Origin of the sequence: Leisingera methylohalidivorans DSM 14336 (assembly GCF_000511355.1) — a bacterium.
Taxonomy (GTDB): Bacteria; Pseudomonadota; Alphaproteobacteria; order Rhodobacterales; family Rhodobacteraceae; genus Leisingera; species Leisingera methylohalidivorans.
The window spans coordinates 336,559-447,909 of sequence record NC_023135.1 but is presented as its reverse complement, the minus strand read 5'-3'; the positions used below and the strand labels follow the sequence as shown (position 1 = coordinate 447,909).

The 111,351-nt window shown below is 62.8% G+C and carries 111 protein-coding genes, 1 tRNA gene and 1 pseudogene (2 of these 113 cut by a window edge); 70 read left to right on the top strand and 43 right to left on the bottom strand.

Annotated elements, in window-relative coordinates:
* Together dgcN and METH_RS02285 are read right to left on the bottom strand one after the other, a co-directional pair.
* Positions 1–827, bottom strand: partial view of an N-acetyltransferase DgcN gene (gene dgcN, locus METH_RS02290; RefSeq protein ID WP_024088785.1) — the 5' portion only. It extends 175 nt beyond the left edge of the window; 827 of the gene's 1,002 nt are visible here — the first part of the coding sequence; its start codon is at positions 825–827; the stop codon falls past the left edge of the window.
* A 114-nt stretch (positions 828–941) separates the two neighbouring features.
* Positions 942–2,210 (bottom strand): MFS transporter, encoded by a 1,269-nt coding sequence (locus tag METH_RS02285; RefSeq protein WP_024088784.1) that lies wholly within the window; start codon positions 2,208–2,210, stop codon positions 942–944.
* A 220-nt stretch (positions 2,211–2,430) separates the two neighbouring features.
* Here METH_RS02285 and METH_RS02280 point away from each other — a divergent pair, with 220 nt between their 5' ends.
* A complete protein-coding gene (locus METH_RS02280; protein ID WP_024088783.1) occupies positions 2,431–3,390 on the top strand; it encodes an L-malyl-CoA/beta-methylmalyl-CoA lyase in 960 nt (319 codons plus the stop codon).
* A gap of 66 nt (positions 3,391–3,456) precedes the next feature.
* A complete protein-coding gene (locus METH_RS02275) occupies positions 3,457–4,059 on the top strand; it encodes a hypothetical protein (RefSeq protein WP_024088782.1) in 603 nt (200 codons plus the stop codon).
* 463 nt (positions 4,060–4,522) lie between these two features.
* Here METH_RS02275 and METH_RS02270 read toward each other — a convergent pair whose 3' ends face one another.
* Entirely contained in the window at positions 4,523–4,975 is a 453-nt protein-coding gene (locus METH_RS02270) for an Lrp/AsnC family transcriptional regulator (RefSeq protein ID WP_024088781.1), read from the bottom strand.
* A 73-nt stretch (positions 4,976–5,048) separates the two neighbouring features.
* Here METH_RS02270 and METH_RS02265 point away from each other — a divergent pair, with 73 nt between their 5' ends.
* Together METH_RS02265 and METH_RS02260 are read left to right on the top strand one after the other, a co-directional pair.
* The gene (locus tag METH_RS02265; RefSeq protein ID WP_024088780.1) at positions 5,049–5,645 is read left to right on the top strand and encodes a LysE family translocator; all 597 of its coding nucleotides are present in this window, start codon (positions 5,049–5,051) and stop codon (positions 5,643–5,645) included.
* 289 nt (positions 5,646–5,934) lie between these two features.
* A complete protein-coding gene (locus tag METH_RS02260) occupies positions 5,935–6,897 on the top strand; it encodes an acetyl-CoA carboxylase carboxyltransferase subunit alpha (RefSeq protein ID WP_024088778.1) in 963 nt (320 codons plus the stop codon).
* 10 nt (positions 6,898–6,907) lie between these two features.
* On the opposite strand, the gene METH_RS02255 is transcribed toward METH_RS02260, so the two are convergent.
* Complete coding sequence (locus METH_RS02255; RefSeq protein ID WP_024088777.1) at positions 6,908–7,321, bottom strand: winged helix-turn-helix transcriptional regulator; 414 nt, start codon at positions 7,319–7,321, stop codon at positions 6,908–6,910.
* Positions 7,322–7,536: 215 nt separating this feature from the next.
* Here METH_RS02255 and METH_RS02245 point away from each other — a divergent pair, with 215 nt between their 5' ends.
* On the top strand, positions 7,537–8,178 hold the full coding sequence (locus METH_RS02245) for a YdhR family protein (protein ID WP_044008305.1): 642 nt from the start codon (positions 7,537–7,539) through the stop codon (positions 8,176–8,178).
* A gap of 210 nt (positions 8,179–8,388) precedes the next feature.
* Here METH_RS02245 and METH_RS02240 read toward each other — a convergent pair whose 3' ends face one another.
* The 3 genes from METH_RS02240 to METH_RS02230 all read right to left on the bottom strand — a co-directional run bounded on the left by METH_RS02240 (position 8,389) and on the right by METH_RS02230 (position 11,786).
* Positions 8,389–9,042 carry a GntR family transcriptional regulator gene (locus METH_RS02240; protein WP_024088776.1) on the bottom strand — a complete coding sequence of 218 codons (654 nt, stop codon included), beginning with the start codon at positions 9,040–9,042 and terminating at the stop codon, positions 8,389–8,391.
* A 139-nt stretch (positions 9,043–9,181) separates the two neighbouring features.
* A complete protein-coding gene (locus METH_RS02235; protein WP_024088775.1) occupies positions 9,182–11,014 on the bottom strand; it encodes an adenylate/guanylate cyclase domain-containing protein in 1,833 nt (610 codons plus the stop codon).
* Between the two features lie 85 nt (positions 11,015–11,099).
* Positions 11,100–11,786 (bottom strand): M48 family metallopeptidase, encoded by a 687-nt coding sequence (locus METH_RS02230; protein ID WP_024088774.1) that lies wholly within the window; start codon positions 11,784–11,786, stop codon positions 11,100–11,102.
* Between the two features lie 100 nt (positions 11,787–11,886).
* Here METH_RS02230 and METH_RS02225 point away from each other — a divergent pair, with 100 nt between their 5' ends.
* Positions 11,887–12,213, top strand: a complete 327-nt coding sequence (locus tag METH_RS02225; protein ID WP_024088773.1) for a TIGR02300 family protein — start codon at positions 11,887–11,889, stop codon at positions 12,211–12,213.
* A gap of 186 nt (positions 12,214–12,399) precedes the next feature.
* Positions 12,400–12,475, top strand: a tRNA-Ala gene (locus tag METH_RS02220).
* A 205-nt stretch (positions 12,476–12,680) separates the two neighbouring features.
* On the opposite strand, the gene METH_RS02215 is transcribed toward METH_RS02220, so the two are convergent.
* The 6 genes from METH_RS02215 to METH_RS02190 all read right to left on the bottom strand — a co-directional run bounded on the left by METH_RS02215 (position 12,681) and on the right by METH_RS02190 (position 18,703).
* The gene (locus METH_RS02215; protein WP_024088772.1) at positions 12,681–13,472 is read right to left on the bottom strand and encodes a phosphodiesterase; all 792 of its coding nucleotides are present in this window, start codon (positions 13,470–13,472) and stop codon (positions 12,681–12,683) included.
* A 21-nt stretch (positions 13,473–13,493) separates the two neighbouring features.
* On the bottom strand, positions 13,494–14,348 hold the full coding sequence (locus METH_RS02210) for a DMT family transporter (RefSeq protein WP_024088771.1): 855 nt from the start codon (positions 14,346–14,348) through the stop codon (positions 13,494–13,496).
* 293 nt (positions 14,349–14,641) lie between these two features.
* Positions 14,642–15,271 (bottom strand): hypothetical protein, encoded by a 630-nt coding sequence (locus tag METH_RS02205; RefSeq protein WP_024088770.1) that lies wholly within the window; start codon positions 15,269–15,271, stop codon positions 14,642–14,644.
* Between the two features lie 308 nt (positions 15,272–15,579).
* Positions 15,580–17,097, bottom strand: coding sequence for a tripartite tricarboxylate transporter permease (locus METH_RS02200; RefSeq protein WP_024088769.1), 1,518 nt, complete (start codon positions 17,095–17,097; stop codon positions 15,580–15,582).
* 1 nt (position 17,098) lies between these two features.
* A complete protein-coding gene (locus tag METH_RS02195; RefSeq protein WP_024088768.1) occupies positions 17,099–17,593 on the bottom strand; it encodes a tripartite tricarboxylate transporter TctB family protein in 495 nt (164 codons plus the stop codon).
* Positions 17,594–17,719: 126 nt separating this feature from the next.
* Positions 17,720–18,703, bottom strand: coding sequence for a tripartite tricarboxylate transporter substrate binding protein (locus METH_RS02190; protein ID WP_024088767.1), 984 nt, complete (start codon positions 18,701–18,703; stop codon positions 17,720–17,722).
* Between the two features lie 117 nt (positions 18,704–18,820).
* Here METH_RS02190 and METH_RS02185 point away from each other — a divergent pair, with 117 nt between their 5' ends.
* From METH_RS02185 to METH_RS02145, 8 genes are all read left to right on the top strand, one after another.
* Positions 18,821–19,486, top strand: a complete 666-nt coding sequence (locus METH_RS02185) for a response regulator transcription factor (RefSeq protein ID WP_024088766.1) — start codon at positions 18,821–18,823, stop codon at positions 19,484–19,486.
* A complete protein-coding gene (locus METH_RS02180) occupies positions 19,483–20,868 on the top strand; it encodes a sensor histidine kinase (RefSeq protein ID WP_024088765.1) in 1,386 nt (461 codons plus the stop codon). The genes METH_RS02185 and METH_RS02180 overlap by 4 nt, the downstream gene beginning before the upstream one ends.
* Before the next feature lie 5 nt (positions 20,869–20,873).
* The gene (locus METH_RS02175; RefSeq protein WP_245602947.1) at positions 20,874–21,872 is read left to right on the top strand and encodes an ABC transporter substrate-binding protein; all 999 of its coding nucleotides are present in this window, start codon (positions 20,874–20,876) and stop codon (positions 21,870–21,872) included.
* Between the two features lie 879 nt (positions 21,873–22,751).
* The gene (locus METH_RS02165) at positions 22,752–23,657 is read left to right on the top strand and encodes a MotA/TolQ/ExbB proton channel family protein (RefSeq protein ID WP_024088762.1); all 906 of its coding nucleotides are present in this window, start codon (positions 22,752–22,754) and stop codon (positions 23,655–23,657) included.
* A 4-nt stretch (positions 23,658–23,661) separates the two neighbouring features.
* The gene (locus tag METH_RS02160) at positions 23,662–24,039 is read left to right on the top strand and encodes an ExbD/TolR family protein (protein ID WP_024088761.1); all 378 of its coding nucleotides are present in this window, start codon (positions 23,662–23,664) and stop codon (positions 24,037–24,039) included.
* Between the two features lie 10 nt (positions 24,040–24,049).
* The gene (locus METH_RS02155) at positions 24,050–24,433 is read left to right on the top strand and encodes an ExbD/TolR family protein (RefSeq protein WP_024088760.1); all 384 of its coding nucleotides are present in this window, start codon (positions 24,050–24,052) and stop codon (positions 24,431–24,433) included.
* Positions 24,430–25,254, top strand: coding sequence for an energy transducer TonB (locus METH_RS02150; RefSeq protein WP_024088759.1), 825 nt, complete (start codon positions 24,430–24,432; stop codon positions 25,252–25,254). The genes METH_RS02155 and METH_RS02150 overlap by 4 nt, the downstream gene beginning before the upstream one ends.
* 526 nt (positions 25,255–25,780) lie before the next feature.
* Positions 25,781–26,821, top strand: a complete 1,041-nt coding sequence (locus METH_RS02145) for a radical SAM/SPASM domain-containing protein (protein WP_024088758.1) — start codon at positions 25,781–25,783, stop codon at positions 26,819–26,821.
* A gap of 83 nt (positions 26,822–26,904) precedes the next feature.
* On the opposite strand, the gene METH_RS02140 is transcribed toward METH_RS02145, so the two are convergent.
* On the bottom strand, positions 26,905–27,705 hold the full coding sequence (locus METH_RS02140; protein ID WP_024088757.1) for a phytanoyl-CoA dioxygenase family protein: 801 nt from the start codon (positions 27,703–27,705) through the stop codon (positions 26,905–26,907).
* 99 nt (positions 27,706–27,804) lie between these two features.
* On the opposite strand from METH_RS02140, the gene METH_RS02135 reads away from it, so the two are divergent.
* Positions 27,805–28,737, top strand: a complete 933-nt coding sequence (locus METH_RS02135) for a LysR family transcriptional regulator (RefSeq protein WP_024088756.1) — start codon at positions 27,805–27,807, stop codon at positions 28,735–28,737.
* Here METH_RS02135 and irrA read toward each other — a convergent pair.
* On the bottom strand, positions 28,702–29,118 hold the full coding sequence (gene irrA, locus METH_RS02130; protein ID WP_024088755.1) for an iron response transcriptional regulator IrrA: 417 nt from the start codon (positions 29,116–29,118) through the stop codon (positions 28,702–28,704). The genes METH_RS02135 and irrA overlap by 36 nt on opposite strands.
* Before the next feature lie 217 nt (positions 29,119–29,335).
* Here irrA and fabA point away from each other — a divergent pair, with 217 nt between their 5' ends.
* The 3 genes from fabA to METH_RS02115 are packed head-to-tail and all read left to right on the top strand — an operon-like array spanning position 29,336 to position 31,918.
* Positions 29,336–29,845, top strand: a complete 510-nt coding sequence (gene fabA / locus METH_RS02125) for a bifunctional 3-hydroxydecanoyl-ACP dehydratase/trans-2-decenoyl-ACP isomerase (RefSeq protein WP_024088754.1) — start codon at positions 29,336–29,338, stop codon at positions 29,843–29,845.
* Between the two features lie 45 nt (positions 29,846–29,890).
* Entirely contained in the window at positions 29,891–31,120 is a 1,230-nt protein-coding gene (fabB, locus tag METH_RS02120; protein ID WP_024088753.1) for a beta-ketoacyl-ACP synthase I, read from the top strand.
* A 6-nt stretch (positions 31,121–31,126) separates the two neighbouring features.
* A complete protein-coding gene (locus METH_RS02115) occupies positions 31,127–31,918 on the top strand; it encodes an enoyl-ACP reductase FabI (protein WP_024088752.1) in 792 nt (263 codons plus the stop codon).
* A gap of 269 nt (positions 31,919–32,187) precedes the next feature.
* On the opposite strand, the gene METH_RS02110 is transcribed toward METH_RS02115, so the two are convergent.
* Positions 32,188–32,616, bottom strand: coding sequence for an FKBP-type peptidyl-prolyl cis-trans isomerase (locus METH_RS02110; protein ID WP_024088751.1), 429 nt, complete (start codon positions 32,614–32,616; stop codon positions 32,188–32,190).
* A 136-nt stretch (positions 32,617–32,752) separates the two neighbouring features.
* Here METH_RS02110 and METH_RS02105 point away from each other — a divergent pair, with 136 nt between their 5' ends.
* The 12 genes from METH_RS02105 to METH_RS02050 all read left to right on the top strand — a co-directional run bounded on the left by METH_RS02105 (position 32,753) and on the right by METH_RS02050 (position 43,851).
* Positions 32,753–33,439: a haloacid dehalogenase type II gene (locus METH_RS02105; RefSeq protein WP_024088750.1), complete on the top strand. Its 687-nt coding sequence runs from the start codon at positions 32,753–32,755 to the stop codon at positions 33,437–33,439.
* A gap of 10 nt (positions 33,440–33,449) precedes the next feature.
* Positions 33,450–34,280 carry an alpha/beta fold hydrolase gene (locus METH_RS02100; protein ID WP_024088749.1) on the top strand — a complete coding sequence of 277 codons (831 nt, stop codon included), beginning with the start codon at positions 33,450–33,452 and terminating at the stop codon, positions 34,278–34,280.
* Entirely contained in the window at positions 34,277–35,254 is a 978-nt protein-coding gene (locus tag METH_RS02095; protein WP_024088748.1) for a threonine ammonia-lyase, read from the top strand. Before METH_RS02100 ends, METH_RS02095 begins: the two co-directional genes overlap by 4 nt.
* A gap of 45 nt (positions 35,255–35,299) precedes the next feature.
* A complete protein-coding gene (locus METH_RS02090) occupies positions 35,300–36,496 on the top strand; it encodes an endonuclease/exonuclease/phosphatase family protein (RefSeq protein ID WP_024088747.1) in 1,197 nt (398 codons plus the stop codon).
* Between the two features lie 132 nt (positions 36,497–36,628).
* Positions 36,629–37,420, top strand: coding sequence for a 3-oxoadipate enol-lactonase (pcaD, locus tag METH_RS02085; RefSeq protein WP_024088746.1), 792 nt, complete (start codon positions 36,629–36,631; stop codon positions 37,418–37,420).
* Positions 37,413–38,123 carry an alpha/beta fold hydrolase gene (locus tag METH_RS02080; RefSeq protein WP_024088745.1) on the top strand — a complete coding sequence of 237 codons (711 nt, stop codon included), beginning with the start codon at positions 37,413–37,415 and terminating at the stop codon, positions 38,121–38,123. Before pcaD ends, METH_RS02080 begins: the two co-directional genes overlap by 8 nt.
* Complete coding sequence (locus METH_RS02075; protein ID WP_024088744.1) at positions 38,123–39,460, top strand: lyase family protein; 1,338 nt, start codon at positions 38,123–38,125, stop codon at positions 39,458–39,460. Before METH_RS02080 ends, METH_RS02075 begins: the two co-directional genes overlap by 1 nt.
* Before the next feature lie 108 nt (positions 39,461–39,568).
* Entirely contained in the window at positions 39,569–40,732 is a 1,164-nt protein-coding gene (locus tag METH_RS02070) for a TCR/Tet family MFS transporter (protein WP_052348652.1), read from the top strand.
* A gap of 80 nt (positions 40,733–40,812) precedes the next feature.
* Positions 40,813–41,901, top strand: coding sequence for a Zn-dependent alcohol dehydrogenase (locus tag METH_RS02065; RefSeq protein WP_024088742.1), 1,089 nt, complete (start codon positions 40,813–40,815; stop codon positions 41,899–41,901).
* A 24-nt stretch (positions 41,902–41,925) separates the two neighbouring features.
* Positions 41,926–42,294, top strand: a complete 369-nt coding sequence (locus tag METH_RS02060) for a hypothetical protein (protein ID WP_024088741.1) — start codon at positions 41,926–41,928, stop codon at positions 42,292–42,294.
* 3 nt (positions 42,295–42,297) lie between these two features.
* The gene (locus METH_RS02055; protein ID WP_024088740.1) at positions 42,298–43,530 is read left to right on the top strand and encodes a mandelate racemase/muconate lactonizing enzyme family protein; all 1,233 of its coding nucleotides are present in this window, start codon (positions 42,298–42,300) and stop codon (positions 43,528–43,530) included.
* A gap of 72 nt (positions 43,531–43,602) precedes the next feature.
* Positions 43,603–43,851, top strand: a complete 249-nt coding sequence (locus METH_RS02050) for an ArsR/SmtB family transcription factor (protein ID WP_052348651.1) — start codon at positions 43,603–43,605, stop codon at positions 43,849–43,851.
* 163 nt (positions 43,852–44,014) lie between these two features.
* On the opposite strand, the gene METH_RS02045 is transcribed toward METH_RS02050, so the two are convergent.
* Together METH_RS02045 and METH_RS02040 are read right to left on the bottom strand one after the other, a co-directional pair.
* The gene (locus METH_RS02045; RefSeq protein ID WP_024088738.1) at positions 44,015–44,863 is read right to left on the bottom strand and encodes a fumarylacetoacetate hydrolase family protein; all 849 of its coding nucleotides are present in this window, start codon (positions 44,861–44,863) and stop codon (positions 44,015–44,017) included.
* Positions 44,864–44,891: 28 nt separating this feature from the next.
* Complete coding sequence (locus METH_RS02040; protein WP_024088737.1) at positions 44,892–47,888, bottom strand: cyclic nucleotide-binding domain-containing protein; 2,997 nt, start codon at positions 47,886–47,888, stop codon at positions 44,892–44,894.
* A 197-nt stretch (positions 47,889–48,085) separates the two neighbouring features.
* Between METH_RS02040 and METH_RS02035 the strand changes: the two genes are divergently transcribed.
* Positions 48,086–48,478: a DUF3307 domain-containing protein gene (locus METH_RS02035; RefSeq protein WP_024088736.1), complete on the top strand. Its 393-nt coding sequence runs from the start codon at positions 48,086–48,088 to the stop codon at positions 48,476–48,478.
* A 114-nt stretch (positions 48,479–48,592) separates the two neighbouring features.
* On the opposite strand, the gene METH_RS02030 is transcribed toward METH_RS02035, so the two are convergent.
* Entirely contained in the window at positions 48,593–49,051 is a 459-nt protein-coding gene (locus METH_RS02030) for an Lrp/AsnC family transcriptional regulator (RefSeq protein ID WP_024088735.1), read from the bottom strand.
* 145 nt (positions 49,052–49,196) lie between these two features.
* Here METH_RS02030 and METH_RS02025 point away from each other — a divergent pair, with 145 nt between their 5' ends.
* Entirely contained in the window at positions 49,197–52,619 is a 3,423-nt protein-coding gene (locus METH_RS02025) for an indolepyruvate ferredoxin oxidoreductase family protein (protein WP_024088734.1), read from the top strand.
* A gap of 30 nt (positions 52,620–52,649) precedes the next feature.
* On the opposite strand, the gene METH_RS02020 is transcribed toward METH_RS02025, so the two are convergent.
* The gene (locus tag METH_RS02020) at positions 52,650–53,315 is read right to left on the bottom strand and encodes a TetR/AcrR family transcriptional regulator (protein ID WP_024088733.1); all 666 of its coding nucleotides are present in this window, start codon (positions 53,313–53,315) and stop codon (positions 52,650–52,652) included.
* Between the two features lie 434 nt (positions 53,316–53,749).
* Here METH_RS02020 and METH_RS02015 point away from each other — a divergent pair, with 434 nt between their 5' ends.
* The 5 genes from METH_RS02015 to METH_RS01995 are packed head-to-tail and all read left to right on the top strand — an operon-like array spanning position 53,750 to position 60,959.
* The gene (locus METH_RS02015) at positions 53,750–55,531 is read left to right on the top strand and encodes an ABC transporter ATP-binding protein (protein ID WP_024088731.1); all 1,782 of its coding nucleotides are present in this window, start codon (positions 53,750–53,752) and stop codon (positions 55,529–55,531) included.
* On the top strand, positions 55,524–57,437 hold the full coding sequence (locus tag METH_RS02010) for an ABC transporter substrate-binding protein (protein WP_024088730.1): 1,914 nt from the start codon (positions 55,524–55,526) through the stop codon (positions 57,435–57,437). The genes METH_RS02015 and METH_RS02010 overlap by 8 nt, the downstream gene beginning before the upstream one ends.
* Positions 57,437–58,465: an ABC transporter permease gene (locus tag METH_RS02005; protein WP_024088729.1), complete on the top strand. Its 1,029-nt coding sequence runs from the start codon at positions 57,437–57,439 to the stop codon at positions 58,463–58,465. Before METH_RS02010 ends, METH_RS02005 begins: the two co-directional genes overlap by 1 nt.
* The gene (locus METH_RS02000; protein ID WP_024088728.1) at positions 58,462–59,616 is read left to right on the top strand and encodes an ABC transporter permease; all 1,155 of its coding nucleotides are present in this window, start codon (positions 58,462–58,464) and stop codon (positions 59,614–59,616) included. Before METH_RS02005 ends, METH_RS02000 begins: the two co-directional genes overlap by 4 nt.
* Positions 59,613–60,959, top strand: coding sequence for a CoA transferase (locus tag METH_RS01995; RefSeq protein ID WP_024088727.1), 1,347 nt, complete (start codon positions 59,613–59,615; stop codon positions 60,957–60,959). The genes METH_RS02000 and METH_RS01995 overlap by 4 nt, the downstream gene beginning before the upstream one ends.
* Positions 60,960–61,136: 177 nt before the next feature.
* On the opposite strand, the gene METH_RS01990 is transcribed toward METH_RS01995, so the two are convergent.
* On the bottom strand, positions 61,137–63,524 hold the full coding sequence (locus METH_RS01990; protein WP_024088726.1) for a mechanosensitive ion channel family protein: 2,388 nt from the start codon (positions 63,522–63,524) through the stop codon (positions 61,137–61,139).
* A gap of 396 nt (positions 63,525–63,920) precedes the next feature.
* Here METH_RS01990 and METH_RS01985 point away from each other — a divergent pair, with 396 nt between their 5' ends.
* The 8 genes from METH_RS01985 to METH_RS01950 all read left to right on the top strand — a co-directional run bounded on the left by METH_RS01985 (position 63,921) and on the right by METH_RS01950 (position 71,233).
* The gene (locus METH_RS01985; RefSeq protein WP_245602946.1) at positions 63,921–65,147 is read left to right on the top strand and encodes a glycosyltransferase family protein; all 1,227 of its coding nucleotides are present in this window, start codon (positions 63,921–63,923) and stop codon (positions 65,145–65,147) included.
* Positions 65,144–66,388 (top strand): glycosyltransferase, encoded by a 1,245-nt coding sequence (locus METH_RS01980; RefSeq protein WP_024088723.1) that lies wholly within the window; start codon positions 65,144–65,146, stop codon positions 66,386–66,388. The genes METH_RS01985 and METH_RS01980 overlap by 4 nt, the downstream gene beginning before the upstream one ends.
* Positions 66,389–66,394: 6 nt before the next feature.
* A complete protein-coding gene (locus METH_RS01975; RefSeq protein WP_024088722.1) occupies positions 66,395–67,483 on the top strand; it encodes a glycosyltransferase family 4 protein in 1,089 nt (362 codons plus the stop codon).
* Positions 67,480–68,067, top strand: coding sequence for a histidine phosphatase family protein (locus tag METH_RS01970; protein WP_024088721.1), 588 nt, complete (start codon positions 67,480–67,482; stop codon positions 68,065–68,067). Before METH_RS01975 ends, METH_RS01970 begins: the two co-directional genes overlap by 4 nt.
* Positions 68,064–69,200 carry a glycosyltransferase family protein gene (locus tag METH_RS01965; protein WP_024088720.1) on the top strand — a complete coding sequence of 379 codons (1,137 nt, stop codon included), beginning with the start codon at positions 68,064–68,066 and terminating at the stop codon, positions 69,198–69,200. Before METH_RS01970 ends, METH_RS01965 begins: the two co-directional genes overlap by 4 nt.
* A complete protein-coding gene (locus tag METH_RS01960; protein WP_024088719.1) occupies positions 69,197–69,955 on the top strand; it encodes a polysaccharide deacetylase family protein in 759 nt (252 codons plus the stop codon). Before METH_RS01965 ends, METH_RS01960 begins: the two co-directional genes overlap by 4 nt.
* On the top strand, positions 69,956–70,435 hold the full coding sequence (locus METH_RS01955; protein WP_024088718.1) for a class I SAM-dependent methyltransferase: 480 nt from the start codon (positions 69,956–69,958) through the stop codon (positions 70,433–70,435).
* Between the two features lie 114 nt (positions 70,436–70,549).
* On the top strand, positions 70,550–71,233 hold the full coding sequence (locus METH_RS01950; RefSeq protein ID WP_024088717.1) for a DUF1045 domain-containing protein: 684 nt from the start codon (positions 70,550–70,552) through the stop codon (positions 71,231–71,233).
* 236 nt (positions 71,234–71,469) lie between these two features.
* Here the strand turns inward: METH_RS01950 and METH_RS25335 are convergent, their stop codons facing one another.
* The 7 genes from METH_RS25335 to METH_RS01920 all read right to left on the bottom strand — a co-directional run bounded on the left by METH_RS25335 (position 71,470) and on the right by METH_RS01920 (position 75,255).
* On the bottom strand, positions 71,470–71,736 hold the full coding sequence (locus METH_RS25335) for a hypothetical protein (protein ID WP_024088716.1): 267 nt from the start codon (positions 71,734–71,736) through the stop codon (positions 71,470–71,472).
* A 21-nt stretch (positions 71,737–71,757) separates the two neighbouring features.
* Positions 71,758–72,294 (bottom strand): carbon-phosphorus lyase complex subunit PhnI, encoded by a 537-nt coding sequence (locus tag METH_RS01940; RefSeq protein ID WP_024088715.1) that lies wholly within the window; start codon positions 72,292–72,294, stop codon positions 71,758–71,760.
* 106 nt (positions 72,295–72,400) lie between these two features.
* Positions 72,401–72,559: a phosphonate C-P lyase system protein PhnH gene (locus METH_RS24600; protein ID WP_024088714.1), complete on the bottom strand. Its 159-nt coding sequence runs from the start codon at positions 72,557–72,559 to the stop codon at positions 72,401–72,403.
* Between the two features lie 192 nt (positions 72,560–72,751).
* Positions 72,752–72,940, bottom strand: coding sequence for a phosphonate C-P lyase system protein PhnG (locus METH_RS25225; RefSeq protein ID WP_342667095.1), 189 nt, complete (start codon positions 72,938–72,940; stop codon positions 72,752–72,754).
* Positions 72,941–73,040: 100 nt separating this feature from the next.
* Positions 73,041–73,844, bottom strand: coding sequence for an ABC transporter substrate-binding protein (locus METH_RS01930; RefSeq protein ID WP_024088713.1), 804 nt, complete (start codon positions 73,842–73,844; stop codon positions 73,041–73,043).
* The gene (locus METH_RS01925) at positions 73,841–74,551 is read right to left on the bottom strand and encodes an ATP-binding cassette domain-containing protein (RefSeq protein WP_044008304.1); all 711 of its coding nucleotides are present in this window, start codon (positions 74,549–74,551) and stop codon (positions 73,841–73,843) included. Before METH_RS01925 ends, METH_RS01930 begins: the two co-directional genes overlap by 4 nt.
* A complete protein-coding gene (locus METH_RS01920) occupies positions 74,551–75,255 on the bottom strand; it encodes an ABC transporter permease (RefSeq protein WP_024088711.1) in 705 nt (234 codons plus the stop codon). The genes METH_RS01925 and METH_RS01920 overlap by 1 nt, the downstream gene beginning before the upstream one ends.
* A gap of 289 nt (positions 75,256–75,544) precedes the next feature.
* Here METH_RS01920 and nadA point away from each other — a divergent pair, with 289 nt between their 5' ends.
* The 3 genes from nadA to nadC are packed head-to-tail and all read left to right on the top strand — an operon-like array spanning position 75,545 to position 79,008.
* On the top strand, positions 75,545–76,597 hold the full coding sequence (gene nadA, locus METH_RS01915) for a quinolinate synthase NadA (protein ID WP_024088710.1): 1,053 nt from the start codon (positions 75,545–75,547) through the stop codon (positions 76,595–76,597).
* A 3-nt stretch (positions 76,598–76,600) separates the two neighbouring features.
* A complete protein-coding gene (locus METH_RS01910; protein ID WP_024088709.1) occupies positions 76,601–78,157 on the top strand; it encodes an L-aspartate oxidase in 1,557 nt (518 codons plus the stop codon).
* The gene (gene nadC / locus METH_RS01905) at positions 78,154–79,008 is read left to right on the top strand and encodes a carboxylating nicotinate-nucleotide diphosphorylase (RefSeq protein WP_024088708.1); all 855 of its coding nucleotides are present in this window, start codon (positions 78,154–78,156) and stop codon (positions 79,006–79,008) included. Before METH_RS01910 ends, nadC begins: the two co-directional genes overlap by 4 nt.
* Positions 79,009–79,054: 46 nt before the next feature.
* Here nadC and METH_RS01900 read toward each other — a convergent pair whose 3' ends face one another.
* The 5 genes from METH_RS01900 to METH_RS01880 all read right to left on the bottom strand — a co-directional run bounded on the left by METH_RS01900 (position 79,055) and on the right by METH_RS01880 (position 84,866).
* Positions 79,055–80,527: a hypothetical protein gene (locus METH_RS01900; protein WP_024088707.1), complete on the bottom strand. Its 1,473-nt coding sequence runs from the start codon at positions 80,525–80,527 to the stop codon at positions 79,055–79,057.
* Complete coding sequence (locus tag METH_RS01895) at positions 80,524–81,288, bottom strand: methyltransferase domain-containing protein (protein ID WP_024088706.1); 765 nt, start codon at positions 81,286–81,288, stop codon at positions 80,524–80,526. The genes METH_RS01900 and METH_RS01895 overlap by 4 nt, the downstream gene beginning before the upstream one ends.
* A gap of 18 nt (positions 81,289–81,306) precedes the next feature.
* Positions 81,307–81,699 (bottom strand): GtrA family protein, encoded by a 393-nt coding sequence (locus METH_RS01890; RefSeq protein ID WP_024088705.1) that lies wholly within the window; start codon positions 81,697–81,699, stop codon positions 81,307–81,309.
* A gap of 1 nt (position 81,700) precedes the next feature.
* Positions 81,701–82,678 carry a glycosyltransferase family 2 protein gene (locus METH_RS01885; protein ID WP_024088704.1) on the bottom strand — a complete coding sequence of 326 codons (978 nt, stop codon included), beginning with the start codon at positions 82,676–82,678 and terminating at the stop codon, positions 81,701–81,703.
* Positions 82,679–82,880: 202 nt separating this feature from the next.
* Complete coding sequence (locus METH_RS01880) at positions 82,881–84,866, bottom strand: CocE/NonD family hydrolase (RefSeq protein WP_024088703.1); 1,986 nt, start codon at positions 84,864–84,866, stop codon at positions 82,881–82,883.
* A 142-nt stretch (positions 84,867–85,008) separates the two neighbouring features.
* On the opposite strand from METH_RS01880, the gene METH_RS01875 reads away from it, so the two are divergent.
* Positions 85,009–85,797, top strand: a complete 789-nt coding sequence (locus METH_RS01875) for a helix-turn-helix transcriptional regulator (protein WP_024088702.1) — start codon at positions 85,009–85,011, stop codon at positions 85,795–85,797.
* A gap of 33 nt (positions 85,798–85,830) precedes the next feature.
* On the opposite strand, the gene METH_RS01870 is transcribed toward METH_RS01875, so the two are convergent.
* Positions 85,831–86,934: a CaiB/BaiF CoA transferase family protein gene (locus METH_RS01870; RefSeq protein ID WP_024088701.1), complete on the bottom strand. Its 1,104-nt coding sequence runs from the start codon at positions 86,932–86,934 to the stop codon at positions 85,831–85,833.
* Between the two features lie 127 nt (positions 86,935–87,061).
* Between METH_RS01870 and METH_RS22915 the strand changes: the two are divergent.
* A pseudogene (locus METH_RS22915) lies at positions 87,062–87,286 on the top strand (transposase); the annotation flags it as partial.
* Between the two features lie 72 nt (positions 87,287–87,358).
* Complete coding sequence (locus METH_RS01865) at positions 87,359–87,991, top strand: nicotinate-nucleotide adenylyltransferase (protein WP_084013749.1); 633 nt, start codon at positions 87,359–87,361, stop codon at positions 87,989–87,991.
* Here METH_RS01865 and METH_RS01860 read toward each other — a convergent pair.
* The gene (locus METH_RS01860; RefSeq protein ID WP_024088699.1) at positions 87,971–88,798 is read right to left on the bottom strand and encodes a DMT family transporter; all 828 of its coding nucleotides are present in this window, start codon (positions 88,796–88,798) and stop codon (positions 87,971–87,973) included. The two genes, METH_RS01865 and METH_RS01860, sit on opposite strands and share 21 nt — an antisense overlap.
* Before the next feature lie 111 nt (positions 88,799–88,909).
* On the opposite strand from METH_RS01860, the gene dacB reads away from it, so the two are divergent.
* Complete coding sequence (gene dacB / locus METH_RS01855) at positions 88,910–90,397, top strand: D-alanyl-D-alanine carboxypeptidase/D-alanyl-D-alanine endopeptidase (RefSeq protein ID WP_024088698.1); 1,488 nt, start codon at positions 88,910–88,912, stop codon at positions 90,395–90,397.
* A gap of 131 nt (positions 90,398–90,528) precedes the next feature.
* On the top strand, positions 90,529–91,248 hold the full coding sequence (locus METH_RS01850; RefSeq protein ID WP_024088697.1) for a GNAT family N-acetyltransferase: 720 nt from the start codon (positions 90,529–90,531) through the stop codon (positions 91,246–91,248).
* Positions 91,249–91,368: 120 nt separating this feature from the next.
* On the opposite strand, the gene METH_RS01845 is transcribed toward METH_RS01850, so the two are convergent.
* Positions 91,369–91,791 carry a tellurite resistance TerB family protein gene (locus METH_RS01845; protein ID WP_024088696.1) on the bottom strand — a complete coding sequence of 141 codons (423 nt, stop codon included), beginning with the start codon at positions 91,789–91,791 and terminating at the stop codon, positions 91,369–91,371.
* Positions 91,792–92,041: 250 nt separating this feature from the next.
* Here METH_RS01845 and METH_RS01840 point away from each other — a divergent pair, with 250 nt between their 5' ends.
* The 3 genes from METH_RS01840 (at position 92,042) to METH_RS01830 (ending at position 96,667) form a co-directional block, all read left to right on the top strand.
* Positions 92,042–93,685, top strand: coding sequence for a lysine--tRNA ligase (locus METH_RS01840; protein WP_024088695.1), 1,644 nt, complete (start codon positions 92,042–92,044; stop codon positions 93,683–93,685).
* A gap of 197 nt (positions 93,686–93,882) precedes the next feature.
* Positions 93,883–94,284: a DUF4864 domain-containing protein gene (locus METH_RS01835; RefSeq protein ID WP_024088694.1), complete on the top strand. Its 402-nt coding sequence runs from the start codon at positions 93,883–93,885 to the stop codon at positions 94,282–94,284.
* Between the two features lie 97 nt (positions 94,285–94,381).
* On the top strand, positions 94,382–96,667 hold the full coding sequence (locus tag METH_RS01830) for a glycosyl hydrolase family 28-related protein (protein ID WP_024088693.1): 2,286 nt from the start codon (positions 94,382–94,384) through the stop codon (positions 96,665–96,667).
* On the opposite strand, the gene METH_RS01825 is transcribed toward METH_RS01830, so the two are convergent.
* Entirely contained in the window at positions 96,664–97,158 is a 495-nt protein-coding gene (locus tag METH_RS01825; RefSeq protein WP_024088692.1) for a HugZ family pyridoxamine 5'-phosphate oxidase, read from the bottom strand. The two genes, METH_RS01830 and METH_RS01825, sit on opposite strands and share 4 nt — an antisense overlap.
* A 27-nt stretch (positions 97,159–97,185) precedes the next feature.
* Positions 97,186–97,845, bottom strand: a complete 660-nt coding sequence (locus METH_RS01820) for a hypothetical protein (protein WP_052348650.1) — start codon at positions 97,843–97,845, stop codon at positions 97,186–97,188.
* A 153-nt stretch (positions 97,846–97,998) separates the two neighbouring features.
* On the opposite strand from METH_RS01820, the gene METH_RS01815 reads away from it, so the two are divergent.
* Both METH_RS01815 and METH_RS01810 read left to right on the top strand, forming a co-directional pair.
* Positions 97,999–98,322, top strand: a complete 324-nt coding sequence (locus METH_RS01815) for an antibiotic biosynthesis monooxygenase family protein (protein ID WP_024088690.1) — start codon at positions 97,999–98,001, stop codon at positions 98,320–98,322.
* 106 nt (positions 98,323–98,428) lie between these two features.
* The gene (locus tag METH_RS01810; protein WP_024088689.1) at positions 98,429–98,836 is read left to right on the top strand and encodes a universal stress protein; all 408 of its coding nucleotides are present in this window, start codon (positions 98,429–98,431) and stop codon (positions 98,834–98,836) included.
* Positions 98,837–98,847: 11 nt separating this feature from the next.
* Here METH_RS01810 and METH_RS01805 read toward each other — a convergent pair whose 3' ends face one another.
* Positions 98,848–99,462 carry a hypothetical protein gene (locus METH_RS01805; protein WP_044008522.1) on the bottom strand — a complete coding sequence of 205 codons (615 nt, stop codon included), beginning with the start codon at positions 99,460–99,462 and terminating at the stop codon, positions 98,848–98,850.
* Between the two features lie 153 nt (positions 99,463–99,615).
* Here METH_RS01805 and METH_RS01800 point away from each other — a divergent pair, with 153 nt between their 5' ends.
* The gene (locus METH_RS01800; RefSeq protein ID WP_024088687.1) at positions 99,616–99,879 is read left to right on the top strand and encodes a TFIIB-type zinc ribbon-containing protein; all 264 of its coding nucleotides are present in this window, start codon (positions 99,616–99,618) and stop codon (positions 99,877–99,879) included.
* 57 nt (positions 99,880–99,936) lie between these two features.
* Here the strand turns inward: METH_RS01800 and METH_RS01795 are convergent, their stop codons facing one another.
* On the bottom strand, positions 99,937–100,404 hold the full coding sequence (locus tag METH_RS01795) for an aminoacyl-tRNA deacylase (RefSeq protein ID WP_044008302.1): 468 nt from the start codon (positions 100,402–100,404) through the stop codon (positions 99,937–99,939).
* A 306-nt stretch (positions 100,405–100,710) separates the two neighbouring features.
* Here METH_RS01795 and ettA point away from each other — a divergent pair, with 306 nt between their 5' ends.
* The 4 genes from ettA (at position 100,711) to METH_RS01775 (ending at position 103,977) form a co-directional block, all read left to right on the top strand.
* A complete protein-coding gene (ettA, locus tag METH_RS01790) occupies positions 100,711–102,366 on the top strand; it encodes an energy-dependent translational throttle protein EttA (protein WP_024088685.1) in 1,656 nt (551 codons plus the stop codon).
* A gap of 215 nt (positions 102,367–102,581) precedes the next feature.
* Complete coding sequence (locus METH_RS01785) at positions 102,582–102,893, top strand: hypothetical protein (RefSeq protein ID WP_156927429.1); 312 nt, start codon at positions 102,582–102,584, stop codon at positions 102,891–102,893.
* Positions 102,894–103,255: 362 nt separating this feature from the next.
* Positions 103,256–103,627: an eCIS core domain-containing protein gene (locus METH_RS01780; protein WP_024088683.1), complete on the top strand. Its 372-nt coding sequence runs from the start codon at positions 103,256–103,258 to the stop codon at positions 103,625–103,627.
* Positions 103,628–103,764: 137 nt separating this feature from the next.
* Complete coding sequence (locus tag METH_RS01775; protein ID WP_024088682.1) at positions 103,765–103,977, top strand: hypothetical protein; 213 nt, start codon at positions 103,765–103,767, stop codon at positions 103,975–103,977.
* On the opposite strand, the gene trxC is transcribed toward METH_RS01775, so the two are convergent.
* Positions 103,974–104,399 (bottom strand): thioredoxin TrxC, encoded by a 426-nt coding sequence (gene trxC / locus METH_RS01770; RefSeq protein ID WP_024088681.1) that lies wholly within the window; start codon positions 104,397–104,399, stop codon positions 103,974–103,976. The genes METH_RS01775 and trxC overlap by 4 nt on opposite strands.
* A gap of 324 nt (positions 104,400–104,723) precedes the next feature.
* Between trxC and METH_RS01765 the strand changes: the two genes are divergently transcribed.
* Together METH_RS01765 and METH_RS01760 are read left to right on the top strand one after the other, a co-directional pair.
* Complete coding sequence (locus METH_RS01765) at positions 104,724–105,296, top strand: L,D-transpeptidase (protein ID WP_024088680.1); 573 nt, start codon at positions 104,724–104,726, stop codon at positions 105,294–105,296.
* A 209-nt stretch (positions 105,297–105,505) separates the two neighbouring features.
* Positions 105,506–105,715: a cold-shock protein gene (locus METH_RS01760; RefSeq protein ID WP_024088679.1), complete on the top strand. Its 210-nt coding sequence runs from the start codon at positions 105,506–105,508 to the stop codon at positions 105,713–105,715.
* A 58-nt stretch (positions 105,716–105,773) separates the two neighbouring features.
* Here the strand turns inward: METH_RS01760 and METH_RS01755 are convergent, their stop codons facing one another.
* Entirely contained in the window at positions 105,774–106,415 is a 642-nt protein-coding gene (locus METH_RS01755; RefSeq protein WP_024088678.1) for an arylesterase, read from the bottom strand.
* Positions 106,416–106,463: 48 nt separating this feature from the next.
* Here METH_RS01755 and METH_RS01750 point away from each other — a divergent pair, with 48 nt between their 5' ends.
* Together METH_RS01750 and METH_RS01745 are read left to right on the top strand one after the other, a co-directional pair.
* Entirely contained in the window at positions 106,464–107,168 is a 705-nt protein-coding gene (locus METH_RS01750) for an ABC transporter ATP-binding protein (protein WP_024088677.1), read from the top strand.
* The gene (locus METH_RS01745; protein ID WP_024088676.1) at positions 107,165–109,690 is read left to right on the top strand and encodes an ABC transporter permease; all 2,526 of its coding nucleotides are present in this window, start codon (positions 107,165–107,167) and stop codon (positions 109,688–109,690) included. The genes METH_RS01750 and METH_RS01745 overlap by 4 nt, the downstream gene beginning before the upstream one ends.
* Positions 109,691–109,710: 20 nt before the next feature.
* Here the strand turns inward: METH_RS01745 and METH_RS01740 are convergent, their stop codons facing one another.
* A complete protein-coding gene (locus METH_RS01740; protein ID WP_024088675.1) occupies positions 109,711–110,160 on the bottom strand; it encodes an Rrf2 family transcriptional regulator in 450 nt (149 codons plus the stop codon).
* A 101-nt stretch (positions 110,161–110,261) separates the two neighbouring features.
* On the opposite strand from METH_RS01740, the gene METH_RS01735 reads away from it, so the two are divergent.
* Together METH_RS01735 and METH_RS01730 are read left to right on the top strand one after the other, a co-directional pair.
* On the top strand, positions 110,262–110,837 hold the full coding sequence (locus tag METH_RS01735) for a gamma-glutamylcyclotransferase family protein (RefSeq protein ID WP_024088674.1): 576 nt from the start codon (positions 110,262–110,264) through the stop codon (positions 110,835–110,837).
* Positions 110,831–111,351 carry the 5' portion of a DUF2254 domain-containing protein gene (locus tag METH_RS01730; RefSeq protein WP_024088673.1) on the top strand. It continues 673 nt past the right edge of the window, so 521 of the gene's 1,194 nt are visible here — the first part of the coding sequence; its start codon is at positions 110,831–110,833; its stop codon lies beyond the right edge, outside the window. Before METH_RS01735 ends, METH_RS01730 begins: the two co-directional genes overlap by 7 nt.

Here is a 111,351-nt window from a genome sequence, read left to right as displayed (position 1 = left end):
GCCAGCGGCAGGGCCACGGCTTTCAGCTCTTCCAGGCTTGGCACGTCATACTCCGGCAGGCCGCGCATATGGGTGCGGGTCGGCTCGTGGCACAGGATCAGCGCATCCGGCTGGCCGCCGTGCACCAGCGCCATGGTGACGCCCGAATAGGAGACGTGGAACAGCGAGCCCTGGCCCTCGATCAGGTCCCAGTGGTCTTCATCATTGTCCGGGGTCAGATACTCGATGGAGCCCGCCATGAAGTCGGCAATGACCGCGTCCAGCGGCACGCCGTGGCCGGTGATCAGAATGCCGGTCTGGCCGGTGGCGCGGAAGGTCGACTTCATGCCGCGCTCTTGCATTACGGCATCCATCGCCAGGGCGGTGTACATCTTGCCGACCGAGCAATCGGTGCCAACGGCCAGGCAGCGCTTGCCCTTGCGCTTGACGCCATTGGCGATCGGGTAGCCGACAGTGGGGACGCGCACATCGTGCAGGGTACCGCCATAGGTCTGTGCTGCCGCCACCAGGTCGCCTTCGTCGCGCAGCAGGTTATGCAGGCCCGAAGCGATGTCATAGCCCATTTCCAGAGCCGCGATCAGCACCTCTTTCCACGCCGGAGAAATCACCCCGCCGCGGTTGGCGACGCCGATCACCAGCGTCTTGGCGCCGGCGTCCCTGGCCTCGGCCAGGGTCATCTCGGTCAGGCCCAGGTCGGCACCGCAGCCCGGCAGGCTGATCTGGCCGACGGCGTGGTCCGGGCGCCAGTCGCGGATGCCGATGGCAACTTTGGCGGCCAGCATGTCAGGCGCGTCGCCCAGAAACAGCAGATAAGGGGTCTCGATCATCGCGCTCATCCTTCGAGTTAAATCGTTCACGCTAAAATCGGGCTAATTTCGCGCAAAGTCCTCTCGAAATCGCGCAGGAAACCCGCTTTAGGTCGGCTTTCTTCGAATAAATCACTAAACACTCGAATATTCTTCTCTTCCACCGCGGCTAACAGACGTTTCCTCCTCCGCCCATGATTCCGCCTGCAGCACGCCCGGCTGCGCCACACCGATCACACCCATGGCCTGGAATTCGCCAGTGTCCTCCGGCGCCCCGGAGGTCGCGCGCCGCGCAATGGCGATCAGCGCAACGGTCACCCCGACCCCGATCAGCAGATATTGCAGCCCCCGCCCGTCCGCCAGGCTGATCATGTTCGGCCCGATCAGAATGCCGAAAAACTGCCCCAGCTGCAGCAGGAACGCCATGGTGCCGCTGGCCGGAACCACCTGGCCCGGCTGCAGCTGGTCGTTGGCGTGCGCCGCCAGGATCGAATAGATCGGCAGCGTGGTTGCCGCGATGACGGAAAACCCGACCACAATGCGCGAGGGCGCCGTGTCCACCGCCATCCACAGCGCCACCAGCGCCGAAATGCCGGACAGCGCAATCACCACATAACGCCGGTCGGTGCGGTCCGACAGCCAGCCCACCGGGTATTGCATCAGTGCTGCGGCGATCAGCGCAATCACCAGCGCGCCCGAGGCCTGCGCCTCGCTGAAGCCGTTCTGCAGCGCATAAAGCGGCAGGCTGATGTACCAGGCCACCACGCCCGCCCCCATGATGACGATGCCCAGAACCGTCATCGGCGAGACTATGTACAGCCGCGTCACCGGCATCCGGTCCGGCGCCGAGTAATCCGGCGCCCTGATATTCGACAGCAACAGCGGCACAATGGCCACCGACAGCAGGATCGAGGTGACCCCGAACAGCAGGTTGCCGCTGGGATCCGGCAGGCCGACCATTGCAGTGCCCAGCGCCGGCCCCGCCGTCTGGATGATGAAATAGACCGACAGCACCTGCGCCCGGATCCGGTTCTCCGACTTGGCGTTGAGCCAGCTTTCGGTGATCACATAAAGGCCCGGAAAACAGAAGCCCGCCAGCAGCCGCATCGCTGCCCAGCTGACCGGATCCGAGGTCAGCAGATGGGCAATCGCCGCAACCGAGACCATCGACGCCAGCGCCGAAAACACCCGGATATGGCCGACCTTCTCGATCAGCAGCGGGGTCAGCATTGTTCCTGCCAGCGCCCCCAGCGGGTAGCAGGACTGCATGACGGAAATCTCAAGGTCCGTGAACCCCAGCGTCGAGCCGCGGATCGTCAGCAGCGTGACCAGCAGCCCGTTGCCGACCATCAGCAGCAGCATGCCCAGGAACAGGGCCCAGTTGTCGATCAATGCGCGTTTCATGTCACTCCTTTTCCGCACGGATCGGCGCCCGTGTCTTTTCCTGCGCAGTGCAGCATGGCGGCGGCAGCTTCGCGCAGGTTTGCGACGGAAAAGGCGCAAACGGGATTGCCGCAACGCGGCGTTTCTTGCCGCAAGTGCAAAATCCACTTGCAAGACAGCGCGCAATTTAATAACCCGATGGGCGAAAATTCTGCAATTTCCTTACCCAGGGGGTTTCCGCATGTCCTTCCGCATCCAGCCCGCCGCACCGGCGCGCCCCAATCGCTGCCAGCTGTTCGGCCCCGGCTCCAAGGTGAAACTGTTTGAGAAGATGGCGGCTTCGGCGGCTGATGTGATCAATCTTGATCTTGAGGATTCAGTGGCCCCCTCCGACAAGGATCAGGCCCGCGCCAATGTGATCGAGGCGATCAACAGCGTCGACTGGGGCAGCAAGTATCTGTCGGTGCGGATCAACGGGCTCGACACCCCCTATTGGTACCGCGATGTGGTGGACATTCTGGAGCAGGCCGGCGACCGCCTGGATCAGATCATGATCCCCAAGGTCGGCTGCGCCGAGGACGTGTACGCGGTGGATGCGCTGGTCACCGCGATCGAGCGCGCCAAGGGCCGGACCAAGCCGGTGTCCTTTGAAGTGATCATAGAGTCGGCGGCAGGCATTGCCCATGCCGAGGAGATCGCCAAATCCTCGCCCCGGCTGCAGGCGATGAGCCTGGGGGCAGCGGATTTCGCCGCTTCGATGGGGATGCAGACCACCGGCATCGGCGGGACGCAGGAAAACTACTATATGATCCGCGACGGCGAAAAGCACTGGTCCGACCCCTGGCACTGGGCCCAGGCTGCAATTGTCGCCGCCTGCCGCACCCATGGCATCCTGCCGGTTGACGGGCCGTTCGGCGATTTCTCGGACGAGGACGGCTATATCGCCCAGGCGAAACGGTCTGCGACCTTGGGCATGGTCGGCAAATGGGCGATCCATCCCAGCCAGATCGCGCTGGCCAATCAGGTCTTCACCCCTTCGGAGGAGGCTGTGGCGGAAGCCCGCGAGATCCTGGCCGCGATGGCAGAGGCCAAGGCCTCGGGCGCCGGCGCGACCGTCTACAAGGGCCGTCTTGTCGATATCGCCTCGATCAAGCAGGCTGAGGTGATTGTCGCCCAGGCCGAACTGATTGCGAACAGCTGACGCCGGTTCGCATAGACAGAGTGCAAGGGCGTCCCGATGGGGCGCCTTTTCCGTATGGAGGGTTTGATGGCAGATTTGACCTTGCTGCATACCGCAGACGCGCTTGCGAGGACGTTCCGGGCGCTGGCCCCCGAAGCGGATCTGAATCAGCAAGTGCGCAGCGATTGGCTGGCCCGGGCCCGGGACGGCATTGGCGCCGACCTGAGGGCGGAGATAGCGGCGGCCATCAGCGCGGCTGACGGCCCGGTGCTGTGCACCTGCACCACCCTGGGCCCGGTTGCAGAGGAGGCAGGCGCCATCCGCATCGACTGGCCGATGATGCAGGAAGCGGCGCGGATTGGCGGGCCGGTGCTGATGGCCTATTGCCTGGACAGCACGGCGGCCCCTTCAGAGGCGCTGCTGCGGCGCGCCTTTGGCGGGCGTGATCCGCACCTGACCCCGTTATCTCTGGCGCAGCACTGGCCGCTGTTTGAAACCGGCGCCGGCACGGCGTTTTCTGCGGCTATAGCCGAAAGCATCGAAGGGGCGCTGAAGGATGGCGCGTTTGGCTGCGCTGTGCTGGCGCAGGCCTCGATGGCCGGGGCGGCAGCGGTGCTGCGGGCGCAGACGCAGGTGCCGGTGCTGGCCTCGCCGGAGATCGCCATGCGGGTTTTGCTGCCCCCCCGGTAGAACGGCTGCCCCGGCCCATGGGGTCTGCCCGGCCAGGGCCCCTGCCCTGCCGGTTGCTCATCTGTTCCAGATCATGTTCCCAGTGCCGTTTTGCAGTGCCATTTCCCAGTGCCATTTCCCAGTGCCGTCTCAACTGGCAGTTAAGGATTGGCGGCGCCGCCAATAAGGCGGAGGCGGACGGGCGTATCCGCCCGCATGCTAAACGTTGTCTCTGCATGACCCCGCTGCCAGGCGGGAGCCCTGTTCCATATCTGCCGGAGAGCCAAGCCCCGGCGGGTGATCGCGACCGGGTGCAAGATTGCCTCGGGCGGTTTAAGATCAGGTGAGGGCAGCGTACGCCGGATGCGCAACACCCGCCGCCGCGCGCCTGCGGCCTCCGAAGTGAGGTGAGTATTTGAGGAAAGATGAAAGTCTGCCTCGCTTCATCTTCCTCCAAATGCTCAAAAGTCCAGCCGCGCCGCCGTCACGCCCGCAGATCCTTGGGCGAGCCCATCACCACATAGGTGGTGATCCCGGTCACATAGGGCGAGGTGCCCAGAATGTCGGTGTGGAACCGTTTGTAGCTGGGCAGATCGGCGCATTCGACGCGCAGCAGGTATTCGATGGTGCCGGTGATATTGTGGCATTCGACCACCTCGGGCGCGGATTGCATGGCGCGTTCAAAAGCTTCCTGCGCGTCCTTGGTGTGTTCGCCCAGGCCGACGCCGATATAGGTGGCAAATCCCACCCCCAGCTTCTGCCGGTCCAGCACCGCGCGGTAGCCGGTGATGACGCCCGAGCGTTCCAGCTCCTGCACCCGGCGCAGACAGGCAGAGGGCGACAGGCCGACCCGCTCGGCCAGTTCCAGATTGCTGATCCGGCCGTCGCGGGTGAGTTCCTGCAATATACGCTGGTTTATCTGATCATTCTTCGCCATTGGTTGCGAAAATACACATCAGGCGCTGCAAAACGCAATTTCATTTGGCGAAAACTGCGCAAGTTTCCTGCCCATGACATATGAACTCCTCTTTGCACTGGCCGCCTTTGCCTTCGGCACCGTCTTCACCCCCGGCCCCAACAATCTGATGCTGATGGCGTCGGGCGCGAACTATGGCTTTCAGCGCACGGTCCCGCATCTCCTGGGCGTGGCGATCGGCTTTCCGCTGATGATCCTGCTGGTCGGTGTGGGCGTGATGCAGCTGTTCGAGGCTTTTCCGCCGCTCACCACGGTCATGAGGGCGCTATCGGTTGTCTACATGCTGTGGCTGGCCTGGAAGGTCGCAAATGCCGCCCCGCCCGTGGACAGCGCGGCAGAGGGGCGGCCGCTGACCTTTGTTCAGGCCTGCGCCTTTCAGTGGGTGAACCCCAAGGCCTGGGCGATGGCGCTGGGGGCGATCACGCTCTATGCAGCCAGCCGCGACCTGAGCGCGATCCTGTGGGTGTCGGGCACCTATCTGCTGATCGGGTGCTTCTCGGCCTCGACCTGGACCATGCTCGGCCAGCAGCTGCGGCGGCTGCTGACGCGGCCTGCGCAGCTGCGGGCGTTCAACTGGACCATGGCGGCGGTGCTGGTGGCGTCCTTGGCGGCGATTCTGCTGCAGGCGTAGGGCGACCTTAACGGCAGGCGGATTCTGCTCAGCGAATTCTCGGGCGCAATTTGCCGCGGATTGTTGCGGCCGGCCTCCTCCGTCCCTTCGGGCAGCGTGCCGCCGGTGCGGCCGTGTTTACAGGCCGGAACCCGCGGTCTCCGGTCTTTGCAACCGGCGGCCATCGGCGGTGCTTCCGTTGCTTTCGCGGCCGGTCCCTGATGCCATGGCAGCAGATCGCAAATCTTGCTGAGTTGCATCTTGCGGCGCAGAAGGCCATATAGCTGCAAACCCGCTGAGCAGAGGCGATATGACCCAGTATCTGGAATTCGAAAAACCGCTGGCCGAAATCGAAGGCAAGGCGGAGGAGCTGCGGGCGCTGGCGCGCGCGAATGAGGAAATGAACGTGGCGGATGAGGCCGCGGCGCTGGACGCCAAGGCGGCGCAGCTGCTGAAGGACCTCTATAAGGAGCTGACGCCCTGGCGCAAATGCCAGGTGGCACGGCACCCCGAACGCCCCCATTGCCAGGATTACATCAAGGCGCTGTTCACCGAGTACACGCCGCTGGCAGGCGACCGCAACTTTGCCGACGATCTGGCAGTGATGGGCGGGCTTGCCCGGTTCAACGACCAGCCGGTGGTGGTGATCGGCCATGAGAAGGGCAGCGACACCAAATCGCGGATTGAGCGCAATTTCGGCATGGCCCGGCCCGAAGGCTACCGCAAGGCAATCCGCCTGATGGAGATGGCCAGCCGGTTCAAACTGCCGGTGATCACCCTGGTGGACACCGCCGGCGCCTATCCCGGCAAAGGCGCCGAGGAGCGCGGCCAGTCTGAAGCCATCGCGCGTTCGACCGAGATGTGCCTGAAAATCGGCGTGCCGCTGATTTCAGTCATCATCGGCGAGGGCGGCTCCGGCGGCGCGGTGGCCTTTGCCAGTGCCAACCGGGTGGCGATGCTGGAGCATTCGGTCTATTCGGTGATCAGCCCCGAAGGCTGCGCCTCGATCCTGTGGAAAGATGCCGAAAAGATGCGCGAAGCAGCGGAAGCGCTGCGCCTGACCGCGCAGGACCTGCACAAGCTGGGCGTCAATGACCGGATCATCCCGGAACCGCTGGGCGGCGCGCATCGCGATGCCAAGGCAGCGATGGCCTCGGTCAGCGGCGCAATCCAGGAGATGCTGGACGAACTGTCCGGCAAGGATGCCGCTGAGCTGATCAACGACCGGCGCCAGAAATTCCTGGACATCGGCTCCAAGGGGCTGGCAGCGTAACGCCAGGCGCTTAAGGCAGCTCGCCTGCGCGGATCCGGGCAACAACGCCGTCCCGGTCCGCCTGCACTTTGTCACTGAAGCCGGTCATTGCATGGCCGGCTTTGTTGTATCTTGCGCTCCACAGGGCGATATCTGCCAGTACCGGGGCCAGATCCCGGCCCTTTTGCGTGAGTGCGTAGATGTAGCTGCGGCCGTTTTCCGGGTCCTTGCTTTTGCTCAGAATCCCGGCCTCCTCCAGTTGCTTGAGGCGCTGCGCCAGGATGTTGGTCGAGATCCCCTCCCAGCCGTTTTGAAGCTCGCCGTAGGTGCGCGCGCCTTTGACGGCCATGTCGCGGATCACCAGAAGGCTCCAGCGGTCGCCGAAGATATCAAGGGCATAGGCCACCGGGCAACCGGACTCATATTTGCTGTGCTTTTCAGTCATGCACTCTTGATAATTTTTTCACTTGCAAAATGCAAGCTTACATGGAAACTTCAAAACACTTGCAAAATGCAAGCTATTAAACCGGAGCCAACATGACACTGAACCGACCCCGCGCGGGTTCCCGCGCACCTTCCCGGATGTCCCGCCGCCAACTGCTGGCGGCCTCTGCCGGGGCGCTGCTGCTGCCTTCCCTTGCCAAAACACAGGAAACTGCCATGACCCCGAAAGCCTTTGTCTATACCGAAGTTGCCATCTCTGTGCCGTTCGACCAGGTGCCGCTGCAGGAGATCAACGCCGCGATCCGGAAGCAGCCGGGCTTTTTGAACAAGACCTGGCTGTCCGGCCACGGCAACAACTCAATCGGCGGCTTTTATGCCTTTGACAGTATTGAGAATGCCCGCAAATTTGTGACCGGCTATTTCCCGGGCGAGCCGCGCAGCTTTGGCGTGGCGCACAACACGCGGGTATTTGACGCCGAAGCTACCGCCGCGGCCAGCCGCGATATGGGTGCGGTGTATTACAACAGCGGGGCTGCGGCGCCGGGTGCGTTTGTGTACACCGAACTGCAACTGGCGGTGCCGTTTGAAGAGGCCCCCTGGAAAGCGCGCAACGCGGCGCTGAAAACGCTGCCGGGGCTGCAGAACAAGGTTTGGCTAAGCGGACTGCAGACCCAGACTCTGGGCGGGTTCGACGCCTTTGACAGCCTGGACAATGCACTGGATTTTGCGCTGAACCTGTTCCCGGAAACTGCGGCAGAACTGGGCTGCGCCTTTTACACAAGGGTCTTTGATGCCTCGGCCACCGAGGCGGCCAGCAAGGCAATGAATTCGCCCTATTACACCGGCAGCGAAGCCTGACCAGGCGCGCTGAACCTTAAGAGCGCAGGCAGCGGACCCCTCCCGCGCCCGCCCATCGCCGGCTGGCGCCACCGGCGCTGGCGGCCTTGGGCGTGGCCCGGCGCCAAGGCGCCGGGCCACGCCCAACTGTGAGGGCAATTCTGAAAATTGACCGGAACAGGCGGGAGCCTCGCCGCTGCCGCTTATGGCGGCCGGGTCCGCTGTGCGGGTTTACCCGGCCAGAAGCCGCAGGCCTTGGGTCACATCCGAGCGCACCGCCAGACGCAAGCCCGGTTCGTCCCCAGCCTTCAGCGCCGCGATGATCAGGCGGTGGTTCTGCGGCGGATCGGTGCGGCGCAGCCGGCCGTAAAGCGCCCGCATGGTGGGGCCCAGCTGCAGCCAGACGGTCTCGGCCATCGCCAGCATGGCCGGCGCCTGGGCGCGCAGATACAGGGTGCGGTGGAATTCCAGATTGGTGCGGATATAGCCGACCGCGTCGCGTTTGGTGACCATCTCGGCCACCGTCCCGTTGATCATCTGCAGCCGGTCGATCAGGGCCATATGCGCGCGCGGCAAGGCGCGGCTGGACAGTTCCACCTCCAGGAGTGCGCGCAGGGCGGCCAGCTCTTCGATCCGCTCGTTGGTAAGCTCCGTCGTCGACACCCGCCCCGAAGAGGACAGAAACAGCGCGCCCTCGGCGGCCAGCCGCCGGACAGCCTCGCGCGCGGGGGTCATCGAGACGCCGAATTCGCGGCCGATGCCGCGCAGCGTCAGCGCTGCGCCGGGGGTGATTTCACCATGCATGATACGGGTCCGCAAAGCGCGGTAAACGCGGTCGTGGGCCGGGGCGGCAGCGTCCTGGGGAGAGCGGGCAGTCAGGTTCATCCCCTCAAGTGATCACAAATTGCGCCGCGGTCAAGCGGATAGATCCGCGCGTGTGATCACGGCCAGCGGAAACGGGCCGCAGATCACGGGCCGCAGGTCCGGGGCAGCAGGTCACGGGCCGCAGGTCCGGGGCAGCAGGTCACGGGCGGCCAGGCAGCCCTGCCAGGCTGAACCCGGTGCGCAGGCGCTGCCGGGCGCTGCCGGGTCCGGCGCCGGCACCGTAGGGAAAGGCGCCCGCGGCCTGATCCAGGGTCAGCCCTGCGGCCAGCAGCTGCGCGCAGGCGCTGCCGGCTTCGTCAAACCGGCCCAGCGTGGCCAGCCCCGCGCAAAGCACCGCCTGGGCCAGCTGCGCCCGGGGTTCCAGCGCCAGCGCCGCACCGGCAGTGTCAACGGCTGCCCCCACTTGCCCGGCATCAAACAGCATCGACGCGCGCAGGCTGTGGTACAGCGCAGGCGGCACCGGATTGAGCCGCAAAGCAGTGGCATAGGCGTCCTCGGCGGCGGCGCCCTGCCCCTCCGCCTGCAAGAGCCAGGCCCGCAGCAGATGGCCATCTGCATCGTTCGGGAAAGAGCGCTTCAACGCCTGCGCATGGGTCAAGGCGGTGTCCGGTGCGCCGCCGAACTGCGCCGCAAGGGCGCGGATGCGCAAGGTTCCGGGTGTTTCTGGCAGCCCTTCGAGCAACTGTGCCGCCTTGGCCGCGCGCTGCGGCAGGCGGGCCAGCGGGCCGGTCAGAAAATCCAGGTCAAGCTCAGCCTGCAGCACCCTTGCCTCTGCCAGTCCGGGGACCAGCTGCAAAGCCTGTTCCACGGCCAGCCTGGCCTCGTGCTGCCGGCCGGCCGCCAGTTCACTGCGGGCTGCCAGCAGCTGCATCAGCGCCTGATCCGGTACTGCCGCCGCCGCGGCCTCAGGCACCGGCTGGCTGAAGGAGCTGAGAATATCTGCCGCCACGGCAGATGCCAGCCCGGACAGGCTGGATTGCGGGCGGGGCGGCAGGGCTGCCTGCCCGGACGGGCTGCGGATGTCCAGCCGGATCCCCTGCAACGGAGCGGCAGGCAGGTGGCCGCTGACCAGGAACTCTGTTCCCAGCAGTTTCGCCGCCTGGTCCGGCGGCAGACCAGCCGCGGCGCCGCTGCTGGCCGGCGCCACCACTGCCAGGCCCGGCACCGCGGCAAGCGCGCGGATCACCTCGCCGGTGACCGCCTGAGCCAGTTCGGGAGATGCCGAGGCCGCCGTGAAAGGCAGCACGGCAACCAGCGGCCGCGCCTGCTCAGCCCCGCTGGACGTCTGCCACGCCCCTTGCAGACCCGGCATGCCCGCGGCCCACCAGCCGCCGCCCGCCGCAGCCAGGACCGTTAACGCAGCCAGCGCCAGCCACACAGGCCGCCCTGCCCGCCGGCGCGGTGACGAAACTGCCCCGACCGCTTTTTCTGGTGCGGCGGCCGGGTGCAGACTGGGCAGCGAGGTCAGCTCGTCGCCGAGCACATAGACCTGCACAGGCGCGGGAATGTTCTTGACCTCATGCAGGCCCAGGTCCTCGAACGCATAAGGAATGCGGCCCCGCACCTGGCCGTATGCTTCTGCCGACAGGGCCACCCCGCCAACCGGTGCCAAAGCCTCCAGCCGGGCCGCGATATTGACGTCATCGCCATAAATATCGCCCTGGGCAATCAGCACCTCGCCCAGGGTGATGCCGATCCGAAGCTGGAGATGGCGGTTGCGGGCGGCGGCGGCCTGGATCCCGGCTGCCGCCTCCACCGCCGAGATCACGCTGGGGAAGATCGCCAGCACCCCGTCGCCCATCAGCTTGATGATCCGGCCCTCATGGCTGCGGATCACCGGGGCAATCAGGCTTTGCTGCTGCGCCAGAACCTGGTTCAGCGTGCCGGTCTCATCTTCGGCCATCAGCCGGCTGAAGCCAGAGACATCCAGCACAAAAATGGCGGCAAGGCGTCGTTGCGGTTTGTCTGACACGGGCTAGCCTCAAGAACCGGGAAAACTGGAAACAGGTACCTGCCAACAGCTTAGCCCGCTCATCCGCGGGGTCAAAGCCTTGCCGCTATTCGCCGAACCGGTAACGGTGCAGGCCGGCGCCGTTTTCGCGCAGCCAGGCCCGCGGCGCCTCGTATTGGCCATAAAGGCGTTCAACCACCGCCCAGAATGCTGCCGAATGGTTCATCTCCTGCAGATGCGCCACCTCATGGGCGGCGACATAGCGCAGCACTGCGGGCGGCGCCAGGATCAGCCGCCAGGAATACATCAGCCCGCCGTCGGCGGTGCAGGACCCCCAGCGCGACCGGGTATCGCGCAAGGTCAGACGGCTGTAGCTCTTGCCCAGCCGGGCGGCATAGAAATCCGACGCCTCGGCCAGCCGGTTGCGCGCCAGCTCCTTCAGATAGCGCTGCAAGACCCGTCCCGGATTGTCCCCCGGCACCGCAATGCGGCCCGCATCCAGCTGGATGCGCCGCCCCGGCGCGCGTTCAACCACCCGGTTCTGGCCATCGACCGGCAGCACTGTGCCGAACCCCGCCTCCACCGTTTCGGGATGCTTTTCCAGATGCGACCGGATCCAGTCCGCCTTCTCCTCGGCAAAGGCGAGTGCGGCCCGTTCCGGCAGGCTTTTGGGCAGTGTCAGCGTCACCCGCCCGTCCAGCGAAGAGATCCGCAGGCTGATCCGCCGCGCCCGCGCCGACCGCCGCAAAATCAGCGGCACCGGCGGGTCTCCGGGCAGGTGATGTGTGGCCATGCGCGCGCCCCTTTCCGGCAAAGGCTTTGACAGTCCCCCCCTCATATGGCAAGGCACCGGAATCGTCGATACGACTCACCAGTAAATCAAGGGGATCCACATGCCCAAGGAAGAATGGGGTGTAAAGCGCGTCTGCCCCACCACTGGCAAGCGCTTTTATGACCTGAACAAGAACCCGGTTGTCAGCCCCTACACGGGCGAGGCCGTCGAGCTGGACACCGGCAAGACCCGGATGATCGAAGCCGATTCCGAAGATGCGGCCACCCTGAAGGCCAAAGAGAACCTCGAAGGGGATGACGCGGTTCTGGAAGATGACGACGACGTCGATGTCGATCTGGGCGATGATGTCCTGGACGATGACGATGACGAGGACAACGTCCCGCTGGAAGAGATTGCCGACATGTCGACCCCAGAGGACGATTCCTAAGGTATTTCCAGCCGCCCGGGGACGCGCTTCGCCTTCCCCGGGCAGCCCTCCGGCAGTGCCGGGAAAAAAGTTTGGAACCCGGCGCATTTTCCGCTTGCAGCCTGCGCCGCCGTCCCTTAAACGACGCTCACACCGCAAGACGGACCGCACCGGAAACGGAACGGACACTGGAAAGCGGACAGGTTTGGGGCCTTAGCTCAGCTGGGAGAGCGCCTGCATGGCATGCAGGAGGTCAGGAGTTCGATCCTCCTAGGCTCCACCAAATCTTCATTGAAAATCACCAAATAGTTCTGCCTTTCTCGTCAGAGAAATTGCCTCTGACCGAGCGTACAGCGCAGAAAGCGGCCTTCCTTGCACTACGCCCGAGGGTTCACAGTGCGGACGAAGTTATCTTTCGCTGCGACTGCCTCAAAAGCCGCATTAGGCGAATTTGGCGCTACCAGCCGAAGCCGCGATCTATGGATTTCTCAATCTGGTGTCACGCCAAGTTGGTATTCGCAAAACTGATCAAACTGTATCCTCACCGCAGAATCTTCTAGCTGAATTATCCCTATATTTGGTGCCTCGTTGCTTGGCTTGAATGTCTCCCAAGTCCATTCAGGGCGCGGCGGTGGCGCTTGGTATAGAACGGAGCGCATGGTCGAAAACGGAATACCCCGGACAGTTCCTGATATTGGTCGATGGACATGTCCAATGCACAGATATTTGACGCAGGCAAAGTCTGAAATGAGATCGAGGAAGCCGTCTCCGTCCTCTAGATTCTCGGTGTCCTGCATGGGCAAGCCAAGGGCCATTGGAGGATGGTGCATGAAAAGAAATATTGGCGTATTTCCTGCGTTCATAAGTGTTTCACGCAACCATTCAGCGCGTGCCGGACAAAACTCTCCAGCATCTGATCCCGCTTTATGCGTGTCCAGACAGAGCAAAATGCCATCGGGCGTTGCCACCTGATATTGAATGAAATCCGCCATACAGGTGTCAGGCAGTGGTAAAATCTCTCGGAACAGGTCCCGGCTGTCATGGTTGCCGATCATAGGGAGGTACGTAATATCCAGATCACTGAGTTTGCCCTTCACCCCCTTGTAGCCTGCCCGCGTCCCACGATTTACGATATCGCCTGAAATAATGCACATTGCGGCGTCAGCGTGATTGCGGTTGATATGGGCAATCGCCGCATCCAGTCTCACACGGGGATCATGCCCCAGAACATCGCCTTCTTCCGCAAAATGAGGGTCCGACATCCATATCAATTTCGTCATTATCGTTTCCATTTTGTTTTCTTAAGACTTTGATGCGCGTAGCAGAATTGCGCCTGCAATTGTGATCATCGTTGAAACAACTTTGGCAAGGTCCACACGCTCCTTAAGGATGCCGACACCGATCAGCATTGCAAAAACTATTGAGGTTTCACGCAGCGCGGTGACAAGCGCAATTGGCGCTTGCGTAAACGCCCAGATGACCAGCCCGTATGCGATGAATGACGCAGTGCCCCCAATGAGCCCCGACGCGATGACCTTGCGGTCTGACCTCAGGCGGGTGAGGGAACGAGGCCGCATCAGCGCCGTCCACACAGTCAAAGCGATGGCGTTGCCGATGGCTGCCCAGCTCCAGAACCCGAGCGCAGTAGTGGCGACCCGTGCCCCAATTCCATCTAGCAATGAATACGCGGCGATAAACAGGCCAGTGCAAAGCGCCATCACGACGGCTCGTGGGTTACGCGCTCCGGCAGCACCACGAACAATTGCCAACGCTGCAAGGCCAAGCGCAATGAGAGCGACGCCCGTGAGTTCTAATCGCGTGAACGACACCCCCAAGAAACCGATTGAAACGGCTGTTACGATCAAGGGAGCCGACCCGCGCGCAATTGGATAGACAAGTGTGAGATCACCTGCCCGATACCCTGCAATCAGGAACAGTTGGTAGCCGAAGTGTAATGCGACCCCGCCCAATATCCATGGCAAAGCAACCAATTCGACACTGGGTGCGAAAGGTAGAATCAACATTGCAACAGGCACATGACCGAGCACCACAGCCAACATGGTCGTATGCTTGTCCGCACTCCCTTTGATCATGGAATTCCAAATTGCATGAAGACCAGCGGCCAGCAGAACAGCGATGAAAACGGACGTGGTCAATGAAACCCTCATTCTTACGACTTACCAACGAATAAGTCTAATTCTAGAGTGACGGCAATCTCTGAGGCTATTCTCTAGCGATAAAAAAAGCCGACGTTCGTAGGCATCGCAGCATCGGTTAGTCTGGGCTCATGCCACAAGTTCGCCGCGCCTGGCGTGAATGGCTGATCTCCGAGACAGGGGCCGTTCACCTGGTCGGGCTTGGACTGGCAGTGAGTGTGAACCGGCATGCATGTTTGGATGCCGGTTCATATAGCAGGGACACGGTCAGCTGATGCCCTGCGCCCGCCAGTTCAGGCTGAGGCAGAACCTGGAACGAGTTCTGCGGCAAGCTCAAGTACAAGGCCGCTGACCGCCTCCCCGGCCTGCTCCAGTGATTTCTTCCCGCGCAGCTTGCGCGCAAGCGCGGATCCGCGGGTGGAGGCTTCCTGCGCCAGCAGCAAAAGAGCGATTTCCCGCAACTGGTGCATGGCCAGATCAGCTTCGTCCTGCCCCAGCAGCCCTTCGAGCTTTGCCGGCGCCGGGCAATCGGCCAGCAGGCGCTTCAGGGCCGGTCCATTCTTTGACGCCTCGGCCCGGGTGATGCAGATGTCGGTCATGCCCGCCATTTCGGAGTGAAACTCCGCAACCGGCAAACAGGCGGTCTGCCTGGAGTAGCCGGCCTGCCGCTCGACATGGAGATCCCGTTGCGCCGGGTCATAGGATATCACCAGCCCATCAAGTAACACATCCGACGCAACAGGGTGCCCGATGCGTCTGCGCAGGCTGAGCGCTTCCGCGAAGAGCACCAGCTGTAAAAGGCCGGCCTGCGGCAGGTCGCAGGAAATACGCTGGATGCCGCTGCGGCCGGCGTGCTTGTACTTGAGCGCGAGCCGGGCACCGCCGTCCTCCCGCGCTTCCATCGAAAATATCTTTGCAGGCATGGCGCGCGTTATATGGAAGGCTGCCGGACCTTCAAGCTGCGGCCGGCAGGTCCGGCCACGCTAGGCGGCCATGCGCCTAGAGCAAGGCCCCGTGGAAGGATGCACCTGCAAAGGAAGCGCCTTTAGCCGTTGCGGTGTTCAGCAGGGGGAATCGCCTGGTCCCTCACTGATTGAAAGGATGGTCTGTCGCAGGCCTGCCAGCAAAATTTCAGCGGACCAGCGGGCAGTTTCAGCCCTGAACGGATAGATCTCCTGAGCTTTGCCGCCGGGCTGAAAATTTGGAAGGCCGAAGCCTTCCAAATACTTTGTCAGTCTGCATCGGCAGTTCCTTCGGCCCGCAGCCGGGCCCGCCTTGCGCGGTAACCGGGCAGCAGCACCAGTATGACAGCCATACCCAGCAAGCCAAGCGTCATCGGCCGTTCCAGGATGAACCCGAGCCCGTCATAAAGCTGCATGGAGCGGGCAAAGTTGTCCTCCAGCATGGAGCCCAGAATGAAGCCGATCAGCAAGGGCGCCAGCGGGTAGTCCGCAAACCGAAGCACCGTTGCGCAGATGCCCAGCCCCACCAGGATCAGCAGTTCGGTTGCGTTGTTCTGCCCGATATAGGCCCCCATCAAGGTGAAGAAGAGAATGAAGGGGATCAGGTAAGTGCGCGGCACCGCCAGCACCTTGGCGATATAGGGGATCAGCGGCAGGTTCAGAATCAGCAGGATCAGGTTGCCCAGATACATTGAGATAATCACTGCCCAGAAAATCTGCGGCTCATCTATCATCAGACGGGGGCCAGGCGAGACATTCAATGCTATCAGTGCTCCCAGCAGGATGGCAGTTGTGCCCGATCCCGGAATACCCAGCGTCAAAAGCGGCACAAAAGAACCGGTGCAAGCGGCATTGTTGGCGCTCTCCGGCGCGGCGAGGCCTTTTATAGATCCCTTGCCGAATTGCTCCTGCTCTTCTTTCGGGGCGAGATTACGCTCCACCGCATAGCCAAGGAACGAGGCAATCGTGGCGCCGGCCCCGGGCAGGACACCGATCAGAAATCCTTGGATCGACTGCCGTCCGATCACCGGGGCGATGGCTTTGGCTTCCGCCCGGGTGATCCGCAGGTCCTTGATCTCGCTGCTGCCTCCACCGGTATTGGACCGGGACGGGTCGAGCACCAGGTACATCGCTTCGGGCAGTGCAAACATCGCCATCGCGAGGGTGATGAACCCGAAACCTGATTGCAGGTCCATGATGCCCATGGTGAAGCGCGGCATGTTGAACAGCGCGCCCTCGCCCACCGTGGCCATGATCAGCCCCATGAGGGTCATCAGCACCGCCTTGCCCGCCTGACCGGATCCGGCAAAGGCGGCAATGGCCGAAAGCCCCACCACCATCAGGGCGAAATATTCGGCCGAATGAAACAACAGCGCAACTGTCGCCAAAGCCGGGGCAAAGACCATCAACAGGATCGCGCCAATGGTGCCGCCGGAGAAAGACGCGATGGCAGCGACTGTCAGCGCCTTGCCGGCCTTGCCCTGGCGCGCCAGCGGATATCCGTCAAACGATGTGGCCACGGTGGAGGCAACCCCGGGTGCGTTGATCAGGATCGACGAGGTGGAACCGCCAAAGATCGCCCCGTAGTAGACACCGGCCAGCAGGATCAGTGCGGCGGAGGGATCACCGATGGAGATCGCCACCGGGATCATAATGGCGATAATCGACATCGGCCCCAGCCCCGGCAGCATGCCGATGAATGTGCCGATCAGGCAGCCGCCGATGACCATCAGCAGGTTGGTAAGGGAAAAGGCCGTTTCAAGACCGGCCAGAATGCCTTCAAGCATATCAGCCTCCGTTTGTCAGAATTGCAGGCCAGGGGCTGAGAAAGATCCCCAGCACTTCCTGCACCAAATACCAGACCACACCTGCAGCCGCGGCCGCGATGGGAAGCAGAATGTGCAGCTTGCGCTCTCCCAGGACAAAAGCTCCGGCTGCCAGAAAAGCGACGGTTGCGGGCAGAAATCCCGCGGGGCGCAGCAGCAGTGCATAGGCGGCCATCATCCCCAGCAGCATAAGCGCCTGGCCAAGCTTGTAGTCCGTCAGCCGCCGGTAGTTGATATCCATCGGCTTTGGCTCCTCCGCCCCCTTTTCCAGCCCCAGCAGCACATAAAGCGCTGTGAAAATGGCCATCACCGACAGGAGCTTGGGAAAGGTGCTGGGCCAGATCGGGTTGCGTTTCATAAACGGCGGCAGCGCGCCATCCATGGTGAAGAACGCCGTATAGCCATAGGCGAGGCAGATCATCAGAATGATCAGGGCAATCCATCTGTCGAGGGCCATTTTCTACTCCGGCTGTCGTGTTTTATTTTGCGGGACCGGGGGCGCTGCCCCGCCGCGCGTTGCGCGGCGCCCCCGGAAGCGCGCGGGTGGACCCCTAGCACAGCCCGGGGGCGCCAGGCCGCCCGGTCAGAGGAACCCGAGCTGTTTCATCAGATCGCCGATAACCTGTTCCTGAGCTTCCAGGAAGCTGCGGAAGTCCTCACCCGAATTGTGAATGTTGACCCAGCCGTTGCGGGCCCGGACCTCTTCCCATTCGGGTGTGGCGTACATCTTGGCCAGCGCGGCCTGATAGGCCGTCAGACGGTCTTCCGGCAGCCCCGGCGCCGCGAAGAAACCGCGCCAGTTTACAAACGCGGTGTCGAGCCCCTGCTCCTTCATCGTCGGGGCATCCGGGTAGCTGTCCACCCGCTCCTCGGATGTTACACCGATGATCTTCACCTCACCCGCATTGGCCAGATCGATGGCCTCGGAAAACCCGGTGCTGAGCGCCGATATTTCGCCGGAAAGCAGCGCCGCCATGGCTTTGCCGCCGGCATCATAGGGGATGTATTTCACCGCGGTCGGGTCTTCGCCTGCGGCCTGCATCACCATGGCTGCAACCAGATGGTCCATGCCGCCCGGAACCGAACCGCCGCCAACGGCGGTGCCGCGCGGGTCCGCCTTATAGGCGGCCAGAAGGTCCGCCATCGAATTGATCGGGCTGTCCTTGCCAACCACAAAGGCCGCGTAATCGCCAATGGTGCCCGCCACCAGGGTCAGGTCGCGGAAGTTCTGCGGAAACACACCGGTCAGCGAGCGGATCACGATAGGGGTGGAGTTCACCATCAGCGTGCCGTGCTGGCTGGCGGCGTTCTCGATCAAATAGCCGATAGCCTTGCCGCCGCCGCCGCCGGACATGTTTTCGTAGGAGGCCTTGCCGACCAGGCCGGCAGCTGTCAGCGCTTCGCCGGTGCCGCGTGCGGTTCCGTCCCAGCCGCCGCCCGCCCCGCCGGGTATCAGAAAGTGGATGCTGTCCAGCACCTTCTCTTCGGCATTGGCCGGTGCGCCAAAGGCCATGGCTGCTGCCGCTGCCGCGATCACAGTCCGGCGCATCAGGGTCCAATTGCTCATTTTGTCCTCCCATTTGACAAATCGCGGTCTCGCCGCTCATGACTGAAGGGGAGCACAGCAAGCTGACATGGACCTGTCACAGCTCTGTCATAAGGCGCTCGGAAAGGACGGACCGCTATGCGCTTCCTGCTGGTTGAGGATAATGAAAGCCTGGCAAATGCTATTCAGGCCCGGCTGCGGCTGGACGGGCATGCGGTGGACCATGCTCCCGATGCAGGCACGGCAAATGCATTTTCCGACACCACCGATTATGATCTGATTTTATTGGATATTATGCTCCCGGACGGTGATGGCCGCAGCTTTCTGAAGAACCACCGCGACAACCGGAAAGAAACACCTGTCATTGTACTGACTGCCCGTTCAGAAGTCTCGGACCGGGTTGGCATGCTGGATCTTGGCGCCGATGATTATCTGACCAAGCCGTTCGATTTTTCCGAGCTGGAGGCCCGCTGCCGGGCAGTGCTGCGCCGCCGCGGAGGCGGCAGTTCCAACATGCGGCGATTCGCAAATCTGCTGTTCGATCCGATGGCAGGCACCCTTACGTCCGGCGGCAAGATCATCAGTTTGCGGAACCGGGAGTTACGGCTTCTGGAGGTGTTTCTGAATGCGCCGGACCGGATATTCTCCAAGTCCAAGCTGGTGGACAGGCTGTTTTCCTATGACGAAGAGGTTTCGGAGAACGCGATTGAGGTCTATGTCGCCAGGCTGCGCAAGCATCTGGCCGGTTCCGGGGCAGAGATCACCACTGTGCGCGGACTGGGTTACCGGTTGTCGCTGGAATGAGCGCAACGGTCAATGTCAGCGGATCGATCCGCCGCCGGCTGCTGCTGCAGCTTATGGGCAGCGCCGCACTTCTGGCAGCTCTTCTGTTTTTGGCAGTGCTGGGATTTGTCCGCAATGTTGCGGAAGAAAGCCATGACAGGATCCTGCTGGCCTCAGCAACCTCTATCCTGGACTCGGTTTCGGTCCAGTCCGGTGAAATTACTGCAGACATCCCCTATGCCGCCCTGTCCATGCTGGGCAATGTGAGCGATGACCGGGTGTTTTACCAGATCGCAACGCCGGCAGGTGTGCTGACCGGATATGCGGACCTGCCGGTGGCCGGGCCGCCCGTCCAGCCGGGCCAGCCTGTATTTCAAACCGCGCGCTACAAGGCGGAAAGCATCCGGGCAGTGACCCTTTTCCGGCGGCTGTCCGTTGAGGGCGCGCCGGTTGCTGTTCAGGTTTCAGTTGCCCAGACCCGGTCGGGCCAGGCGGCCTTGCTGGCGCAGCTTTCGTGGTCGGCGCTGTACCTCGGCGTGGGTTTCTTCGTGCTGGCATCCGGCCTCGCATTCTGGTCCGCCCAGTCCAGCATCACCCCGCTCAGATCCCTGACCGAGGCAATTTCGCGCCGCGGCCCTAAAGACCTGCGCCCGGTGTCCCGGCCGGTACCCTCCGAGATGTCGCCGCTGGTATCGTCGCTCAACAGTTTTATCAGCCGTCTGCAGACATCGCTGGCCCGGTCCGAGGATTTCATTGCCGAGGCCGCGCACCGGGTGCGCACGCCGCTGGCAACGGTGCGCGCGCAGGCCGAGGTCACCCTGATGCGGATAGAAAAAGAAAACAACCGGAACAGCCTGCGCGAAATGATCCGTGCCATCGATGAAAGCTCCCGCGCGGCGGGGCAGCTGCTGGACCACGCCATGGTTTCGTTCCGGACGGACAGTCTGGAACTTGAGGACGTCAACCTGACGGAACTTGCCCGGGACCTGGCTGAGCGGCTGCAGCCGGTGGCCGAACTGAAGGATATGTCCCTGCATTTCGAAGGCCAGGAAACCATCAGTATTCCGGGCGATGGCATTCTGCTGCAAAATGCAGTCCGCAATATTCTGGACAACGCCATCAAATATTCCGGCCGGGACAGCGAAGTCTGGATTCGCGCGGTCTGCCGCGGCGGCAGCGCGTGCATAGAAATAGAAGATCAGGCGGGCGGGTTTAAGTGCGAAGACACCGAAGCGCTGACCCGCCGCTTTGTCCGCGGCGCCAACGCCAGGAATACAATTGGTTCGGGGCTTGGGCTGACGATTGCCCGCGAGGTGGCCGAGGCCCATGGCGGACAGCTGATCATTGAAAACAGCCAGACAGGAGCAGGCGCGTGCGTAACGCTTTGTTTTCCCTTGCACTGACCTTCTTGACCCTTGCAACGCTGCCGGCCGCTGGCTTCGAGGTGGAAGAAAAGCACTGGATCGGTCCGGAAGACGGCACGCCGCTGCGGATCATTTCGACCACTGACACAGCTATTCTGGCTCCTCTCATTGAAAGCTTCCTGCAAAAGCACCCCGGGACAGCGGTGGACTATACCGTCGCCAACAGCAGCGAAGTGATGAAAGCGGTGCTCAAAGGAGAAGAGCAGTTTGACGTGGCGCTGTCCTCGGCAATGGATCTGCAGACCAAACTGGCAAACGACGGGTTCACCCGGTCCCATCAATCCGCATTTACTGCGCTGATTCCGGACTGGGGGAATTGGCGGAATCATGTGTTTGCGTTTTCGCTTGAGCCTGCGTCTGTTGTGCTATCCGCGGCCGGTTTCCGAGGCCGGGATATTCCACGCACACGCCAGGACCTGATTGCGCTGATGCGGGCAGAACCGGAGAGGTTCCTGGGCAAAGTGGGCACGTATGATGTGGCGCTCAGCGGGCTGGGGTATCTGTTTGCGACCCAGGATGCTCGGACGTCCGAAACTTACTGGCGGCTGATGGAGGTCACCGGCAGCCTTGAACCGGCCCTGTTTTGCTGCTCTGCCAGTATGATTGAAAGCGTTGCCGCCGGAGAGATCCTGATTGCTTACAATGTTTTAGGAAGTTACGCGCGGGCACGGCAGGACCTGGAAGACGAGATCATTGTCATCGACCCGGAAGACTACACCCATCTGATGATGCGGTCTGCGGTGCTGTTGAGCGGCGGCGGGCAGCCTGATCTGGCGCAGCGGTTTGTTGACCATCTGGCATATGCAGCCTGGTCGCAGCCGCCGGGCGCTGAATACCCGTTCCGCCCCCCGTCCGCGGAGGTCATCGGCGCGGCGAGTTCAAAACGGCCGATCCAGCTGGGGCCTGGCCTGCTGGTGTATCAGGACGCCGAAAAGCGCAGGCGCTTCATGGCGGAATGGTTCAACGCGATCAGGAAGCAGTAAGCCGGTTCCGCGGCCGAGTTTACCGGTGCCCCCTGGGGCCGCCCCTGCGGGCCGGCATCAGCTCCCGGATCCGGAACCCTCCGGCCCGGGGGCCGCTTCGCGGGAACGGCAGCCGGCTGGACCTGTCTGCTGGCGTACCAAATATTCTTGACAAAACAACTAAGACTTCTTACGGCTTCCCGCGCGCCATGCAGGCGCGTTTTCAGCAAGACATTGGCGGATCATCTTATTCCGCTGCCGGTCCAGCCACTCCCTAAGAACATGGCCTGCAGGAGATCCTGGGGCAGTAGGCTGGAGAGGTTTTGTGATGCTGTGGCTAAGGCTGAAACCGCCGCGTGCCAAACCCGCGCAGCCGGCCTGCCGCGGTGAGTTATGCCGGGCCTTCCGGGTGGGACGCGGCATCCATGCCCGCCCAATGCAGCGCGCACCGCATGTCATTCCTTTGCGAAAGACGGCCCTGATGTTGATCGATCCGGCATTCTCACTGGAATCCCGCGCTGCGCTGGATAACGGCCCTGAGCGAGACACCTTTGATGTGCCCGGATGTGGCCATCACCCTATTGCGGCATACGCAGGCAGGGCTGGGATTGCCGTGTCTGCTAGCCATGCCAGACCGTCTGTTCATGCTGCAAGAAGGCTCCGCCGAACAGCTGAACCTGCGGCAGCCGGGGGCCGCGCGGACAGCTTATGCCGGAACAGGCCCGGCAGCAGTGACAGCGGAAAATTTGCAGAGCGCACGCTGGCGGAGGAAGGGCGATACCCTTGGTATGTCCTTTGGTTCACCGGTGTAAGGGCAGAGGCCCAGCACCTCCGCGCGGCGTTCAATGCAGCGCGGGAATATCCCAAAACCAGTTATATCGCAGCTTATTGGAGCCAGTCATGATCAATCGTTTCTCTGCAGCGCTGGCGGCGTTTTTGATGCTTGCCGCGGCCTGGGCGGCCGCCCAGGACACCCCAGCCGCGCCAGTGCCGGAAATTGCGTTTGACGCCCCCGGGGGTGCTGTGCCTCAGCTGCCGCCCTCCGCGACGGTGCTTGAAGTTCCAGAGGCTGGCGGGGATGCCTTTGCCGTAACTGAGGCAGGCACTGCCCCCCTTTCAGGCCCTCCCCCCAGTCAGGATGAGCTGGCCCGGACAGCAATTGACGCATCGTCCAAGGCACTGAAATTACTGCGCGATGGCGGCCCTTCCATCTGGGCGATCGCCGTCTTGTCGGTGATCACATTGGCGCTGATCCTGTGGAAGATCTGGCGTCTGGCGCTGCTCGGCGCCTGGTCGCGCGGCAAGGCAGGCCAGGCCGTGGATGCCTTTGAACGCGGGGACCGCGCCGCGGCCCAATCCATCGTCAAAAACCGGATCGGCGTGCGTTCCCAAGTCGTCGGCGCAGCACTGTCCGCCGCCGCGACCCTGCCCGAGGACCGCGCCCGCGAAGAAACCGCCCGGGTGGCCAAACTGCATCTCGCCAGCGCTGCCGCCGGTCTTGGCGCGCTGGAGCTGATTGCAACCATCGCCCCGCTTCTGGGTCTGCTGGGCACCGTTCTGGGCATGATTGCCGCCTTTCAGGCATTGCAGGCGGCCGGTTCCAAGGCCGACCCCGCCCTGCTGGCGGGCGGCATCTGGGAGGCGTTGCTGACCACTGCGGCAGGCATGGCAGTGGCGATCCCCGCCTCGGCCGCGCTGACCTGGTTTGAAGCGGTGATCACCCGCATCCGCCGCGATCTTGAGGACAGCGCCACCCGTATTTTTATCGCCCATGATCCGCAGCCGCTGAAGCTGGCGGCCGAGTAGCCCCATGGAGTTCACCCGCCCCCTGAAGCCGCGGCGCAAGCCAAGCCTGACGCCCATGATCGACGTGGTGTTTCTGCTGCTGGTTTTCTTCATGCTGGCGTCGCGCTTTGGCGCCGATGCGGTGCTGCAGCTGCCGCTGGCTGCGCAGGGCGGCAATTACACTGGACCGCCGCGGCTGATCGGTATCGGTGCGGGCAATCTGGATGTGAATGGCGTGCCGGTCGCAGACAGCAACCTGACCCAGGCACTGGCACCGCTGATGGAGAAACCCTCCGATATGCTGATCTTGCGCGGCCGCGACGGTGCCGACCTGCAGCGCATCACCGATGTGACAGGGCTGCTGCGGCAGGCGGGTTACAGCAATTTTGTTTTGGTGGAATAAGGAGACGCGCATGGACCTGACAGAGGCGCCCCGCCGTCCGCGGACTGAATCCATCGTGCCGATGATCAATGTGGTGTTCCTGCTGCTGATCTTTTTTCTGATGACCTCGCATCTGGCGCAGCCGGATCCGTTTGAGGTGATCCCGCCTGACGCCGCAATAGAGGCGGACCCCGGAGCCGGCCCTGTGCTGCACATCAATGCCGAAGGCCGGATCTATTTCGATGGGATCGAAGGCGACGGAGCCCTCGCACGGCTGGCCGCGGTCAGTGCCGGCAACCAGATACCGCAATTGCGCGCCGATGCCCGGCTGGAGGCAAAAGCCCTTGCCCGAATTCTGCGCCGGCTGACAGCAGCAGGCCTCAGCCAGGCTGAACTGGTGGTCCGCCAGCCATGAAACGTGCTGCCGAACTTACCGTCTTTGCCGGGCTTGCCGTGCTGATCCATGTGGCGCTGTTTGCCCGCATGCCCGGTTCCGGCACACAGTCCAGCGGTGCGGGCGGCACTGCGATGGTGTCGATACAGGCGGCGCCTGAAGCTGTGGCAGAAATGGTTGAGGCTTGGGACCGCCCGCCACAAACCACGCCGCAGATCAAGACCCGAACTGTTGAACCGCTGCCGCCGGCTAACGCCCCCGCCCTGCCGCTGCCGGCTCTTGCCCAGGCACCGCGGGCCGCGGCACAGACCGCAATGCCCAAGCCAGCAAGGGCGGATATCCTGCAGATAGTCACCGCACCGCCGCCATCGCCGAGGCAACCAGAACAGAAACTGGAGCCGCAGAACAAACCGGCGCCCAAACCGCAGGCCCGGCAGACCCGTAAATCCCAGCAGGCCTCAGCCGGGCGGGCTGAACAGCGCGCCGCTGGATCGGGCGGCGGCACTCAGGCCGGACAATCCGGCGGGGCTCAGGCGGCAACTGCAGAGGCCGGCCGCCGGGCCAAGCTGCGCAGTATCTGGGGCGCCAGGATCCGTGCCCGTGTGGAACGGCGCAAACGCTACCCGGCCGGCGCCAGCAGCAAAGGCCAGGTCGTGGTGCGGCTTACAGTCTCCAAATCAGGCCAGTTGCTGAGCCACCGGGTTGCGAAGTCGTCAGGCGTCGCAGCCTTTGATCAGGCGGCCCTGCAGGCCGTTACCCGAGCCGGCAAGTTCCCGCCGGCCCCGAAAAAGCTGCAGATCAATCAAATCAGCTTTAACCTGCCGATGAGCTTCTCAAAATAACCCGTGGCAGGGCCGCCGCTCAAGCCTCCGCGGCGGGGAACGTCCCGAGGCTCAGGGTCAGTCCGGACGTTCCGGCGCTGGTTCGGAGGCCTTTCCGGTGCGGACACGGGCGCGCGTGCCGTCGCGCTGTGCGGCGGCCTGCTCCGGGCCCGGATCCTGCATCAGCGCATTCAGCCGAAGGCGGGCGGACCTTCGTGGCGGGCTCCTGCCGCGTATTTCTTGATTCGCTGATGCGGCTGGAGCTGTCCATATAGCGCGGATCCGCATCGGCGGTTACCGTGATAGATCCGGCCTCGGCCGCACGGTGCACCAGATCCGCGCTTGGCTTCCAGCATATCGCTGCCCTTTGCGGCGCCCAGCTGACACCAATTGAAGGCAGCAATCCCGTCCATAACCGGCGGGGACCGCGCGCAGCTGCGCCGCCTGGCCGCTCACGCAATGCTCAACAATGTGACCCTGCAAAGGCTTGCCACACCTCTCCCGGCGCTTAAGGTGGATCCCGTACGCAGCATATCGAGGCCAACGCATGGAAGATCTCGCCCCCGCTCCGGACCTGAAGCCGGAAACAGCGCAGCCAGACCTGCCCGCCAAACCGCCGGGACTGCATGAACGGGCTCTGCATCTGCTGGCCAGGCTGCTGCCGCTGGCGTACTTCCGCCGGCCGCCAAAGATCATCATCATCGACGCCACCAACAGCTGCAACCTGCGCTGCCCGGTATGCCCGGTTACTTTTGCCATGCAACGCAAACGCGGCATGATGAAGCCGAAGGTGTTCCGCAAAATCATCGACGACTTCAAGGACCAGCCGGACAAACCCGCGATCTACTTCAGCTTTTCGGGCGAGCCGACCCTGCATAAGGACTTGCCCGATTTCATCGCCTACGCCCATGAAAACGGCCACGATACCTATCTGTCGACCAATGCGACCCGGCTGACACCGGAGATGAGCGAGCGCCTGATCCGCTCAGGCCTTGCCCGCGTAAATCTCTGCATGGACGGTTTCTCGAAGGAGGCGCAGGAAACCTACCGGGTCAATTCCGACTTCGACAAGGTCAAGGCCAGCATCGAAGAGTTCCTGAACATCAAAAAGGACCTGGGTTTCAAGACCCCGGTCACAGTGCTGCAAACACTGCTGACCAGCTATTCCGAACCGCAGATGGACGAAATGGAAGACTGGGCGCGGAACGCAGGCTTTGACCGGGTGCGATTCAAGACGTTCTCGATCGGCTCCTACACTTCCGCAGACCAGAAACGCGAATTTGCCCATTTCCTGCCGCGCCAGAAGGAGTTGCGCCGCCACCCCCGCCACACCAGCCACGCAATGTGCACGGTGCCGCTGTTCCAGTCGGTGGTGTTCTGGAACGGCGATCTGGGCCTGTGCTGCATCGACTACGACCAGGTGATTCAGCTGCCGAATGTCGAGCAGGACGGCTTCCTGGCCGCCTACCGTTCGGATGAAGCCGCCCGCGCCCGCAAGCGCGGCTTCCTCAAGCAGTTCGGCATCTGCAAAACCTGCTCCTTTTCCAACGCCGAAAACATGGGTATCCGCCGCGACCTCAGGAAATAGCCCGGGACATAGGCCCTTTCATCTTTCCGGAAATACTCCGGGGGTGAAGGCCGTCAGGCCGAGGGGGCCAGGCCCCCTCCCTTTTACCGCTGCAGCAGGATTGGGAACCAGTCCTCGCGCAGCCGTTGGCCAGGCTGCATTTCGTGGCCCGGAAACGGCGGTGAAGTGGGGCCGGGGCGATCCACGTAGCGGGCATCATCCCCCACCAGCCGCAGCGAGAAGGCGCGGCGGCGGGAGGCGGAAGTATTGCCGCGGGCGCCGTGCAGGGTTTTGTAGTTGAAAGCGACCGCATCGCCTGGCTGCATCGGGTATTCCAGCACCGTCATACTGTCGTCAGCATCCGGATCGGGCACCTGCATGTATTGGCCTTCATCCGGAAAGAAACCATCCTCCGACACCCAGCGGGTCGGCAGCACTTCCTTTTCCCATTTGTGCGAGCCTGCAACGCAGCGCAAGGCCGCTTCCTTCACCTCATCAAGCGGCGACCAAAAGCTGATGGTCTGCTGCCCCTCGACAAAATAGTATGGCCCGTCCTGATGCCACGGGGTCGGCATCGATGTGCCCGGTTCCTTGACCAGAACATGATCGTGGAACATTTGCACCGAGCTGGATTTCATCAGGTCAGCGGCAACTTGGGCGACCGGGGATTGCTCGATTGCCTGCTGGAATTCGGGGATCCGGGTCCAGTTGCAGTAATCGTCAAAGAAGCGCCCGGTCTGGCCGGCCTTTTCGTTGTTGGATGCATATGGCCCCGGGTTTTCCATATTGGAAGCCACACCGGCGCGCAGCAGTTCGACCTGTTCGGCAAACAGCCCGCGGATAAGGACAACGCCGTCACGCTGAAACTGTTCGACATGTTCAGGAGTAATAAGGGGGTGGACCATGGCTGCCTCCGCTGCTGAATGATGCAATTCTGATGCGTCATTCCTGGCGGTCAAAGGGCATAGTTTCAAATCATATCTTTCTAATATACACTTAATTTCATGTTATACCTTACGTTGCGCCATTATGAATACATCTGCGCCGTGGCGCAGCATGGCAGCCTGTCAGCAGCGGCCGAGGCGGTGCATGTTAGCCAGCCTGCCCTGTCTGCGGCCCTCAGCCGGATTGAGGACCACTTGGGCCATTCCCTGTTCCTGCGCCGCCGCGGGGCCGCGCTGGCATTGACACCGCAGGGCCGGGATTTCGCGGCACAAGCGCAGGAACTGCTGGACCAGGCCCGGCGGCTGGAAGATCCAAAGGGATCCAGTGCCGGGCAAAGACGGATTATGCTGGCCTGCTTCTCAGACCTTGCGCCGTTCCTGCTGGCACCGGCGCTGAAGATGCTGCGACAGGCGCTGCCTGAGGTTGAGATCCGCCACCGCGCCTGCGGGTTCGCCCCATTGATCAATGCTCTGACCGAGGGCGAGGCGGATCTGGCCATCACCTATGATCTGGGCTTGGATGCCGGGTTCAGCCGGGCGGAACTGGACAGGTTTTCCCCCCACGCCCTGGTGCCGCCGGGACATCCGCTCGCCGGCCGCAGCGATCTTTCCCTGGCGGAGGTGGCGCTGTACCCGCTGGTGCTGTCACAGGAGGGCTTGTCGGTGCAGCATATGCTGGGCCTGTTCAAGGCGCATGGTCTGGTGCCGCGGATTGTCCACCGGGCGGATTCGCTGGAATTGCTGCGCAGCCTGGCGGCCAACGGCGAGGGCGCCGGCATCAGCTACAGCCTGCCGCCCGGCGGGATGAGTTATGATGGCAAGCCATTGTGCGCTGTACGGATCACAGACAAGGCCGCAGAGGAACCGGTGATTCTGGCAACGCATGCCCGATTGCCGGACGCGTCACCCGCTTTCAAAGCGCGTGAAATTCTGTGCAGAATGTTCAGCGCCGGCCCGTCAGACCTTGCGCAGGCGGATCACCACATCGACTGAGGCGATCTCCATTCCCTCCGGCGCGTCCGGCAGTTTGTGAATCACCAGTTCCTGCGCCGGGGCATCGCTGACCCGGCCCTCGTCCTCCCAGAAAAAATGCGGATGATCATGGGTGTTGGTGTCGAAATAGCTTTTGGAACCGTCCAGCGGGATCTCCTGCAGCACGCCCGCATCGCAGAAGGCGCGCAGCGTGTTGTAGACCGTCGCCAGCGATACGGCAGCGCCTTTTTTCTTGGCCGACTCGAAGAGACTTTCGGCTGTGATATGGCGGTGCTTTCCGTCGCCGACCAGCAATTCGGCCAGCGCCACACGCTGCCGGGTGGGTCTCAGCCCGGCATCCGTCAGCCAGCGTGTGGCCGCATCTTCGCTGTTTGGCGTCATGAGCAGATCCTGCATCGCGTTGCTGACCGTATATATAGGAGCAACACCCAGGGTTTTTCAAATGAAATTCATTCGCAGCTGACCGCCGGTTTCCTGTGCACCTGTGGCACATTCAGCGCAAGAGTGACGCGGGGTACCCTTGCAGGACCCTTTAGCCGGGTGTTACAGGAGGCCAGTTACACCAATAGACCAGACCCTAGGCAGGAGATGCGCCCGAATGGCCGATTACCCGAGCAGCTTTGACAAGGACGATTTGCTGAAATGCGCGCGGGGCGAGCTGTTTGGGCCGGGCAACGCCCAGCTGCCTGCTCCGCCGATGCTGATGATGGACCGGATCACCGAAATTTCCGGCGATGGCGGCGAGCATGGCAAGGGCCATGTGATTGCAGAATTCGACATCACCCCGGACCTTTGGTTCTTTGACTGCCATTTCCCGGGCAACCCGATCATGCCTGGCTGCCTGGGCCTGGACGGCCTGTGGCAGCTGACCGGTTTCAACCTGGGCTGGCGCGGCTGGCAGGGCCGCGGCTATGCGCTTGGAGTGGGCGAGGTAAAGCTCACCGGCATGGTGCGCCCGGACCGCAAGATGCTGACCTACCGGATCAACTTCACCAAGGCCGTGCAGACCCGCCGCCTGACCATGGGTGTCGCCGACGGCATCGTCGAAGCGGACGGGGAAGTGATCTATCAGGTCAAAGATATGAAAGTGGCCCTGTCCGAGAGCTGATAGGCTCGTCGGTCAGACAGGCACCTTAACAACAGGAGTACGCCTATGCGTCGCGTCGTCGTCACCGGTCTGGGGATTGTTTCCTCCATCGGGAACAATGCTGAAGAGGTTCTCGCCTCGCTGAAGGCAGGCAAATCCGGCATCGAAGCCAGCCTCGAGATGGCTGAGCACGGCTTTCGCAGCCAAGTGGCCGGCACGCTGAAGATCGACACGGCCGCGCATGTGGACAAGCGCACCCTGCGGTTCATGGGGCCCGGTGCGGCTTACGCCCATATCGCGATGAGCCAGGCGATTGCCGATGCCGGCCTGAGCGACGATCAGGTGGTCAACGAACGCACCGGCCTTGTGGCAGGCTCCGGCGGCCCCTCGACCAGCGCCATGCTGGCCGCGCATCAGGTGGTGCAGAAAACCGGCGCCACCAAGCGGATCGGCCCCTTTGCCGTGCCCAAGTGCATGTCCTCGACGATCTCTGCCAACCTGGCGACCGCGTTCAAGATCAAGGGCATCAACTACTCGATCACCTCGGCCTGCTCGACCTCGCTGCATTGCATCGGCAACGCCGCCGAGCAGATCATGATGGGCAAGCAGGACGTGATGTTCGCCGGCGGCGGCGAGGAACTGGACTGGACCCTGTCCTGCCTGTTCGACGCTATGGGCGCGATGTCCTCCAAATACAACGATACGCCCGAAAAAGCCTCCCGCGCGTTCGATCAGGACCGCGACGGTTTCGTGATCTCCGGCGGCGGCGGCATCGTGGTGCTGGAGGATCTGGAGCACGCGCTGGCGCGTGGCGCCAAGATCTATGCGGAAGTGACCGGCTTTGCTGCGACCTCTGATGGGCACGACATGGTGGCGCCTTCCGGCGAGGGCGGCGAGCGGGCGATGCGGCTGGCGCTGTCCACTCTGCCCGAGGGCCGCAAGGTGGACTACATCAACGCGCATGGCACCTCGACCCCTGTCGGCGACGTCGGCGAGGTCGAAGCCGCGCGCCGGGTGTTCGGCGAAGGCCAGGTACCGCCGATCTCCTCGACCAAGTCGATGACCGGCCACGCCCAGGGGGCTGCCGGCGCGCTGGAGGCGATTTTCTGCCTCTTGATGCTGGACAACGATTTCATCACACCGTCGATCAACGTCGAAACCCTCGCCGAAGGCATTCAGCCTGGCGAGATTGCCACCGCACTGGTGGAAAACGCCGGCCTCGATTCGGTGATGACCAACAGCTTCGGCTTTGGCGGCACCAATGGCTCGATGGTTCTGAGCAAGTACAAGGGATAAGTGACGATGGCGGGACTGCTGACCGGCAAGCGCGGCCTGATTATGGGCGTTGCCAATGACCGCTCCATCGCCTGGGGCATTGCCAAAGCCATGGCAGAAGCCGGGGCTGAACTCGCCTTCACCTATCAGGGCGAAGCCTTTGGCAAGCGGCTGGAGCCGCTGGCGCAGAGTGTCGGCTCGGATTTCATGGTCGATGTGGATGTGACCGACGACGCTTCGCTGGATGCCGCGTTCGAACAGCTTGGCAGCCGCTGGCCGTCACTCGATTTCGTGGTGCATGCGATTGCCTATTCGGACAAATCCGAGCTGACCGGGCGCTTCCTGGACACCAGCCGGGCGAACTTCAAGAACTCGCTGGATATCTCAGCCTATTCCTTCATCGAAGTGGCGCGCCGCGCCCACCCGCTGATGAAAGACAACGGCGGCACCCTGCTGACTCTGACCTATCAGGGGTCGAACCAGGTTGTGCCGAACTATAATGTCATGGGCGTGGCCAAGGCAGCGCTGGAGTCGGCGACCCGTTACCTGGCCAATGACCTGGGGCCGGAAGGCATCCGGGTGAACGCGATCTCGCCCGGCCCGATGAAGACGCTTGCCGGTGCCGCCATCGGCGGCGCACGCAAGACCTTCAAGCACACGGCCCAGAATGCGCCAATGCGCGAGAACGCCACGCTGGAAGCAGTGGGCGGCACCGCGGTGTATCTGGCGTCTGATGCAGGCGCTTGCACGACCGGAGAAATCATCCGGGTTGATGGCGGTTTCCATGTGCTGGGAATGCCGCAGCAGGATCATCTGTAAGCAGCCAGAAAGCGCTGACATCCCAAAAAGGCGCCCCTGGAGGCGCCTTTTTTATTCCAGCAGTGGTTCAGGACGCCGAGATTTTGCAGCGCGTTCGCCTGCCTCTCATCCGGCATTCTCCCGCCCGTCGCCGGGCTTCTGGCAAAGCCCGCTTCCGTTGGGCGTGGCACTGCGCGTGGCGCAGTGCCACGCCCAAAGCCGCCAAGCGTTTTCCGGCACAGCCGGAAGACCTGCGGGCGCGGGAGTGCCGCCTGCCCGCAGATGGAACATCAGGATACCGAGACCAGCTCGATGTCGAACACCAGATCCTTGCCCGCCAGGAAATGGTTGGCATCCAGGGTGACAGTCTCGTCGCTGACCTCAACCACCGTCACCGGCAGAACCTGACCGTCCGGGCTTTGCATCTGCAACTGAGTACCCAGCTCCAGCGGGATATCCCCGGGGATGCCCTCGCGGGGAATATCCTGGCGCGCGGCGGGGTTGATCGGGCCGTATGCCTCGGCGCAGGGAATTTCCAGCGTCTTGCTCTCGCCCTCGGCCATGTCTTCCAGCCCCGCATCCATGCCCGCAATCACATGCCCTGCACCGACGGTGAATTCCAGCGGATCTCGGCCCTCGGAACTATCGAAAACGGTGCCATCCGTCAGCTTGCCTGTGTAATGGATGCGCACGGTGTCGCCGTTCTTTACCCCGGTCATATGACCTCCAATTGGTTGCGGGTTGATAAAGGGGCGCAGCCTAGCGTCCGCGAACGTGATGTAAACCCGTATGGCTGCAATTTCCCGCTTTGCCCGCCCGGGGCTTCGTGCGACGCTCCAGCAAAGGGAGAGCCCCATGCCAATCACCACCTGTATCTTTGACGCTTACGGCACCTTGTTCGATGTTGCCGCTGCTGCGCGGCAGGCCGCCAGCGAACCGGAATTTCCGCATTTGCAGGACAATTGGGCGGAGCTGGCCAATCACTGGCGGCTGAAGCAGCTTCAATACACCTGGCTGCGGGCGGTCACCAATGCCCATGCCGATTTCTGGAATGTGACGCAGGACGGGCTGGACTGGGCGATGGAGGCGGCCGGTCTGGCAGGAGATGCGGCCCTGCGCCAACGGCTGCTGGACCTCTACTGGCAGCTGCGCGCCTATCCGGAAGTGCCCGCCATGCTGAAGGCCCTGAAGACCGCCGGCATGAACACCGCGATCCTGTCCAATGGATCCCCCGCCATGCTGGACGGAGCGGTGCAGTCCGCCGGACTGGGCGATGTGCTGGATGACGTTCTGTCGGTAGAAAGCGTCGGCATATTCAAGCCCGACGCCCGCGTTTACGATCTGGTTGGCGCCAGGTTCAACTGCGCCAGGGAGGAGGTGCTGTTTGTCTCCTCCAACGGCTGGGACGCGGCGGGGGCATCGGGCTATGGGTTCGTCACCGCCTGGGTCAACCGGGCAGGCGAGCCTGTGGACAGGCTGCCCTGGAAGCCGGCGCATATCCTGCCTGACCTGACAACAATTCCCGACCTGGCCAAAGGATGACCCTACACATATGCCGTTTTTCGAAACCTCAGACGGGCTGCAGCTTTACTATACCGATGCCGGGAAGGGTGTGCCGCTGCTGTGCTTGGCGGGCCTGACCCGGGACAGCCGCGATTTCCGCTATTTCGCACCTCATGCTGCAGGCTGCCGGATGATCGCTCTGGACGCCCGCGGACGGGGGCGGTCGGATCATGATCCGGACTTCATGACCTACAATGTTCTGCGCGAAGCGCAGGATGTGCTGGAACTGCTGGACCATTTGGGATCGGACCGCGCTGCCATTCTTGGCACGTCGCGCGGCGGCTTGGTGGCGATGACACTGGCCGCCATCGCCAAAAACCGGCTTGCAGCGGTGGTCCTGAATGATGTCGGCCCGGAGATCCCCGCAGACGGCATTGCCCGGATTATGGACTACGTGGGCCGCCGCCCGGCAGCAAAGACGCATGCGCAGGCCGCAGAAGCGCTTGCTGCACTGATGGCGCCGGCCTTTCCCGGCGTCCCGGCTGCACGCTGGCGCGAGGAGGCCGAGGCATTCTATGATGAAGGCGCCGGCGGGCTCAGCCTGCGCTATGATCCGCGCCTGCGCGACGCGCTGCTGGCACAAGCGGAGGCAGGCCCTGCCCCGGATCTCTGGCCTTTGTTCATGGCCCTGGACGGCCTGCCCTGCGGGGTCATCCGCGGCGCGAATTCAGACATTTTGTGCGCCGGAACCTGCGCGGAAATGCGGCGCCGCCTGCCAGCGCTGCAAGCCGTGGAAATTCCGGACCGCGGCCATGTGCCCTTTCTGGACGAACCAGAGTCGCTCGCCCTCATCCATTCAGTACTGGACCAGATCAAATGACCTCAATCACCATGATCGAAGCGGCGGCAGCGCGGCTGAAAGGCCATGCCCGCGTCACGCCGCTGCTGTCCTCGCCCTTTCTGGACGAAATCGCCGGGCGGCGCCTGTTCGTGAAAGCGGAATGCTTGCAGCACACAGGATCCTTCAAGTTCCGCGGCGGCTGGTCGGCGGTCTCAGCGCTGACGGAAGACGCCAGAAAGCGCGGAGTCATCGCCTATTCCAGCGGCAACCATGCGCAGGGCGTGGCCGCAGCGGCCAAAGCGCATGGGGCAACCGCGGTGATCGTGATGCCCGCCGACGCACCGCAGCTGAAAATCCAAAACACCCGTGACCTGGGCGCCGAGGTGGTGCTTTATGACCGTGCAGGCAGGGAAAGCCGCGAGGCAGTGGGCGCCCGGTATGCCGAGAAGGGCGGGCTGACGCTGATCAAACCCTATGACGAACCGCAGGTGATTGCCGGTCAAGGCACCTGCGGGCTGGAGATTGCGGAACAGGCCGCTGCCGAAGGCATCACCCGGGCAGAAGTTCTGGTTAACTGCGGCGGCGGCGGATTATCCTCGGGGATCGCCCTGGCGCTAGAGGCACGCGCGCCGGATCTGCGGGTGCGCCCGGTGGAGCCGGAAGGATTTGACGACGTGACCCGCTCGCTGGCAGCCGGTGAAATCCGGCAGAACCCCAGCCAATCCGGCTCAATCTGCGATGCGATCCTGACGCCGCAGCCGGGTGAGATCACCTTTCCCATCCTCAGCCGCTTGTGCGGGGCGGGACTGGTGATCACCGAGGAAGAGGCGATGCGGGCGATGGCGCTGGCCTTTTTGCGGCTGAAGATCGTGCTGGAGCCCGGTGGTGCGGCATCGCTGGCGGCGGCCCTGTTCCACCCTGACAAGATTGATGGCGAGGCGGTGATTGCAGTCGCCACAGGCGGCAATGTGGATGCGGCGCTGTTCCAGGAGGCGCTGGCGCGTTATGCTTGACCTCTGACCGAACGGAAATCCGTACGGCTGGCAAGGGGGCCGTTCATGACACGTTTCACCATCGCCTCGTTCAACGTCAAAAATCTGATCGGACCGGAGCGGGAATATTACCGATTTCAAAGCTACACGCCCGAGGAATATGCGTGGAAGGCGGATTGGATGGCTGACCAGCTACTGACGCTGAACGCGGATATCGTGGGTTTCCAAGAGATCTTTGAGGAGGCCCCGCTGCGCCAGGTGATTGCCGAAGCGGACCGCCGCGGAGCGGAGGCCAATGCAGCCAGCATTCCCGACCCGTCCAAGCGCTATCACCGCAAGGCGATTTTTCAGAAGCTGGCATATGGTTCTTATGACGAGGCAGCGCTGGCTTTCGCTGCGAACGTCAATGACACCGGCGAGCCTGGACAACGGCGTCCCGGTCTCGCGGTGCTGTCCCGGTTCGGCTTTGAAGGAGAGGCAGAAGTGATCCAGGATCTGGCACAGCCGCTGGACATTCCCATGGCCTGCCTGGGTGAGGAAGAGGAAGCCGGTTTTTATACCCTGCGCCGCCTGTCGAGGCCGATCTTAAAGGTCCGCGTTCCTGTGGGAGGACAGGTCATCACCGTTTTCAACTGCCACCTGAAATCGAAGCTGGGCGAGTACGTCACACCGCAGGGCGCGGATTACGCGCCGGAAACCGTGCTGACGGCATATGACGCTGCAGGCCGTGCCTTGGGATCCTTGCGCGCGGCATTGCGGCGGATGGGAGAGGCTTGGGTGCTGCGCCGTGCGATTCTGGACGAATTGGAACAGGGCCGCCCGGTGATGGTTTTGGGGGATTTCAATGACGGCGAACACGCTGTCAGCAGTGAAATCATCTCGGGCGAGGCCCCCTTCAAGAATTACGCCTGGATGCTGCGCCACGATGCCCGGCACGGCGGCGACCGCTACAGCGAGAAAGAGGACACTCAGATCCGCGAAGCCATCGACCGGGTGCGGCTGCGTTCGGCCGAGAAGATGTTCCTGAAGAAAAGCCTGCGCGATGTGGTCTACACCACTGCCTTTAACGGAGTGCATGAGAGCATCGACCAGATCTACATGTCGCGCCATTTCGACCCTGCCTGGAGCGGCGCGCTGGGGGGGATGCAGTACTACAGCGTGTTCAACGACCATCTGACCGACGGCAGCCACCCTGAGGCGCCTTACAACAAGCTGGCCTCCGATCACGGGCAGATCATGGCCCACATTGAGCTGCACGGCTGAAGGGCACCGGAAAATCCCAATTTTCCGGCCAATTTTCTTACCCAGGAAAATTTCCCCGCCCGCGGCAGGCGGCTGGTTTACCTCGTCGCCCCGGCGCAGGTAGAGTGCGGTGGAACAAACAAGAGGCGCTCCATGCAGATCGCAGACCTGGGCGATGTCCAGCTTCACTACCGCATTGACGGAGACGCGGATGGCGCGCCCATCGTTTTTGCCAATTCGCTGGGCACGGACCTGAGGGTCTGGGATGCGGTAGTGGAGCGCTTGCCCGCGGGTCTGCGCATCATCCGATATGACAAGCGCGGCCATGGGTTGTCGTCCTGCCCGCCGGCGCCTTATTCGATGGGCGCGCTGGTGCGCGACGCAGAACGGCTGCTGGATCATCTGCAGGTGCGGGATTGCATGTTTGTGGGGCTGTCGATCGGCGGCATGATCGCACAGGGGCTGGCAGTGAAGCGGCTGGACCAGATCCGGGCGCTGGTGCTCTCCAACACCGCCGCCAAGATCGGCACTGCAAAGATGTGGAAGGACCGCGTGCAGACGGTGCAAGCGCAGGGGGTGGAGGCGCTGGCCGATGCCGTGATGGAGCGCTGGTTCTCCAGAACTTTCCGGGCCACGCCCCAGCTGCAGCTTTGGCGCAACATGCTGGTGCAGCAGTCCCGCGATGGCTATGCCGGCTGCTGCGCGGCAATTGCCGGAACCGATTTCTATACTCCAACCAGCGGGCTGCGGCTGCCGTGCCTGGGTATCGCGGGCTCTGAGGACGGCGCCACCCCGCCCGATCTGGTGCGCGAGACGGTCGATCTGATCCCCGGCAGCCGGTTCCACCTGATCCGCCGCGCTGGCCATATCCCCTGCGTCGAGCAGCCGGTGGAATACGCAGAGCGCCTGACCGCCTTCCTGCAGGAGACCGGGCATATTGGCTGAGGTTCTTCTGATCCATGGATCCTGCCACGGCGCCTGGTGCTGGCGTGATGTTGTCCCGGCACTGAAGGCCGGCGGCCATACAGCGCACACGATCACCCTGCCCGGCCATGGCGACGGCCGGGATCCGGCAGGCGTCACGCTGGCAGAAACAGCTGATGCCATCGCAGCGGCCTCCACCCCGGACACCATCGTGCTGGGCCATTCCTGGGGCGGCTTTCCGATTTCTGCCGCTGCGGAGGCCGCCCCGGAGAAGCTGCGCGGTTTGATCTATCTCTGCGCCTACATCCCGGTCAGCGGCAGTTCCCTGATCGATATGCGCAAAGCCGGGCCGCGGCAGACGCTGACGGGAGCGACGGCCAAGAACCCGGCCGGCACTGGCTACAGCTTCCTGCCTGATACCGCACCGGATTTATTTTATCACGATTGCCCGGAGGAGGCCGTTCGCTTTGCCATGCAGAACCTCTGCCTTCAGCCAATCCGGCCTCAGGACACACCGATCCAGCTGACTGAGCGGTTCGATGGGGTGCCCAAGGCCTATATCCGCTGTACAAGCGACCGGGTGATCCCGCCGGAATACCAGGTGCAAATGGCAGCACAGCTTCCGCCGCATCGGGTCTATGAAATGCAGACATCCCATTCGCCCTTCTTTGCAGATCCCAAGGGTCTCGCGGATCTGATCGGGCACATCGCAAAGGACTTCTGATGGCAGGTTCTGTCTTTGACAGCCAGGTTTACGGTGATCTCTTCGGCAGCGGCGAAGCCAGCCGCCTGTTCTCCGACAGCGCAGAGGTGCGTGCCATGCTGCTGGTGGAAGGCGCGCTGGCCAAGGCGCAAGGCGCGGCCGGGGTTATCCCGCAGGAGAGCGCCGCCGCAATCAGCCGGGCCGTGGTGGAAATCGCCATCGATCCCGGTGTTCTGAAGCGGCCCACAGGACAGAACGGCGTGCCGGTGCCAGGGCTGGTGGCCGCGTTCCGCGACGAGATGAAAGCGCCGGAACATGCGCAGTACGTGCATTGGGGCGCCACTTCTCAAGACATCATGGACAGCGCGCTTATGCTGCGGTTGCGCCAGGTGCTGGCGCTGGTGGAAACGGATTTGTCTGCAAGTGTGAAAGCCCTTGGCACATTTTCGAAAACACATGCGGAGCTGCCGATGGCAGCGCGCACTTATGGCCAGCACGCCACCCCCACCAGTTTTGGCGCGGTAGCGGCGGGCTGGGGCGCGCCGCTGCTGGGATTGCTCGAGGAACTGCCCGGCTTGCGCCAGAGCTGCCTGCTGGTGTCTCTGGCGGGCGCTGCCGGAACATCATCTGCCTTGGGGCCGCAAGCGGCGGAAGTGCGCGCGGCCATGGCCAAGGGACTGGCGCTGGGTGATCCCGGACGCAGCTGGCACACTGACCGCACCCCGTTCCTGCGGATTGCAGATTGGCTGGTGCGGGTGACGCTGGCATTCGGCAAGCTGGGAGAGGACTGCACCGCGCTGGCGCAAAGCGGCGTCGGGGAGATTTTGCTGGGCGGTGCCGGCGCCTCCTCGACCATGCCGCAGAAACAGAACCCGGTTGCGCCTTCGGTTCTGACGGCACTGGCGCGTCAGGGCATTGGCCTGTTTTCTGTGCTGCAGGGTGCTTCGATGCAGCAGCATCAGCGTGACGGAGCGGCCTGGTTCACCGAATGGATGTGCCTGCCCCAAATCGTGCTGGGCGCAGCCAGTGCCGCAAAGACCGGCAGGGCGCTCTGCGCTGGTCTCGCACCCAATGCGGCGGCCATGGCATCCGCGTTGTCGGACGGGCTGGGCATGATCCACGCCGAGGCACTAAGTTTCGCCCTCGCCGCAGATATGCCCCGGCCCGATGCCCAGGCAGCCGTCAAAACGCTGTGCCAGGAGGCGCAGTCCACTCAAACCCCGCTGCAGGATCTGGTGGCGCGGGAGTACCCGGATCTTGATGCGGCAGCGCTGTTTGATGCGTCGCAACAGATGGGCCGGGCTCCGTGGGACGCCTTGCAATTTGCCAAAAAGGCAGGAGAACTGGGCGGCGAATAGAAACCGTCAAGGAGAGCAGGATTGCCTGCGCTGTCAGCAAGAAAGGACGATGGTGGCAGGGCAACACGCCAAAGCCGCCTGTCCCTCGTCTTTGTCCTGGCGACCGTGATGATCGATGCCATGGGCATCGGGCTGATCATGCCGGTGATGCCGGGCCTGATAACCGGGGTTCAGGGCGGGTCGCTGGCGCAGGCAGCAGTCTGGGGCGGTGTGCTCAGCACTGTTTTTGCAGTAATGCAATTCCTGTTCAGCCCGATCCTCGGCAGTCTGTCCGACGCGGTGGGACGCAGGCCGGTGCTGCTGGTCTCGCTGTTTGTGATGGCGTTGGATTACCTGATCATGGCCCTTGCCGGCACCATGTGGCTTCTGCTCCTGGGCCGTATCCTGGGCGGCATCACCGCCGCCACCCATTCGACGGCAGGCGCCTATATCGCCGACATCTCGCCGCCGCAAAAGAAGGCCGCCAATTTCGGCCTGCTGGGTGCGGCCTTTGGTGCCGGATTTGTGCTGGGTCCGCTGATGGGCGGGCTGCTGGGCGAATTGGGTACCCGGGCACCGTTCTATGCCGCTGCCGTTCTCGTGCTGGGAAATTTCGCTCTCGGCTGGTTTGTGATGGGCGAAACGGTGCAGGACAAGAACCGCCGCCCATTTGAATGGCGCCGCGCCAACCCGTTTGGCGCCTTCCACGCGGTCGGGCGCATTCCCGGCATCAAGCCGCTGCTGTGGGTCTATTTCCTCTATTCTGTTGCCATCTACGTCTATCCCGCGATCTGGGCCTATTTCACGCTGGAGCGCTTCAGCTGGCAGCCGCAGGTGATCGGGCTGTCGCTGGCGGTTTACGGTATCTCGATGGCTTTGGTGCAGGGCTGGCTGCTGCGCTACACGGTGACTTGGTTCGGAGAGCGCCGGACGGTGATCTGGGGCCAGCTGTTCGACTTTACCGCCTTCGGCATTCTCGCATTCATCTCCAGCGGCACTCTTGCGATGCTGCTGATCCCGGTCTCGGCCCTTGGGGCGGTTGTCCAGCCCGCACTGCAAGGAATGATGGCACAAGCGGTAGAGGACAACCAGCAGGGCGAACTGCAAGGCGTGCTGACCGCCGTCAATGCGCTGGCGATGATCCTGTCGCCGCTGATGATGACAGCGGTATTTGCCCGCTTTACCGGCGAAGGTGCTGGCCTCTACCTGCCAGGTGCGCCGTTCCTGCTGGCGCTGCTTCTGATGGCAATCGGCTGCGCGGTGTTCCTGCGCAGCAAGCCTTCCGTAGCGTAATTGCGCCTTCGGCCTGCCGCATTCCGGCTTGATGCAGCCCGGCCGCCGCGCCACGCTGCCTGAAAACGGGGAGAGAGACCATGCAAACCATCAAAGCCGCCGTCTGCCATGAATTCGGCGCGCCGCTTGTGATCGAGCAGGTGCAGCTGGCACCGCCCGGGATGGGCGAGGTTGAGGTCACACTGGACGCAGTAGCAATCTGCCACAGTGATATTTCCTATGCCGAGGGCGCCTGGGGCGGGCATCTGCCGGCAGTCTACGGGCATGAGGCCGCCGGAGTGATCACCAGTACCGGCAGCGGCGTGCAGGGGTTTGCCGAGGGCGACTCGGTTGTAGTCACCCTGATCCGCAGCTGCGGCACCTGCCCCTCCTGCGCCGGCGGCAGGCCGGTGATCTGTGAAACACCCCATGACACCATGAGCGGCCCGCTGAAAACCGCGGACGGCAAACCGCTGGATCAGGCCATGGCTTGCGGCGCCTTTGCCGAGAAGGTGGTGGTGGACCAGCGACAGATCGTGAAAATCCCGGGAGACATGGGCAAGGATGCCGCGGCGCTGGTTTCCTGCGGGGTGATCACCGGGGTGGGTGCGGTGGTCAACGCGGCGCAGCTGCGTGCGGGTCAGGATGTGGTGGTGATCGGTGCAGGCGGTGTCGGCCTTAACGCCATCCAGGGCGCCCGCATCGCCGGCGCCCGCCGCATCGTTGCGGTGGATATGAGCCCGGAGAAACTGGCGATTGCCAAGGAGTTCGGCGCCACCCACGGGGTGCTCGCCACTGAAGAAAAGCCATGGAAAGCCGCATTCAAGGCGCTTGGCGGCCGCGGTGCTGATGCGGTGCTGATCACCGTTGGCGCCATTCCGGCCTATGAACAGGCCCCCCGTTATCTGGCGCGCGGCGGCAAGGCGGTGCTGATCGGCATGCCGCATTCCGGCGCCAAGGCCAGCTATGAGCCTGTGGTTCTGGCGGCGGTGGGCCAAGGGCTGATCGGCTCCAAGATGGGGGACGTGGTGATCCAGCGAGATATCCCGTGGATGGTGGATCTCTACCAGCAGGGCCGCTTGAAACTGGACGAACTGATTTCTGCGCGCTGGTCCTTAGAGCAGATCAACGAGGCCATCGCCGATACCAAGACTGGTTCTGCCAAACGCAATGTGATTGTTTTCGGCTGACACATTCAATGCGGAGCGCAGAACGTGCTGAAATTTCTGACCGATCTCTTCAAACCAGAGACCCCTAAGGCGCCGCCGGTCACCTCGGAGACCTCGGCCGGGTTCGCTACCGGCGAGGTCGCCCCCTTTCTGACGCGGCTCTCCAATAATCCCCGGTTCGGGCTGCCTGCGGAATTCACCGCCGCCATCGCGGATGCCCTGCCTGGCATGAACATGGACGACACCCGCCGCTGGCAGATCGACGGCGCCTTTGACGGAGCCAGGGTGCAAATCGATATCGAGGTTTGCATGGACAGCATGGATGCGCCGGGCCTGTCCTTCTTCAGCACAAGGGCTGCGATTGATGAAATCGACAAGGAATTGGCCGCCTTTTCCAAGGCTTCGGAAAGCTAGACCATGAAACTGCAAGATCTGGATATCATCGTAACCGCCCCGCCTGCGTCTGGCTGGGGCGGGCGCTATTGGATTCTGGTGAAAGTCACCACGGACACCGGCATCGCCGGCTGGGGCGAATGCTACGCGTCATCCGTGGGTCCTGATGCGATGACCCATGTGATCCGCGACGTATTCGAGCGCCACATGGCCGGTGAGAACCCGGAAAACATCGAACTGATGTTCCGCCGCGCATATTCCTCGGGGTTTACACAGCGCCCGGACCTCACAGTGATGGGTGCGTTCTCGGGGCTGGAGATCGCCTGCTGGGACATCCTCGGAAAGGACCGCGGACGGCCGGTGCATGCGTTGCTTGGCGGGCGGATGAATGACCGCATCCGTGCCTATACTTACCTCTACCCGCTGCCGCATCAGGACATCATGCCGTTCTGGACCTCGCCTGATATGGCTGCCGAGGCCGCAGCACAAAAGGTGCGCGAAGGCTTCACCGCGCTGAAATTCGATCCCGCCGGCCCCTATACGATGCGCGGCGGGCATATGCCTGCGATGTCGGACATCTCCTTGTCGGTGGCGTTCTGCAAGGCGATCCGCGAAGCCGTGGGCGATAAGGCAGACCTGCTGTTCGGCACCCACGGCCAGTTCAGCACCGCCGGTGCCATCCGCCTGGGCCAGGCAATTGAACCCTATTCCCCGCTCTGGTTCGAGGAGCCTACCCCGCCTGACAATATCGCAGACATGGCCCGGGTTGCCCGCAACCTGCGCATTCCTGTGGCCACAGGCGAACGCATGACCACAAAGGCAGAATTTGCTGCAGTGCTGCGGGCTGGTGCCGCCGAGATCCTGCAGCCGGCCCTGGGCCGTGCCGGCGGGATCTGGGAAATGAAAAAGGTCGCGGCCATTGCAGAAGTGTTCAATGCACAGATGGCGCCGCATCTTTATGCAGGACCGGTGGAATGGGCGGCCAACATCCACCTCGCCGCCTCAATCCCGAACATCCTGCTGCTGGAAACGATCGAAACCCCCTTCCACGATCAGCTGATCAAGGGATCTATACGCGCAGAGAACGGCTACGTTACCGCGCCCAGCGCACCCGGCCTGGGCATCGAAGTGGACGAAGAGCTCGCCCGCGCCCATCCGTTCAACGGAACTGACCTGCACCTTAACATGCAAGACGCGCCCTGTGATTATTCAAATGGCAACGCCTTTGCCGGTGGCTCTCCGCCGATCATGGATTGAGATTGCAGATCCTGAGTAACTTGACCGGAAAAATAGAGGCAGTATGCGGCATACCACCTTCCAGGATTCCGCATACTGCCTGCCCATGAAGGGCGGCTGATGATCCTTTGCCATCTTGGCACCGGAGAGAAGTCCGTGGGGGCGCTGGAAGCCCTGTTGAATATGCGCCAGGGCGCAGTCAGCCAAATGCTCGCCCGGCTGCGTGAAGATGGTCTGGTTGCCACGCGGCGGGAAGGCAAGACGGTTTTTTATTGCCTGACTGATGGCAACACGCAGCAATTGATAGCCTTGCTGTACAGGCAGTTCTGCAGCAGCGCTTGACCGCTTTTTCCCATAGACGCTGGCGGCCCGGCGCGTTCTTCAGGTTCTATTCCAGCGTTGCTGCAAGCAGGACCGCGCTGCGCATGGCGCAGCGCCACGCCCAACCGGGGAGGCGCATTCCGCGAAGGCGCCGGAACGGGCGGGAGACCCCGCCTGCAGATTGTCAATCGTCAGACCGGACCGTTTGCGTCTGCACTCCCAGCCCTTCGATCTCCAGCCGCATCACATCGCCGGGCTGCAGATAGACCGGTTGCGGTTTGCACCCCATACCGACGCCCGGCGGTGTGCCGGTCGCGATCACATCGCCCGGATGCAGGGTCATCAGCTGGCTCAGATGCGAGATGATCTGTGCCACGGTGAACACCATCGTGGCCGTGGTTCCAGTCTGCCGCCGCGTGCCGTTCACATCACAGGTCAGCCACAGGCTCTGCGGGTCCGGCACTTCGTCCCGCGTCACCAGCCAGGGGCCGATTGGCCCGAAGGTATCGCAGCTTTTGCCCTTGGTCCACTGGCCGGTCAGCTTGGTCTGATAGTCGCGCTCGGACACATCGTTGACCACGCAATACCCCGCCACATGGTTCAGCGCATCGTCTTCGGAGACATATTTGGCGGCAGTGCCGATCACCACGCCCAGCTCGACCTCCCAATCCGCCGCCACTGCGCCGCGCGGCAGAATCACGTCATCGTCCGGTCCGCAAATGGAAGACGTCGCCTTGAGGAAAAGAATTGGATGCTCTGGCAGCGCCATGCCCATCTCTTCCGCGTGATCGGTGTAGTTAAGGCCGATGCCAAGAAACTTCCCCGTCTGCCCGACACAAGGCGCCAGCTCCGGATTTCCTTCCACCAGCGGCAGCTCCACCGGATCCAGCACTGCCAGCCGGGAAAAGGTTTCGTCCCCCAGCACCGCACCGGTAATGTCCGGCAGATGCGCGGACAAATCCCGGACTGCGCCTGCGCTGTCCAAAAGGCCCGGCCGTACTTCTCCGCCCGCGCGGTACCGCAGAAGTTTCATGTTATTTTTCCCTGTCTCAAAGTCTGGATTAATTGGAGACGTAGCCCGCCACCACTTGCAAAAGCTTGAAGGCGGTGGAGGCGTCATTTTCCACCACTGCCAGAAATTCTTCCTCGCCAATCCGCAAGCAGTTGAGATCGGTCGCCGCGATCATGCTCAGCGCCCGGGGTTCATGGCGGATCAGCCCCAGCTCCCCCACCAGCCTCCCAGGGCCAACCGTGGTAATCAGCCGGTCCTCACCGCCCGGTTGCGGCAAGTAAAGCTCTGCCTCGCCTTCAAGGATCATATACGCCCCGTCCGACGCTTTATCATCCTTGAGAAACACAACCTCTCCCGCTGCGGCATCATACCAGCGGGCGCCGAATGCCAGGAGGCGCAACTGGCGCCGGTTCAGGCCTGAGAACAGTTCAGTCTGTTCCAGCGCCCTGAGCTTCCTAGCAAGATCCTGGCTCGCCGCCCCATCGCCTGCCGCCACGACCTGGGCCTCGTCGCTGACCAGACGGCCCTGGCGCAGTTCAAAGAAGACGTCAAACACATCCGGGCTCTGAAAGCTGGGGGCAAGGTAGATCAGCGTGGTTCCGGGCAAAAGCTTTCGCAGGTTCTTATGCACCGCGACGCGGGTTTCAAAATCATAGCTTGCCATCGCGGAATCAAGGATCAGGATATCCGGTTTCTTGATTGTGGCCCGGCAAAAGGCCAGCGGCTCGGCAAAACTGGCGGCCAGCCCCTGCCCGCCCACCGCAATCGGCATGTCAAAGATCAGTTCCACCACCTGATTACGCAAGCCTTCACGCACCATCAGTTCTGAGACAAGTTTGCGCACCTCATCGCCCTTGGCTCCGGCTGCATCCGATATCTTGCCAAACAAAGCGTTTTCCAGAACCGTCAGAGTGGGTGCGATGGCCTCTTCTGCAAATGGAACAAAGCCGGCGCCCAATGCCTCTAGCAAGCGCTGCCCATGACTGCGGCGGAAGCCCAGGATCCGCTCTTTCATTGTCTCTTCAAATGCCGGGCCGATCTGTTCCGCCGAAATGGTGAAAGGCACGATCAGCAGCTGGGCCAGCTCCTCGCGGCTCAGCGCCGCCGCATTTACAGTACCGGGCCGGTCGACCAGCGACAGCGCCGTTTCATAGGCGCCCACATCCAATCCCAGCTTGCGGAACAGAGGGTGGCCAGTGCCGTCCATACCGAAGATCTGGCGCAGCATCTCCACCACATCACGAGTCAGCGCCACCAATCCTTCGTCCAGACCCAGCTGCTTGAGCTGGTCGAGGAATTCCCCATGCCCATGCAAGACCTCGCCGGTCAGAGCCTGCTGCGAGGCTGCAAACAGCAGGTTTTCCGCAACCGGCAGCGCCGGGTTGTATGCCTCCGGTTCCAGAAAATGCACATGCACGTCCAGACCGGCGTCCAGAATGGCCTTGCGCACCGATGGACGCAGCCCGACAAGCCGCTCCGCCAGATCCGGGTGGTCGGGCGCTTCGAAACACTGCTCGATACCGCGGCGGAACAGAGCAGTATCGGATCCGATCCCCTCGACCAGCTGCAGCCACCAGCTCCGCAGCTCCGCCTCGCTGGAGAAACCAGCCAGCTTGGGATCAAGCCAGGGGGCATCAAAGGGATCCGGGCTGTTGCCCGCGCGTTTGGCAATCTCCAGCTGCTGCAAGTCCCGGGCCGCGCCCAAGGGGCGCAGCCGCATTGGCATCATCACATTGTCGCCAAAGGATCCCTGGAACAGAACCGGCCGCGAGGTAGCATAGCCGATCCGCGCCGCCACCGTTGCCTGGTGCAGCCCGGTAAGGTTCTGACCGGCCACCGTCACCGTTCCCGTTGAGGGCAGTATTTCCCGCGTCAGCAGTTCCGCCAGAGCCCGGCGGTCTTCCTCGGAGGGGGCCGCTATGCCGATGACCTGCCCTGCGGGGAAGGTTGCGCTCAGCTCCTCCAGTACCGGATTGCCATCCGTGTCACGCACATTGACCGCATCCAGAACCACGTCGCCGCGCAAATGCTCCAGCTCCTCTGGTTCGCCGCTCAGCAGCTTTTCATCCACCATGCCCTTAGGTGCAAAGCGCTCGAGGATCACTTCCCAGCGCAAGCCCATGTCCTGGGTCTGGTTGTAGTAGGTCAGCAATTCCTTCCAGGGTGATGCCAGATCCTTGTAGGCTGCCAGCGCCGCAACCAATGCACCCAACGACACCTTGCCCTGCAGCACCAGAAAGCCGCCGACAGCATAAAAGAAAAACGGCGTCAGCTGGGTTATGAAGTTGTTGAGAAACTTCATGAAGAATTTTTTCTGGTATATCTCGAAGCGGATGTCATACAGCCGCCCCAGCCGGGCCGTGATGATTGCCATCCGGTAACGCCAGCCGCCATTGATCCGGAGCGTCGAGGCGCCCGCGGCGCTTTCGCCGATCTCAGTGGCCAGGGCCCGAACCTGCTTGATGCGCTTCTTGTTCAACAAGTTGATCTGCCGTTGCAGCATCGGGATCAGCCAGCCTTGCAGAGGAATGAGCGCAATTGCCGCCATCCCGAACCAGAAGTTCTGCAGAAACAGGAAGAACAGGATAGTCAGCATCTGCCCCGCTTGCAGCACCGGCTGGCTGACCGCATCCCCCATCAGCCCGCCCATCGGCTCGGATTCGGAGGTGACCATCGACACCAGCTCACCTTGGCTGACCCGCTCAAAATAGGGTTGCGGAAAGCGCAGCACCCGGGCGATCAGCTGATAGCGGAAGCGGCGCAGCATTCGCTCGGCCAGCACCCCCTTCATGGTGTTGATGCGCATTTTCAGCAGGCCGTGGCATAGCACCGACACCAGAAATCCGCCGCAAAGAATCCACAGGAACGTCAGCTGATCAAAGCTCTGACCCAGCAGGGTTATGGTGGAGGTCTCAGCACCGATCGCATCGTTGATGATCCGTTTCGGCAGCTCCAGCGTCAGGTAAAGAAGCGGGAACAGGCAGGCCGTGACCAGCAACAGCACCAGCTGGTCGCGCTTCGAGTACTTCCAGATGAAACGGAACAAAGAGCGTTCGATGGGGAAAGCTCCATAAATGGCGGCTTTGAAGTTGGACTTTCTTATGGGTAGCGCGGTTTGGCAGGCACAGGCAATGGGCAGAAGACCGCCCTGTCCCGTTGCGCACCCCTGCCGGCGCGACAATTGCCAGACGGCGAAAAATCCGTAAGGTTCCAGCAAGGTATCTTTGCTGGAGGTCAATAGGTTTGACGGAATATGTCGGATACGTACTGCTGCTGCTCTGCGCTTTGCAGGTCAAGCACCTGTTTGCCGACTTCTTTCTGCAAACACCCAAAATGCTGTCCGGCCGCTGCGCCTATGCCCATATGGGGCGGGCCCAGCATGCGGGTATCCATGTGATCGGCTCAGCCCTTGTTTATTTGCTGTTCGGCGCACAATTGGCATTCATTCTGGTCCTGGGTGTGCTGGAGTGGGTGGTTCACTTCCACATTGATTTCGGCAAAGCCCGTTTCTCCGAACGCAAGAAGCTGCACCCGCAGCAGGCAATGTTCTGGCAGGCGATGGGTTCTGACCAGGCTCTGCACCAGTTGACCTACATCGCCATGGCCTGGGCCTGGGTGAAATACGCGGCGGCGTGACGGCACCCGCGGGCTGAGGCCCGCCCGCAGCCCCCAAAGTATCGTTGCAAAGAAGGCACTGACTGGCTGCACAGCCATCTGCTTAAGAATATACTCCCGCCGCTGGCGAATTTTCTAAGGCACAACCGGCTTGTCCCGTTTGATCGTACGCAGCACCACATTTGTCTGAGCGCTGGCGACCGCTGGAAGACGGAACAGAAATCCCTCCAGAAACCGGTTGTAGGCATCCAGATCCGGAGCCAGCACGCGAAGGTGGTAGTCGGCCTGTCCTGTTGTGGCGTAGCATTCCTGCACCAGCGGGCTGGTCTCTACTGCGCGGATGAATTCCACCAGCTTGTCCGGATCATGACGTGTCAAATGCACATGCACGATGGCCTGGAACCCAAGCCCCATTGCCGGAGCATTCACCACTGCGCCATACCGCTCGATAATGCCCGCATCCTCCAGCGCCCGCACCCGGCGCCACAGAGCAGAGGCCGACATGCCGACGGCTTCAGCCAGGTCAGCATTGGAAATGCGGGAGTCTTCCTGCAACAGGGTGAGGATACGGCAATCGCGATCGTCAAGTTTCATGGTTCGGTCACTTTCCCCGCCAGAGCACAATATTCTGGATACCTTACCCATAATTATCCGCAAAAGCAGCAATTCAGGCAAATCTCTTCAAGCTAAGTGGTTTAACTTTCCGGACATCACATTCTCCGTGCAAGGACACTCCAAGATGACCAAGCTGAGCCATGATTTCCGCAGCTACAAGCTGGAAGACCGGTACGAAAAGACCCAGGGCCGGGTTTTCCTGACCGGCACCCAGGCCTTGGCCCGGATCATGCTCGATCAGGCGCGCCGCGATCAGGAAGCCGGCTTGAACACTGCGGGTTTTGTCTCTGGTTACCGCGGCTCGCCTTTGGGGGCGGTCGATTTGGAATTTTGGCGCGCCGAGGACCGGATGAAGGAAAACCGGATCAAGTTTATGCCGGCAGTGAACGAGGATTTGGGCGCTACCGCGGTTCTGGGCGCCCAGCAGGCAGTGCTCGATCCGCATTGCGAGGTCGAGGGCGTGTTTTCCATGTGGTACGGAAAGGGTCCAGGGGTGGACCGCTCCGGCGATGCGCTGAAGCATGGCAACGCCTATGGCTCCTCCGCAAAGGGCGGCGTACTGGTCGTAGCGGGCGACGACCACGGCTGCGTCAGCTCCTCGATGCCGCATCAGTCGGATGTTGCCTTCATGTCCTGGTTCATGCCGGTGCTGAACCCGGCGGACGTGTCCGAATTTCTGGAATTCGGCGAGTATGGCTTTGCGCTTTCGCGCTATTCCGGCACCTGGGTTGGGTTCAAAGCTGTGTCCGAAACCGTGGAAAGCGCGCGTTCGGTTGAACTGCGCCCAGACCGCGCGTTCATATACCCCGACCTGCCGGACTATCCCGGCGGGTTGCATATACGCCGCGCCGATCTGCCCTCGCCCGAGATCGAGACCCGTATTCACGCCAAACTGGACGCCGTGCGCGCCTTTGCCGAGGCCAACCCGATCGACAAGCGGATCTATGACATCAAGGACGCGCGCTTTGGCTTTGTCTCCACCGGCAAGGGGCATCTCGACCTGATGGAAGCGCTGCGGCTTTTGGGGCTGGATGAGGCCGCCTGCCGCCGAATGGGCATCGACATCTACAAGGTCGGCATGGTCTGGCCGCTGGACCGCACCGATGCGCTGAAATTCGTGAAGGGCAAGCAGGAGGTGCTGGTTGTCGAGGAAAAGCGCGGCATTATCGAAAGCCAGTTCAAGGAAAACTTCTATGACTGGCCCGGCAGCAAGCCCGAGAAGATGGTCGGAAAATACGACAGCCAGGGGGAGCCGCTGATCCCTTGGACCGGTGAGCTGAGCCCGCTGTTGCTGGCGCCTATCGTTGCCGCACGGCTGGACAAATTTTTCCCGGAGGAAAACCTGCCCGCCAAGGCGGCCGCGCTGGCAGCCGAGCCGCCAAAGGTGCTGAATGTGCCCGGCGCCACCCGAACGCCCTATTTCTGTTCAGGCTGCCCGCACAACAGCTCCACCAAACTGCCCGAAGGGTCCAAGGCGTTTTCCGGCATCGGCTGCCATGTGATGGCCAGCTGGATGGACCGGGAGACTGCCGGCTATGCCCAGATGGGCGGCGAAGGGGTGCCCTGGACCGTGGCCTCGCAGTTCAATGGCGGCAAGCATGTTTTCCAGAACCTGGGCGAAGGCACCTGGTACCACTCCGGATCGCTGGCGATCCGCCAGGCAGTCGCGGCGGGCACCAACATCACCTACAAGATCCTGTACAACGACGCGGTGGCGATGACCGGCGGCCAGCCGGTGGACGGGCCGGTCTCGGTGCATGGCATTGCCCAGACCTGCCGTGCTGAAGGGGTGGACCGGATCGCCCTGGTTTCCGATGACATCGGCAAGTTCAGCCGCGGCGACTTCCCGGCGGGCACCACCTTCCATGACCGCAGTGCGCTGGACAGTGTGCAGCGTGAGTTGCGCGAAATCCCAGGCGTCACCGTCCTGATATACGAACAGGCCTGCGCCACTGAAAAGCGTCGCCGCCGCAAGCGCGGCAAGATGGAAGATCCCAAACGGTTTGCCTTCATCAACGATCTGGTCTGCGAGGGCTGCGGCGACTGTTCGGTGGAATCCAACTGCCTGAGCGTGGAGCCGAAGGAGACGCCGTTTGGCCGCAAGCGCAAGATCAACCTGTCGAGCTGCAACAAAGATTTCTCCTGCCTGAACGGATTCTGCCCCAGCTTTGTCACCGTTGAGGGCGCAACCCGTCGCAAGAAGAAGACCGCGGGCCTGGATGCCGCGCAGCTGACCGCCAAGCTGCCTGCCCCCGCCCTGCCATCGCTGGACGCGCCGTTTGATCTGCTGGTCACCGGCGTCGGCGGCACCGGCGTTGTCACCGTGGGTGCGCTGATCACCATGGCCGCGCATCTGGAGGGCAAGGGCTCCAGCGTTCTGGATTTCACCGGCTTTGCACAGAAGTTTGGCACCGTGCTGAGCTATATCCGCCTGTCGAACGCGCCGGAGACGCTTAATCAGGTGCGCATCGACGAAGGCGGCGCGGATGCGGTGATTGGCTGTGACGTGGTGGTCAGTTCGGCGCCCAAGGCCTCCGCCCATTACCGGGCGGACACCAAGGTAGTGCTGAACCGGGCGGAAATGCCCACCGGCGATCTGGTGCTGCGCCGCGATGCTGACTTGATGGCAGGCCTGCGCGAAAAAACCATTGCCGAAGCCGTCGGTCCCCAGAACCTGTCCGGTTTCAACGCCAATGAGGCCGCGGAGACAATGCTGGGCGACGCTGTGCTGGCCAATGTCATGATGCTGGGTTTTGCTTGGCAGAAGGGTCTGGTGCCGGTGAGTGCCGGCGCGCTGGATCAGGCGATCGAGCTGAACGGCGTTGCCATTGAAAAGAACCGCCTGGCCTTTGCCATCGGCCGTGCCATGGCGGCAGACCCGGAACTGGTCGCCAGCCATTATGAGGAGGCCCCCGAAAAACCCGAGACGCTGGACGCGCTGATTGAGCGGCGCGCGTCGTTCCTCACCGGGTATCAGAACGTGGCTTACGCGGGGCGCTACACCTCTGCCTTGCGGCGGCTCCGCGAGGCGCTGCCTGCCAATGCGCAGGACGAGCTGACGCGTGCGGCGGCGCGATCTCTGTTCAAGCTGATGGCCTACAAGGACGAATTTGAAGTTGCCCGGCTGCTCACCAGCGATGCCTTCCAGCATCAATTGGAGGATGAATTCGAAGGAGATTTCAGCGTCAAATACCACCTCGCGCCGCCTCTGCTGAACTGGAAAAAGGACGCCCGCGGACGTCCAGCAAAACGGGCCTTCGGGGCCTGGCTGCGCCCGGTGATGCACCTTCTGGCCAAGGGCAAGGCGCTGCGCGGTTCGGCCTTGAACATCTTTGGCTATCACGAGGAAGCCCGCCTGCACCGCGGCCTGCTGGCCTGGTATGAGGCCGCGCTGGGGACCATCGCCAGCCGTTACAGCACCGATACGCATGAGGCCTGCCTCAAGGTACTGAATGCGCCAATGGAAATCCGCGGCTATGGCCCGGTCCGGCTGAAAGCGGCTGAGGTGGCACGCACGCAGGCCGAAGAGTTGCTCCGCAGCCTGTAAAACCTCACGCCCGCGGCTGCGGATAGCGCCTCAGACGTCCCAGTGCTGCTTGGTAAACTCGGTGAAGTCCGCCATTTCTTCGGACATCGGCTCGCGCCCGGTGAAAACCTTGAGGTACTCGGACGTCATCTCCAGCCGGTGCGCGTGGGTCTCGTTCGGGTCCGCCATCTCATAGCCGAGCTGCATGTAGTACAGCACCTTGGCCCGGGTTACCGCCTCTCGGTCCGGATAGCCGTAGCGTGCGAACATCCCCGTTAACGCTTCGACCCGGCGCCGGTCCGAGCGGTCCAGCAAGCTGCGCACCTTGCCTGAGCGGCGGGACCAGTCACGTACGGCAAAGTCCAGCGCAGTGTTGAACAGATCGGGGTTGGCGATGCACCGGAACACGTTCAGCACCGCGCCTGTGATAGTCTCGGCCGGCGTCTCGGCCTGGCGCACCATGCCGGCGGTATTGGTCTGCTCCCAGGTTTTGAGCAGCGCATCCAGCAAGTCCTGGCGCGATTTGAAATACCAGTAGAAAGATGAGCGCGAGACCTGCATCCGCTCGGCAAGCGCCAGCACTTTCACCTGCTCCACCCCGTCCGAGATCAGTACATCCATCGCGACATTCAGCCAGTCGTTGCGGGTGACCTTAATGTTGCCGACCAGCGGCTCGGCCTCCGGATCGTCCCGGTGCAGAACAGGTTTTTGCGCCATGTGGGGCCCTTCGGAATGCTTGCGTTCCATGGCATCCTATGCCGGGCTGACGGCTGGCGCCAGCAATGCAATCCTGTCAGCAGGCTATTGCGGCATGGATTGAGTGGCGCCCGGGCCACAGCAGCTCCGCAGTTATTGAAGGGTGGGATATAAATAGGGCCTTTATACACCTGAAGGCACGCTAACGTGAAAACCCGTTATCCTTCTCCGGCAAGCCGGACCAAAAACACCGGATATGCGGAGCGAATGCGGGCTTTTGGCCCTGAGAAGGGCCCATCAGCACAACCGGAAAGCCAACCCATTATCCCTTGCGCAACGGGCATCTGGTCAAATGGGGTTTGACTAAGCAGCCCTCAGCACGCGAAAGTGAAGGAAAAAACAGGGGAAAACATGATCTCATGACTGCCTTGAACCAGCCGGGCGGACAAACTTGAATGCGCCCGCTGCTGTCCGTTGAGAATCTCAGCATCGGGTTTGGCAAGGGTGCCTCCGTCGTAAAGGACGTGAGCTTTGCTGTGCAGCCTGGCGAAACACTTGCCTTGGTCGGGGAGAGCGGCTCGGGCAAGACGGTCTCCTGCCGTGCCGTGCTGCGCATCCTGCCGAAGGTGGCGCAGCTGCGCTCCGGGCGCATCTTGCTGAACACCCGCGGCAGCGAGGTTGATCTTGCGACACTCGACGAACGGCTGATGCGCGACGTGCGCGGCAATACCGTCGCGATGATTTTCCAGGAGCCGATGCGCTCGCTTTCCCCGCTGCACCGGATCGGCAACCAGGTGTCAGAAGTGCTGTGGCTGCATGGCCGCAAGTCCGAACGCGAGGCACGCAAGAAAGTTCTTGAATGTTTTGAGCGGGTCGGGTTCCCCGAGCCGGAACGCACCTACAGATCCTATCCCTTCGAACTGTCCGGCGGGATGCGCCAGCGGGCGATGATCGCCATGGCTATGGTGGCCAAGCCGGATCTGCTGATCGCGGATGAGCCGACTACGGCGCTGGACGTGACTACTCAGGCGCAGGTGCTGGGTCTGATGAAAGAGCTGCAGCACGAAACCGGCATGGCAATGATCCTGGTCACCCATGACCTGGGCGTGGTCGCCAATATGGCAGAGCAGGTGGTGGTGATGCACAAGGGCCGGGTGATGGAATCCGGCCGTGCGGAACCAATGCTACGGACTCCTGCCCATCCGTACACCAAGGCCCTGTTCAACGCGGCCCCGGAAATCCCGGATGAAGCGGTCGTCGCCATCCCGCCGTCACGCGATGATCTGATCATGGAAATGAAGTCGGTCTCCAAAACCTACACTTTGAGAGCCCGCAAAGGCTGGCAAGCTCCAACCTTGATCCACGCCTGCCGCGAGATCGATCTGCTGTTAGCCCGCGGGAAAACCCTGGCTGTCGTCGGCGAAAGCGGCTCGGGCAAGACCACAGCCGCACGGATTGCGTTGGGGGCAGAGCGTCCGGATCCCGGTGGCGAGGTGCTGTTCCGCCCTGACCCTGATCAACCGGCCGTCACTGTGCACAGCATGGACCGCGCCGCACGTACTGCCTTTCAGCGGCAGGCCCAGATGGTGTTTCAGGATCCTTACTCCTCGCTGTCGCCCAGAATGCGCATTCAGGACACCTTGGTTGAGCCGCTGGAGATCCACCGCGTCGGTTCTCGTGCTGAACGCCGGGACAGGGCAGCGGACATGCTGCGGCTGGTCGGCCTGTCGCCGGACATGCTGAAACGCTACCCGCATGCGTTTTCCGGCGGTCAGCGCCAGCGGCTGTCGATCGCGCGCGCGTTGATGCTGGAGCCGGCGCTGATTGTCTGCGACGAGCCGACCTCGGCTCTGGATGTTTCGGTGCAGGAGCAGATCCTGCGGCTGCTGGAGGAAATCCGCGACCAGCAGAACCTGTCTTATCTGTTCATCAGCCATGATCTGGCCGTGGTAGCCCGCGTTGCAGATGAGGTCGCAGTAATGCGGCGCGGACTGATTGTCGAACAGGCGCCGCCGGAAACCTTGTTCTACAATCCCCAGCACCCTTACACCAAGGCGCTGATCGCGGCGCAGCCGGAACCCGATATTGACCGGCCCATAGATCTGAAACTGGTGGCCCAGGGCGCAGGCGCGCCGGATTGCTGGCCCGAAGAATTCCGCTTTAACGGATTCGATGCCCCGCGCCTGGTAAACCTGAAACACCTGGAACCCGGCCATAAGGTGCGCTGCCATGCTTGATGCCCTGAAACCCCTGTTGACGGCTGCCTTCTGCCTTGCACCGTTTTCTGCGCTGTGCGGCCCCGAGGTCCAGGAAAGCAAATTTTGGAGTGCCGAAGTCAAGGCGGGCTACCTGCCGCCTGTGGCCAAACGCCTGCCAGAGGTGCCGCTGGTGGTCGATCTGGCTGCCAAGGGCCGGGACTTTGGCATCGAGGGCGGCACGCTGAACACCATGGTGACCCGCTCCAAGGATATCCGCCAGATGGTTGTCTATGGCTATGCCCGGCTGGCGGGCTACGACGATAGCTACCGGCTGCAGCCTGATATTCTGCTGCGCTATGAGAACCAAGGGAACCGGCGCTACACCCTGACACTGCGGCCCGGCCACCGCTGGTCCAGCGGCGATCCCTTCACCTCAGCCGATTTCCGCTACTGGTGGGAGGATGTCGCCAACCACGAGCTGCTCAGCCCGGCCGGTCCGCCGGATTTCCTGCGCGTGAACGGCAAGCTGCCGCGTGTTAGCTTCCCGGATGAAACCACAATCATTTATGAATGGGACGATCCCAACCCCAGTTTCCTGCACATGCTGGCCCAGGCGCGCCCGCCATTCATCTACCGGCCTGCGGAATACTTGAAACAGTTCCACGCGGATTACGCCGACCCGGATGTGCTGGAAGAGGAGGTCGATTACGCCCGCGTCAAAAGCTGGGCGGCGCTGCACAACAAATACGACAATATGTACAAGTTCGATAACCACGAGCTTCCGACACTGCAGCCCTGGATCAATGCCTCGCCCGGCAAGAAGATCCGCCACCAGTTCGTGCGCAATCCCTATTACCACCGGATCGACAGCCGCGGCGTGCAGCTGCCCTATATCGACACCGTGGAGATGGAGATCGTGACCGCCGGCCTGGTTGCGGCCAAGTCGAACGCCGGTGAGGCCGATCTGCAGGCCCGCGGCCTGGGCTTTCGCGATATTCCGATCCTGCGCAAGGGCGAGAAGGACGGCGCAAACTACAAGACATATCTCTGGGGCTCCGGTGCCGCCTCGCAGATTGCAATCTATCCGAACCTGAATGCCAGGGATCCGGTCTGGCGCGAGGTGCTGCGCGATGTCCGGGTGCGCCGGGCGCTGTCGCTGGCTATCAACCGCCGCGCCATCAACCGGGCGCTCTATTTCAATCTGGCCAAACCCGGCGCCATGACCGTGCTGGAGCAAAGCGAATTCTTTGATCCTGCCCTGCGTGCCGCCTGGGCGGATTTCGACCCGGAGCAGGCCAATCGGCTGCTGGACGAGGCCGGCCTGTCAGAGAAAAACGCCTACGGCATCCGCTATCTGGCCGACGGTCGGCTGATGGAACTTGTAGTGGAAACCGCCGGCGAACGTCAGGAAGTCGAAAATGCACTTCAGATAATCTCGGATGATTGGCGTGATGTCGGGGTCAAACTGGTCATGCGCCCGCTGGACCGTGACATCCTGCGCAACCGGGTCTTTTCCGGCAGCACCCTGGCCTCTGCCTGGTTCGGCTGGGACAATGGCTTGCCGCAGGTCTACACCTCGCCCGCCTATCTGGCGCCAACGGATCAGGTGTTCCTGTCCTGGCCGAAGTGGGGCCAATTCTATCAAACCGGCGGTGACGCGGGTGAGCCGCCTGACATGGCTCCGGCGCAGCAGCTGATGGATCTGATGCAGGATTGGAACATGGCCACCACAGATGCCGAGCGGGCTGCCGCCTGGCGGGCCATGCTGAAGATCCACGCCGATCAAGTTTATGCCATCGGCGTCGTGGCCGCCGCGCCGCAGCCAGTCGTGGTCAGCAACCGCCTGCGCAACGTGCCCGAACAAGCAGTATGGGCCTGGGATCCCGGTGCCCATTTCGGCGTTTACCGGCCGGATGAGTTCTTTTTTGAGGATGGCCAGGGCTGATGGAAATTCTGCGCTACGCCATTTACCGTTTCGGCACCATGCTGCTTACGCTTCTGGTGGTGTCCGTGCTGGTCTTTGCCATCATCAACCTGCCGCCGGGTGACTATCTGTCGAACCAGATTGCCGAGCTGCAGGCCACCGGCCAGTCCGCAGGTGTCGCTAAGGCGGAATTCCTTCGGCAGGAATATGCGCTCGATAAACCCCTGTGGCAGCAATACATGATCTGGATGGGTTTCATGCCTGGTCCGCACGGGTTCTCCGGCATGATACAGGGTAATTTCGGCTGGTCGTTCGAGTTCGACAGCCCGGTTGCCGATATCGTCGGCGACAGCCTGTGGCTTACGGTTCTGGTAAACCTGTCCGCCGTTGTTTTTGTCTACGCGGTAGCGCTGCCGCTGGGGGTGCTGGCCGCCGCGCGGGCCCGCACCTGGATTGATTACACCTCGGCTTTCATCGGCTATCTAGGTCTCGCCACGCCAAACTTCCTGCTGGCGCTGATCCTGTTCTACTATGGCCACCGCTGGTTTGATCTGCCCATCGGCGGGTTGATGGCGCCTGAATACGAAGGCGTGCCGATGAACTGGGACAAGGTGAAATCCATTCTTGTCCACTTGATTGTGCCGACTTTCGTGATCGGCACTGCCGGTGCGTCCGCGATGATGCAACGCCTGCGCGCCAATATGCTGGACGAACTGGGCAAGCCTTACGTGGAAACCGCAATTGCCAAAGGTATGGCACCCTCGCGGATGCTGACCAAATATCCGCTGCGGGTTGCCTTCAACCCCTTTGTCGCAGACATCGGCAACTTGCTGCCCGCAATGATCTCAGGCTCGGTTCTGGTTTCGGTGGTGCTGGGGCTGCAAACCATCGGTCCGACCCTGCTGACCGCACTCAAGACCCAGGACATGTTCCTGTCGGGCTTCGTGCTGATGTTCGTCGCGTTGCTTACGCTGATCGGCACCATGGTTTCAGATGTATTGCTGGTGCTGCTTGACCCGAGGATCCGGTATGAGGGGCGCGGCGCATGACCCGGCTGCCTGATGGACGTTACGTCGATGATGAGCCTTTCGACCCGCAGGCCTCGCTGCTGGAGCTGGAGCGCAAGGACCTGGACGCGCCCAACTGGCTGCTGGTCTGGCGCAAGTTCAAGACCCACAGGCTCGGACTGATTTCGGGCCTGTTTCTGCTGGTCGCCTATTTCATGATCCCGTTTGCCGGCTTCATCGCGCCCTACGGTCCAAACCAGCGCTTTTCAGAGCACCTGTATTCCCCTCCGCAATCGATAAAGCTGTTCCACGAGGGCGCCTTTGTGGGTCCCTTCGTTTACCCGATGACGTCCGAGGCCAATCTGGAAACTTTCCAGTGGGAATTCAGTCCTGACACCTCGCGTCCGCTGAAGCTTAAATTTTTCTGCGAGGGCACAACGTATAAGCTGGCAGGTCTCATCGAAAGCAACCGCCACCTGTTCTGCGCGACCGAAGAGGCGACGATCTTTATCCTGGGGTCCGACCGGCTCGGCCGCGACATCTTCAGCCGCGTTTCCTATGGCGCACAGCTGTCGCTTACTGTGGGGCTGATCGGCATTTCCGTGTCCTTTGTGCTTGGTATCTTCTTTGGTTCGCTGGCAGGATATCTCGGCGGCAAAACCGATTGGCTGATAAACCGGGTGATCGAAATCCTGCGATCCCTGCCTGAGCTTCCCTTGTGGCTGGCGCTTTCTGCCGCGGTGCCCTCGAACTGGTCTCCGGTTGCGGTGTTCTTTGTCATCTCAATCATCCTCGGGATTCTTGACTGGCCGGGGCTTGCAAGGTCCGTGAGGGCAAAGTTCCTGTCCTTGCGCGAAGAAGAATATGTGCGCGCCGCAGAGATGATGGGCGCCTCTTCCGGCCGGGTGATCCGCAAGCATCTGCTGCCAAACTTCATGTCGCATCTGATTGCCTCGGCCACGCTGTCGATCCCGGCGATGATCCTGGGCGAGACCGCGCTGTCTTTCCTCGGCCTTGGGCTGCGCGCACCGGCGGTCAGCTGGGGCGTGATGCTGAACGATGCGCAAAACCTGGCCTCGATTGAGATATATCCTTGGACCGCGGTCCCGATGCTGCCGATTGTGATCGTCGTGCTCGCCTTCAACTTTCTCGGCGACGGGCTGCGTGACAGCCTCGATCCTTACGAGCAATGACCCTGCTGACCGCCCTCCCCGCGCCTGGCAGCTACCGCCTGGCGGGCACCGGGCGATGGTGCAGCGTTTTTGCGGTTACCGAACTTGCCAATGCCTCAATCGCCGCAGCGGGGCTGGAACTGGCGCAGCTGATATCGGCGCTGAACCTGGCGCCCGTTGCGCCGGAGGTCACAGTGGACCAGCGCCTGGCTTCGCTCTGGTTCAGCTGCAGCTTGCGCCCCGTGGGCTGGGAGCTTCCCAGCCTTTGGGATCCGATTGCCGGCAATTATCAAGCCGCAGACGGCTGGATCCGCCTGCACACCAACCTGCCGCACCACCGCCGGGCTGCTCTGCAGGTGCTCGGCTGCGAGGGAAATCGCTCCGGTGCAGAAGCCGCAGTCAGGCATTGGCAGGCCGGTATTCTCGAAAAGGAGATCGTGACCGCAGGCGGCGCGGCCGCCGCCATGCGCAGCCGGACGGACTGGCTGGCGCATCCTCAAGGCAGCGCTGTGGCGGCCGAACCGCTGATCCACTGGATCTCCCCCCGCAAGATCCAACTGCGAAACAGGCCAGAGGCGACGGCTGACCGCCCGCTTGCCGGTCTCAGAGTGCTGGATCTGACCCGGGTTCTGGCCGGGCCGGTCTCGACCCGCACATTGGCTGGCTTCGGGGCAGAGGTGCTGCGCATAGATCCTCCCGGCTGGGACGAACCGGGGGTCATATCCGACATTTCACTGGGCAAGCGCATGGCATCCCTGGACCTGCGCAGCAACGAGGGACGCCAGCGGTTTGAGACGTTGCTGTCCAACACCGATGTTCTGGTGCATGGCTACCGCCCGGGTGTGCTGGATGGCCTGGGCTACGGCGCGGACGCCCGCCGCCGGATCGCTCCCAATGCGGTTGAAGTGACTCTGGATGCCTATGGCTGGACCGGCCCCTGGGCCCAGCGGCGCGGCTTTGACAGCCTGGTGCAGATGAGTGCAGGTATCGCCGAAACAGGCCGCGTCCAGGCCAGGACGGGCAATCCGCACCCTTTACCGGTGCAAGCGCTGGACCATGCCACGGGCTATCTGATGGCAGCAGCAGTGCTCTCGGCCTTGGCAGCCGCCGCACAGGGAGAGGAAGTGCCCGCGGCCCGTCTGTCGCTTGCCCGCACTGCAGAACTGCTTGCCGGACTGCAGAAATATGCCGAAGGATTGGATCTCACCAAACCGGCGGACAGCGACTATAATCCGGAGATTGAAAACAGCGGCTGGGGTCCGGGCCGCCGCCTTGCTGCGCCGCTCGGCCTGGATACCAGCCGGATGCGATGGGACCGGCCCGCTTCCCGTTGCGGCAGCGCTCCCGCGTGCTGGCCGCAATAGCCAATAAAGAAGGGCGCTGCCCCTATGGCTTGCAGCCAGCTCACCCCGGAGTTATTTCTGGGAGATATACTCCCGCCGCAGGCGGCGGCGCGCGCCTGCGCGGCGCCATGCCAAACCCCAAGCGGAGCGCGCAATCGATCCAGCACGGGGGCGGGAGGACGCCGGCCCGGCATTTGCTCAGCGGTCATCGCCGCCCGGTCCGCCCATCTCGTCCAGAAGATCTTCGTCAATTGCCGCCTGCGCTGCCCCTGCGGCTGCCTCTTTCTGCTTCGGCGTCATCTCATCGGCCTGATCCGGCGCCAGCCGCACGGTGACCTCTCGATGGGCAAATCTGATGCCCTCGCGGGCAAATAATTCACGGATCTCCTGGTACACCCGCTTGCGGACAATCCACTGATCTCCTGGTTTGGTCATGAATTTCACACGGATGATCATCGCCGAATCCTGCATTTCGATCACACCCTGGGACTTCAGCGGCTGAATAAAGGTATGTCCGATTACCGGGTCATCCATCAGCTTCTGGCCAAGCTTCTTGATCAGCTTGCGAACCTTCTCCACATCAGTGTCATAGGTCACGCGCATCGGCAGTTTCATCATTACCCAGTCACGCGAGTAATTGGTCAGCACTTTGATTTCGCCAAAGGGGATCGTGTGCAGCGCGCCCAGATGATGGCGCAGCTGGAAAGAACGCACCGAGATTTTTTCGACCGTGCCCTTTACATCGCCGATATCGATGTATTCGCCCTTGCGGAAGGCATCATCAATCAGAAAGAAAGCGCCGGAGAAGATATCCCGCACCAAAGTCTGCGAGCCAAAGCCCACCGCCAAGCCGACCACACCGGCACCGGCAAACAGCGGGCTGACGTTGATGCCCAGTTCCAGCAGCACAATCAGCACGATCGAGACCAGCACCACCGCCAGAATTGCTCCGCGGAACAGCGGCAGCAAAGTGGCCAGGCGGCTGGCACCGCCAGCCCCGCCTTCATCCCCCAGTTCCCCGGGTTCCACTTCACCGACCTCCTCGTCGATCTTGCTGTCTATCCAGATCCGGAACAGGTGATAGACGATATAGCCGATGAACAGAATCACGGTGACATCAATCACCCGATCAGCCGCCATCGTTTCGGTCCAGCGGGCATCCGGGTTCCAGACTATCACCAGCGAATAGGCGCCAACGACAAAGGCAAGAATCCCCGCAACCCGGCGGGCAAGATCCTCGTAGGTGGCGATCGGGTGTTTTGCAGGTAAGGGGGCGGCATCATCTTCACCGGTCCCTGGACCATCTGCAGATATCTCCGCCAAGGCCTCCTGGGCCGGGTCTGCTTCCTGTGCCCCGGCAGGTGCCTCATTCGGATCCGGGTCTGCCGCTGCCTGTACCGTCCTGTTGCGGCCGAAATAGCGTTCGATAAAGTAATTGATCGCCCCATAGACGATCAGGATCGTGGTCAGCACAATATAGCTTCCCGCCATCAGCGGGATCGAGATTTCCTTTTCCAGCACCAGGTCAAAGGCCAGCTTGAACCAGCCAAAGGCCATATAGGCCATCAGCACCGGCGCCCAGACCACCGACAGGATACGTACCAGCCAGGAACATTCCTCAGGCGTGCGGCCTGCGCGGATGGCGTTGGAAATGGCGCGCCCGTTGACCAGCAGCATCAGCAGATTGCCCAGCATCCCCGTCAGCGCCAAAACCCCGTAGACCAATGCATAAACATTATAATTCAGGCCGAAATCGCCAACCCAGGTGGCAAACAGTGTCGACGAAATGTCATAGGTCGCCAGCAAGGATGCCCAGATATAGAGCCGCTTTGCGTCCCGGTCCGAAAACACCGGTATGCGGTACTGGGCCAGGAACGGCGACAGCACCATCCGCCACAGATCGGACACCGTGCGGGCCAGGAAAAAAGCCGTGTAGACGGCCGTTGCCGTGAATTCGATTGACGGATCACCCGAGGCCCCGAAGATCAGATAGGACGTAAGGGCTGCAAAAACCATCGCAAAAACAGTGGCCCCGATCCCCATCAGGAACCGGTACACCAGGAATGGCATCTTTTCCTTATAGCCTTCCGGGCTGGCCTGGATCCGGGCGACCACAAAACGCTTGGCGATGCGTTTGCCGTAGATCTCTGTCGACATCCAGCGCCCGATCAGCAGGAACAAGACACTCCAGCCCAGTACCTCGACATAAGTCATGATGCGGCCGTCCGGGCTGGTCTGGCGCAGGATGTACTGCATCTCGAAGATCGAGTATGGCAGCGCTTCAAGGCGGCTGTTCAGTTCTGCGCGGAACGCCCCCACCCTGGATTGCGCCCTCATCAGCATCGAAGGCTGTTCCTTGGTGCCGGATGCCGGGCGGCCGGCTTCCTCTGCCTCGTCCGGCGGCGCATTCAGCAGCTGACCGCTGCTGTCGACCACGACCACACTGACGCCGCTTTCCGCCGCCTGCTTGATCGCCCTGGACAGCGCATCCGCTCCGCCCGTGTCACTTTCCTGCGCGCCGGCGTGAGCCGCCAGCCCGATACTTAGCAAAGCGCAAAGCAAAACCCGGAACAGATGCTGCAGCATGAACGCTTATCCTTTTGGAAACTTGCGCCAAATTAACCACGCGACGGGACGTTGCGCAAATGGCGCGGGCGCAATTTCCTGTGCATCAGGCAACAAAGGCACATGATTGCATGCGCACAGGCTCCGGGTTATATAAATTCAAACATCCGCCTGGTGGGCGGGCAGCTGCAGATCCTGGACTGGCAGAATACCATCCGGGCCAGAACAGCAGCATAGGCAAATACTGTCCGTGCTCCCGCCTCAGCTGGCAAAAGGGGCGCGCAAACTGAGGCGGACGATGGCGGAGCACAACAGCAGGCGCCCGGGGACGAGCGGCAATTCCGGCTGGCCTGGGTCCTGCGCCGCAGATCCGGCATTACGGCCATCCGCCGCCCGGCAACCTGATCAGGCAATCCAATGACGAACGCAATCATCAGCCAGACAGCGGCGGACACCGGCACGCGCGGGCCGAGGATCATGTTCTACAGCCACGACACTTTCGGGTTGGGGCATCTGCGTCGTTCACGTGCGCTTGCGGGAGCCCTCACGGCAGCAAACCCCGACACCTCGGCGCTGATCCTGACAGGTTCGCCGGTTGCGGGGCGGTTTTCTTTCCCGACCGGGGTCGATCATGTCCGCCTGCCGGGTGTGATCAAGCGTTCTGACGGCTCTTATGCCTCACGCACCATGGGCATGAGCATAGAAGAAACCGCCGAATTGCGTGCCGCCCTGATCCGCTCGACAGTGGAGCAATACGACCCCGATGTGCTGGTGGCCGACAAGGAACCCACCGGTTTTCGCGGTGAGCTGATGCCGGCACTGGACCTGCTGAAATCGCGGGGCCGCTGCAAGATGGTGCTGGGCCTGCGTGATGTGCTGGATGAACCCGAGGTTCTGGCCGCCGAATGGGAGCGCAAGCACGCGGTTGAGGCCACCCGGGATTTCTATGATGAGATTTGGGTCTACGGGCCGCGGTCCGTATACGACCCTACTGCGGGGCTGCCGTTCACACCGCAAATGCAGGCCCGGATGCACTGGACCGGCTACCTGCGCCGCGATCTTGGCCAGGTGGGGGAGCCGCCGGAACAGCCCTATCTGCTGGTCACCCCCGGCGGTGGCGGCGATGGCGAGATGATGGTGGACCTGGTGCTGTCGGCTTATGAAGCCGACCCGGGACTGTCTCCCCGCGCGGTGCTGGTCTATGGCCCCTTCCTGTCCGGCGAAACCCGCGAGGATTTCGAGGCGCGCGTTGCCCGGCTCGATGGCCGTGTCACCGCTGTCGGCTTTGAATCACAGATCGAAACCCTGTTTGCCGGCGCCCAGGGCGTTGTGTGCATGGGCGGCTACAACACCTTCTGCGAAGTTCTGTCCTTTGACAAACCCGCGGTGATCGTGCCCCGCACCACACCGCGGCTGGAGCAATGGATCCGCGCCAGCCGGGCCGAGGAAATCGGCCTTGCAACCATGCTGGATGAAACCCGCGACGGCTGGACCGCGACGGCGCTGGCCAAGGCGATCCGCGCGCTGGCCACCCAGCCGCCGCCCTCTGCCGCCGGATCAGAGGGGCTGCTGGACGGGCTGGACTACGTCACCCGCCGGGTCGCTGCGCTGCTTCAGGACACCCGGAAAGAGGCCGCTGAATGACCTCTGCCCGCCCGCCCCTTGCGGTGGTGGTCAAGGGCTGGCCGCGGCTGTCCGAAACCTTCATTGCACAGGAACTGGTTGCCCTCGAGGCCACCGGCCACGCGTTCGAGATCTGGTCTCTGCGCCACCCCACCGACATCAAGCGCCACCCGCTGCATGCGCGGCTGCAGGCACCGGTGAACTACCTTCCCGAGTACCTCTATGAAGAGCCGGAGCGGGTCTGGCGCGCGCGCGCCAAGGCTCAGCAACTGCCCGGCTATGCAGAGGCCTACCGCATCTGGCGCACCGATTTGCGCCGCGACCTGACACCCAACCGCATCCGCCGTTTTGGCCAAGCCTGTGTGCTGGCCGCGGAGATGCCGGACGCAGTGCTGGGGCTGTACGCGCACTTCCTGCACACGCCGTCCTCGGTTGCCCGCTATGCCGCCATCATGCGGGGACTGCCCTGGAGCTTTTCGGCTCACGCCAAGGACATCTGGACCTCGCCCGATTGGGAAATCAAAGAGAAGCTCTCCGCCGCCCATCACGGCGCGGCCTTTGGCGCCACTTGCACCGGTTTTGGCGCCAGGCACCTGCAGGACATGGCCGATACGCCGGACCGGGTTGATCTGGTCTATCACGGTCTCGACCTGGCGCGCTTCCCCGCACCGCCTGAGCGCCAGCCGCGCCAGCCGCAAGACCCGGTCCGCTTCATGTCCGTCGGCCGCCTGGTGGAAAAGAAAGGCTTTGACCGGCTGCTGGCCGCCCTGGCCCTGTTGCCCGCAGGCCTGGATTGGCACTGGACACACATCGGCGGCGGCGGTTTAGGCGATCTGCTGCAGGGCATTGCCGAGGATACAGGTATCGCCGACCGGATCACTTGGCGCGGCGCCTGCGACCAGCCCGAGGTGATCGAGGCGATGCGCCGCTCGGACCTGTTTGTGCTGCCCAGCCGGGTCGCCGCGGACGGCGACCGCGACGGCTTGCCCAATGTGCTGATGGAGGCCGCCTCGCAAGCCCTGCCGATCCTGTCGTCCCCGGTGTCTGCCATTCCCGAATTCATCACCCATGGAACCCATGGCCTGCTGAGCGCGGACACCCCCGAAGCTTTGGCGGAAACCCTTCTTTACGCCGTCCGGCATCCCCAAAGCCTGGCAGAAATGGCCCAGGCCGCACTGACCCGCCTGCGCACGGATTTCGGCATGGATCCCGGCATTGCCCAGCTTTCCCAACGGCTGAACGCGATGCTGCAGGGCAACTGACTGGACATGCAGCCGGGAGCCGGAAAGCGGGTTGCCTTCTATGCACCGATGAAGCCGCCGCATCACCCGGTGCCCTCTGGCGACCGCGAGATTGCCCGTAACCTGATAGGGCTGCTCACCGCCAGCGGTGCGGAGGTGCAGCTGGCTTCCGACCAGCGGATATATGACAAGCACGGCGATGCGGCGCTGCAGGCAAGCCTGCGCAATCAGGCCGAAGCCGAGGCTGAAAGGCTAATCCGCGGCCTGCCCGAAGCGGACCTCTGGGTCAGCTATCACAACTACTATAAAGCGCCCGATCTGATCGGCCCTGCCGTTGCCCGTGCCCGTGGCATTCCCTATGTGCAAATCGAATCCACCCGCGCCAAGAAGCGCCTGACCGGACCATGGGCCGGCTTTGCGGAAGCTGCCCACGCCGCTGCCGATGCTGCCGCGGCGATCTTCTACTTCACGGAACAGGACCATTTTGCATTGGACCGTGATCGCTGCGGCGGGCAGGCAGTGGCTCACCTGCCCCCCTTCCTGCCGCTATATCGGCTGCCCGAAGCCTCGCCGCTGGACGGCCCGATGCTGACGGCCGGGATGATGCGTCAGGGTGACAAGCTGGCCTCCTACCAAATCATCTCCGAAATGCTCTCTTATCTGCCCGGCGATTGGCGGCTGGACATTGCAGGCGACGGCCCTGCCCGCGGCGATGTCGAAACGCTGATGGCCCCTTATGGCGACAAAGTGCGCTTCCTCGGCCAGCTTTCCCGTGCGGAGCTGGCAGCCGCCTATGGCAACGCCGGCCTGTTCCTTTGGCCGGGCGTGAACGAAGCTTTCGGCATGGTCTACCTGGAAGCACAGGCCCACGGTCTGCCCATCGCAGCTCAGGACCGGCCTGGCGTGCGGGATGTGCTGCTGCCTGCGGGCTACCCCGCTCCGGAACAGGGGCCCGAAGCTCTCGCAGCCTTTACCGCAGGCCTGCTTGCAAACCCCGCACTGCGCGTCGAGGCTGGCAGGCATGCGCGCAACCTCATTTCGTCCCGCCACCTTGCCCCTGCCGCTGCCCGGCGGTTCTGGGCAACCGTTCTGCCGCTGATGGAGACCCGCGCATGATCCGCCTCGCCCTATTGCGTCACGGCCACACCGCCTGGAACCGCGCCGGCCGCATCCAGGGCCGCAGTGACATCCCGCTGGATGAACAAGCCCGCAAAGCGCTGCGCGGCTACGCCCTGCCCGCTGACTGGCTGCAGGCAGACCTCTGGTCCAGCCCGCTGCTGCGTGCGGCTGAAACCGCCGAACTGGTTGCGAGCCGCCTGCCCCGCACCGCGCCGGAACTTATTGAAATGAACTGGGGCGATTGGGAGGGTCTGCAAGGGCTGGACCTGAAGGCCGACCCAACCAGCGGCTTCCGCGATATCGAGGACTGGGGCTGGCACTACCGCCCGCCGGGAGGTGAAACCCCAGCTGAGGTCTGGACCCGTATCGAACCCTGGCTGCGCGGTCTGACGCAGGATACATTGGCGGTCTGCCACATCGGCATTATGCGGATGATCCTGGCACGCGCCCATGGCTGGGCTTTCAACGGCCCCGCCCCCTTCCGTATCAAGCGCAACCGGCTGTACGTGGTCGAACTTAGCGGAACGGCCCTCACGCCTCGGCCCGAGCCGGTCCGCCTTATCCGCAAGTCCGCGCCATGAAGGTCCTGATCGCCGTTACCCATCTGCTTGGCACCGGCCACCTGGCCCGCGCGCTGACACTCGCCCGAGCCTTCTCCGCTGCCGGGCATCAAGTTCAGGTGGCCTCCGGCGGTTTTCCTGCCCCCCAGCTCAACATCGATGGAATCGATCTCGTCCAATTGCCACCCTTGCGTTCCGACGGAGTCAATTTCACCCGGCTGCTGGCAGAAGACGGCTCTCTGGCGGATGAGGCCTATCTGTCTCGCCGCGAAAATGCCCTGTGCTCCGCGTTGCACGCGATGCAGCCCGATGTGCTGATCACCGAACTGTACCCCTTTGGCCGCCGTTCCCTGCGCAAGGAATTCCTGGCGCTGCTTGACGCCGCCCATGCAATGCCCCGGCGGCCAGTGATCCTTTCCTCTATCCGTGACATTCTCGCCCCGCCCTCCAAACCAGAGAAAGCGGTCAAAGCCGATGCCGTGATCGCCCGGTTCTATGACGCAGTACTGGTCCACTCCGACCCTGCGGCAACAAAGCTGGAGGCCAGCTGGCCGGTCTCCCGCATGCTGGCAGCCACGCTGCGCTACACCGGCTATGTTGCCCCGCCGGCTGCTGGCCTGCACCCGGAGAAGGCAGGCAGCGGCGAGGTTCTGGTCAGTGCTGGCGGCGGCAGCGTCGGAACACCGCTTTACCAGGCTGCGCTCAAGGCAGCAAAGCTGATGCCTGACACGCCTTGGCGGCTGCTGGTTGGCGGATCGGACGCTGGCCGGCGCATCGCAGAATTTGCCAAGGCAGGCTCCCCCGCTCTGCTGCAACCGGCGCGCAAAGATTTCCGCCAGATGCTCTCCCATGCAGCGGCCTCGGTCAGCATGTGCGGCTACAACACTGCGCTGGACCTGCTGCAGGCCGGCACGCCAGCGGTGCTGATCCCGTTTGATGCCGGGAATGAAGCCGAACAAGGCCTGCGCGCCGCCAGCCTTGCGCCCTTGAACGGTGTCCAGGTGCTCAAAACCGCGGAGCTTTCAGCCGAGACGCTATGCGCTGCGGTCAAAGCGGTATTGCACGCACCGCCGCGGGTAGCGGGCGGTTTCAGGTTTGACGGCGCCGCCCGGAGTGTGAAGATTGCCGCAGAACTGGCGGGAGGGCGCGAATGACACCGGATTGGAGCAGTCTGGACCGGGAACTGGAGCACTGGCAGACGGCAGGATTGACGCTGCCTTTGTGGTGGCGGGACGATGATGCGATGTCCCATTCCACCGAACTGGAGAGGTTGACAGCACTCTCTGCGCAGCTTGACCTGCCGGTGCATCTCGCCGTGATCCCGCAGGGCGTCACCCCGGACCTTGGCCGCTTTGTTGCAGATAATCCGCAATTGATCCCGGTGGTGCATGGCTGGGCGCATCAGAACCACGCGCCCGCCGGTGAAAAAAAGGCCGAGTTCGGTGCCCACCGCCCGCTGGAAGAACTGCTGGACGATGCCGAGCGCGGCCTCACCGCTCTGCAGGAAATGTTCGGCACCAGCTTGCGCCCGATGTTCGTGCCGCCCTGGAACCGGATCGCGCCGGAAATGATGACATGGCTGGCAGGTGCCGGTTTTACGGCAGTCTCCACCTTTACACCGCGCAAAAACGCCAAACCCGCCTCCGGCCTGTTGCGGGTGAACACGCATCTCGACCCGATCGACTGGAAAGGCGCCCGCAGCCTGGTGCCGCCGGACCAGCTGATTGCGCAGGTGGTGCGCCAATTGCGCGACCGCCGCCTTGGCGATGCCGACAACGCCGAACCTTACGGCCTGCTGACCCACCACCTGGTGCATGACGAGGCAGTCTGGGGTTTTACCGCCGCCCTTGCAGAGCGCCTGCTGGACGGTCCGGCAGAGGCCTGGATCTATGACGAAAGGATGTCCTGAATGAGCCGTCTGGATTCAATGCTTCGCCGCCTCACTGCCCAACGCGACGGGCTGAACTGGGCCGCAGGGCAGATCAGCCCGCTGCAAGGCGATGTGCTGGACATGGGCCTGGGCAACGGCCGTACCTATGATCACCTGCGTGAAACGCTGTCCAGCCGTCGGATACGGGTCATTGACCGGCTGCTGCAATGCCACCCTTCCTGCGTGCCGCCGGAACAGGATTTCCTGCAAGGCGAGGCAAAGCCAATGCTGGAACGGCTGGCGGCTGAGGGGCGCAGCATCGCCCTGGCGCATTATGATTTTGGCTTCGGCATCAAGGAAAAAGACGTCGCCGAGGCCGCAATCCTCTCCCCCGTCATTGCGCAGGTCATGGTTCCTGGCGGCATCATCGTCTCGGGCCAGCCACTGGTTGGATTCGAAGAGCTGGACGGCCCGGACGGCATCCCGCAAGGACGCTATATGTTCTACCGGGCCGGCTGATCCCGGTCCGCGGCTCGCCCGGCAGCACCAGCTTGGCATTGGCAAGGATCAATTCATCTGTCATCTGACCTCCACATCTTTCAAGCTATGGACGGCCGCGTTCAGGAGGCCAATGTGACGTTCACGCGATACGCGATCTATTACGCCCCGCCTGCCGGTGCAGCGTGGAGCCGGTTTGCAGCCAGCTGGCTGGGCTGGGACATGGAAGCGGGTCTGGTCCTGCCTCACCCGCAGGCTCACGGGCTGGATGTGGCAGCCATTACCGGCGTGCCGCGCAGATACGGGTTGCACGCTACCCTGAAGCCGCCGATGCGCCTCGCCGAGGGGCAGACCCAATCGGCGCTTGAAGATGCCTGTGCGGCGCTGGCCGCCTCGCAAACACCGATCACGCTGGACGGTCTGCAACTGGCGCGGCTCGGCCGTTTCCTGGCCCTGCGCCCAACCGGGGACGAGACCGCGCTGAAGGCGCTGGCCGCCGCCTGCGTCACAGAGCTTGACCCGTTCCGCGCGCCGGCGTCCGAAGCTGAGATCGCGCGCCGCCGCGGCGCGGGGCTGAACCCGGAGCAGGACGCAAACCTCAGCCGTTGGGGCTCGCCTTATGTCCTGGACCAGTTCCGCTTTCACATCACATTGACCGGCAAGCTGCCCAAGCCGCAGCTGCCTGCGGTGGAAGACGCGCTCAACACGTATCTGCTCCCGCTGCTGCCTGCGCCCTTTGCAATCGGGGATCTGGCGTTGATGGGCGAGGCACCTGACGGCCGGTTCCACCTGATCCAACGCTACGCGCTTTCCGGTTGAATGGCAGCCAGCCCGGCCTGCACCGCCGAGCTGATCGCACCGCTGTTGTCAATCTCCACAGCGGTTCCGGGATATTCCGTCGCGCAAGCTGCGAGGCGGCCGCATCTTGCGCCGGCTCCAGTGGCGTGCCGTGTCCTAGCAACGGCTGTTCCACCGCATCCAGCGCCTGCACCCGCGGCACCTTGCGCAGGAACTGCGCTGAAATGGCCCCGTGTCTCGCGGCGCAACGCCAGATACTAACGCGGCTCGGCGCTGGCGGCATCGACGCCGTCTGCCTTCACGCTGCGGGGCCCTGCAAGAGTTCCGACATCCGAGCCTGAAACGAGACTTCCACGCCGCCTCTCGTTGCATCCATAAACACCAGCCGCAGGCCAGTCATCAATACGGTTTCCGGAAATAGCCACCCGGCCCAGCCAATCAGCGGCGCCTTCCGGGACAGTGCCGCCCTCTGCCTGCTTGATGATGAACGCCTTCTGCACGTCTGTGAAATTCGATGCTTTCACGCGATTCCGCTACTCTCCCGATCAGGGACTCTTTTCAAAAAGATCTAACGGGGTTCGGGGACGTTTTCGGGGATCGCATAACTCCGTCACGCTCTCAGTCAACTCCACTTCGCCGCGGCATGCCAGCGACTGCAACCACCCATTTGAGCCCGCCGGGAAGGACACCGGTTTGCGGGGCAGATCCCCCGGCGCCGCGTCTGAGGCAGAGACGCGTTCGATGATATCATCACCTTGCAGAAACCCGGTGATATGGGGGCGCTTCTTTGCGCGGCTCCGCGGCCGGCGCTTCGGGCGCCTCGCCGTCTGCGGCCAATCGAAGCCCAGCAGCCGGTGGGTGTAGTCCATCCTTGCCCCCAGAACCTGGCCGCCCGGCGCGTTTTTGAAGGTTGCGGAAATCCGGCGGCCGCAGAACATCTTCCGGTTCACCGCCAGGCTCAGCTGTTCGCGTATTTGGGCAATGGAAATATCCTCCACACCCATATCGCCGCGTCGCGCTTCGGCAAGCCAGACGTGGGCGTTGTCGATCGCCCGCGCGCTGCTTTTTACTGCAGCGTACATCGTTCAGACCTCCGCACTGATTTGGCTGGAAGGGGCAGCGCAGCCACCCGCGCCCCGCAGGTCAGAAAAAATTCACTCCCGGCGGGTAAGGCGTCGCATTGTTTTGCTAGGCTTCGCTCTCCGTTTTCGGATCGCGCAAGGTCAGCAGCGGACTGCCAGCGGCAACCGAGATCCTTTCGGGCGGGGTGCCGCCGGTTATCTCTTCGATCCGGCCGGGCCATGCTATCGCATTCATCGCTGCGCAAAAAGCTTGGGCCAGGACCACAGGCAGATCGCTTAATCCGCTGGCATAGGCCGTGTTCCGAAGCGGCTAAGGGATCAGTCCTCCCAAGCACCATAGTGAAGAATTCAACATTGATTGCCGCCGCCTTGGCTCCGCGGATCTCCTCTCTCGCCTTGCGTCCGGCAGCCAGCGGTTCCAGCACTGCGGCTTGCAAGCCTGCCGCCGCGCCGGTCTTCAGCGACAGCGTACTGTGGAAACCTGCATCTCACCCAGACTGAAAGGTGCACCGGACCCGCCCATGCGGCCCCGCATCGTGACCCCGCCCGCCTCTGGCGCGCGCGGCCATTCACCAACCGGACCGGCCCCGCAATCCTGCCGCAATTCAGCAAGCCGAGCCTCCTCAGCAGGGGACAGCAAGCCCATCCAGCCCTTACGGTCCTCAGCAGAAGCTGCCGTGTTCATCTGGCTAAGCCTCTTAACCCGGCTGCGGACAGCAGGGGCTCAGCGTGCAAACCAAACGGCTTTACTGCTTGGCGTTGAACACAAACAATGTCTCGCCATTGATCTGATAGCCATTGATCAGTTCTTGTGCCTTGTCCGAAACCAGCCAATCCTCCAGCTGCATTGCCAGACTGTTCTTCACGTGACCATGCTTTTCCGGGTTCACAGGGATATAGGCGTATTGGTTGAACAGCACCGGATCGCCTGCAAACAGCAGCGCCAAGCCGCCCTTGTTGCCAAAGTTGAGCCAGCTCGCACGGTCGGACATGATATAACCGTCCATGCCCGACGCCGTATTAAGCGCAGCCCCCATCCCCGCACCAACCGCGCGGTACCAGTCGCCGAAACCCTCCGGATCGACGCCGGCCGAAGCCCACAGGCTCAGCTCTTTCTTATGAGTGCCGCTGTCATCTCCACGGCTGACAAAGGCAGCCTCTGCCCCGGCAATCTTCTGCAACGCGCTTGCTGCATCGGCGGCGCCGGACACGCCAGCCGCATCCGCTTTTGGGCCAATGAAGACAAAATCATTGTACATGATCTCGCGCCGGTGGGTGCCGTGACCGCCCGCCAGAAACTTCTCTTCTGCCTTTTTGGAATGCACCAGAACCGCATCCACATCACCCGCTTCGCCCAGCCGGATCGCCTGGCCGGTGCCAACCACCAGCAGCTGCACATCCAGGCCGAGGTCCTTCTTGATCTCCGGCAGCAGAATTTCTGCCAGCCCGGAATTGTGGAAGGAGGTGGTCACCGCCATCTTCATCTCTTCCGCCAGCCCGGCTGTAGCCAAAGCCATAGATGCAACGGCACCAATAATCAGACGTTTCATTCGACAATATCTCCGTTCAGAAATGCGCGCCCCTGGGGCGTTTGGGGTCCGGCAAAGAAATCCCCTGCCGGGCTGAATTCGTGAATGCGGCCATGCAGGACAAAGATCACCTCATCCGCCAGCCGCCGCGCCTGGCCCATGTTGTGGGTGGACATGATCAGCCGTGTGCCGCTGTCAGAGGCATGGGCCAGGATTTCCTCAATCTCCCGCATCGCGCGCCCGTCCAAGGCTGCACAAGGCTCGTCCAGGAACAACACTTCCGGCTCGCGCACCAAGGCGCGGGCAAGGGCCAGTTTCTGCCGCTCGCCGCCCGACAGCATGGTGGCCTGGCGCTGCAGGATCTTTCCCAGCCCCACGCGTTCGGCCCAATCCGCCGCGCGGGCACGCGCTTCCTTGCGGTCCACCCCCGTCAGCCTCAGTGGATAGGCGATGTTTTCGATCACCGTGCGCCGCATCATCACCGGGGTCTGGAACACAAAGGCCTGGTGCCTTTGCGCCTCCTCCAGCGGGCAGGCCCAGTCCAGGCTGCCGCCGTTCATCCGGATAATGCCATGCAGCATCTTCAAAAGCGTGGTCTTGCCCGCCCCGTTGGGGCCAATGACAATTGATGTGCCCTGCCCGCCCAGGGTCAGATCGACCGGGCCGACCAGAACCTTGCCGCGGCGGCGCACCTGCGCGCCTTGGGCCACCAGCGGAAACATCTGCATCACCACCGTCCCTCGCTCTCGGTCCGGCCCAGCCAATGGATCCCCAGGTTGACCGCAATTGCCAGCGCGATCAGCACAAAGCCCAGCCCCAGCGCCATGGCGAACTCGCCCTTGCCGGTCTCCAGCGCAATTGCCGTGGTCAGCACCCGGGTTGCATGGTCGATATTGCCGCCCACCACCATGATCGCGCCGACCTCGCCGATCGCCCGGCCAAACCCAGCCAGCGCCGCGGTCAGCAGCGCCCGCCGCCCGTCCCACAACAGCGCCTGAATGCGCTGCAACTGGGTCGCGTTCATCGAGATCAGCAGATCGTGGTAGTCACTCCACAGCTCGCGCAGCGACTGATGCGCAACCGAGGCCACCAAGGGAACAACAATGATCACCTGCGCGATGATCATCGCTGTGGGTGTGAACAGCAATCCGAACACCCCGAACGGCCCGGCCCGCGACAGGAACACATAGACCACCAGCCCTACCACCACCGGCGGCAGCCCCATCAGCGCGTTCAGCACAGCAATCGTGGCCCGGCGCAGCCGGAACCGCTTGACCGCCAGAAAGGCTGCCAGCGGCAACGCGATGGCACAGGCGATGACCAGCGCCGTCAGCGTCACCCGCAACGACCGCAGAGTGATCTCCACCAGATCCGCATCCAGCGTCACCAGCAGCCAAAAGGCCTGGCTCAATCCTGCCCACAGATCATTCATTGCGTCCGGTCACTCTCCCATGGGCCACATACGGCGCTGGTCTAACATGGCTTTGCGCGGCTCCAAATCACAGGAGAGGACACCGGGACAGCCAAAAACGGCAATCCGGCTGGAAAATTCTGCGCCCGATCCCCATCTGGGAAATAACGACGTCCGCAAGATGCCGTCTGTTAGCGCCAAATCACCGCTTTTGGCAGCAATTCCGCTCACGCGTGCTTGCGTGCGCGAAATGAACATGAAACAACCCCCGTCCAAAGTGTCCCCTTGGACGCAACTTTGAGGACTTGCCATGTTCGACCTGCAATCCATGCGGGATCAACTCGCCAGCCAGTATGATCTGGCGCCCAATCCTGCCCTTGCCGAAACGATGACGGATGTCTACGCGCGCATGGACCGCGTGGTGAATCCCATAGAATGGGCCACCCATGCGCCCTATGTCGCGGCTATTCTGGAGCTGAAAAAGCAGCGCAACGCGGTGATCCTGGCGCATAACTACATGACGCCCGAGATTTATCACGGTGTCTCGGATGTGGTTGGCGACAGCCTGCAGCTCGCGATCGAGGCGGCGAATGTCGAGGCCGACGTCATCGTCCAGTGCGGCGTGCATTTCATGGCTGAGACCTCCAAGATCCTCAGCCCGGACAAAACCGTGCTAATTCCCGACATGGAAGCCGGCTGCTCGCTGGCGGAATCAATCACCGCCGAGGGCATCGAGCAGATGCGCGCCAAATATCCGGGTGCGCCAGTGGTCTCTTACGTGAACACCACGGCCGAGGTGAAGGCAGCGTCAGACATCTGCTGCACCTCGTCGAACGCGGCTCAGATCGTAGCGGCGCAAGACAGCCACACGGTCATCATGACACCGGACCAGTATCTGGCCCAGAACGTTGCCAAGCAGGTGCCGCAAAAAAACGTGGTCTGGTGGGAAGGCTCCTGCATCGTACACGAGCGGTACACCGCGCAGGATCTTCGCGATTTCCGCGAATGGAACCCCGGCACCCGGCTGATTGCGCACCCGGAATGCCCGCCCGATGTGGTGAACGAGGCCGATTTCTCAGGCTCAACCAGCGGCATTCTTAAATATGTGACCGACGAGAAGCCCGAAAAGGCGATGCTGATCACCGAATGTTCGATGGCTTCGAACATCGCAGACCAGCTGCCCGAGGTCGAGTTTGTCGGCCCCTGCAACATGTGCCCCTACATGAAGAAGATCACGCTGGAGAAAATCCTGTGGTCGCTGCACACGATGACCGAACCGGTCGTGGTGGACTTGGACGTGGCCGAAAAGGCCCGGGTGGCTGTTCAGCGGATGATCGATCTCAGCCAGAAGCTGGGCGTCTGATCTGTGATCGAAACCGGCCGCATTGTCATTGCCGGCGCAGGCCTTGGTGCGCTCTACGCCGCGCTTGAGCTGGCACCGCGGCCGGTTCTGGTGATTTCGCCGGAAACTTTGGGGGAAGGCGCAAGCTCGACCTGGGCGCAGGGCGGCGTTGCGGCAGCCATGGCCAATCACGACACGCCCGAGGCCCACGCAGCCGACACCCTGCAGGCCGGGGCCGGCACGGTCGACGCTGAGGTCGCCGCGATGGTCACCCGGGTCGCGCGCGCGCACATCGTCGGCCTGACCGACCTCGGCACACCGTTTGACCGCGATCCGGACGGCAACTATGTGATGAGCCGCGAAGCCGCCCATTCCGCCGCCCGCGTGGTGCGCGTAAAGGGCGATCAGGCCGGCAGCAAGATCATGCAGACATTGATTTCTGCCGTGCGCGCAGCACCCTCCGTACAGGTGCTGGAAAACACCCAGGCAGTGCGGCTTGAAACCGAAGGCAGCACCGTCACCGGTATCTGGATCACCCGCGCCGATGCGCCTTCTGCCCCGGTGCTGATCAAATGCCCCGGCGTGCTGCTGGCCGGCGGCGGCTCCGGCGGGCTTTATGCCCATACCACCAATCCGCCGCGCATCCGCGGCCAGGTGATCGGCTTTGCCGCCCGCGCAGGCGCCCGCATCGCCGATCCGGAATTTGTGCAGTTCCACCCCACTGCCTTTGATATTGGCGTGGATCCTGCCCCGCTGGCAACCGAGGCGCTGCGCGGCGAAGGCGCAGTACTGATCAACGCGCACGGGGAACGCTTCATGCTGGCAGAGCACCCGGACGCCGAGCTTGCGCCCCGCGACATTGTTGCCCGCGCAATCTTTGCCGAATCGCAAAGCGGCCGCCGCCCGATGCTTGACACCCGCGATGCGCTTGGCGCCGGGGTTCTGACCCGCTACCCCACGGTCGCGGAAACCTGCGTCCGTGCAGGCATCGACCCGGTGCAGGACCCCATACCCGTCGCTGTTGCCGCGCATTACCACATGGGCGGGGTCGAGGCCGATTTGCAGGGCCGCAGCAGCCTGCAGAACCTCTGGGTCTGCGGAGAAGCCTCCTCCACCGGCCTGCATGGCGCCAACCGGCTGGCCTCCAACGGCCTGCTGGAAGCGCTAGTTTACGCCCGCAACGCAGCTCAGGACATCGCGTCGCTGGATCCTCCTGCAAACGCGGATGCGATCCATCCCAGCTTCCCGCCGGGCGGGCAGGATCTGGACGCTGCAGCAGTCAAAAACCTGCGGCAGGCCATGACTGCTCATGCCGGGGTGCGCCGCACCGCCCACGGCCTGAAACAAGCACTGGCAGCCATTGCGCGGCTCGAAGCCGAGCAGGCCGCGGACGAGAACTTCACCAATATGTGCGCCACCGCCACGCTGATCACTGCCGCTGCGCTTCAGCGCGAGGAAAGCCGCGGCGGCCATTTCCGGGACGATTTCCCCACGGCCGACCCCGCGCAGGCCCATCGCACCCGCATCACCCTGGACGAGGCCATGGCGATCCGTGCCAAGGCCGTGAAGGAGCTGACATGAGCACTCAATTCGCCACCCTGCCCGACCTGATCCTGGAACCGATGGTGCGTGCCGCGCTGATGGAGGACCTGGGCCAGAACGGTGACATCACCACCCGCGCGGTGATCCCGGCCTCCGCCACTTACTCCGCCCGGCTGAACGCCCGCGAGGACGGCGTGGTTTCCGGGATGCAAATCGCCCGCATCGCCTTTCACCTGGTGGATGCCGGGCTGAAGGTGGAAACGCGCCTGCCGGACGGCAGCCCATGCCGGAAGGGCGACACGCTGATGACCATCGAAGGCTCCGCCGCCTCGATCCTCTCGGGTGAGCGCGTGGCGCTGAACTTTGCAGGCCGGCTGACTGGCATTGCCACGCTGACAGCGGCCTTTGCTACGGAGACCAAGGGCACCGCCACCCGCATCACCTGCACCCGCAAGACCACGCCAGGCCTGCGCATTGCCGAGAAGCAGGCTGTACTGCATGGCGGCGGCTACAGCCACCGTTTCGGTCTGTCGGATGCCATCCTGATCAAGGACAACCATATCGCCGCGGCAGGCGGGGTACGCGCCGTTCTGGAGGCCGCCAAATCCAGCGTCAGCCACATGATGAAGGTGGAAATCGAGGTCGACACCCTGGACCAGCTGACCGAAGTCATTGCTACCGGCGGCGCCGATGTGGTGCTTTTGGACAACATGGACACCCCAACTTTGGTCAAGGCCGTGGAGATCGCCAAGGGCTATGTGGTGACCGAGGCCTCCGGCAACATGCGCCTGGACCGCATTGCCGAGGTGGCCGCCACGGGGGTCGATTACATCTCCTCCGGTGCCCTGACACATTCGGCGCGCACCCTGGATCTGGGCCTCGACTTCTAAGACAGCTCCGAACCGCCGTATCATACCGCCGGGCCAATGCCCGGCGTTAGCCGTCAGCCTGGCGGTTTTTCCGGGCGGCCTCCAGCTTGCCTTCCCGCAGCGCTTCGGGCGACAGCATCAGAACCGATCCGCCATCGATATGGCGCACCTCATAAACCCGGCTCTCCAGCAGGCCGCCGCGCAACTCCTCCGGCAGTCCGGCACAGTCTTCAGGCCGCCTTTCGCATATCACGATGTCCCGCCCTGTCAGATAATTCAGCCGGAATTCGACGGACCGTTCCTCTTGCAGGTCCGACTTGCTGGCCGCTTCCAGGGACAGATAAGTGCCGGTGACATAAACCGGCCCTTCCCGGCCAGCCAGCTCCGCCGCCATATGCCGGCTCAGGCGGTTCCATTCGGTAGAGAAATAGTGCGTCAGCCCGGCAAAGATCACATACAGGGCCGTGACGGAGAACAGCAGATTGCGGCTCAGCCGGGCCCGCCCGCCATCACGCAGCTGAAGGGCGAACAACCCGATAAAGACTGCGCCGAACGCCCACAGAAATCCGCCGGACCGCACCGGCATGTCAATACCGCTGCGAATGACCTGCAGGCAAAGCAGCGTCAGCCCCAGCCCGGCCCCGGACAGCATGTACAGCGCCCGCCATTTGTCCCGGCGCAGCACGGCCCATACGGCACAGCCAAGCAGCGCGGCCTGCAAAAGCGCCAGCCAGGTGATGCTGTAACCGCCCTTCAGCACCAGGTTCTCCAGGAAACCCGCCGCCAGTTTGGAATTGGTCAACACCGAGGCCAGGTCCGTTGCCGGGCTGGGGTTGCGCCAGTCTGCCATCGGCACCCCGAACACCCCGTGCTCGGCATAGTTCAGCGAATATATCGCCAGCATCCCCAGCGCAAAACTGGCAATGAACAGCGCCAGCAAGCCCGCCAGATCCTTTGCTGAACGTGCGGCATCAGCGCGGGTCAGGCTCATCGCGAGGATCAGAAACGGATAGGTCGTATATGACATCAGCGCCGCCGGAACAAAGACCAGCATCAGCCAGCGGCACGCCCGCTCGCTCAACCGGGTGGCAAGCCAGCCATAGAGCGCCAGAACGGCCAGCCCCGGAATCAATGTGTTGAACCACATTGAGATCAGCACCCAAGGCAGGCTGAGACCGGCAATCAGTGCCACCATCACCCTTTGCCAAACCTCCGCCTCGCGGTCAAAGGCGTTGTGAACCAGGCAGCCCAGGTAGATGGACCACAGCAACTGGTAGACCAGGAAGTTCAGCCAGGCCGGCGTCACCACGCCGCGCAGATGCCACAGGTAGTTGACCCAGCGCCCTTCGGTCAGGGTTTTGGAGTAAAACAGCGCAGGATCTGCCAGCAGCGCCGGGTAATCGTCATGGCGGATCATCGGGTCCGGCAGCTGAAACAACGCGCTCAGCAGCAGAATAGCGAAGATTGCAGCCACTGTGACCGCAAGCTGCGGCAAGCTGCGCCACTGTGAAACGGTGCTGATGGCAGAGGCAAAGGTCATCCCGAAACCTTTTGCAAGCGCCGGGCGCGGCGGACCAAAACAGCTGCACGACCCTGCGCGATCCTGGTCACCATCGGCTGCGGCATCAGCGAAACAATCCCGCGCCGCATCCGCCAGCCAAGGCTTCCCGCCAGCGGCACTTTCTGACCTGCGGGAATTTCAGCGTCCAGCACTGCCTCCGGCAGGCCATGGCGCCCGGCTTCATTGGCATAAAGCACGGTGTTATAGCGGTACCAGGGTTCAATACCGTCCATGTCCTTCAGACGGGGGCGGGCAAAATCAAAGGCGGCAAAGCCGCGCGCCGCAAACAACTCTTGCCAGAAGGACAGCGGCTTTTCGTTGACATGGAATTCACCCCCTTGCCCCGGAACGGCAGCCGAGAACAGCACCCGGTCGGCATGACGAACCAGGCTGTCCACCAATTTCTCCGAGGCTGTCTCGGGCAGGTGCTCCCCGACTTCAAGGCTTTGCGCCAGATCGAACTTTCGGCCCAGATCAAAGGCCCGGGTCAGATCTGCAGCATGGAACTGCTCCCTCGGGATCGCCAGCCGGTCGCGATCAACATAGTCACCATCAACCCCCGCCACGTCCTGAACCCCGGCTTTGATCCATTCGCTTAGCCAAACACCGCGGCCGCTGCCCAGGTCCAGCACGCTGCCCGCTTGCAGATGCGGCTGCACCACTGAAATCATTGCCTGCGCCGAAGTCCGCGCACCTTGGTCGATATAGTCATAAAACTCGTTGGAATAGATATGAGACATGATTGCTCCGATCGATAGTCAGCCAGCCGCGGCGTACACCCAGAGGCGGAAGATGATGAAATTCTGAACCGGCAGGATCACCGTGACGGCAGCGGCGGACAACCAATCCGCCCAGCCCAGCGCCGGGCCGATCACGCCGGTGATCACCATCGAAACGGCGAATCCTGCAGCAATGGTGCAGGCAAAGCGCGCCATCTGTTCCGGCAGGCCCAACGGGCGGCGGAAGGTCCATGCCGTTTGCAGCACGTATTGAACCGCCACAGCAGCCGCAAAAGCGAGCCCATTGGCGGAGGCCTGCGCCAGCCCCGCTGCCAGCAGCCCAGTATAGCCCAGCACATAAAGCCCGGCGACCGCCGCGCCCACAACCGAGAACCGCAGAACCTGACCGGCATCGCTCCCGAAAACAGCCAACTTACGACGCTTCCTTTTGCCGGGGGGCTGTTTCGATGTTCACCGGATCAGCCGCCGCCGCAGCGCCGGTCTCCTCCGACAGAAAGTACATCGGCCGCTGCTTGCTCTCCATATAAAGCCTGCCGATGTATTCCCCCATGATCCCCAGCGTCAGAAGCTGGATGCCCGAGAAGAAGGAAATCGCCAGCAGCATCGACGCCCAGCCGGGCGCGGTGTTGTAGAGGATCAGAGACAGGAACACATAGACCGCCATCAGGAAGGTCACATAAAGGCTCAGGAAGGCCAGCCGCGTGGCCATTTTCAGCGGCTTGGTGGAAAACCCGGTCAGCGCATCGGTGGCAAAGCGCAGCATGGCGCGGAACGGGTATTTGGTAACGCCCGCAACCCGCGCATCGCGCACGTATTCGAGTCCGATCTGCCTGTACCCTGCCCAGGCGAACATGCCGCGGATGAACCGCGCGCGCTCGGGCATCGCCAGCACCGCCTGCAGCGCGCGGCGGCTGACCAGGCGGAAGTCGCCGGTGTCCTTGGGGATATCCACATCCGACAGCGTGTTCAGAAAACGGTAGAACAGATAGGCGGTGGCCTTCTTGAACAGGGTTTCGCCCTGCCGTTCGGCCCGGCGCCCGTAAACCACGTCATAGCCGCGGTCCATCATCATCATCATATCGGGCAGGATTTCCGGCGGGTCCTGCAGGTCGGCATCCAGCATGAAGATACGCGCGCCCCGCGCAGCCTCCAGCCCCGCGGTCAGTGCCACCTGATGGCCGCGGTTCGCCGACAGGCGGATGCCCCGCACCACAGGGTATTTGGCGTGGGCCGCCTCGATCGCCGCCCAGGTTTCGTCGCTGGAGCCGTCATCCGCCAGGATGATCTCGGCGTCCTGCGCCCATGGTTCAATGGCCTGCACCAGCCGTTCCACCAGCATGGGGACCGACTCTTCTTCATTGTAGCAGGGCACAACAACGGAAAGCTGCACTTTTTCGCCCCCAGTACTGTTTGTTAACCGCTCGTTAACCAGGACATTTGCCGATCCGGCAGGGTCAAGGCAACGGCAGCCAGCTGAGGGCCTAACATGCAATGAAATGGTTAAGGGCCTGTGTGCTTTCGGTAACGCACTATGTCAAATCCAAGGCAAATGCGGGCGAATTGCCGAAAATCCGCCCGCGCCCCGCCCCGGTTTACAAGACACCGCGTGGAATCACCTCCTGCCACTCCTTGGTCAGGACCACCTCCTTGCCGGCCCCTTCAAAGGCCGTCACCCGGCGCCAAAGATAGAAATTCTCCCGGTCGCAGGTCACCTTGTTTTCGGTATCGATCGCAACCTGCCATCCACCGCGCCCGAACTCGAAATTCCAGTCGCTGGCAAAGGCTGCAGTGGCCGGATCATCCGGATGCACTTCGTAATGCATGGAGACGTGGCTGCCGGCACACATCCCGTGGTAGGGATCCACCGCCTTGCCGTAATCGTCGAACGTATCCAGCACCAGCGCACCGTCCTCCCGTGTCCAGGTCCTGGAGGTGCCGCCGGGCTTCCGCAGCTGCTCCGCCTGCAGCACCGGGTAGTCGCGCGGCGCGCCGGGGGCCTGCGGGTCGATCTCTTCCGAAACCCGCCGCTCCGGCAGCACCAGCGCGCAATCCTCCAGATGCAGTGTCACCTCCGCCGCCTCCGGCGCGGGCCAGACAACCGGCCAGTAGGACGTCGACAGCGCCAGACGAAGCACGTGGCCCGCCCGCAGATGGTGCGCGCATTCATTAAGCTCGATCTCCGCTTCATAGCGTTGCCCCGGAACCAGCTTCCGAGGCGCCTCGAACCCGTCCCGGCAAGTCAGGTTCAGCGGCCGGAAGGTGATCCGCTGCGAGACACCTTCCGGCGACACGTCGCAAAGCCGCGCAACCAGCTGCGCCACCGGCTTATCGACGCTGAACGCCACCCTCACCCGCGGGCGGCCCAGCAGTTCCAGCGGCGCGGCCAGCGGCGCGGTATCAAAACAGGCCGAGAGCGCATCGTCGCCTGCCTGATCGCCCGCCAGCTCATTGTCAAACCGCATCCCCGGACAGAAATAGCCCGACGCCTGACCCGCCGTGGCCGGGCTGCTGACGGCCAGCGTGCCGCTCGCCGCCGCATCCGCCAGCACATCTGCCCCCAGATGCATCACCCGCTCCTGCACATTGGGCGAGGGCCATGCGGCTTCTGCCACCCAGCAGCCCTGCCGCGGTTTGTTCTGCATCGTCGGGTTGAAATGCTCCTGCATGTAGACGCGGTAATCCGGCAGGTCCCCGGCTCCGGTGTCCTCCTCCTTCAGCCACTTGCCGAACCAGGCCAGCACCTCGCCATGGAAATCCGCCGGATCCAGCTTGGCGATATGGGCATAGCGGTGCTCCCACGGGCCGATCATCGCCTTGGCTGGAACACTCAGGTTCGCGGCCAGTGCAGGCGGTGCGTTCACATAGGCATCCGCCCAGCCGGTGATCGCCAGCACCGGCGCTTGAATTGCAGACCAATCCTCGCAAACCGAGCCGTGCTTCCAGAAATCCCCCCGAGTCTGCTGCCGCAGCCAATCAGCGGCCATGAAGGGCATCTCCTCAATCCGCTTGATCCAGTCCTCGCGCCAGTCCGGCCGGTGTTCCGGGTCCGCCGGGCGCGACTGATAGGCAAACATCTGGCTGCCCCAATTGGCGTTGTCGCTCAGCAGGCAGCCGCCCATGTAGTGGATGTCATCGGCATAGCGGTCCACGGTCGAGGCCACGGAAACCACTGCTTTCAATGCCTTGGGGCGGCGGAACGCCAGCTGCAGCCCGTTAAAGCCGCCCCAGCTGATGCCGATCATGCCGATTTTGCCATCGCACCAGCTCTGCGCCGCAATCCAGGCCAGAACCGCCTCGCCATCGCTCAGCTCTTGCTCGGAGTATTCGTCGTCGAACGCCCCCTCGCTGTCACCGGTGCCGGCAATATCCACCCGGACGCAGGCATATCCTTCGGCAGCAAAAACAGGATGCGTGGTCTCATCACGCGGCGCGGTGCCGTCGCGCTTGCGGTAGGGCAAATATTCCAGAATTGCCGGAAACGGCCCCTCGCCGTCGGGCATCCACATCCGCGCCGACAGCTTGCGCCCGTCCGTCAGGGTGATCCAGGTGTTCTCAATGATACTGAATGCGCCGGGCATTTGGTCTTCCTTGTCTTATGTTCCGGGCGGTGCCCTTTGGCGGCACTCTTGCCAAACTGGCATCATATGAAAAGTGAGCACTTGTACGCAGATGTAAGCAGTTGTACGCAGTCAGACCGCCAATCCGTGAAAGCCCGCACCGATGACAGAAGATTTTTCCCGCAATTTGCGGAGGCTGTGCGCCGACACCGGCAGCATCGCCCAAGTCTGCCGCGAGATCGGCATGAACCGGCAGCAGTTCAACCGCTATCTCAACGGCCATGGCCTGCCGTCAGCCTACAATCTGCACCGCATCGCGCGCTATTTCGGGCTGGAGGAGGAGGCGTTGTTTGCCCCCCATCAGGACTTTCGCCAGCAAAGGGGCGCAGCCACCGCGGTCTCGGCACCGGCTTTGCAATTCGGCAGCCTGTTCCGCGATCAGGCCCGGCGCCTGCGCCGTTTCATGGGTTTCTACCACGGCTATTTCCGCACCCCGACCTGGCCCGGCCAGATCGTGCGCACGCTGATCTGGCTCCGCCCGCAGGACGGCTGCGCCGTCACCCACACGTTTGAGCGCGCCGTTGCCCGCGACGGCAGCATTCGCCAGCGCAGCCGCTATGCCGGCATGGCCACCCTCCGCAACAACCGGATCTGCATGTATGAAACGCCTCGCCGCGGCGGCGGCTACCTGTCGGAAACAGTGCTGATGCCCGCCCATCCGCAGCAGGTCTCCTACTTGCAGGGGCTGACCCTGGGAATTTCCGCAGGCCCCGGCCAGGCACCCTTTGCGACAAACACCGTCTGGGTGCGGATCGGCGAAAGAACGTCGGCCCGCGAGGCGCTCGCCGCAACCGGTGCTTACGCCGAAGCCAGTCCCCGCATCGACCCGAAGGTGCGGCGCCTGCTGGGAGACCAACCGCCGTTGAGCCTGAGTTCAGGCCTTCAGGACTGATCGCACCCGTTCCGCCGCGCTCCGGGCTGGGTGCTACTTCGGCAGCTTCGGCGCCGATTTTTCCAGCGCAAGTTCCGCATCCGAGAATTTCCACGGCCCCCGCACCCCCGGCACGCCTTCTGGCGCGATCTGCATCTCGCGGTGCTGGATTTGCGGATCTTCAAAGGCCTGCCCGATGGTGTTGATCGGCCCGGCGGGCACTGTTGCCGCCTCCAGCGCTGCCAGCAGATCCGACTGCGTCCACGCCGCCAGCACTTCCTCCAGAACCGCCGTCAGCACCTTGCGGTTGGCGACCCGCAGCTGGTTGGTCTGGAACCGCGCATCCGCCTTGGCCTCCGCCAGCCCCAGCACATCGCACAACCGCTGGAACTGGCCGTCATTGCCCACCGCCAGGATCACATGGCCGTCCTTCACCGCCATCACCTGATAAGGCGCGATATTCGGGTGGTCATTGCCCAGCCGCACGGGACTGTCGCCAGTCGCCAGATAGTTCATCGCCTGGTTCGCCAGCAAGGCCGTCGCGCAATCCATCAGCGACATGTCCAGATGCTGGCCGCGCCCCGTGGTATGGCGCTGCTCCACCGCTGCAAGAATGCCGATGGTCCCGTAGAGCCCGGTAACAATATCGGTGATCGCCACTCCCACCTTCTGCGGCTGGCCGTCCTGCGCGCCGGTGATCGACATCAGCCCTGACATCCCCTGCAGCAGGAAGTCATAGCCCGGCCGCTTGGCATAGGGCCCGTCCTGGCCAAAGCCCGTGACCGAGCAGTAGATCAGCCGCGGGTTGATCTGCGCCAGGCTGTCGTAATCCAGACCGTATTTCTGCAACCCGCCGACCTTGAAGTTCTCGATCAGAATGTCGGCGTCCCGGATCAGCTCGATCACCAACTGCCTGCCTTCCTCGGTGCGGAAATCGGCAGTCACACAGTCCTTGCCCCGGTTGGCGGAATAGTAATAGGCAGCGGTTTTGTCGCCCTCGCGCTCAATGAACGGAGGGCCCCACTTGCGGGTATCGTCGCCATCCGGGCTTTCCACCTTTACCACCTCAGCGCCCAGATCCGCCAGCGACTGGCCGATCCAGGGCCCTGCCAGGATACGGGCAAGTTCAATCACCTTCAGGCCGGCTAGCGGGGTCATGGACAGTCCTCTCTGTTGGCGCCTGTGTCTTCCGGTTCATGCTTAGCGGCTGCAGCACGCCCCCGCAACATTTGATCAAATAACACAGAGCCCATCTGTCAGCGGCACCGCCGCGCTGCGCAATTGAGGCGCGCTGGCAGGCTGGTTCAACCCTGACATGGTCCGGCAGGCCTCAAAGCCCGGCAAGCGCGGAAGTCCCGAGACGTTCTCCGATGCCGCTATCCAGCCATGTCTTAGACTGAAAATGCGGTCCGGTCTCCCGCTGCGCCAGACGGTCGAACGGGCCGGATGCCTGATCCGGATGGCGGGGCGCGACTGGCCGGTACCGGATTTTCCGGCGTTGGCACATCGGTGCCGCGGGGGGGGGGAGCGGTCGCACCATCAAACACTCCGCACCGCAGCCGATTGATCTCCCGGGGAAACTATGCGCATCAAGGCGGCCATGGTTTGCAAGCTGCCGCATATCCGCCCGGGCCAAAGCGTCGGGCTGCTGGGAGGGTCCTTTGACCCGCCGCACCGCGGCCATGCGGCGATTTCCCATGCGGCGCTGAAACGGTTCGGACTTGATCATCTGTTCTGGCTGGTGTCTCCGGGCAATCCGCTGAAAGCGCGTCAGCCAGCCGCATTGCAGCAGCGGATTGCAGCATCGCAAGGCGTGATCCAGCACCCGCGCGTCCACATCAGCGGCATCGAGGCGGATCTTGGCACCCGCTATACCGCCCAGACTCTGCGCCACCTGCGCCGCCGCCACCCGGGCGTGCGTTTCGTCTGGCTGATGGGGGCTGACAACCTGACCCATTTCCACCGCTGGAAAGACTGGCAGCAGATCCTGAACACGGTGCCGGTGGGGGTGCTGGCACGGCCCAACGACCGGATCTCGGCCCGGTTTTCGCCTGCCGCCCGGGTCTACCGCCACGCCCTGCTGAAAGGCAGTGAGAGCCATCTGCTGGCACGGGCCGAAAGCCCCGCCTGGTGTTTTGTCAACGTGCCGATGGTGGATGTAAGCTCGACCGAAATCCGCGCCCGCGGCGAATGGTCAGCGGCGGAGCACGGCTGAGGCCAGCCCGGCAGACAGCACCACCGCCAGCCCGGCCCAGGTCCAGCCATCGGGCAGCTGGCTGAACACCGCCCAGCCGAGACCCACGGCAGCCGCCAGCTGAAAATACACCATCGGCGCCAGCTTCACCGCCTGCACCCGGCCATAGGCAACCAGCAGCAAAAGGTTGCCGGTCATTGAAAACGCAGCACTCCCCACGGTCAGCGCAGCAGTGGCGGCTGAAAACTCCGGCAGGCTGCTAAGACCCAGGGGCAGCATCAGAATGGCTGAAAGCAGAAGCTGGGTAAGGCTCAGTTCCAGCGGGGAGCCCACATGCGCCAGCCAGCGCGAGCTGGTCAGGAAGCCGCCATAGAAACAGCCCGCCAGCACTGCCCACAGCAGATTGACGGACCCGCCGAACCCGGGCCGCACCACCATCAGCACGCCGGCAAACCCCAGTGCCATCAGCAGGCTGCGCAGCAGCGTCGCCTGCTCCCGCAGCAACAGGACGGACAGCACATAGCTCACCACCGGGCCGATGAAGAAGGCGGCAAAGACATTCGCCAGCGGTTCCGTCGCCAGCGCCAGCTGGATAGAAAAGATTCCCCCCGTCAGCAGCCCGGCCCGCAGCCACAGCCGCCAATCCCCAAGCAGCGCATAAGCCCGGCGCGGCACAAACGGCAGGATCAGCGCGGTGCCGATGGCAAACCGCGACCATGCGACAAACGCCGGTGTGGCCAGCCCGCCGCCCGTCAGCAGCTTACCGCACAGATCGCCCGCGGGGATCATTGACATGGCGACGAACATGAGGATGACTGCCTGCAACATGGCTGCCAGCGGTAGCAGGACTTTCCATGAGGCAAAAGCCCGGATCTTACGGCGAATTGCCGGGAAACTGGGGTTGAAGAAGAGCAGGTCCTGACCCTAAAAATGAACAAGATGACTTCACGCCGGACATTCCTCCTTTCCGGGCTTGCCGCTTTGGCGGGCTCTTCTGCGCTGGCCAATGCGCCGGCCGTTTCGCTGCGGCCTGTGGCCCGCAAGGTCAGCTCCCTGGCGGCCGGGGCCGACGGGCTCAAGGCGCTGCTGGAGCGGGCCAAGCTGAGCGGCCAGGCGGCCTGCGCTGTCGCCGACGTAAAGACCGGGGAGGTGCTGGAAAGCGCGGGCAGCGCCCAGGCGCTGCCGCCTGCCAGTGTGGCCAAGGCGCTGACCGCCCTCTACGCGCTGGATGTGCTGGGGCCGGACCACCGGTTTGAAACCCGCATCCTGGCGACCGGCGGCGTATCAGGCGGCGTGGTCAAGGGCGATCTGATCCTCGCGGGCGGTGGTGATCCGGTGCTCAGCACCGATCACCTGGCGCAGCTCGCCACGGCACTGAAAAACGCAGGCGTGCGCGAAGTGCGGGGTAAGTTCCTGGTTTGGGACAACAGCCTGCCAGGGGTGGCAACAATCGACCCGGAACAGCCCGATCACGTCGGCTATTCCCCTGCCGTCTCCGGCATCGCGCTGAATTTCAACCGGGTGCATTTCGAATGGAAGCCTGCGTCCAGCGGCGGCTGGGCAATCACAATGGATGCAAGGACCGCGAAATACCGCCCCGAAGTGGTCAATGCGCGGATGAAAATCACCTCGCGGGCGGGGCCGGTCTATACCTATGCCGATAAGGGAGGCGTCGATCATTGGACCGTCGCCAGCAAGGCATTAGGCAAGGGCGGATCCCGCTGGCTGCCGGTGCGCAACCCTGCGGCTTATGCCGGCGATGTGTTCCGCACCCTGGCGCGGGCCAACGGGATTAAGCTGGACAAGGCACAGCAGGCCGGATCTCTGCCGCAGGCACAGCTGCTGGCCCGGCACCACAGCCCGCCGATGGATGTGATGCTCAAGGCGATGCTGAAATACTCCAACAATCTGATGGCCGAGATGATCGGCATGTCGGCCACCGCGGCGCTCAGCGGGCGGCCTGCCTCGCTCCGGGCCTCCGCAAGCGGAATGAGCCGCTGGGCCGCTGCCGAATATGGCATGACCGGCACCAGGCTGGTGGATCATTCCGGCCTTGGCGGGGATTCGCGGATGACCCCGGCCGATCTGACCCGTGCGCTGGTCGCGGCCCACAAGGCGGGCCGCCTCAAGCCGCTGCTGAAACGCTTTCCGTTGCGGGATTCCAAAGGCGGTATCGTCAAAGGGCACCCGATCAAGGTTGCAGCCAAGACCGGCACCCTGAATTTTGTCTCCGGCCTTGGCGGTTTCATGACCGCCGCCGACGGGACCGAACTGGCCTTTGCCATTTTCTCCGCCGACCAGAAAACGCGCGGCCGCATTCCCCGTTCGCAGCGCGAACGCCCGAAGGGCGCGCGCGGCTGGAACCGGCGCGCAAAGCGGCTGCAGCAGCAGCTGATCGAGCGCTGGGGGGCCGTCTACGGCAGCTGACACCCGGCAGGCGCACAGACTGGATTGGTCTGGGCTTTTTGCCGGGTTCTGGACGTTTCCCGCAGACCGGAAAGCTGGCAGATCTGGTCAGGCAAGCCGCAGCAGGGCTTTGCTTTGGAAAGGATGCTGTCATGACCGACCTGACAAATGAGCATGGCCAGCCGATTGGCGCGCCGCTGCCCGGCTGGGCGGGTGCGCCGCATCCCGGCCATACCGGAATGAGCGGGCGCTATTGCCGGGTTGAACCGCTGAATGCCGATAGCCACAGCATGGATTTGTTCGAAGCGTACCGGCAAGACAGCTCCGGTGCGATCTGGACCTATGTGTCTTATGGCCCCTTTGAGACGCCGGCAGCCCTGGATGCCTGGGTGCAGGCGGCCAGCGGTGTTGATGCACAGCCCTATTTCGCGGTCATCAACCGGGACAGCGGCAAGGCCGAAGGCATCGCAAGCTTCCTGCGCATTCAGCCTGCTCATGGCGTGATCGAGGTCGGCGGCATCACCTTTGCCCCGGCGCTGCAACGGACGCGGGCCGCAACCGAAGCGATGTATCTGATGATGGCGCGGGTGTTCAATGACCTGGGCTACCGCCGCTATGAATGGAAATGCGACGCCCTGAACGCCCCCTCCTGCCGCGCGGCAGAACGTTTCGGCTTTACCTATGAAGGGCTGTTCCGTCAGGCCATTGTTTATAAGGGCCGCAATCGCGATACCGCGTGGTATTCGGTTCTGGATCGCGAGTGGCGGTCGCTTGAGGCGGCCTATCAATCCTGGCTGGAGCCCGCGAATTTCGGTCCGGACGGGCAGCAGAAGCAAAGCCTCGGCACCCTGATCGCAGCAGCCAGACGGTAGGGCTGATATCGCAGAACTCTATGCAACCGGTCCCGCTCGCGCTTGCCTGCTGACCTGGCCAGAGGGCCGGGAAGCCGCAAGGCCGGGGGCTTCACCCCCTTGCAGGCGGCCGGTCTTGGTTCAGACCATGTGCCGCGCCCGCGCGCCGCGCTCGATCGCAGCCGCGTGCAGCCGGTCGATGTTCAGCTCATAGCGGACCTCGGCCAGAAACTCTAACTCGGTCTCGCCCAGGATCCCGTCCGCAGCCGCCACGTCGCAGGCCAATGCATAGGCGGTCTCGAACAGCCGCTCCGGCAGGTCATCACGGATCAGGCCGAACAGCGCCTCCAGCCCGTCCTCCTGCTCGAACAGATCGAACACGGTCCGCGACACTCGCGCCACGCGGTCCATATCGTAATCGGCAAACACCGGCAGCATGTTCACGGCCGACTGGATTTTCACCAGCTCGGCGGTGCGGATGTTCTCGTCCGAGGCCGAAACCGCCACCATCAGCGCCACCAGACAGTCCTGCGGGGACATCGGGTGCGGGGTTTGCTCACTCATGGGCGAAATCCTTCTTTGCGCAATATCGACCCAATCAGGATAGGTACCCCGGCGGTGAGGTTCAACAACAGGCTGTGCCTGCGCGGTGTTTTTATCCCTTTTGCCGCAGCAAAAGGCCGATCCGGCGGGCCAGTGATTATTGACTCATGCTGCATCAGCACAATAGAGGAAAGGGCTGGATGCATGGGGCATCCGCACTGATCTTGCGGCCACTGGAAAACCGGAAATGACGCCGCCGATGGAGAACACAATGTCTGATGTGCGCGAAGAAGCTCTGAAGAGCAAAGCCTGGCCGTTTGAAGAGGCCCGCCGGGTTCTCAAACGTTATGCCAAGGGCGCGCCGGAAAAGGGCTATGTTCTTTTTGAGACCGGCTATGGCCCGTCAGGCCTGCCGCACATCGGCACCTTCGGCGAGGTGGCCCGCACCACCATGATCAAGAAGGCGTTCGAGACCATCTCGGACATCCCGACCAAACTGATCTGCTTCTCGGACGATCTGGACGGCATGCGCAAGGTGCCGGGCAATGTGCCCAATGCCGACAGCCTGCACGAGCATCTGCAAAAGCCGCTGACCTCGGTGCCGGATCCCTTTGGCACCCATGAAAGCTTTGGCCACCACAACAACGCCATGCTGCGCCGCTTCCTCGACACCTTCGGCTTCGAGTATGAGTTCTACTCGGCCAAAGAGTTCTATGAATCCGGCCAGTTCGACGAGGTGCTGAAACGCGCCGTCGACAAGTATGACGACGTGATGGCGATCATGCTGAAGTCCCTGCGCGAGGAGCGCCGCCAGACCTATTCGATCTTCCTGCCGATCCATCCGGAGACCGGCCGCGTCCTCTATGTGCCGATGAAGAAAGTCTGCGCCGAGACCTACACCGTGACCTTTGACGATGAGGACGGCAAGGAATGGACCCTGCCGGTGACCGGCGGCAATGTGAAACTGCAGTGGAAGCCGGATTTCGGCGCCCGCTGGGCGGCGCTGGAAGTCGATTTTGAGATGTACGGCAAGGACCATTCCACCAACACGCCGATCTATGACGGCATCTGCCGGGTGCTGGGCCACCGCGCGCCCGAGCATTTCACCTATGAGCTGTTCCTGGATGCCAATGGCCAGAAGATCTCAAAAACCTCCGGCAACGGCATTTCGATCGTCGAATGGCTGACCTATGCCTCGACCGAGAGCCTGGCCTATTTCATGTACCAAAAGCCGAAAACCGCCAAGCGGATGCATTTTGACGTGATCCCCAAGGCGGTGGATGAATACCACCAGCAGCTGCGCGCCTATCACACCCAGGACCTGAAGGCGCAGCTGAACAACCCGGTCTGGCACATCCACGGCGGTGACGTGCCGCAGTCGGATATGGTGGTGCCGTTCTCGATGCTGCTGAACCTCGCCAGCGCCTCCAGCGCCGAGGACAAGGCGACCATGTGGGGTTTCATCAACAAATACGCCCCCGATGCCACCCCCGAGAGCAACCCGGCGATGGATCAGGCGGCGGGCTTTGCCGTGGCCTATTTCAACGATTTCGTGAAACCGGCAAAAGTGTTCCGCCTGCCCACAGATCAGGAACGCGCGGCACTTACCGATTTGGCCGATGCGCTGAAATCACCGGAAGCCGCGCTGGCCGCGATTGCCAGGAAGAACGAGCTGGCCGGCAATGACGACCCCCTGCCCGAGGCCGATTTCGCGGACGAGGAATTCCTCCAGTCCGTGGTCTTTGCCATCGGTAAGATCCACGGGTTCGAACCGCTGCGCGCCTGGTTCTCGGCCATTTACGAAGTGTTGCTGGGTGCCTCCCAAGGGCCCCGTTTCGGCGGCTTCATCGCACTTTACGGCGTCGAGGGCACCATCGCTCTGATCGAAAAGGCACTGGCGGGCGAGCTGGCATAAGCTTTCCCGGCTTTCTCTACATAAAGGGCGCGGATTTCCGCGCCCTTTTCTGTTCCAGTATCTGTTCTGCCTAAAGACAAGCCCCCCGCAGGCGGGCGCTGCCCGGCCTGTCCGTGTCAGCCTTTTCCTCCCCCCAGTATTTTTTTGACGTGGCGTCACTTTGCTCTAACTGGAGTCGGGCGAACCGGGAGGGGCAGATGCGCAGTGTTCTGTTTGCGGGGGTAAGTGTTTTTCTTCTGGCCTTCCCGGCCAGCGCGCAGAAGGAACCGGTCACCGGAGTGATCAGTTCCCAACTCGCGGCTTTCCTGAACGACGATTTCAATGCGGCCTTTGCGCATGCCTCCCCAGCAATCCGCCGGATCTTTGGCACCCCCGAACGGTTTGGCGAAATGGTGCGGCAAGGCTACCCGATGGTCTGGCGGCCTGCCGATGTGCGCTATCTGCAGCTGCGCGAAGTGGCGGGCAGCCTTTGGCAGCGGGTGATGATCACCGACACAAAGGGCCGCGTGCACCTCTTGGATTACCAAATGGTTAAGCCGAAAAGTGACTGGAAAATCAATGCCGTACAACTTCTGGACGGCCAGTCTGAGGGCGCCTGAGCCCAGGCCTGCGCACGCACCGCTGGGCGAAAATTAACGCGGCATCTGTAAATCCTTTTCCCCGAACGCGACATGCGCAGCAGGAAAAGGAACTCTCATGAACAAGGCAATTACCGAAGGTTTGCAGCTGATGCCGCCGGCATTTTCGAATGGTCTGAACGTCTGGTCCAGCGGCGACGGCACCCCCGGCTCAGACACCTATGACGGCGCGGCCAATGCCGTCTTTGTGGCGGCGGATGCGGATTTCGGCGGCTGCCTGGAGCTGCAGAAGACCGCCAACACGCAAAAACTGCGCTTCATGGGGCAGACACCGCTGGAACCAGGCTGCTATTTGCAGATCAAGGCACGGGTGAAGGCGGTCAGCGGCGCGCTGCCCTCGGTGCGTATCGCCGGCTGGGCGGCAGCGGGCAACGGCAGCCATATCGGCGGCGTCGATGAAACCGCTCCGCAGGTTGCGCTGACAACATACGGTGCGGTGGCGGAGGTCACCGGCATCGTCGGCAGCGGCAGCCGCGGCGGGGTGGACATGCCCTGGGGCCGCGACGCGGATTACGGTCATTTCGGGCTGGACCTGACCGGCGCCAACGGCGGTGTGGTGCGGATTGATGATATCGAGATCACCGACATCACCAGCGCCTTTCTGCGCGATATGCTCAGCCTCGTGGATGTGACCGACTATGGTGCTGTGGGCGATGGCAGCACCGACTGCACCGCAGCGTTTGAGGCTGCCGACGCAGCCGCGGACGGGCGCCGCATCCTGGTGCCCGCCGGGGAATTCCGCTTGGACAGCACCGTTTCGCTGAACCATGAGGCCGTGTTCGAAGGCACCGTCTCGATGCCGGACAGCCAGATGCTGTTGCTGACAAAGAACTTTGATTTTCCCGCATATGCGGCGGCATTCGGCACTGAAGAGCTGGGGTTCAAAAAGGCGTTTCAGGCGCTGATCAACAACGCAGATCATGAATCCCTCGACCTGAAGGGCCGCAAGATCACGGTCACCGGGCCGATCGACATGCAGGCGGCGGCCCCGAACAAAAGCTCCTATGCCACCCGCCGGGTGATCCGCAACGGCCAATTGGAGGCCGCCAGCAATGCGGCCTGGGACACAGAGGTGGTGACCTCGCAAGCAACCTACAGCGTTTCGGACTCCAAAAAGCTGACCAATGTGGCCAATATCGCCAATATTGCTGTTGGCTCTTTGGTTGACGGCGCCGGAGTGGGCCGCGAAATCTATGTGAAGTCCAAGAACACCGGCGCCGGAGAGCTGACTCTCAGCGCAGCACTTTATGATGCCGACGGCACCCAGAACTTCACTTTCAGGAACTTCAAATACCTGGTGGATTTCAGCGGTTTCAGCGCGCTCAGCAAATTTGGCATGGAAGGCATCGAGTTTCAGTGCAATGGCCGCTGCAGCGCAGTGCGGCTGGCGCCGGCCGGGTCGGTGAACGCGTTTGACAGCTGTTTCTTCTCCCGGCCCAAGGACCGCGGCATCACCTCCACCGGAACCGGCTGCCAGGGGATTCTGGTGGACAATTGCCAGTTCCTGTCGAATGAGGACGGCGAGGATGTGCCAGACCGGGTCAGCATCGGTTTGAATGTCAACGCGAATGACGCCAAACTGCGCAGCAACCGGGCCACCAGGTTCCGCCATTTCGCGCTGCTGGCGGGCGGCAGCAACACGGTGACCGGCAATCACTTCTTTCAGGGCGACAGTATCGCCAATGGCGTGCGCACCGCGGGGCTGGTACTGGCGTCCAACAATTGCACCTCGACCGTGTCCGACAACTACATCGACAATTGCTTCATCGAATGGACCAACGAGAGGGATCCGACGCCGGATTTCACCGGCGGTTTCTCCTTCAGCGCGCTGTCGGTAACCGCCAATGTGTTCCTGTCCGGCGATGTTGCCCCCTGGTTCAGCTACATCGTGGTCAAACCTTATGGCAGCGGCCATTTCCTGAACGGTCTTTCCGTCACCGGCAATAAATTCCGCTCGCTCAATGGCAATATCGACCGGGCGGAACGGGTGGATACCAGTTTCTCGGATCTGGACTTCAGCCGCTCCAAGAATGTGGATTTCAGCGGCAACATGTACCACAACGTCTCGGTCCAAACCGCCAACCCGCTGCGGATCCGGCATGATCAGTCTTCGGCCTCAACCTCCTGGCCGGTTCGGGCCGAAGGGCTGCTGCCGTTTCAAGGGTTTGCCCGCTATGTCGACAGCGTGGTGCCGCTGGGCGCGCTGAAGAGCAGCGGCAACAGCACCCGCTACATCGTGCCGTATACCGAAACGCAGCAAGGGCCGGACAACGACGAAATCCGGCTGCGCTGGGGCGAAGCGGTCAAGGGCGAGGTTCAGGTCATCATGCGGATGGACAGCTAGCCAGTGCTGCCGGGCGGCTGCAGATCGGCGGCGGCAAGGCGGAAGGCCTTGCCAAAGCCGCCATTCAGATGCGCGCCCGTCACAGCAAACCGCACAAAGGTGAAATCGGCCAGTTGCAGATACAGCTTGGCCTTCGGCTGGCGGCTGAGGTAATGCGCGGCCAGCACCTCATGCTCCGGATCCTGACGGCTGAGAAAACCTGCCCGGCACATCAGGCTGAGGCGCGGATGCGAAAGCGGATCGCCTTTGTCCCCCGGCTCGCCGACCAGCAGCGCGCAGGCCGGCCGCTGACGCAGCGCAGCCGTGTGCAGCGCCAGGCCGGAAATCAGGCTGACAGGATCCCCCTGCGGGTCCAGTCCAAAAGCCACCCGTGTCACCAGCGGGCTGCCATCGTCCAGCAGCACGCCAAGGGCGGCAAAACGGGCGCTTGCCATCAGGCTTCGGGCCAAGCCGCGGGCGTCGTCATCTGCGGGGCGGACCGGATCGGGCATCTGCATCTCTGGTATCAGTTAAGGGCTTCAAAATCTTTGCCACACCCCCAGCTCCAGACCAAGGCTGCGCCGGCCTGTGTTGCGGTATTCCAGTCCCAGGATCAGCTCCCGGCTGCTGTCCAGCGGAAGGCGAAGGGTCGGGGTCAGCGCATAGGAAAACCGGCCGCCCACCGGCTTGGACGTTTCGACCTGCAGCATAGGCGCCATCTTACCAGCGCGGTTCAGACCGATGGCGGCGTCCAGTTTCCAGGTCGTCTCCAGACCGCGGTTACGCAGCTCGTAGGCGGCATCGACCGCCAGCCAGCCGGTGTTCTGGCCGGTCTCGAAACTGCGCCCGTAAGACAGGGTTGTCTTTTGCATCAGCTGCCAAACCCCTTGGTAATGATTGCCGCCGAACCCTGCCTCTGCCGCCAGCCGGTAGCGGGATCCTGTGTGCAGCGGCAGGCGGGCGAAGATCAAGGCGTGGCCGGAGCCGGCCGAATTCCGGTTCAAGTCAATGCCGAGGGAGACATCGGAGGTAAGGCCGATCGCCCCGTAAAAGCTCAGTTCTTGCGCGGCCTCACCGCCGGTTTGCCGGTAGGTGGCGCTGGCAGAGGCAAACCCCCTGCCCGGCTGCTCCAGCCAAGCGCCGCCAGCCGCCGGTTGGGCCAGCGCCAGGGCAAGACAGACGGCACAGACAGGTTTCATCCCAGAACCCTCAGAACAGTTCGGCAAGGGTCTCGATTTATTGTTAAGGTTGTATTAAATTTTAATAGAGCACGTATTGATTGCCGACCGAAAAAAGGTCGTGCGCTTTATGCGCGAACGGGCGTAGGCTGGGGGAAGTCAACGGAGGGGCCAATGCCGAAAATAGCAAAAACCGCTGATATCCAAACCGTTATCACCACATTTGAGATGTCGCCCGGGACCTGCCAGGACCTGCTGGAGGCGTTGCAGGACGCCTATGCGGACTTCATCTCGAAACAACCCGGCTTTGTTGCGGCCGGCCTGCATGTGAATGATGCGCAGACCCGTATCGCCAATTACTCGCAATGGCGCCGCCGCGAGGATTTCATGGCAATGCTGCGCAGTCCTGAAATGCGCGAGCGCAACCGCAAGATCAATGAACTGTGCCGCAGTTTCGAGCCGGTGATGTACGACGTGGCGGAGGTGTTCGGCACCTAGCGCCTTCCAATTCCACCCGGAACGGCACCTGCCTTGACCCCGGTCATGGCAGGCTGCCACCATCAGGGCTATTGTTGACAGGAACATCAACCGATGGAGGTTTGCTATGTACCATAATGTCCTGGTGCCGATTTCATTTGATCCGGAACGGGATGTGACCGGGCCGCTGAAAGTGGCGCGGCTGCTGTCCGCTCCCGGAGCCCAGATAACCTTGCTGCATGTGATCGAACAGGTTCCGGCCTATGCGATCTCTTATATCCCGGCAGATTTCATGGAAGGCACCCGCAGCGCGCTGCAGGCCGAGCTGGACGGGCTGGCAAAGACGCTGCCCAATGCCCAAGGCATACTGATCGAAGGGCATTCAGGGCGCACCATTCTGGACTGGGCCGAACAGAACCAGCCGGATCTGATCGTCCTCGCCTCGCACCGCCCGTCGATGCAGGACCTGCTTTGGGGGTCCACCTCAGGCCATGTCGTGCGCCACGCCGCTTGCGCGGTGCATGTGGTGCGCTGACGCCGCCCCGGTCAGGCCGGGACCGCCGCCTTAAGCAACGTCCAGGCCAGCCGGATCGCCGCCCCGGGCAGCATGGCTGAACGCAGCAGCACCTTGTTGGAATTCACCGCTTCGGCGATACGGGCATAATGCACCTGCTTGGCCGCCGGGGAGCGCAGCAGGATGGTTTCGGCCTGTTTCATCGCCCGTTCGGTCTGCCGTTGAATCTGCGGTACCGCGGCGGGTTTCACCGCGCGGTAGAAGTTCAGCCCCTTGCGCTTGGGTTTCTGGGCCGGGTCCAGGTTTTTCTGCACGCCCCGGGTCAGCGTGTCCTGCACCAGTTCCAGCGCCTGGGTTGCCTCGGCATAGGAATGATTGCCATCCAGCTGCTGCACCGCCAGCTTGTAGGTGTGCCGGAAGCAGTCAAACCTGTAGACCTTGGGCAGGGTGCCGCAGCGGTCAAAACCGCGGGTCAGAGTGGTGACAACGGTCTTTGTCGCCCGCGAGCTCAGCCCGCTGCGCTGACCGCCGCCGCTGCTAACACCGCTGTCCCGGTTGCCGCCGCCACCGCCGCCTTCGCCGCCAAAGGCAGGGGTACTGGCGAGGATCAGGGCCAGGAATCCGGCCTGGATGGTTTTGCTGCTCATGTGCGCCTCCATGGTTTGCAGGCAGCTTACCATGGGTCAGGTCCTTGGGAATGGGCGGAATTCTGCAAATTACCCGAATTTGCGGCGCTGGTGCCTTGCGAAGGCCAGCGGCGCTGCCCACGTGAGTCGCTGAAGTTGTGCAAGGAGACGCAAATGCAGTGCCCGATTGACGGAACCCAGCTGGTAATGAGCGACCGCGCCGGTGTGGAGATTGATTATTGCCCGAAATGCCGCGGCGTGTGGCTGGACCGGGGCGAGCTGGACAAGATCATCGAACGCTCCGCCCAGCCGGTCCGGGCTGCACCGCAGCAGCAGCCGCAGCGGTATGACGACCGGGGCGGCGATTATGATCCGCGCTACGGCAAAAAGCCCTATAAGAAGAAAAAGAACTTTCTGGAAGATCTGTTCGATTTCTGACCCGCATTTGCCGCCGCCCCGGTGACGCGGGGGCGGCAGGCCATTGGCACATGGGCGCTAATGCATGATGCAGAAGGATCCGTGTTTTGCATCCTTCATCAAAGTGTCGAAATCATTGCCCTTCATTTCCACCAATGTCTTGTGGTCGCCGGCCTCGAACCAGACCTTGTCCAGGCCGGTCAAGCGGTCGTCGATCACCGTCGGCACATGATAGGCTTGGCCGACGCAGGGGGCAGCACCGGGGTCGCAATCGTCAAAGACCTGGTTCAGCTCATACTCCGGCGCCAGGCCGAGGCGGCGGTCCATCATGGATTGCAGCGCGTGCAGATCAACGGTCTGATTGGAGGGCAGCACGGCAAGCACCGGGCCTTCCTCCATGTGGATGAGCACTGATTTTGCCAGATGGTCGCCCGGCACATGGGCGCTTTCGGCGCATTCGGCGGACGTGGCGGTGTAGGGATGGCGGACCGTGCCGAATGGCAGGCCTTGTGCCTCCAGATGATGTTTCAGGCGTGAGGCGATCATCAAAGGGTCCTCCTGTGATAGGAGAGGCCCCCGGGCCGCTGCAGCGCAGGTCTGGGACGCCGCTGATGTGTTTAAGGTCACTGAAAGGGCGGCGTCGTCAGGTCTGGGCGCAGCAAGCGGCAAGCCGGGGCGCCCCAAGTTTCCGGTGCAAGCCAGTGTGCGGCAGGACAGGTGAGTCGGGCAAGAGCAACCGTTCCCGTCCCGGTCCGGACGCCGGTTCCTGCCCTCCGCATCCCTCATTGCCCCGCCGCCGCCCATCCGTTATCACACCAGCCAGCTAGAATTCCCCCATCATGGAGCAGTCACATGGCCGCCTATCAGTACGTCTACCACATGCAGGGTGTCTCCAAGACCTACCCCGGTGGCAAGAAGTGTTTTGAAAACATCCACCTGTCCTTCCTGCCCGGCGTGAAAATCGGTGTGGTCGGCGTCAACGGCGCCGGTAAATCCACCCTGATGAAAATCATGGCCGGCCTCGATACCGATTTCACCGGCGAAGCCTGGGCCGCCGAGGGCGCCAAGGTCGGCTACCTGCCGCAGGAGCCGAAGCTGGACGAGAGCCTGACCGTGCGGGAAAACGTGATGCTGGGCGTCAAGGCCAAGAAGGACATCCTGGACCGTTACAACGAACTGGCGATGAACTACTCGGACGAGACCGCCGAGGAGATGGCCGAGCTGCAGGACAAGATCGACGCCGAGAACCTGTGGGATCTGGACAGCCAGATCGACGTCTCGATGGAGGCGCTGCGCTGCCCGCCGGACGATGCCGAGATCGCCAACCTGTCGGGCGGTGAACGCCGCCGCGTGGCGCTGTGCAAGCTGCTGCTGGAAGCGCCGGAAATGCTGCTGCTTGACGAACCGACCAACCACCTCGATGCCGAGACCATCGCCTGGCTGCAGCAGCACCTGATCGACTACAAGGGCACCATCCTCTGCGTCACCCACGACCGCTATTTCCTGGACGATATCACCAGCTGGATCCTGGAGCTGGACCGCGGCCGCGGCATTCCCTACGAGGGCAACTACTCCGCCTGGCTGGAGCAGAAGGCCAAACGGCTGCAGCAGGAAGCGCGCGAAGATAAATCCAAGCAGAAAACGCTGGAGCGCGAGCTGGAATGGATGCGCCAGGGCGCCAAGGCGCGCCAGGCCAAATCCAAGGCCCGGATCAACGCCTATAACGATCTGGCCGGCCAGTCCGAGCGCGAGAAGCTGACCCGCGCCCAGATCGTCATCCCCAACGGCCCGCGTCTGGGGTCCAAGGTGATCGACGTCGAGGGCATCTCGAAACACTACGGCGACAAGCAGCTGGTCGAGGGGCTGTCGTTTGACCTGCCGCCCGGCGGCATTGTCGGTGTGATCGGCCCCAACGGCGCCGGTAAATCCACCCTGTTCCGCATGCTGACCGGCCAGGAGCAGCCCGACGCCGGCACCGTCACCTATGGCGACACCGTCAAGCTGTCCTATGTGGATCAGTCGCGCGATGACCTGAATGATGGCGACACCGTGTGGGAAGCGATCTCCGGCGGTGCCGAGATCATTGAACTGGGCGATGCGCAGGTCAATTCCCGCGCCTATTGCTCCTCGTTCAACTTCAAGGGCGGTGACCAGCAGAAGAAACTGTCGCTGCTGTCGGGCGGTGAGCGCAACCGGGTCCACATGGCGCGGCTGCTGAAAGAGGGCGGCAACGTGCTGCTGCTTGACGAACCGACCAACGACCTGGACGTGGAAACCCTGCGGGCGCTGGAAGATGCGCTGGTGGATTTCGCCGGCTGCGCGGTGGTGATCTCGCACGACCGTTTCTTCCTCGACCGGATCTGCACCCATATTCTGGCGTTCGAGGGCGACGCCCATGTGGAGTGGTTCGAGGGCAACTTCGAGGATTACGAAGAGGACAAGAAGCGCCGTCTGGGACCGGACGCGCTGGAGCCCAAGCGGTTGAAGCACAAGAAATTTGTGCGGTGAATCTGCACAACAATTGAACTTTGGCCGAGGGTTTTCTAAGCTTTCGGCCAAAGAATATTCTGAAAATTTAATCATAGAGTTTCAATATGAATTTTTTTTGCGCAACTGTTTTCGCGGTCTCTCTGGCACTAGCCAATTCTGTTTCAGCCGGACCAGCGACTGATGAGCTCGCGGACTGCCTTACAAAACAGACAAATGGGCAAGAACGCATTGACTTGGCGATATGGGTGGTTCTTGCCTATTCGCAGCACCCGGATGTAGCGGACGTCATTAGCACAAACGGCAATCCTCAGGACTCCGCTGACAGGGAGCTCGCGGAACTGTTTTCTGAGTTGCTCTTGGAACGATGCCCGGAAGAAGCAAAGGCCGCAATTAAATCGGATGGCAATCTTGCTATGGAAGCTGCTTTCCAAGTTCTAGGTCAGGTTGCTGGTCAGGAATTGGCAAACAATCCTCAAGTCAATTCTGCAATGACTGGCTTCACCCGGTATCTGGACCATAAACGATTGAACACCTTTTTTAACTAAAACGGCCCCCTCGCCTGACCTTGGGAGGGCGCGTATGCGCCTTCGTCATGCTGAAAGCATGCCTCTGGCATGACGGGAAGGTCAGGCGCGGGCCGTACCGCTGCGCATCTCGCCCCAAGGGGAGTTCCTGCCAGCGTTGATCTTTGTTTTGAGCTGTTGGTTGCGAAGGGCTCCGCCCGTTCCCACCTCAAGCACCGCTTATTCTTCTTTGCGAAAATACTCCCGCTGGAGGCATCCAGCCTTTGGTTTGATCCCTCCAGGAGCAATTCCATCTCCCCATTTCGCTTTTTCCCAAACCTGCGCTATCATCCGGCGGGCGCGTCGGCGCCCACTGTTAGGTAAAGCGTTGGAAAGGATCCCGCATGGCTTTGAAACCGGAAGAGGTGAAGGCGCAGGTCGAAGCAACAAAGGGCAAGAAGGCCAAGCGCAAGAAACTCAAGACCGCACCCGAAGGCACCACCGAGAAGAAACTGCCCGGCGATCTGCGCAAAGGGCTGGAGGCGCATTTCGGCGGCAATCTGGGCAAAGTGCGGGTGCATGTCGGCGGCAATGCCAAGGACGTCTGCAAGGAACTGAAAGCCAAGGCCTTTACCGTCGGCAACAATATCTATCTGATGAAGCCCGCATTGGCCAAGGATACCGGCCTGCTGGCGCATGAGCTGACCCATGTGCTGCAACAGGGCAAGGGCAAGATGCCAAAGGCCAAAGACGGCGTGGCGCTGACCTCAAAGTAATCCCGCCCCCTCCCTTCGCGCAGCGCCGCTCAGCCAATTGACACTTTTTGAACCTTTTTTAATCAAAATTGCCCGCAAGATAGTCTTGAGAGACACGGGGGCGGTCAGGCTAGATTGCTCCCGGAGGAGGAGTTGCCATGGTTTGGGCTGGACTGTTCGCAGGTATGATCACCGGGATGTGCGCCACGGCGTATGGGTTTTTCGCGGCCGCACTGCCGCTGTGGATGAGCCTGATGCTGTATCCGGCAGCCGGTCTGGGCGCGACCGGTCTGGTCATCGCAGCACTTTCCCTGCGTAGCTGGATGCAGTCGCAGCCGGTCTTCGGGCAAGCCTACGGCAACCGCGCCTAACCGCGCAGCCAGCTGACGATCTGGCCTTGCCGCATCGCGCCGGCCTGGCGCTTTTTCTCCTTGCCGCGCTCAAAGACGACCAGGGTCGGGATGCCGCGGATACGGTAGCGCGCGGCGGCGGACTGATGATCCTGGGTATTCAGCTTGACCAGCCGCGCCTTGCCGCCAAGCGCCTTGGCGGCCTTGGCGAATTCCGGTGCCATCGTCCGGCAGGGCCCGCACCAGGGCGCCCAGAAATCAACCACCAGCGGCAGATCGTCATTTTGCGCCGCTTTCTGCAATGCGGCCGGATTCACGTCCACCGGCTTGCCCGGCATCAGTGCCGCGCCGCAGCTGCCGCAATTGGGGCCTTTGCCCAGCTTGTCCTCGGGCACCCGGTTCAGCTGTGCACAGGCCAGGCAGGTCAGGGTCTTGGCGCCCATGATGGCTCCTCCGCTTCAATCCTGCCCAGATATAAACGACGGCCGCCAAGCCGCAAGAGACGCAGCCGGAGCTTCACAAACCAGTAATCCGCATTCGTAGGCGGCAGGCCGCTGCTTCACCTGCAAGGGCATGCAAGGCGCGATGCGCCGAACCCTTGGCCGGGGCTGTTGGCCGGGAAGTTCCGGTAGTTTGGCTGGATTGCCATCTTCCGGCTGCTGCCACGCTTGCAACACTTGCCCGCCCGTCTGCGGAATCCCGTTGACCCAGCGTATTCCGCGCCGGAAGATGGCAAGGAGACACAACAGACATCCGGAGATTCACCCATGATTTCACGCCGGAAAATTCTGAGCACTGGCACCGCAGCGGCCGCGGCAGCCCTGGTTCCGCTACCCGCGCTGGCCCGCAAGAAAGATCCAGCCCCTTTTGATCCCGCCCCGCAGGAGGTCCGGATCCGCAAGGATTTTGCCCCGGGGCAGATTCTGGTGCTGCCGCGCTCCTATTACCTTTATTTTGTCACCGACAAGCGCAAGGCGATGCGCTATGGCGTGGGTGTCGGCAAGGCCGGTCTGGAATTCACCGGCAAAGCGGTGATCGAACGCAAGAAGGTCTGGCCCACCTGGCGCCCGACCGACGAGATGATCGAACGCGATCCGCGGGCCTATGCCAAATTCGTCGACAACGACTACATTCAGCCGGGCGGTCCGGAAAATCCGCTGGGCGCACGGGCGCTGTATCTGTTTCAGAACGGCATCGATACCTATTTCCGCATCCACGGCACCAACCAGCCGCAGACCATCGGCCACTCGGTCTCCAACGGCTGCATCCGGATGATGAATGAACATGTCATGGACCTGTATCAGCGGGTTCCGCTCGGCACGGTCGTGACAGTTCTTTAGGCACCGTCCCGCCGGAATCAGCCCGAAAACCACGCGTTACTCCGTATTTTTCTTGCACCAGGGGTGATTCCTACTCAAATCTGTCATCGCAGCGTAACGCGAGTATCATCATTGTTGCCTTACCGGCGCGGTCATGACCCTCGGCAGACCGTTGCCGTACTGCCGCATGAAGCGGGCAGAGAATTGAGACGACTTAGGAGAATACGACGATGGCGACTGGCACCGTCAAATGGTTCAACACCACCAAAGGCTACGGCTTTATTGCACCCGATGATGGCGGCAAGGACATTTTTGTCCATATTTCCGCAGTTGAGCGATCCGGGCTGACCGGCCTGGCCGACAATCAGAAAGTGACTTACGAACTGCAGGCCGGCCGCGACGGCCGCGAGTCCGCGGTTGATATCGCACTGGCCTCCTGATCCGATCCTCTGATCACGCTTGACAGCTTTCAAACAGCCCTGCCCGACAGGGCTGTTTTCACTGACGTATTGCCTTGACCAGCTGCAAGGCCGCAGGCCCCAGCGCCGCGACGTTCAGTGCCACGCCGGCGGGATTGGGGTGGATGCCGTCGTCCTGCATATAGACTTGCGCCGCAGCCGGATCCCCGCCGGCCTTGGCAGCAACGCCTGCAAAGGCATCCGGGTGCAGCACCGCCCCGAATTCGGCAGCCAAACCGGGGTAGATCGCGTCAAAGGCGGTTTTGTACTCAGGCCCGTAATTGCCCGGCGCCTTCATGCCAATCAGCAGGGTTTCAATTCCCAAGGTTCCGGCTTCCTGCAGGATGAGGGCCAGATTCGCCCGCGCCTCCTCTGGCGCCAAGCCGCGCAACAGGTCGTTGCCGCCCAAAAGCACGATCAAACCGTCGGGATTGTCTGACAGCGTCCACTCGGCGCGCTCCGCCCCGCCGGCGGTGGTATCGCCGGACACACCGGCGTTCTGCAGCCGCACTTCGGCGCCATTCCCGTTCAGCCAGCGCTCCAGCTGCGGCACCAGGCCCTGGTCCTGCGGCAGCCCGTAACCCTGCACCAGACTGTCACCCAATACAGTGATCCGCAGCGGTTCAGCCCAGGCGGCGCTTGAAAAAAGCAGCAAGCTCAACAGCGCCAGTATCTTGTGCATCGCTGCAAACACTCCATATCCGATAGGTGGACCCAACAGGCAGGCCAGATGACCAACAATGACAGCCCCGTTCTGCATCTGTTAGATGCGTCTTTGACCCTGAATAGCAATACCGGCCCGGTAGAGATTCTGCACGGCATCTCGCTGGATGTGCGGCAAGGGGAGACATTGGGGCTGGTGGGGCCGTCCGGGTCAGGCAAGTCATCGCTGCTGATGCTTATGGGCGGACTGGAGCAGGCCACCGGCGGCCGCGTGGCAGCATTGGGCCAGGATCTGACCGCAATGGACGAGGACGCCCTCGCCCGGTTCCGCCGCAACAACATGGGCGTGGTGTTCCAGAGCTTTCACCTGATCCCCACAATGACCGCGCTGGAGAATGTCGCCACACCGCTGGAGCTGGCCGGGGTGAAGGACGCCTTTGACCGCGCCCAAGCGGAGCTGCAGGCAGTTGGTCTTGGCCATCGCGCCGGCCATTTCCCGGCGCAGATGTCGGGCGGCGAGCAGCAGCGGGTGGCACTGGCGCGCGCGCTGGCGCCCCGGCCCGCGATCCTGCTGGCGGATGAGCCGACCGGCAATCTGGACGAGGCCAATGGCGCCGCGGTGATGGACCTGCTGTTCGGCCTGCGCGACCGCTCAGGCGCGACCCTGGTGATGGTTACCCATGCGCCGGAACTGGCCGCCCGCTGCGACCGGGTGATCCGGCTGCGTGACGGGCGGATCGATGAAGAGGCCGCGCGCGAGGCTGCCGAATGAATACCGGCAGACTTCGTCTCGCCTGGCGGTTTGCCCGGCGTGAACTGCGCGGCGGCCTGAAAGGGTTTCGCATTTTCCTGGCTTGTCTGGCTTTGGGGGTCGGGGTGATTGCCGCCATCGGCTCGATCCGCGCCTCGATCGAAGCCGGCCTGTCGCGCGAGGGCTCTACGATCCTGGGCGGCGATGCCGAGCTGAATTTCACCTATCGGTTTGCCAATGGTGATGAGCGTGCCTGGCTGGATCAGACAGCGCTTCGGTATTCCGAAATCGCCGAGTTCCGCTCGATGGCGACAGTGGGTGAGGATCGCGGGCTGACCCAAGTCAAGGCGGTGGACGGGCTTTATCCCCTGAAGGGGGAGATGAAGCTGACGCCGGAGATGCCGCTGGAGGCTGCACTGGAAGGCGCGGACGGCCTGCCCGGCGGAGTGATGGACCGGGTGCTGGCGGACCGGCTGGGTTTGCGGCCGGGCGGTAGATTCCGCCTGGGAACGCAGGATTTCATACTGACGGCGTTGATCGCGCTGGAACCGGATGCTGCAGCCTCGGGCTTTGAACTGGGGCCGCGCACCATGGTGAGGACCGGGGATCTGGCAGAGTCCGGCCTGCTGGAGCCGGGCACGCTGTTTGACACCAAGTACCGGATGGAGCTGCCTGCGGGCAGCGATCTGAACAGGCTGCAGGCCGAAGCCGAAGGGCTGTTTGAAACCACCGGCATGCGCTGGCGCGATGCCCGGAACGGCGCGCCGGGTATCACCTCATTCGTGGAACGTCTCGGCGGGTTTCTGGTGCTGGTGGGCCTGTCCGGGCTGGCGGTGGGCGGGGTTGGTGTTTCCGCCGCCGTGCGGGCATATCTGGCGACCAAAACCGCCACAATCGCCACCCTGCGCACCTTGGGGGCGGAGCGGCAGACGGTATTCCTGACCTACTTTCTGCAGATCGGCGTGCTGACGCTGGTTGGTGTGGGCATAGGGCTGGTGCTGGGCGGGCTGGGGCCGGTGCTGCTGGGGCCGCTGATTGCGGCGCAGCTGCCATTTCCGGCGGTGTTTGCCCTTTACCCGTCAGCGCTGGCAGAGGCGGCAGTCTATGGTGTGCTGACGGCCTTCATTTTTGCGCTCTGGCCGCTGGCGCGGGCGGAACGCATCCGCGCCGCGTCGTTGTTCCGGGATGCCTTTGCCAGCCGCACCCGGCTGCCGGCACCGCGCTACCTGCTGGCCACTGCGCTGGCGCTGGCAGCGCTGGTGGGGCTGGCCGCCTGGTTCAGCGGCTCGGCGCAGCTGACGCTGTGGACCGCAGGCGGTCTGATGGGCGCGCTGATGGTGCTGCTGGTTGCGGCGCTGGGGATCGGGGTCCTGGCACGCCGCGGCACCGCTGCCTCGCGCGGGCGCCCTGCCCTTCGCTGGGCGCTGTCCTCGATCGGAAGCACGCGGGATGGCGCGGTGCCTGCGGTGCTGGCGCTGGGGCTTGGGCTGACGGTTCTGGCCGCCATCGGCCAGATCGATGGCAACATGCGCCGGGCGATTGCCGGCAACCTGCCGGAGGTGGCACCGAGCTATTTCTTCGTCGACATCCAGCGCAGCCAGATGCCCGGCTTTCTGGAGCGGGTCGGGAAAGATCCGGCCGTGACCCGGGTAGAGAACGCGCCAATGCTGCGCGGAGTGCTGACCCGCATCAATGGCCAGTCCGCTGCCGAGGTTGCGGGCGATCACTGGGTGGTGCGCGGCGACCGCGGCATCACCTATGCCGCGGCCCAGCCGGAGGCAACCGAAGTGACTGCCGGCACATGGTGGCCAGCGGACTACACCGGCGAACCGCAAATCAGTTTTGCCGCGGAAGAGGCTGAAGAACTGGGGCTGTCCTTGGGCGACACGCTGACCCTGAACATCCTGAGCCGGGACATCACCGGCACCATCACCAGCTTCCGCAATGTGGATTTCTCCACTGCGGGCATGGGATTTGTGATGGTGCTGAACGAGGCCGCCCTGGCCGGTGCGCCGCATAGTTTCATTGCCACAGTCTATGCCGAAGAACAGGCCGAGGCCGCGATCCTGCGCGATCTGGCGCGCGCGATGCCGAATATCACCGCGATCCGGATGCGCGACGCCATTGACCGGGTCTCTGACATTCTGCGGCAGCTCGCGGCCGCTACAGCCTATGGCGCTGCGGCGACACTGCTGACGGGTTTCCTGGTGCTGCTGGGGACTGCGGCAGCCGGAGAGCCTGCCCGCCGTTACGAGGCCGCGCTGCTGAAAACGCTGGGGGCGCCGCGCAAGCAGATCCTGCTGAGCTTTGCGCTGCGGTCCGCCCTGCTGGGAGCGGCAGCCGGGCTGGTTGCGCTGGCGGCCGGCATTGCCGGGGCCTGGTCGATCAATGCCTATGTGTTTGAGACCAGCTATGCAGTGATCTGGCCCAATGCGCTGATGGTGATTTCAGGCGGCATTCTGACAACCCTTCTGGCCGGGCTGGTCTTTGCCATGCGCCCGCTGGCGGCAAAGCCTGCCCGCATCCTGCGCGCCAGGGAGTAACCTGACCTGCGGCGGCGGCTTCAGCGGACGCCGCAGGACACCGGCTGCAGGATGCGCATCAGGTCGTGGTTGCCGCACACCAATGCTTCCAGGGTGATGGCATCCAGTGAGGTGTAAAACGCCTGCGCGGCATCGGCCAGTGCCACCTTGAGACGGCAGGCATCGGTCAGCGGGCAGGTGTTGTCCGCGTCGGCAAAGCATTCTACCATCGGCAGGCTGCCTTCGACATCGCGGAACACATCGCCGATCCGGATCTCGACCGCGGGCTTGCCGAGGTTTATACCGCCGTTGCGTCCCCGCAGGGTCGTCAGATAGCCAAGCTGGCTCAGCTGGTTGATCACCTGCGCCAGGTGATTTTCCGAGACGTTGCAGCATTCGGCAATCTCGGCCTTGGTGACCAGGCGGTCCTCATGCGCGGCACAATACATCAGCAGCCGCACGGCAATGTTGGTCCTTTTGGTAATGCGCATGGGTCGCTCCCGCAGCTATGGTGCATCGCTTATTGCACACGGCGGGAAAAAGCGGTTTGACATACATCAATAACCGGAAGCACTGCAGAAAGGCGGAGAAGATGACAGCCCCCTATTTCTTTGGCTACGGCAGCCTGGTGAACACGGCAACGCATAACTATGGCGGCGCCCGGCCTGCGCAGCTGCGGGGCTGGCGCCGCGCCTGGGTGCATACGGACCTGCGTGAAGTGGCGTTTCTGTCGGCTGTCCCTTGCCGGGACAGCGTGATTGACGGGCTGATCGCAGAGGTGCCAGCGGCAGACTGGGCTGCGCTGGACGAACGGGAATTTGCCTACGAACGGCTGCCCGCCTCAGACAGGGTTCAGCATGGGCTGGCGGGAACGCCGGAAGTATCCGTTTATGCCGTGGCACCGGGACAGCAGAAAGGCGTTACGGACCGGCATCCCATCCTGCTCAGTTATCTGGATGTGGTGCTGCAGGGCTATCTGCGGGTCTTTGGCGAGGCTGGATTGCAGGGCTTTGTCGCAACCACCGATGGTTGGGACGCCCCTGTGCTGAACGACCGCGCCGCGCCGCGCTATCCGCGGCACCAGGTGGTGACGGCGGCTGAACGCAAATTGTTTGATGAACTGATCGACAGCACAGGCGCCCGCCGGGTAGTCTCGGGGGCATGTTAGAAAAGGCGCTATTGCACCTCGGCCGGATTGCACGGCAGCTCTGGTTCAGGGTTGTACTGATTTCCCTTTTTTCCTTGCTGCTTCTGCTGCTGGCACCGCTGGCAAAACCGCTGCTTCCGAATGGCCTGAGCGAAGATTTCGGGCGTGAGGCAGTGCTGCCGGTGCTGACGATCCTTGCCTCCGGCATGCTGGCAGTCACGACATTTTCGCTTAACGTCATGGTCAGCGCCTACCGTACTGCGGCCTCGATGGCGACACCGCGGGTTTACCGGCTGCTGCTGGAAGACACCATCACCCACCGGGTTCTGGCCACGTTTGTGGGCGGGTTCATCTATTCGCTGAGTGCCGTGATCCTGTTCCGGGCGCGCTATTATTCGCCTGAGGGCGCGCTGGTGGTCTTCGGGCTGACAATCATCGTGGTGATCCTGATTGTTGGCGCCATCGTGCGCTGGATTGATCACTTGTCGAGCCTTGGCAGCATGGACCATACCCTGCGGCTGATTGAGGACCGCAC

Excerpts from the sequence above, each read along its gene's own strand:
- METH_RS02285 (WP_024088784.1), bottom strand. The coding sequence starts at position 2,210 with ATGAAACGCGCATTGATCGACAACTGGGCCCTGTTCCTGGGCATGCTG.
- METH_RS02280 (WP_024088783.1), top strand. The coding sequence starts at position 2,431 with ATGTCCTTCCGCATCCAGCCCGCCGCACCGGCGCGCCCCAATCGCTGC.
- METH_RS02275 (WP_024088782.1), top strand. The coding sequence starts at position 3,457 with ATGGCAGATTTGACCTTGCTGCATACCGCAGACGCGCTTGCGAGGACG.
- METH_RS02270 (WP_024088781.1), bottom strand. The coding sequence starts at position 4,975 with ATGGCGAAGAATGATCAGATAAACCAGCGTATATTGCAGGAACTCACC.
- METH_RS02265 (WP_024088780.1), top strand. The coding sequence starts at position 5,049 with ATGACATATGAACTCCTCTTTGCACTGGCCGCCTTTGCCTTCGGCACC.
- METH_RS02260 (WP_024088778.1), top strand. The coding sequence starts at position 5,935 with ATGACCCAGTATCTGGAATTCGAAAAACCGCTGGCCGAAATCGAAGGC.
- METH_RS02255 (WP_024088777.1), bottom strand. The coding sequence starts at position 7,321 with ATGACTGAAAAGCACAGCAAATATGAGTCCGGTTGCCCGGTGGCCTAT.
- METH_RS02245 (WP_044008305.1), top strand. The coding sequence starts at position 7,537 with ATGACCCCGAAAGCCTTTGTCTATACCGAAGTTGCCATCTCTGTGCCG.
- METH_RS02240 (WP_024088776.1), bottom strand. The coding sequence starts at position 9,042 with ATGAACCTGACTGCCCGCTCTCCCCAGGACGCTGCCGCCCCGGCCCAC.
- METH_RS02230 (WP_024088774.1), bottom strand. The coding sequence starts at position 11,786 with ATGGCCACACATCACCTGCCCGGAGACCCGCCGGTGCCGCTGATTTTG.
- METH_RS02225 (WP_024088773.1), top strand. The coding sequence starts at position 11,887 with ATGCCCAAGGAAGAATGGGGTGTAAAGCGCGTCTGCCCCACCACTGGC.
- METH_RS02215 (WP_024088772.1), bottom strand. The coding sequence starts at position 13,472 with ATGACGAAATTGATATGGATGTCGGACCCTCATTTTGCGGAAGAAGGC.
- METH_RS02205 (WP_024088770.1), bottom strand. The coding sequence starts at position 15,271 with ATGCCTGCAAAGATATTTTCGATGGAAGCGCGGGAGGACGGCGGTGCC.
- METH_RS02200 (WP_024088769.1), bottom strand. The coding sequence starts at position 17,097 with ATGCTTGAAGGCATTCTGGCCGGTCTTGAAACGGCCTTTTCCCTTACC.
- METH_RS02195 (WP_024088768.1), bottom strand. The coding sequence starts at position 17,593 with ATGGCCCTCGACAGATGGATTGCCCTGATCATTCTGATGATCTGCCTC.
- METH_RS02190 (WP_024088767.1), bottom strand. The coding sequence starts at position 18,703 with ATGAGCAATTGGACCCTGATGCGCCGGACTGTGATCGCGGCAGCGGCA.
- METH_RS02185 (WP_024088766.1), top strand. The coding sequence starts at position 18,821 with ATGCGCTTCCTGCTGGTTGAGGATAATGAAAGCCTGGCAAATGCTATT.
- METH_RS02180 (WP_024088765.1), top strand. The coding sequence starts at position 19,483 with ATGAGCGCAACGGTCAATGTCAGCGGATCGATCCGCCGCCGGCTGCTG.
- METH_RS02165 (WP_024088762.1), top strand. The coding sequence starts at position 22,752 with ATGATCAATCGTTTCTCTGCAGCGCTGGCGGCGTTTTTGATGCTTGCC.
- METH_RS02160 (WP_024088761.1), top strand. The coding sequence starts at position 23,662 with ATGGAGTTCACCCGCCCCCTGAAGCCGCGGCGCAAGCCAAGCCTGACG.
- METH_RS02155 (WP_024088760.1), top strand. The coding sequence starts at position 24,050 with ATGGACCTGACAGAGGCGCCCCGCCGTCCGCGGACTGAATCCATCGTG.
- METH_RS02150 (WP_024088759.1), top strand. The coding sequence starts at position 24,430 with ATGAAACGTGCTGCCGAACTTACCGTCTTTGCCGGGCTTGCCGTGCTG.
- METH_RS02145 (WP_024088758.1), top strand. The coding sequence starts at position 25,781 with ATGGAAGATCTCGCCCCCGCTCCGGACCTGAAGCCGGAAACAGCGCAG.
- METH_RS02140 (WP_024088757.1), bottom strand. The coding sequence starts at position 27,705 with ATGGTCCACCCCCTTATTACTCCTGAACATGTCGAACAGTTTCAGCGT.
- METH_RS02135 (WP_024088756.1), top strand. The coding sequence starts at position 27,805 with ATGTTATACCTTACGTTGCGCCATTATGAATACATCTGCGCCGTGGCG.
- irrA (WP_024088755.1), bottom strand. The coding sequence starts at position 29,118 with ATGACGCCAAACAGCGAAGATGCGGCCACACGCTGGCTGACGGATGCC.
- fabA (WP_024088754.1), top strand. The coding sequence starts at position 29,336 with ATGGCCGATTACCCGAGCAGCTTTGACAAGGACGATTTGCTGAAATGC.
- fabB (WP_024088753.1), top strand. The coding sequence starts at position 29,891 with ATGCGTCGCGTCGTCGTCACCGGTCTGGGGATTGTTTCCTCCATCGGG.
- METH_RS02115 (WP_024088752.1), top strand. The coding sequence starts at position 31,127 with ATGGCGGGACTGCTGACCGGCAAGCGCGGCCTGATTATGGGCGTTGCC.
- METH_RS02110 (WP_024088751.1), bottom strand. The coding sequence starts at position 32,616 with ATGACCGGGGTAAAGAACGGCGACACCGTGCGCATCCATTACACAGGC.
- METH_RS02105 (WP_024088750.1), top strand. The coding sequence starts at position 32,753 with ATGCCAATCACCACCTGTATCTTTGACGCTTACGGCACCTTGTTCGAT.
- METH_RS02100 (WP_024088749.1), top strand. The coding sequence starts at position 33,450 with ATGCCGTTTTTCGAAACCTCAGACGGGCTGCAGCTTTACTATACCGAT.
- METH_RS02095 (WP_024088748.1), top strand. The coding sequence starts at position 34,277 with ATGACCTCAATCACCATGATCGAAGCGGCGGCAGCGCGGCTGAAAGGC.
- METH_RS02090 (WP_024088747.1), top strand. The coding sequence starts at position 35,300 with ATGACACGTTTCACCATCGCCTCGTTCAACGTCAAAAATCTGATCGGA.
- pcaD (WP_024088746.1), top strand. The coding sequence starts at position 36,629 with ATGCAGATCGCAGACCTGGGCGATGTCCAGCTTCACTACCGCATTGAC.
- METH_RS02075 (WP_024088744.1), top strand. The coding sequence starts at position 38,123 with ATGGCAGGTTCTGTCTTTGACAGCCAGGTTTACGGTGATCTCTTCGGC.
- METH_RS02070 (WP_052348652.1), top strand. The coding sequence starts at position 39,569 with ATGATCGATGCCATGGGCATCGGGCTGATCATGCCGGTGATGCCGGGC.
- METH_RS02065 (WP_024088742.1), top strand. The coding sequence starts at position 40,813 with ATGCAAACCATCAAAGCCGCCGTCTGCCATGAATTCGGCGCGCCGCTT.
- METH_RS02055 (WP_024088740.1), top strand. The coding sequence starts at position 42,298 with ATGAAACTGCAAGATCTGGATATCATCGTAACCGCCCCGCCTGCGTCT.
- METH_RS02045 (WP_024088738.1), bottom strand. The coding sequence starts at position 44,863 with ATGAAACTTCTGCGGTACCGCGCGGGCGGAGAAGTACGGCCGGGCCTT.
- METH_RS02030 (WP_024088735.1), bottom strand. The coding sequence starts at position 49,051 with ATGAAACTTGACGATCGCGATTGCCGTATCCTCACCCTGTTGCAGGAA.
- METH_RS02025 (WP_024088734.1), top strand. The coding sequence starts at position 49,197 with ATGACCAAGCTGAGCCATGATTTCCGCAGCTACAAGCTGGAAGACCGG.
- METH_RS02020 (WP_024088733.1), bottom strand. The coding sequence starts at position 53,315 with ATGGCGCAAAAACCTGTTCTGCACCGGGACGATCCGGAGGCCGAGCCG.
- METH_RS02015 (WP_024088731.1), top strand. The coding sequence starts at position 53,750 with ATGCGCCCGCTGCTGTCCGTTGAGAATCTCAGCATCGGGTTTGGCAAG.
- METH_RS02010 (WP_024088730.1), top strand. The coding sequence starts at position 55,524 with ATGCTTGATGCCCTGAAACCCCTGTTGACGGCTGCCTTCTGCCTTGCA.
- METH_RS02005 (WP_024088729.1), top strand. The coding sequence starts at position 57,437 with ATGGAAATTCTGCGCTACGCCATTTACCGTTTCGGCACCATGCTGCTT.
- METH_RS02000 (WP_024088728.1), top strand. The coding sequence starts at position 58,462 with ATGACCCGGCTGCCTGATGGACGTTACGTCGATGATGAGCCTTTCGAC.
- METH_RS01995 (WP_024088727.1), top strand. The coding sequence starts at position 59,613 with ATGACCCTGCTGACCGCCCTCCCCGCGCCTGGCAGCTACCGCCTGGCG.
- METH_RS01990 (WP_024088726.1), bottom strand. The coding sequence starts at position 63,524 with ATGCTGCAGCATCTGTTCCGGGTTTTGCTTTGCGCTTTGCTAAGTATC.
- METH_RS01985 (WP_245602946.1), top strand. The coding sequence starts at position 63,921 with ATGACGAACGCAATCATCAGCCAGACAGCGGCGGACACCGGCACGCGC.
- METH_RS01980 (WP_024088723.1), top strand. The coding sequence starts at position 65,144 with ATGACCTCTGCCCGCCCGCCCCTTGCGGTGGTGGTCAAGGGCTGGCCG.
- METH_RS01975 (WP_024088722.1), top strand. The coding sequence starts at position 66,395 with ATGCAGCCGGGAGCCGGAAAGCGGGTTGCCTTCTATGCACCGATGAAG.
- METH_RS01970 (WP_024088721.1), top strand. The coding sequence starts at position 67,480 with ATGATCCGCCTCGCCCTATTGCGTCACGGCCACACCGCCTGGAACCGC.
- METH_RS01965 (WP_024088720.1), top strand. The coding sequence starts at position 68,064 with ATGAAGGTCCTGATCGCCGTTACCCATCTGCTTGGCACCGGCCACCTG.
- METH_RS01960 (WP_024088719.1), top strand. The coding sequence starts at position 69,197 with ATGACACCGGATTGGAGCAGTCTGGACCGGGAACTGGAGCACTGGCAG.
- METH_RS01955 (WP_024088718.1), top strand. The coding sequence starts at position 69,956 with ATGAGCCGTCTGGATTCAATGCTTCGCCGCCTCACTGCCCAACGCGAC.
- METH_RS01940 (WP_024088715.1), bottom strand. The coding sequence starts at position 72,294 with ATGTACGCTGCAGTAAAAAGCAGCGCGCGGGCGATCGACAACGCCCAC.
- METH_RS25225 (WP_342667095.1), bottom strand. The coding sequence starts at position 72,940 with ATGGGCTTGCTGTCCCCTGCTGAGGAGGCTCGGCTTGCTGAATTGCGG.
- METH_RS01930 (WP_024088713.1), bottom strand. The coding sequence starts at position 73,844 with ATGAAACGTCTGATTATTGGTGCCGTTGCATCTATGGCTTTGGCTACA.
- METH_RS01925 (WP_044008304.1), bottom strand. The coding sequence starts at position 74,551 with ATGCAGATGTTTCCGCTGGTGGCCCAAGGCGCGCAGGTGCGCCGCCGC.
- METH_RS01920 (WP_024088711.1), bottom strand. The coding sequence starts at position 75,255 with ATGAATGATCTGTGGGCAGGATTGAGCCAGGCCTTTTGGCTGCTGGTG.
- nadA (WP_024088710.1), top strand. The coding sequence starts at position 75,545 with ATGTTCGACCTGCAATCCATGCGGGATCAACTCGCCAGCCAGTATGAT.
- nadC (WP_024088708.1), top strand. The coding sequence starts at position 78,154 with ATGAGCACTCAATTCGCCACCCTGCCCGACCTGATCCTGGAACCGATG.
- METH_RS01900 (WP_024088707.1), bottom strand. The coding sequence starts at position 80,527 with ATGACCTTTGCCTCTGCCATCAGCACCGTTTCACAGTGGCGCAGCTTG.
- METH_RS01895 (WP_024088706.1), bottom strand. The coding sequence starts at position 81,288 with ATGTCTCATATCTATTCCAACGAGTTTTATGACTATATCGACCAAGGT.
- METH_RS01880 (WP_024088703.1), bottom strand. The coding sequence starts at position 84,866 with ATGCCCGGCGCATTCAGTATCATTGAGAACACCTGGATCACCCTGACG.
- METH_RS01875 (WP_024088702.1), top strand. The coding sequence starts at position 85,009 with ATGACAGAAGATTTTTCCCGCAATTTGCGGAGGCTGTGCGCCGACACC.
- METH_RS01870 (WP_024088701.1), bottom strand. The coding sequence starts at position 86,934 with ATGACCCCGCTAGCCGGCCTGAAGGTGATTGAACTTGCCCGTATCCTG.
- METH_RS01865 (WP_084013749.1), top strand. The coding sequence starts at position 87,359 with ATGCGCATCAAGGCGGCCATGGTTTGCAAGCTGCCGCATATCCGCCCG.
- METH_RS01860 (WP_024088699.1), bottom strand. The coding sequence starts at position 88,798 with ATGTTGCAGGCAGTCATCCTCATGTTCGTCGCCATGTCAATGATCCCC.
- dacB (WP_024088698.1), top strand. The coding sequence starts at position 88,910 with ATGACTTCACGCCGGACATTCCTCCTTTCCGGGCTTGCCGCTTTGGCG.
- METH_RS01850 (WP_024088697.1), top strand. The coding sequence starts at position 90,529 with ATGACCGACCTGACAAATGAGCATGGCCAGCCGATTGGCGCGCCGCTG.
- METH_RS01845 (WP_024088696.1), bottom strand. The coding sequence starts at position 91,791 with ATGAGTGAGCAAACCCCGCACCCGATGTCCCCGCAGGACTGTCTGGTG.
- METH_RS01840 (WP_024088695.1), top strand. The coding sequence starts at position 92,042 with ATGTCTGATGTGCGCGAAGAAGCTCTGAAGAGCAAAGCCTGGCCGTTT.
- METH_RS01835 (WP_024088694.1), top strand. The coding sequence starts at position 93,883 with ATGCGCAGTGTTCTGTTTGCGGGGGTAAGTGTTTTTCTTCTGGCCTTC.
- METH_RS01830 (WP_024088693.1), top strand. The coding sequence starts at position 94,382 with ATGAACAAGGCAATTACCGAAGGTTTGCAGCTGATGCCGCCGGCATTT.
- METH_RS01825 (WP_024088692.1), bottom strand. The coding sequence starts at position 97,158 with ATGCCCGATCCGGTCCGCCCCGCAGATGACGACGCCCGCGGCTTGGCC.
- METH_RS01820 (WP_052348650.1), bottom strand. The coding sequence starts at position 97,845 with ATGAAACCTGTCTGTGCCGTCTGTCTTGCCCTGGCGCTGGCCCAACCG.
- METH_RS01815 (WP_024088690.1), top strand. The coding sequence starts at position 97,999 with ATGCCGAAAATAGCAAAAACCGCTGATATCCAAACCGTTATCACCACA.
- METH_RS01810 (WP_024088689.1), top strand. The coding sequence starts at position 98,429 with ATGTACCATAATGTCCTGGTGCCGATTTCATTTGATCCGGAACGGGAT.
- METH_RS01805 (WP_044008522.1), bottom strand. The coding sequence starts at position 99,462 with ATGAGCAGCAAAACCATCCAGGCCGGATTCCTGGCCCTGATCCTCGCC.
- METH_RS01800 (WP_024088687.1), top strand. The coding sequence starts at position 99,616 with ATGCAGTGCCCGATTGACGGAACCCAGCTGGTAATGAGCGACCGCGCC.
- METH_RS01795 (WP_044008302.1), bottom strand. The coding sequence starts at position 100,404 with ATGATCGCCTCACGCCTGAAACATCATCTGGAGGCACAAGGCCTGCCA.
- ettA (WP_024088685.1), top strand. The coding sequence starts at position 100,711 with ATGGCCGCCTATCAGTACGTCTACCACATGCAGGGTGTCTCCAAGACC.
- METH_RS01780 (WP_024088683.1), top strand. The coding sequence starts at position 103,256 with ATGGCTTTGAAACCGGAAGAGGTGAAGGCGCAGGTCGAAGCAACAAAG.
- METH_RS01775 (WP_024088682.1), top strand. The coding sequence starts at position 103,765 with ATGGTTTGGGCTGGACTGTTCGCAGGTATGATCACCGGGATGTGCGCC.
- trxC (WP_024088681.1), bottom strand. The coding sequence starts at position 104,399 with ATGGGCGCCAAGACCCTGACCTGCCTGGCCTGTGCACAGCTGAACCGG.
- METH_RS01765 (WP_024088680.1), top strand. The coding sequence starts at position 104,724 with ATGATTTCACGCCGGAAAATTCTGAGCACTGGCACCGCAGCGGCCGCG.
- METH_RS01760 (WP_024088679.1), top strand. The coding sequence starts at position 105,506 with ATGGCGACTGGCACCGTCAAATGGTTCAACACCACCAAAGGCTACGGC.
- METH_RS01755 (WP_024088678.1), bottom strand. The coding sequence starts at position 106,415 with ATGCACAAGATACTGGCGCTGTTGAGCTTGCTGCTTTTTTCAAGCGCC.
- METH_RS01750 (WP_024088677.1), top strand. The coding sequence starts at position 106,464 with ATGACCAACAATGACAGCCCCGTTCTGCATCTGTTAGATGCGTCTTTG.
- METH_RS01745 (WP_024088676.1), top strand. The coding sequence starts at position 107,165 with ATGAATACCGGCAGACTTCGTCTCGCCTGGCGGTTTGCCCGGCGTGAA.
- METH_RS01740 (WP_024088675.1), bottom strand. The coding sequence starts at position 110,160 with ATGCGCATTACCAAAAGGACCAACATTGCCGTGCGGCTGCTGATGTAT.
- METH_RS01735 (WP_024088674.1), top strand. The coding sequence starts at position 110,262 with ATGACAGCCCCCTATTTCTTTGGCTACGGCAGCCTGGTGAACACGGCA.